Raw genomic sequence first — 109,993 nt, forward strand, 5'->3', positions numbered from 1 at the left:
TTTATCAACTATAGTATGTAAATGAGCCGCTGGGGAGTGAGGGATTCCCCGCTATCCGGTTGGTCCGAATAGAGAAGTCGTAGTTCTGGCGCGCGCGCCGGGCCGGATGGGAGGTGATCTGCATGATCACCGCCCGACAATCGCGGGCCGCGCGTGCGCTTCTTGGATGGACACAGGAGCAGCTTGCGGATGAGGCCCGGGTATCTTTGACCGCGCTCAAGCGCCTCGAATCCGAAAGCGGACTCGAGGTTTACGAGACCACGCGCGATCAGGTTCGACGGGCTTTTGAAGCGAATGGCATTCTGCTCCTGAACTCCGACCAGGGGATAGGAGTGATGCATGTTCAGGCGAAGGCCGTCCCGAAGGGCTGAGTTTTCCGGCACGTCTCTCCGAAGAGGGATGTCCGCCGTCGCCATGCTCACAAGAAGATCGAACAACCGTGTTAAACATGCTGGCAAACCGCAATGGGGTTGCGCGTGAGAAGAGGCGAATTGCAGGATGTACCGCCGCAAGGGGCCGTGGTGACGGATTATGACCGTTGTCACATGACGCAGTATATGCGTTTGCTCGATGCTGCAGGCGAAGGCGCGAGTTGGCAGGAGGCCGCGCAGATCATCCTGGGGCTCGATACGCAGAAAGAGCCTGAGCGGGCGCGCCTGGTCCACGACGCCCATCTTGAACGCGCTCGCTGGCTGAGTTCCGAGGGCTATCGGCAATTGGCCGCGGGGCGCACCGGCTGAGAAGGTGATGCGTCCCACGCATCACCTGATGCCTTGGGGCGGACTTCCCAAGTGATTGATCTCCCGGAATCCTTTCCTGAGATCAACCCAGGGGAGAGGCGATGCCATGCAACCCGACCGCTCGAATTGGCGTGACCAGGCGGCCTATGACTATCTCGATGATCTGGCCGCGCCGGAACTCGGCTGGGAATGCCTGCGCCGCAATCCCGAGTATCAAGATGACTATGCAGAACTTGCAGGGGGACCACCTGAGAGGGCTGACCTGAGGGATCAGGTCGGCCGTCGATGGGGTCTGTGCTTTCCCGATACGGCCCGGTCTGAGCGCGACTGTCGCCGAGATATTCTGGCGCCCCGAAATCGATACCAGCGCCGTGATCCTCGCGGTTGCCCCGGAGGCGCTGGCTGAAGAGTCAGACGCCCCCGGTAGTGAAGTAGTCGCCCCGACGGGCAGGGCGTCCCCCATTGGCAAGCACCTGCGCCACAGGCTGCCGGACGGGACATACCTGCATCTCGTCGCTCCCCTGAAAGACCGTGGTCGGCTTGTTGCCACTGTTCCTCTCGGCCCCGAAGGCCTTGATCGCATCGAGGCGATCCAGCGGCTGTTGGCGGATCAGCATCGACGTCGTTCAATCCCCCGCGACACCCGCCTGACCGCGCAGCAGAAAGCACGCCTGCGGCGGGTCCTCCAGGCCTCCGACGCCGCCTTCGACGGCGCGACCCAGAAGCAGATCGCCGAGGTGCTGTTCCGGACCGGTCACCTGGACCGCGATGAATGGCAGGTCTCCTCGGCCCGTTTTGCCGTCTCCAGCCTCCTCCGCGAGGGGCGTGATCTGATCGCAGGCGGCTATCGCAAGCTCCTGCGTCACCAGCGCCGCCTCTAGGCCGGCGATCCCGCGCCGCGGTGTGCGAATTTATCCCTGCCAACTCCCCACTGCATCTGACCGGGCGCGCTTCGCCATCGTGACCGTCATCAGCCGCTGTTTCGCGGCACTGGTCACACACAGCAGGGAGACGCCCGATGTCCGCCATCTCAACCGAACTTCCCCCGCGCTATCTGCGCACCAAGGAAGCCGCCCAGTTCCTGAGCCTGTCCGCTCGCACTTTGGAGAAGCACAGGACCTACGGCACCGGTCCCGCCTACCACAAGCTGGGCGGACGTGTGGTCTACGCGATCGAGGACCTGCAGGCCTGGGTCGGACGCGGCGCTGTCACCTCGACCTCCGATCCGCGCGGACAGGTGCTGCCGGCGAAACGCCACACGCTCGCCAATCTCCAGCAGCCCGACCGCTTCGTTCGCTGACGTAGCGGCAATGCCGTCATGACCGATGGACGCAAACCCCGCTCCGAGCGTGGGCAGCTCGATCTGTTCCGCGCGCTGCCCGGTGACTTCGCCCCCAGAGATGCGCAGGACCTCATGGCCTATCCCTTCTTCTCCCTCGCCAAGTCGAAGCGCGTTGCGCCGATCGACTTTGCCACTGGCAGCGTCAGCATCCGGGTCGAGGCGGTTCCCGATCACGGCATGGCCACGATCTGGGATGCCGACATCCTGATCTGGGCGGCCAGCCAGATCGTCGAGGCGCGTGACGCGGGTCTGCGCACCTCCCGGCTGATGGCCGCCACCCCATACGAGATTCTCACCTATGTCGGCCGCGGGACCAGTTCGCGGGACTATCAGCGCCTGAAGGCGGCGTTGGATCGTCTGCAGTCGACGACGATCTCCACCTCCATCCGGCAGCCGGCGGAAGGGCGCCGGCACCGCTTCTCCTGGATCAACGAATGGCAGGAGCGCAGCGACAGTGACGGGCGCCCGGACGGCATCGAACTGATTGTGCCCGACTGGTTCTACCAGGCCGTGCTCGACAATGCGCTCATCCTCACCATTGACCGGGCGTATTTCGACCTGACCGGCGGGCTCGACCGCTGGCTGTATCGCCTGGTGCGCAAGCACGGTGGCCGGCAGCGGGATGGCTGGCGTTTCGACTTCCATCATCTTCACCAGAAGTCCGGGGCACTGTCGCCCTTCAAGCGGTTTGCCTTCGAGCTTCGCGACATCATCCGGCGGCAGCCGCTGCCGGGATACACGCTCTTTCTCGAAACTGAAGTTGGTGGCCGCAGGTTGCTGGCCTTCGAGCCTGCGCCGGGCTGTGGAAAACCTGTGAATGCGCTCGTGCTATCGGGAACCCGGACTATCGTGCCATCAGGAACCGGGGTCTCGTGCTATCAGGAACCCAAACAGGGTGTAACGCACAGAAGTAAAAGTGGAATTCGCGCCCTTAACTTAGAATCTAACGAAGAATCTAACTTTGAAGAGCGCGCGGATGGCGTGGAAAACACCATTCGCGGTGCAGCCGGGAAGCTTCGAAAGGCTGCGAACCCGGACGCATCGAGCATGCCTGGTGCTGCCGGATCGCTCCCGGACAGCCCCGCCTCCGACACGGTCCGTCGCCCAGCCTTGGCACGCCTGCCACTCGATCCTCCGGGAGGCCGGTGATGAGCATCATTCTGGGGCCAGACAATTCGTCTGGGACTGTGGGTTACTCTTTCCGCTTCGATGGCATGACCCGTGTCGAATTGATCTGGCTGGAGAAGCGGACCGAGTTCTGGATCCGGTTCGGCAATGGGGCAGGGGAGCAGGTCCTGGACCGCAGCCGCCGCATTGTCTTCTTCCGTCCCGGCTCCGTGTTTGCCTTCGTCCGCTGGGTGGCGAATGACTATGGAACCGTCGTCTCGCGCATCGACATCGTGCGGACGATGGCGCCCGGCCGTTCCTATCAGACGCTGCCCTTCGTGCGCCCAGGTGGCGAGATTTTGTTGAAAATCGAAGGCTGGCCCCAGGTCGAGAAGGTCCTCCGCCATATCGATGCCATCGAGGGTCTCGGCATCGATGCCGCCGACGTCGATCCCGATCACTGGTGCCATGTCGCCCACTGGATGAAGGCGGGCGAAGCGCCGCGACCCTATACGGCGGAACGCCATGCCGCATGGCTCCGGCGCCGGGAGATCGGAAAATGACCCGTGCCCGCTACATCATGGCGACGGTCGGGGCGCTCGCTACCGTCATCGCCGGCAGCATGCCGGCTGCGCCACGGCTGGTCTGGAACGCCTCGGCCAGCGTGCCGATTGGTTTCTACACCATCGCGCCGGCGGACCGGCTCAAGGTGCCAGATCTGGTCGCCGTCATGCCGCCCGAACCCTTTGCAGGTTTCATGGTCGCGCGCGGCTATGTCGGTCGCGATGTGCCGATCCTGAAGCGCGTCATCGGGCTGCCGGGACAACGGGTCTGCCGTGACGGGGCCGCGATCACCGTCGATGGCAGACACCTGGGGGAGGCGCGAGAGCGCGACAGCCAGGGCCGCGATCTTCCCGTCTGGCAGGGCTGCCGCACCATCGTAGAGGGCGAGGTCTTCCTGATGAACCCGGCGGTCTCTGACAGCTTCGATGGCCGCTACTTCGGTCCGTTCCCCACCTCGGCGGTGATCGGCCGGGCCAGTCCACTGTTCACCGACGGGGGTGGCGATGGCCGCCTCGTCTGGCACGCGCCGGAGCGATGACGCGCGCTTATGGCGGGACGTGCCAGCGGCCTGCCTCCCATTCACCGCATGAGGAAGGAGCTTCCAATGCCACAGATCGGCCAATTTACACGCACCCCGTCCGGCTATTCCGGACAACTTCGCACGCTCTCTCTGGACCTGGAGCTGACCTTTGTTTCAACCGATAACGTCGATTCCGACAAAGCTCCCGCCTATCGCATTCATCTCGGTGACGAGGATGGTCCGGAGGTTGGCGCGGGCTGGAAACACACCGGCGAAACCGCAGGGGCTTTCGTTTCGGTCCTGCTCGATGATCCGGTTTTCCAGCATCCGATCCGCGCCCGCCTGTTCCAGTCGGATGAGGAGGGCAGGGCATGGGGGCTGCACTGGACCCGCCCTAAGAAACGCGACGAGCAGGACTGACCATGATCATGTCCTGCACCCGTCCCGCCTCGGGGAGCGGTGGCATCTGCCACCGCATTCTCCTCCTTCTTCTTTCCGGCCTCCTCATCCCGGTCACCGCCACGCAGCCGCTCTTGGCGCAAACCGCTGTGTCCGAACACGCAATCGCCGTGCATCCCTACGCCGCCCAGGTCACCGAGGCATCGCAGCGCTTCGGCATACCGACGACCTGGATCATGGCCGTGATGCGGGCAGAGAGCGCGGGCGATCTGCGTGCGGTTTCTTCCGCGGGTGCGATGGGGCTGATGCAGGTAATGCCCGACACCTGGGCCGGGCTGCGCATCCGTCATGGTCTTGGCCGAGACCCTTACGATCCGCGTGACAACATCCTCGCGGGCACGGCCTATCTGCGCGAGATGTGGGATCGCTATGGCGATGTCGCGGCGATGCTGGCGGCCTATAACGCCGGTCCCGCCCGCTACGACGAATACCGCTTGGCGGATCGTCCGTTGCCGGCCGAGACGCGCGCCTATGTCGCTGCGCTTGCACCCGTGCTGCTTGGCGAGCGGCCATCGGGCACCACCATCACTGCAGTCCGGCCGCTCGATTGGCGTGAGGCGGCGCTCTTCATCAGCCGCGAAGACCGCGCGTCTGCGACCGATCCTGTGTCGCCTCACCGCACCGTCGGCGGCTCTGCTACACCCGTCCCGGCGGTGCCGCAGGCGGGCATCACCCCGCAGCCTGAGGGCCTCTTTGTCCAGCGGGAGACTGGTGAGGTCCAGCCATGACCCGGGAGATCGCACTTCGCGCTCCATCGTACTCTGGCGTGCTTTTGTGGGGGCGGGTGGTGGTGGCGGGCACCACGACCGAAGGATGGCAGGATAAAAGGGCGCACGGTGCGCGTCGGTTGGGTGGTTGTTTTTGTTCATGTTTTCGCCGCGCTCCGCACCGTGTGGCGCGTGGGCGCACCGTGCGAGATGTGCCTAACACTCTGATATTCAGTGCGGTTTCGCACTGTGTGGGGAACTCGCATGCCCGATGATCGTGAGTTCCGCATCCGCCCGGGGCGTATCCGCTCGACCCGGGCGCAGCAGGCCCGTCCCTTTGTCGCACAGGCCCTGGCTGCGGCGAAAAAGGCCGGGGGTGGTGACTCGCGGGCCAGGCACGTCACTCGGGGCAATCGGTCCCGCTTCGGGCGCGGTCAACGCGCCAGCATTCAGGCCAATCGCCTCATCACCGCCCGCACGCGCGGCGCGGTGGTCAAGGCGCGTGTAGTCCGGCACAGCGGGACGTCCGCGCCTCTCGCAGCCCACCTCGATTACCTGCGCCGGGACGGCGTGACCCGGGACGGGGAAAAGGCCAGGCTTTTCGGGCCGGGAACGGAGGATGCCGATGGCCGGGCCTTTGCCGAGCGGTGTCGCGATGACCGTCATCATTTCCGCTTCATCGTCTCGCCCGACGACGCGCCGGACATGTCCGACCTGCAATCCTTCACCCGCGATCTCGTCGGGCGGATGGAGCAGGATCTCGGGACGTCTCTTGACTGGGTCGGCGTCGACCACTGGAACACCGCCCATCCGCATGTCCATCTGATCGTTCGGGGCGTACGCGACGACGGCCAGGATCTCGTGATCTCGCGGGACTACATCAAAGAGGGAATGCGCGACAGGGCACGGGATATCATCACCCAGGAACTGGGCCCGCGCAGCGATCTCGACATCCGCCGGACGCTTGAACGTCAGATCGGGGCAGAGCGTTGGACGCAGCTCGATCGACAGTTGCTGCGGGATGCGGGGCGTTCGCGCATCCTTGACCTGGCGCCGGATACGGATCGGCAGCCGGACGCGTTGCACGCGCTGAAGGTCGGGCGTCTGCGCCGGCTGGAAATGCTCGGCGTCGCCGACCAGATCGGACAGTCGCAATGGCGCATCAGGGACGATGCCGAAGCGGTCCTGCGCGAGATGGGGGAGCGTGGCGACATCATCAAGCGGATGCATCGGGCTCTGACGGAACGGGGGATCGAGCGCGGGTCCTCGAGTTTCGTCCTTGCCGCGGAGAGCCTCGATGTTCCTGTCATCGGCCGTCTGGTCCAGCGGGGTCTCGATGACGAGCTGAAGGGGACGGCCTATGCCGTCGTCGATGGTGTCGATGGCCGGAGTCACCATATCCGATTGCCTCATCTCGACGCCGCCGGCGACAGCGCCCCAGGCTCTATCGTGGAGCTCCGTGCCTATGATGACGCGCGTGGCCAGCGTCGCGTCGCACTGGCGGCCCGGTCCGACCTGGACCTTGCCGCGCAGGTCTCCGCGTCGGGGGCCACCTGGCTCGACCGGCAGGCCATCGCGCGCGACCCGCTCGCTCTGTCGGACCAGGGCTTCGGTGCCGAGGTCCGGCAGGCCCTGGAAGCCCGGGCCGAGCACCTGATCACGGAAGGGCTAGGAGAGCGGCGGGACGGCAGGGTGATCTTTGCCCGGCGCCTGCTCGGGACCTTGCGCGACCGGGAGTTGCAGGCGGTTGGCATGCAGCTCTCGGCGGAAACCGGGTTGCCGTTCAACAAGGCGGATTCGGGTGACTACGTCAGCGGCATCTATCGCCAGCGTCTCGCGCTGGCTTCGGGCCGTTTTGCCATGATCGAGGGCTATGGAACTGACGGCGCGCTTGGGTTCCAGCTCGTGCCCTGGTCTCCGTCTCTCGAAAAGCACCTCGGCCGGGATGTCACCGGCGTCGCGCGCGGGGACAGCGGAGTGGACTGGGACTTTGGCCGCAAGCGCGGCCTCGGCCTCTGATCAACACACCGGAAAGGAGCGACAGTCATGTCCGCAACAAAGATCCTCTGGGGGCAGATCTCCATTGTCTTCCTCATCGTTCTGGCCACCACCTGGGGAGCGACGCAATACGTGGCTGCAAGCCTCGGCTATCAGGCACAGCTGGGCCCGCCCTGGTTCGTGCTGCTCGGGACGCCCGTCTACTATCCACCGGCCTTCTTCTGGTGGTGGTACTTCTACGAGGCCTACGCGCCACCGGTCTTTGCGACTGGCGGGATTATCGCCGCCTCTGGCGGCTTCATCGCCATCGGCGTAGCCATCGCCATGTCGGTCTGGCGCGCCCGCGAGGCCCGTAACGTAGCGACCTATGGATCTGCCCGATGGGCCGAGAAAGGCGAAGTGAAAGCGGCCGGACTTCTAGACCCGGATGGCGTGGTCCTCGGCCGCTATGAGCGGGAATATCTGCGCCACGATGGGCCGGAGCATGTGCTCTGCTTCGCCCCGACGCGATCCGGCAAGGGGGTAGGGCTCGTCGTGCCTTCTCTTCTCACCTGGCCCGGCTCGGCCATCGTTCATGACATCAAGGGCGAGAACTGGCAGTTGACCGCGGGGTTCCGGGCTCGGCACGGTCGGGTCCTGCTGTTCGATCCGACCAATCCGAACTCTTCGGCCTACAACCCCCTGCTGGAAGTGCGCCGTGGGGAGTGGGAGGTTCGCGATGTCCAGAACATCGCCGACATCCTCGTCGACCCCGAGGGGAGCCTGGAGCGGCGGAACCACTGGGAGAAGACCAGCCACAGCCTGCTCGTCGGTGCTATCCTGCACGTCCTCTATGCCGAGAAGGACAAGACGCTGGCCGGTGTCGCCAACTTCCTGTCCGACCCGCGGCGTCCCGTGGAGTCCACACTCCGCGCGATGATGCGGACATCGCATCTGGGCGAGGCGGGACCGCACCCCGTGGTCGCCAGTGCCGCCCGCGAGTTGCTCAACAAGTCCGAGAATGAACGCTCCGGTGTGCTTTCGACGGCAATGTCTTTCCTTGGCCTCTATCGCGACCCTGTCGTCGCGCAGGTCACGCGCCACTGCGACTGGCGGATCGGCGACATTGTCGGGGGAGCGCGTCCCGTCACGTTGTATCTCGTGGTGCCCCCCTCGGACATCAATCGCACCAAGCCGCTCATCCGACTGATCCTCAACCAGGTCGGTCGACGCCTGACCGAAGACCTGCAGGGCAAGGATGACCGGCATCGGCTGCTTCTGATGCTTGATGAGTTCCCGGCGCTCGGCCGGTTGGATTTCTTCGAGAGCGCGCTGGCCTTCATGGCGGGCTACGGGCTGAAGAGCTTCCTTATCGCCCAGTCGCTGAACCAGATCGAGAAGGCTTACGGCCCGAATAATTCGATTCTCGACAATTGCCACGTTCGGGTGAGCTTCGCGACCAATGATGAGCGTACGGCCAAGCGGGTATCCGACGCCCTCGGCACCGCCACCGAAATGAAGGCGATGAAGAACTATGCCGGCCACCGTCTGGCGCCGTGGCTTAGCCATCTCATGGTGTCCCGATCGGAAACCGCGCGGGCCTTGCTCACCCCCGGAGAAATCATGCAGCTGCCGCCGTCCGACGAGATCGTCATGGTGGCCGGGACACCACCGATCCGTGCGACGAAAGCACGGTTTTACGAGGATGCGCGGTTCACCGAGCGGGTCTTGCCGCCACCCGACCTGGTGGATGTAGGCGCGTCCGGGAAGGATGACTGGAGCAGTCTGGCCGTCCCAACGCAGAACGACGAGTTGGAGCCAGTATCCGAGACGGGATCGGAGGATGAGGACCCGACTGCGTCAGAGCGCCGTCTTCAGCCGGAGCTGGCGCAGACTCGGTCGGCCGACAGGCAGACGCCTCTCGAGAACGAGTTTGAATTCGACCCACCCGAGGATGAAGACGATGGCGCCATCCGCAATCGCCGCATCATGCACCAGATGCGCGGTGTCGCGCGCCAGGTCTCCCTCAATCCCGACGACGGGATGGAGCTTTGATCATGACCTCGAGCCGCAAGAAGACGAAGATCTCGGTCTACCTCGATCCCGAGGTCATGCAGATGCTGGCGGAGTTTGCCGCCCGGCGCGACCGATCCCAATCGATGGTGGCCGAGGCCGCGATCGCATCCTTCCTCTCCCCGGATGACGCAGAGCGCCGCGAGGCGGTTCTGGCCCGGCGGCTGGATCAGATCGACAGGCGGATCACCCGGCTGGAACGCGATGTCGGGATCTCCGTCGAAAGCCTGGCGGTGTTCATCCGTTTCTGGCTTGCGACAACACCGGCTCTGCCGGAACCCGCGGCCAAGGCAGCACGGGCGAAAGCAGGGGAGCGCTACGAGGCATTTATCTCGGCTCTCGGTCGGCGCCTCGCGCAGGGGCCGAAGCTGCGGCAGGAGGTGTCGGAGGATGTCGATGAGGTTGGCAGATCGTGAATAGGCGCGCCGACGAGGTGTAGTGTACCGTCGTAAAGTGTGGGGCCGTAGGAGCGATCAATATTGTGGGTTTCAACGGCCCAAATCAGCCGCCCATATCATACCTCGGATGCTGGGTTGCGGCCCGTCAAATCGGCCATTCTCCGCGAATGTGTACTTAGGACCAATCGGCTCTACACGACGCGGACTTTCCTCCAATTCGGTCAGCGGACGTAAATATCGGCCGTAATGCCCTTTGGAGACTTCTGCGGTCCGACTGCACACAGAGAGCATACTACGCCGTTCACTACTCTGATTGAGCAGACGGATTTGTCCAATCCTCCATGCGCATTGATGGTGAAGACCGCGACCAAGATAGAAACGCAATTCTCCTTCCATTTTGACACTCCGACGAGCGGGTCTCAGGCGCCTTCCACATCCACGCTTATCTCCATTGACAACACGTCGGCGGATCTCCCATGGAAGCTGCCGGTCACCGGCGCAACCTGCTCGATCCTTCGCGCAACGGCCACAGGAATGAGATTGGTGGAGCCGACCGATCTGTTGGTGGGGTCGAAGGGAATCCAGCCGGCCCCGGGAACGAAAACCTCAACCCAGGCATGCGTCGATCCGGCGTCCGCGGAGCCGATTTCGCCTCCTGAAGGATTGAAGAGGTATCCCGAAACGATCCTCGCGCCGAAGCCGAGCGTTCGGACGGCTTCGGCAAATAGCACCGCGAAATCGCGGCAGGATCCCCACCCTCTGTCGAGGGTCTCCAGCGGTCCTTGCGTGCCCTCCGTCTCCCGGCTTTGATACGATATCTGAGCGGTAACGCCGTTGCTGATGTCCTTCAGTAGGGAAAGCGTGTCGGTCGGTTGTCCCATGACAAATGCTTCGATCCAATGGGGCAGCCGCCCCACATCGTCGGCATATTGTGGCATGACCAAATTCCCGAGGTCGGTCCGGTCATCGATAGTGTACGGAAACGGATAAGACGCGGCGTAGGCGGCGATCGGGAAGACCGGCCAGATGGGGGCGCGTAGGTCCACCTGCGCGCAGGACCGGATCGAAAGCGACTCCGTCATAGCGTCGAACTGCGCCGTTGCGACCGCATTGCCGGCAACGTCGTGTGACCAGTCGATGCGGGCCTCTGGACTGATCTTCAGATCGAAGGTGGTGAGGCCGAGATCCCGGGTCTCCCTCGGACGCAGCATCAGCCGATGCGGCCCGAGTGTAACTGCGGTGCGATATCGATAGCTGGTCGTGTGCGTGATGGTTACGGATGGCATCGGCGAGACCTATGACAATCGACCGCCGGAACGTCGACGCCCGTGTCCGCCACCCTCGGAGATCGCCGCGCGCCAGACGGAAGAAGCCTTGCAGCGCGAACATACTCGCTCACCGAACCCTTCGCTCCAGAAGGGCGACCGGCACTTCAGGCAGACACGCTCGGCAGCAATGTCTGCCGTTGCTCTGGTTGTCTCAACTTCCGCGTCTGTGGATTTCATCGTCATTTGCGCTCCTCTCGTTTTCGCAGCCGCTCCATGTCGCCAGTTGCGCGCTTGATGAGTTTCTGAATGCGCTCATCGCCGGCATCAGGCGTTACCGCATACCGTTCGAGAAGGAACCGCCACTTCTCCATCACCTCGACCCATGTCCGTGCAGGTTCCGCCAATATCTGGTCTTCGAGACTTCCGAGATGCGGTTGTGCCAAGGGCATCAAGGGCGGCGGGTCGTTCGCAGGTCGCCGCCGCATTTCCGTCTCATGCCTTGCGGTTGCGGTCCGGCGAGCGTCGAGATGGATCGGGGCATCGGTCATCGCAGCGCCTTGGCGGAAACATCGGAACTGCTCCCAGCCGGACAGGATAGTCGGGCTCCCGACACAGCACTCATTCTCCGATCCCCGGGCGCCCGCTTCCGACGCGCGGGCCGGAAACGTTTGAAATGTTTCTTGTGCTTCGCCGATCAGCCAGGCCTGATTCCAGTGCGTCGCCCCGCCGTCCTTTAGGCTGAGCCGAGTAGAGGTCGCGAAGTTCAGCCTCTGCCACGCCGTCCGCCTGCATGACGAGGCGGATCATCGGGTCGGCCAGCATCTCCTCTAGGAAGTAATCCATCAGAGCCTTGCCGGTGAGCTTGTCCTTTGCGACCGCATGCTCCAGCTCGGCCAGCGGCACGGTGAGCGTTCGGTCTAGCCCGGGATGCGAGGCTCGGGGATGGAGGCGCACAAGCACGGACGATGTCCATGTGCCCGGTTCGATCCAGTCCACGGGCTCGATCAGCTGGGTCTCGATCTCGTATTCGCCGGGCGGCAGAGTTTCGTTGAAACTCGGAAGCTGGAACGGTCGGAGAAATACGGCAGTCGTTTTGATCGTGGTGGTCATCTCAATTCTCCTAATTGGTTTCAGATTGCGAATTCCCCTTCAGACAGGCGGACCAACTGCCTCGCCAGCGGGCCGAGGAAGGGCAGACTGATAAGGACCGGCGTGGACACGCCGCTGCCTAGTTTCGAGAACTGGACGGGGCCTCGGCGGGGTTGTCCTCGGCATCCCATGTCCAGACGTCGAATTGCGTCAATGTATTCGGTCCGAATGTCTGGGTCAGAGGGACATCGGCGGCGTCGCGACCCTGCGCGATCAGAATCCTCCCCACGCGCGGGCCGTTGTTCCGCGGATCGAAGACCCACCAGCGGCCGCCCAGAAAGACCTCCATCCAGGCGGCGAAATCGTCAGGCGGATGAGGCTTTGGTTGGCCAAACTCGCTCAGATAGCCGGTGCAGTACCGTGCCGGGATGTTCATGCAGCGGCAGAAGGTGATGGCGAGATGGGTGAAGTCGCGGCAGACGCCGTGCCGTCCGGCCAGCGTTTCGGACGCCGTGCGCGTCGCGCTCGCCTGCATATAGTCGAACGAAACCGAGGAATGTACGAAATCACATATCGCCTGAACGCGTGCCCAGCCCGGCGGGGTGTTCTCGAAGAGGCGCCAGGCTTCTTCCGACAGAAGATCTGTGTCGCAATAGCGACTGCCGAGAAGGTAGACCAGCGTTTCGAAGGGCAGATCCTGAACCGCCTGTTGTGCGGCATTGGGCTCAACCGGATCTGGCAATCCGGTGTCGCGGAATATCCCGTCGGTGGACAGGGTAAATTCTCCCGCCGGCGCCACCATGCGCGTGCACCAGTTGCCGAAGCCGTCGCGATAGCTTTCCAGCGACACGCTCGGATGCGTCACTAGATAGTCGGCACGCTCGAGATCGCCGAAGCGCGAATAGTGCACATTCAGCATCGCAATGAGCGGCGTCGGCTGGGTCAGCCGGTAACGAAGGCGACAGCCTATCCGCATCCGAATGCCGGGCGGGTCGCCATGGTCCGATCGTGGCGCCCTATCGTCCAAGAACGCACTCCCCGTCCGCGAGTTGAAAACCGCGATCGCAGCGCCAAGTGTTTCCGGCTCGGTCAAGATGGGCGTTTGCGGGCAGGTCGATTGCGACGCAGGCGTCGTCCACCGCCGCGAAGCCCCGCTCGCAACGCCATCCCGGACCGTAGGAATCCTGGTCCAGAAAGGCGTTCGCCGGAAGCGTCACGGGATCACAGCGGCCATCGGTCTCGATGAAGCCCCTTTCGCAGGCCCATTCGGCACCATAGTTCGCATTTGTAAGGTAGCCGTTTTCGGGAACTGCAATCGGCACACAAGCGTCTGTCAACGCTGTGGAGCCGCGCTTGCACGCCCAGCCAGAACCTGAAGACTCCTCCGTGAGGTAGGCGTTCTCCGGAAGGACAATCGGAACGCAGGTCTCACGATCCTGCCGATATCCGCGATCGCACTGCCAGTCGTAGCCCGATGATTGCAGATAGGCATTCTCGGGCACGGGTATCGCCTCGCAGGACGCACCGCCAACTTCTTCGTACCCGCGGCGACACGCCCAGCCAGAACCATAAGTCCGCCCGGTCGCGTAAGCGTTTTCCGGGATGTCAATCGCAACGCAGTCTGTGCCGTCGACCCGGTAGCCGAGCCTGCAATCCCAGCCGCCGCCATAGCTCCGCGCCTCTGCATTCTCGGGCACAGGTCCGGTGCCGTCCTGTGCCAAGACCGGAAGCGCTAGAAATGCAATCAGGCCGGCCATGCCGAACACGGCGAGGCAATGGCCGCGACTCAGGTTCACCGATGTCATCGTCGCGCTGCGGCCACTCATCCGTCGTTCACAGGGGATGCGGGCTGCTCGGCCACGGCGTCCACGTCGAGCGATGCCAGACAAGCCTGCGCGATATCGCGGTCCGGAGACTCAGCTCCGGGCATGGTCGCCCAGCCGGCCTCCATCAGGGCATCCCGACGCTGGTATGTCGAAGCGTCCCGGATCGCTGCAAGCTTCGCCGCGCGTTCGGGATCTGTTCGAGCCATGTCGAGGCAAACTGGTACCATGGCCGCAACGACATCGTCATGGGACATCGCCATCGCCCGATCTTGTGCAGTTCCGCCGGTCACCCAGCCGCCCCAGGTGAAGCCGACGATGCCGAGAACGGCCGCGCCGATCGCGGCGCCATAGATGCCGGGCTTGAACCATTCGGGAATATTCATGAAGTATCCTCCTGCGGAGAAAGCGCCGCCTCGCTGTGAAAGCATTTCCGGGTCGCAATCAACTGCCGGTACAGCGCCCTCTTCCGTGTCAGGCCCGAGGTCGCCTGCCGTGTGCCGTCAAGCGGCAATCCGTTCCGGGTGTCGCGAAGACCGTCGGCGCGGTCGCCGCCCTTTCTTCGCGTCCGGAGCGTCTCCGATCCCTTCCCAGGCACGGCCTCCGGCAATTTCGACACGCATGCCGAGCACCTTCTCGATGGCTTTCAGTTCCGAAATTTCGTCGGCGGCGCAGAACGCGACTGCGCGTCCGTCGCGGCCGGCACGGGCGGTGCGCCCGATCCGGTGCACATAGTTTTCCGGTACGTTGGGCAGATCGTAATTGTAGACATGGCCCACACCGGGAATGTCGATCCCGCGTGCCGCAACATCCGTCGCGACGAGGACGCGCACCGATCCGTCCTTGAACGCGGCGATGGCCCGGTCACGTTGTCCCTGGCTCTTGTTGCCATGGATCGAGGTGGCCGCGAAACCGGCACGATCAAGCTGCTTCATGAGTCGCTCGGCCCCGTGCTTGGTCCGGGAGAAGACCAGCGCGCGGTCGTCGCGGTGTCCGTCCAGCAATTCGATCAAGAGATCCTGCTTCTGGTCCTTCGAGACGAAATGCACGCTGTGGGAAACCTTGTCGGCGACCTTGCCCGGCGGCGACGCCTCGACCCGGATGGGCTTGTCGAGGTAGTGCCCGGACAATTCCGCCATTGCCTTCGGCATCGTGGCCGAGAACATCATGGTTTGGCGGTCCTTGCCCAGCATCGGCGCGATGCGGCGCAACGCATGGACGAAGCCGATGTCGAGCATCTGGTCCGCTTCGTCGAGGACGAGAAACCTTGTCTTGCCCAAATCGACGGCCCGTCGATCCATCAGGTCGATCAGCCGACCCGGCGTGGCGACGAGGATGTCGGTGCCGCGGGCGAGCTTCTGGGCCTGCGCGTTGATCGACTTACCGCCCACGACGAGCGTGATGCGGAGGTCGGCCGTCAGCCCCTGAAGGCTCTGGACGATCTGATTGGCCAGTTCCCGCGTTGGCGCAAGAATAAGGCCGCGTGCCGATTTCGGCGCGCCCTTTTCCTGAGCTTTGGAAAGTGCCACAACCAGCGGAATGCCAAATGCAGCGGTCTTGCCCGTTCCCGTCTGCGCGATCCCGAGGATGTCCCGGCCTTGCAGTGCATGGGGGATCGCCTTGGCCTGGATCGGCGTAGGTTCGGTCAGCCCGAGGCTCTCGAGCCGCGAGACCATTCGGGCGTTCAGCCCGAGTTCATTGAAGTTCATGTCAGTCCTTGTCCGGATCGGAGTCCGGTATTGCCGACGAACGCCTTTGCGTTCGTTCGGACGGGGTGCGCCCGAGGCAACTGCCCACGACACCGAATTGTGCCGAAAGCCGCCCTGAGCGGCGTCGCCCCTACGTGATGTGGGAAAACAGTTCGTCATAGCCGGGGGCGGCGATGAGGCCGCCTGCTCACGCGGCAGAACGATGACGTATGATTGAAGTGGGGCCTGGCGAGAGCTTTGTCAATGGCAACCAGAATCGGGCGACCAAGAGGGGAACAAAAAACCGCCCATCTTGCTTGGCTCTTGTGTTCCGGAGGCCGAAGACCCATCTCTGTCTGGTCAACGTGATTCTCTGCGAACCTCTGCTTCCGTTCATCCGGCTTCAGTCGATCTCTCAGTCTGACTTTGCCGGGCTGCCGCATGTCGTGGGCAGCATTCCAGAACAGGAGACCACGGATATGGCCAATGGCACCGTGAAATTTTTTAATTCCTCCAAAGGCTTCGGCTTCATCGAAACGGAGTCGGGCGGCAAGGATGTGTTTGTCCATATCTCCGCCGTCGAGCGCGCTGGCCTGACCGGCCTCGCCGATGAGCAGAAGGTGACCTTCGACGTCGAGTCCGGAAGAGACGGCCGCGAAAGCGCGACCAATCTCGCGCTCGCTTGAACGCGCCGCCCGGGCACTCCCCAAAGAGCGCTCGGGCACCGTGACTGACTTCCGTTCCAGTACCGAAGATCCGGTCGATGCCCGTCATTGGTCGCGTGTCCTGACCCGGTATCGTGCACCCGACCCCGTGCGCAGCGTTCTGGAACTGATCGTCACGCTTGCGCCGTTTTTCGCGATATGGGCCGTGGCCTGGTTGGTGCTATCGTACAGCATTGCGCTGGCCGTGGTTCTGGCTCTCGCGAATGCGGCCTTTCTCGTGCGGCTCTTCATGATCCAGCACGATTGCGGGCACGCCTCTTTCTTCCGCAGCAAGCGACTTTGCAACTGGCTCGGGCGCGCTATCGGAGTGATCACCCTTACGCCCTATGACGTCTGGCGCGAGACCCACGCCATCCACCACGCCTCCACCGGCAACCTCGACCGGCGCGGGATCGGCGACCTGCCGACCCTGACGGTGGCCGAGTATCGCGCGAAGGGACCGGTCGGGCGGGGCCTTTATCGCCTTGTCCGTCATCCGCTGTTTCTGTTCGCGATCGTGCCCTTCTACAGCTTCTTCCTGCAGAACCGGCTTCCGGTCGGTCTCATGCGGTCGGGATGGAAGCATTGGCTCAGCGCCATGGCGACGAACGCCGCGATCGCCGCGATCCTGACCGCGTTGGTCTGGTTCGGAGGCTGGAACGTGGTGCTTTTCATCTTCTTTCCCACGATGCTCCTCGCGGCGAGCACGGGGATGTGGTTCTTCTACGTCCAGCACCAGTTCGAGCACACAAGCTGGGACAGCGAAGCGGACTGGAGCATTCAGAACGCGGCCCTCGAGGGCAGTTCGCATTACGATCTTCCGCCAATCCTGCGCTGGATCACCGGAAATATCGGCGTTCACCACGTCCACCACCTGGCTAGCCGGGTCCCGTTCTATCGCCTCCCTGAAGTGCTTCGTGACCATGACGTGCTGGCGAATTCGAACCGTGTGACCTTGCGAGAAAGCCTGAGTTGCGCACGTCTCGCGCTCTGGGACCAGAGCGAACGCCGCCTCGTCACATTCTCGGAAGCACGGCGTTTGCCAGCGTAATCCGGGCACATGCAAATATTGCCAATAACCATCTTCGGAGAAAGCCATCATGACGCGCTTCAGCACGGAAGGTAGAACGGCAACCGGCCGCGACCTCTTCAATGACAAGAAGAAAAAGAAGGTGGCGGAACGGTCGCCGGATACGCCGGCAACGGTCCGGCTGGGCGAACACGGGCGGTATCAGGTCAAATCCGGGCGCCTTGCCGGGGAATACATTGCCAGGGCCTTTCCGAAACCGCCAACGAACGCGCGCGGCCTGATTGCCGAAGCGACTGGCGCGACGGAGGAGGCCGCGATTGCCGCCTTGCAAGATGTCATCGACGCACGGGAAATCCGAAGAACCGACGATCGTCGGGCCGATCCGGCAACGGGTTTTGCCGTTCCGAGCGTCGAGGAATATGCCGAAGCGGTGGCCCAGGTCGCGCTTTCGCGCCCGCAACGCGCTATGCTGACCGCCTTGGCCTTGGCCGACGATGAAGGATTGTCGGAAATGCGCCTGGCAAGCGCGGCCGGGTACAAGTCGAAGGCTTCAGCCAATCGCGCATTTGCGTCTTCAGGGCTATTGATCGCCAGTTACCTTTCCTTGAAAGCAGCGTCTGATGTCGCGACCAGCGAACACGATGGCACTACGTTTTTGGGTTATCGCGGTGAGCAACGAAAGGATGAAGACCCGGGGAACTGGATACTTCACGCTGAGCTGCGCGAAGCCGTCAGAAATGCACGGTAACAGCAACCGGCCAAGAGACCCGTGCTAATGCCCGAGTAACCACCGGCAAGATCTTTAGACCATATCCTGCGTGCACCGGACTTTCGTCCGGAGCATCGGTCAGAAAACGGTCCAGAGTCAATTTGCGACTGTGCAGAACTGGTCCCCGATTTAGGCCGAGTCAAACTTCAACATTTATCCTTATGGACGAAAGCTCGCATCGGCAGCGAACTTCGGGTTTCCACTCAAATCACAACGTTCGTATGCCGGTTGCCACGACGCTTCCTGCGGGGGGGTAGGCCGGGCATGTTCCGCCGATGACCTGTCTTTGCGCGCCACGCTACTACGCCCCTCGGAAACCTATTGAGCCGTAGGTATTTACGGCTTTCTTAATCGACCCCGATCCAGGGCGGCCTGTTGGAGGCGCCCGTGAGGGAACGGGGCCGGCATGGCGAAGACCGATCAGAGACCAGAAGTGATCCGGAGAGGCGCGCGGATGCTGCGCACCGCGCTCGGGCCGGCGATCGCCGGGTTTCTGGACGACCCCATGACCGTCGAGGTGATGCTCAACCCCGATGGGCGGCTCTGGGTCGACCGACTTTCCGAGGGGCTGGCCGACAGCGGCAAGACGCTGAGCGCAGCGGACGGCGAGCGTATTGTTCGCCTCGTCGCCCATCATGTTGGCGTCGAAGTTCATGGCCTGTCCCCTCGCGTTTCCGCAGAACTGCCGGAAACCGGTGAGCGTTTCGAGGGGCTGCTTCCGCCCGTGGTCGCCGCTCCGGCTTTCGCCATCCGCAAACCCGCCGTCGCCGTCTTCACCCTCGAAGATTACGTCATCGCCGGAATCATGACCGGGATGCAGGCCGAGGCGCTGCGCCTGGCGGTCGCCACCCGCGCCAACATCCTCGTCGCCGGCGGCACGTCCACGGGCAAGACCACGCTAACCAATGCGCTGCTCGCCGAGGTAGCGAAGACGCAAGATCGCGTCGTGATCATCGAGGACACCCGAGAACTGCAATGCGCCGCGCCGAACCTCGTGGCGATGCGCACCAAGGACGGCATTGCGAGCTTGTCCGATCTGGTGCGCTCTTCGCTGCGTCTGCGCCCCGATCGTATTCCGATCGGTGAGGTACGCGGCGCCGAGGCGCTGGACCTTCTCAAGGCCTGGGGCACCGGACATCCGGGCGGCATCGGCACCATCCATGCCGGTTCCGGCATCGGTGCGCTGCGCCGCCTAGAACAACTCATCCAGGAAGCCGTCGTCACCGTGCCCCGCGCCATGATCGCGGAGACCATCGACCTCGTGGCCGTCCTGTCCGGACGTGGCTCCGCACGTCGTCTGGCCGAACTGGCCCGTGTCGAGGGCCTCGGGCCGGACGGCGACTACCGGATTTCACCTGCAATTTCAGCTCCCACCACTCACGAACAAGGAGATCCCGAATGATCCGTCACGCCCTGCACATCCGCCAGCACATCGCCACTGCGGTCGCCGCCACTTACGTCAGCCTGTTCGTCGCCCCGGCCGCTCATGCCTCAGGGTCTTCCATGCCCTGGGAAGCGCCTCTGCAATCCATCCTCGACTCCGTCGAGGGGCCGGTGGCCAAGATCGTGGCGGTGATCATCATCATCGTCACCGGTCTGACGCTGGCCTTCGGCGATACCGGGGGCGGTTTCCGGCGGCTGATCCAGATCGTCTTCGGGATTTCCATCGCCTTTGCGGCCTCGTCCTTCTTCCTGAGCTTCTTCAGCTTTGGTGGCGGAGCGCTGATCTGATGGCGCTGAGTTTCGAGGCCCTCGACGCGGTGCCGGGATACAGCGTTTCGGTCCACCGCGCGTTGACCGAGCCGATCCTGCTCGGCGGCGCACCGCGCTCGGTTGCCATCCTCAATGGCACGCTCGCCGGTGCGGTCGGCCTCGGGCTTCAACTCTGGCTGGTCGGGATCCTGATCTGGGCCGTCGGCCACATCGCTGCTGTCTGGGCGGCGAGGCGCGATCCGCTCTTCGTCGACGTCGCCCGCCGACATCTGCGCATTCCCGGTCATCTCTCGGTGTGAACTCCCATGATGAATCTTGCTGAATACCGCCGCACGGCCTCGCGCCTCGCCGACTACCTGCCCTGGGTGGCACTGGTCGGGGAGGGCGTGGTCCTCAACAAAGACGGCTCGTTTCAGAGGACGGCGAAGTTTCGGGGACCCGATCTGGACAGCGCCGTCGCTGCCGAACTGGTCGCGGTGGCAGGACGGCTGAACAACGCCTTCCGCCGCCTCGGTTCCGGGTGGGCGATCTTCGTGGAAGCGCAGCGCTCTGAGGCTGCGACCTATCCGGTGAGCACCTTCCCCGATGCGGCATCGGCGCTGGTCGATGCCGAGCGCAGGGCCGATTTCGAAGAGGCGGGGAGCCATTTCGTATCCGGCTACTTCCTGACGCTCCTCTGGCTTCCACCGGCGGAGGATGCGGCACGCTCAGAATCCTGGCTCTACGAGGGACGCGAAACCTCGGGTGTGAGCCCCTGGGAACAGGTGCGCGGCTTCATCGACCGAACGGATCGCGTGCTGGCACTGCTCGATGGCTTCATGCCGGACTGCCATTGGCTCGATGACGCGGCTACGCTGACCTACCTGCATTCGACGATTTCGACCAACCGGCATCGCGTGCGCGTGCCCGAGGTGCCGGTCTATCTCGACGCGCTCTTGCCCGACCAGCCGCTGGCCGGCGGGCTGGAACCGCGCCTGGGCAATCAGTATCTCCGCGTCCTGACGATCACCGGCTTTCCCGGCGCCACGACCCCGGGCCTGCTCGACGAGTTGAACCGGCTGGCCTTTCCCTATCGTTGGTCGACCCGGGCCATCCTCATGGACAAGCTGGATGCAACCAAGCTGCTGACCCGGATACGCCGTCAGTGGTTTGCCAAACGCAAGAGCATCGCCGCGATCCTCAAGGAGGTGATGACCAACGAGCAATCCGCACTGGTCGATACCGATGCTGCGAACAAGGCCGCCGACGCGGACATGGCCCTGCAGGAACTCGGCGCTGATGTGGCCGGCATGGCCTATGTCACGGCCACGATCACGGTCTGGGACGAGGACGTCCGCCGCGCTGACGAGAAGCTGCGGCTGGTCGAGAAGATCGTCCAGTCCCGCGATTTCAGCGTCATGGTCGAGACGGTCAATGCCGTCGATGCCTGGCTCGGCAGCTTGCCCGGACATGCCTATGCCAATGTCCGCCAGCCACCGATCAGCACATTGAACCTCGCCCATATGATCCCGCTTTCGGCGGTCTGGGCGGGGCCGGAACAGGATGAGCATTTCGGCGACGCTCCATTGCTCTACGCCAGGACCGAAGGCTCCACCCCGTTCCGGTTTTCTCTTCATGTCGGGGATGTCGGTCACATCCTCGTCGTCGGCCCGACCGGCGCGGGCAAATCCGTGTTGCTGGCGCTGATGGCGCTTCAGTTTCGGCGGTACTCGCGCAGCCAGGTCTTCGCCTTCGACTTCGGCGGCTCGATCCGCGCCGCTTCGCTCGCTATGAGCGGCGACTGGCATGACCTCGGCGGAGAGCTGACCGACGCGGACGAGAACTCCGTCTCGCTGCAACCGCTGGCCCGCATTCACGAGACGTCGGAGCGCGCCTGGGCGGCTAACTGGATCGTCGCCATCCTGACGCGCGAGAACATCCAGATCACCCCGGATGTGAAGGAACATATCTGGACGGCACTGACCTCGCTGGCCTCGGCCCCTGTGGGCGAGCGGACCATGACCGGCCTCGCGGTCCTGCTGCAGTCCAACGACCTCAAGCAGGCGCTCCGCGCATACTGCGTGGGTGGGCCCTATGGCCGGCTGCTCGATGCCGAGGCCGAACAACTGGGATCGGCGGATGTGCAGGCCTTCGAGATCGAGGGACTGGTGGGAACCGGCGCGGCGCCCGCCGTCCTCTCATACCTGTTCCACCGGATCGGCGATCGGCTCGACGGGCGACCCACGCTGCTCATCATCGACGAGGGCTGGCTCGCGCTCGATGACGATGCCTTCGCGGAGCAACTCCGCGAGTGGCTGAAGACGCTGAGGAAGAAGAACGCCTCGGTGATCTTCGCGACGCAGAGCCTCAGCGACATTGATGGCAGCGCCATCGCGCCTGCGATCATCGAAAGTTGCCCGACACGGCTCCTGCTGCCGAACGAGCGGGCCATCGAGCCGCAGATTACGGCCATCTATCGCCGCTTCGGCCTAAATGACCGGCAGATCGAGATCCTCGCGCGGGCCACGCCCAAACGCGACTACTACTGCCAGTCGCGGCGCGGCAACCGGCTGTTCGAGTTGGGTCTCAGCGATGTCGGACTCGCACTCTGCGCGGCGTCGTCCAAATCGGATCAGGCGCTGATTGCCGAAATCTGCGCCGAGCACGGCCAAGACGGCTTCCTCACCGCCTGGCTGAAGGCGCATGGCCTCGATTGGGCCGCCGACCTGATCCCCGACCTCACCAATCTCGCCATCGACGCAGAGGGGGCATCTCCGGCCTCCGCTGTTGTTGAGGAGGCGGACATCGATCTTGAAGAAGAGGAAATCACACCATGACACGCAAGATCACGTTTCGGTTCGCCGGCCCGTCGCTGTTCGCCCTCGCGCTGGCGATGCCCATGGCCATGTCGCCCATCGCAGCACCGCCCGCCCATGCGCTCTTTGGCATCGGCGGCGGTCCGTTCATCGTCTATGACCCGACCAACCACGCCGAAAACCTCCTGACCGCGGCGCGCGCTCTGGAGCAGATCAACAACCAGATCGCACAGCTCCAGAACGAAGCGCAGATGCTGATCAACCAGGCGCGCAATCTCGCCAACCTGCCGTATTCCGGGCTCCAGCAGATCCAGCAGAACGTCAGCCGCACGCAACAACTCCTGGCCCAGGCGCAGAACATCGCCTTCGATGTGCGGAGCATCGACCAGATGTTCCAGCAGGACTATGGCAACCTTTCCCTGACGGCGACCGACCAGCAACTGATCGCCGAGGCCCGGTCCCGTTGGGAGAACACCGTCGGCGGCCTCCAGGATGCCATGCGCGTGCAGGCCGGTGTCGTCGGCAATATCGATGCCAACCGCGCAGAGATGTCCGCGCTTGTGGGGCAGAGCCAGAATGCGGTCGGTGCTCTGCAGGCCACGCAGGCGGGCAACCAGCTCCTCGCACTGCAATCGCAGCAGCTCTCGGATCTGATCGCGGTGATTTCGGCAAACGGCCGCGCCAACGCGCTGTCCGAGGCCGAGCGCGCCACCGCTGCCGAACAGGGCCGCATCCAGCGCGAGCGCTTCCTGACGCCGGGCTCGGGCTACCATCCCGGCAACGCGCAAATGTTCAACTGAGGCCGGGAGGGGAGATGATGGAGGGGAAGGTGCTGGCCCGGATCGCGGCCATCGTGTTCGTGGCGTTCGCGATCACAGTCACGGTGATCGAGATGACACGCGAGGAAGCTCCCGTGCCGGTCAGCACCGCGCCCGCGCTCCAGCCGTCTGCCGATCCTCTCCGCGCGATCCTACGCGGCTGCCAGCGGCTCGGCGAGGCCGCCGCCAGCGATGCCGATTGCCTCGCCGCCTGGGCCGAGAGCCGTGACCGGTTCCTCGGCCGGACGCCTGCACCCGAAGCGCCGCAGCATTCGGGAGGCCAATGAGCCATGGGCGGGACCGGCGTCATCGACAACTTTCTGGGCATCTTCACCAGCTATATCGACAGCGGGTTCGGGCTGCTCGGGGGTGAGGTGGCTTTCATTGCGACCACGCTGATCGTGATTGACGTGACGCTGGCGGCCCTGTTCTGGGCTTGGGGCGCCGATGACGACATCTTCGCCCGGCTGGTGAAGAAGACGCTCTTCGTCGGGGTCTTCGCCTATATCATCTCCAACTGGAACAACCTCGCTCGCATCGTCTTCGAGAGCTTCGCGGGCCTTGGTCTGATGGCCTCGGGCACCGGGTTTTCCGCCGCCGATCTTCTGCGCCCCGGCCGTGTCGCTCAGACCGGGCTCGAGGCCGGACGACCGCTGCTCGAAAGCATCTCCGATCTGATGGGCTGGGTCGCGGTCTTCGAGAACCTCGTCCAAATTCTCTGCCTTTTCTTCGCCTGGGCGCTGGTGATCCTCGCCTTCTTCATCCTCGCGGTTCAGCTCTTCGTTACCCTGATCGAGTTCAAGCTCACGACCCTCGCGGGCTTCGTGCTGATCCCCTTCGGCCTCTTCGGCAAGACCGCCTTCATGGCCGAGCGCGTGCTGGGCAACGTCATTTCCTCCGGCATCAAGGTTCTGGTCCTCGCCGTGATCATCGGCATCGGATCGACGCTCTTCGGTCAGTTCACCGCGGGTTTCGGTGGCGTGACGCCGACCATCGATGACGCCATGGCGATTGTTCTGGCCGCCCTGTCTCTGCTGGGCCTCGGAATATTCGGCCCCGGCATCGCCTCGGGTCTGGTGTCCGGCGGGCCCCAACTCAGCGCGGGGGCGGCCGTAGGCACCGGCCTTGCCGTCGGTGGCGCTGCGATCGGGGCCGGAGGGGCGACCATGCTGGCGGCACGCGGAGCAGGATCTGCGCTCTCTGGTGGTGCCGCCCTCGCACGTGGCGGCGTCACCGCGGCGGGCGCTGCCTCGAGCGCCTACACGCTCGGCTCGATGGGCGGAGGAGGTCTCGCCAGCGGCATGGCTGGTGTAGCCCGCGCCGGGGCCGCTGCCGCGGCATCACCCCTCAAGAAGGCGTCCAATCGCGCGGCTGGCGGGATCCAGTCCAGCTACGCCGAGGGTGCCAAGGGCGGTGTTGCGGCGACGGGCGGAACCACCTCGATGGGCACGGTCGGCGGCGCGGCACCCGAGCCTGGCAGCTCCGGCCCGTCCGCCGCCGATGGCCCGCCAGCCTGGGCGAAGCGCATGCGCCATAGCCAGGCCGTGAGCCATGGCGTGCGCGCTGCCGCTCATGCCGTCCGATCGGGCGACAGCCATGGCTCGGGCTCCTCCGTCAATCTCTCCGAAAGGGATCGCTCATGAACCTCTTCAGGCGTTCCGCCACGCATTATGGCAAGACACCGCAACCAGAGACGCCCTACCAGAAGGCTGCGCAGGTCTGGGATGAGCGTATCGGCTCCGCCCGCGTTCAGGCCCGCAACTGGCGCTACATGGCCTTCGGCAGCCTGATCCTCGCGGCGGGTTTTGCTGGCGCCCTGGTCTGGCAATCCGCGCGTGGCACCGTCGTGCCTTGGGTCGTTCAGGTCGACGCGCTCGGCGAGGCCCAGACCGTCGCCCCGGCCTCCGCCGACTACGAGCCGACCGATCCGCAGATCGCGTTCCATCTCGGCCGCTTCATCGAACAGGTCCGGTCGATTCCGGCCGATCCGATCATCGTGCGGCAGAACTGGCTGCGCGCCTACGAGTTCACCACGGATCGAGGCGCGGCCGCACTTAACGACTTCGCCCGCGCCAACGACCCGTTCGCACGCGTCGGTCGCCAACAAATCGCTGTCGAGGTGTCCTCTGTCATCCGGGCCTCGCCGGGATCGTTCCGTGTCGCCTGGACCGAGCGCCACTACGAGAACGGCCAGCTTTCCACGACTGAGCGCTGGACCGCGATCCTGACCGTCGTGATCCAGACTCCGCGCAGCGCCGAGCGCCTGCGCGCCAACCCCCTCGGAATCTATATCAATGCGATCTCCTGGTCGCGGGAGATGAGCCAATGAATGAACAGCATCTTCATGCAACCAGGTCTCCGGGCGTCAGGACGCCGATGTTGGTGGCCCTGCTGCTATCCGCTTCCATGCTGGCGGGGTGCGCCAGTAACCCGGTGCCGGAATTCAGCTACGACGAGTCCGTGCCGCCGCTGCCCACTTCGCCCGCCTCGGCTGCCGAGGAACGCCCTCGACCGCTGCACACGCCGCCAGTCTGGACCGTTGCGCATGGCGGAGCGGCGGCAGGCACACCGAACGGACGTATCGAAAACGCCAATGCCGCCGCCCGGGTCGAGCCGCGCCGCGAGGGCTATTACAATGCGATCCAGATCTATCCCTGGTCGGAAGGCGCCCTCTATCAGGTCTATGCCGCGCCCGGTCAGATCACCAATATCGCACTCGAGCCGGGCGAACGTCTGACCGGCGCGGGCCCGGTCGCTGCGGGGGATACCACGCGCTGGATCATCGGCGACACGGAGAGCGGGTCCGGATCCACCGCCCGCGTCCACATCCTCGTCAAACCGACGCGGGACGACATCTCGACCAATCTGGTGATCAGCACTGACCGGCGGGTGTATACGATCGAGCTGCGTGCGCGCGAGGCGCTCTACATGCCCTCTGTCGCCTGGGCCTATCCGGCAGCGCCGCAAGGCGTTCGACAGGCTGTGGCGACCGCGCCGACCATCCCGGCACCATCGGCCCGCAATCATCGTTACGGCTTGCAGATCCAGAGGGAGAGCCCACCCTGGCGCCCGGTTTCTGTCTTCGACGATGGCCGTCGCGTCTATGTCGTCTTCCCGGCTGGCATCGCCCAGGGCGAGATGCCGCCGCTCTTCGTGCTCGGCGCCGACGGAGAGCCGCAGATCGTCAACAGCCGTATCCATCGGAACGTTCTGATCGTGGATCGCCTCTTCGGCGCTGCCGAGCTCCGGCTGGGAGCAGGGGATCGCCAGCAGGTCGTCCGGATCGTGCGCATGGAAGAGGGCGAGGCGGATGCGCGAAGGGGAGGGGCGTCATGAGTGACACCGATCCTGCAGCTCCGATGCGTCTGCGCCCCGATCCGCCGCGCGTGACGAGGCTGTCGCGCAAGGTTCTGGCCGGTGTCGGAGCGGTCGCGTTGTTCGGCATTGGAGGCGCGCTGATCTATGCGCTCCAGACCCGTGAGGCTGGGCCGGGAGGTGGAGAACTCTACTCCATCGACAACCGACCGGCCGCGGACGGCCTGGAAGGATTGCCGTCCGACTATACCGGGCCGGTTCTGGGACCTGCACTGCCCGGTGACCTCGGGCGGCCGATCCTCGATGCGCAAGAGCGCGGAGTGCCCGTGAACCCTCCGCTGATTGCGGGCCCGACCGTCGATCCGGACGCGGAGCGCCGCAGGGCAGAGGAGGAAACCGCGCGTCTGAGCGGTGTCTTCTTCCAGACGGCGTCTGGCAGGGCAACGACGGCCGGGGCCGGCGTGATTCTTCCGGGCCTGGGGGACTCCGGGCAACCCGAGGGGAGTCGGCATACGGCTTTCCTCAACGGTCCGGTGGACCGGCAGACCGTCGCATCGGATCGCATTCAGCCGCCAGCCTCGCCGTACATCCTTCAGGCTGGAGCGGTGATCCCGGCCGCGCTTATCACCGGCATTCGCTCCGATCTCCCGGGCCAGATCACCGCGCAGGTCACCGAGAACGTCTATGACAGCCCGACCGGGTCGCTGCTGCTGATCCCACAAGGAACCCGCATCATCGGTCAATACGATGACGGTGTGACGTTCGGCCAACGCCGCGTGCTGCTGGTCTGGAACCGCCTGATCCTTCCCGGCGGTCGATCCATTGTTCTCGAACGTCTGCCGGGGGCGGATGCGAGCGGCTATGCCGGTCTCGAAGATGGCGTCGACTACCATTGGTGGGACCTGATGCGCGCGGCGGGTCTGTCCACGCTGCTCGCGATTGGTGCGGACCTCGCCACCGATGACGAAGACCGTCTGGTCCAGGCGATCCGCGATGGCGCGGTGGATACAATCAACCAGGCCGGTCAGCAGATCGTCCAGCGTCAGCTGCAGGTCGCGCCAACGCTGACCATCCGTCCGGGGTTCCCGGTCAGGATCATCGTCACCCGCGATCTGGTATTCGAACCCGCAGGAGGTTGATCATGTCGAAGTTGAAGCTGGGACCTCTGCCCGATGACAAGCCGGTGAAAGTGACGGTGGAATTGCCCGCGTCCGTTCATCGCGATCTTGTCGCCTATGCAGACGTCCTTGGTCGAGAGACGGGCCAGCCCGTCGCCGATCCTGTCCGGCTGATCGTGCCGATGCTTGAAAGATTCATGTCTACGGATCGGGGATTTAGAAGGGCTCGGCAGCCGATGCCGCCGACCCGTCGGCGTGAGTGAAAGATGGTTTAGAAGCTTTTCGACAAGGCTCCTGTTACTGGCTCGATCTGCCGTAGAGCAAAAATTTAGCCAATTATGGTCCGTACCAGATAGCATGTAAACCGTAACCGTAGAACAATACGCAACAACGAGATCCCCAACGTCGCTCGTTGCCATACTTTCCAACACCTCATTCAGAGCCACGACTGTTTGACGCCGCTGTTTTGGACGCTCGCCAAGGTTTCGCGGACCCGACAGCGTGGTTCGAGCTGCGGCGAACGAATACCTCTTCCGCCCTACGGAAGGTGCAATGCCGCCTCCCCCGCCAGACGAAGAGGTTTCCGGATGTTGACTCGACGCAATTTCATCGCCCTTGCTCCCGCCACACTCGCTGCCAGCCAGGTGGTGCTGTCCGGATGCGCGGAGGCGCAGACCGCCATGACGACGGCGGCGGGCAGCCCTGATCGGGTAGCGGCCGCCGCCAGCGCCTTTCTCGACCTCCTGTCCTCCGAGCAGCGTGAGCAGGTCCTTTACGATGGCGGTGACCCCGCCCTGCGCAACTGGATCTACTTTCCGAGCCGGGGTGACCGGAACGGCATCGCCTTCGAGGATCTGACGGAGGAGCAACTGAACGCGGCCTTCGCCGTGGCCGGGGCGATGCTGTCGGACAGCGGATACCGGCAGTTCCGGGGCATCATCGCCGCCGAGGACGAGCTTGGCATCCGCAACGGCGAGAGCCACGTCAATTCGGGCCGGTATTTCATCGCCCTTTTCGGCAGGCCGGGCGCGTCCGGGCGCTTTACCGTTCAGATCAACGGCCACCACCTCGCGCTTAACACCACCTATGCGGGGGGGCTCGTCAGCCCGACCCCCACCTTCACCGGGGTCGATCCGGTCGAGATCAACATGGGCGGCGAGACCGTGCAGCCGATGCGCGCCAAGACCGACGCCTATTCGGCTCTCCTGACCGGGCTGAGCGAGGAGGCGCGCGCCGCGGCGCAGATCGGGGCAATGGGCGACGTTGAGGTCGGAACAGGCTCCAGCAACCGCTACCCCGAGCCGGCCGGCACCCTGGTGACGGACCTCGCCGCCGAGGATCAGGAGCGCGTGGCCGGTGTGGTGCGGGCCTGGGTCGGGGATGCGACCGACGAGGTGGCCCAGCAGCTCGTGCAGCTCTACCGGGCTGACTTCGGGCAGACCCGCATGGGATGGTCCGGCACGACCGACCCCTACGCGCGCGGCGCCTATCTGCGGCTGGACGGGCCGCGGCTGTGGATCGAGTTTTCGAACGTGGGCCGGTTCGGCAATGGCGACAACCACTTCCACACCATCTACCGCGACAAGCAGGCCGACTACCTGGCCTGACGGCCGCGCCAACAGGGGCGGCTCCGATGTTTCCTCAAGGCAGGACGATGACCGACAGACAGTCTACTTCCAACCGCCGCGACCTTTTGCGAAGCGGCGCGGCCCTGGCGCTGGCGGCGCCTCTCGCAAGCCTGGCCTCGCGCGGGGCGGCGCAGGATCTGTCGCTCTACGCGCTGCTGGAGCAGGCGGCCGATCTTACCGTTCTCGAAACGGTGATCGTCGCCCGCGACGGGGCGATCCTGGCCGAGCGCGGCTATCGCGGGCATTCCACCTCGGACCCTACCAACATCAAGTCCGCATCGAAATCGGTTATGTCGGCCCTGGTCGGCATCGCCATCGGGCGGGGGGTGCTGAGCGGCGTGGACCAGCCCATCGCCCCGATCCTGCGCGACGAGGTTCCGGCTTCGGCCGATCCGCGTATCGAGCGGATCACGGTGGGCCACCTGCTGAGTATGCAGGCCGGGCTGCGGCCGACCTCGGGCGCCGATTACGGGCGCTGGGTGTCAGGCTCGAACTGGGTGCGCGGGGCGCTGGCCCAGCCCTTCGAGGACGATCCGGGCGGGCGGATGCTCTATTCCACCGGCTCCACCCATCTTCTGTCGGCGATCCTGACAGAGGTGACGGGGCGGTCGACGCTCGACAACGCGCAGGCCTGGCTGGGGCCTGTCGAGGGCTTTTCCATCGCCAGCTGGCAGCGCGACCCGCAGGGGATCTACCTGGGCGGCAACGAGATGGCGATGAGCCCGCGCTCGCTTCTCGTCTTTGGCGAGGTCTGGCGGCGCGGCGGCACAGGTCCGGACGGGTCGCAAGTGCTGCCGCGCGGCTGGGTCGATCAGGCCTGGACGCCGCGCACCACCTCGCGCTGGAGCGGGGACGGCTACGGCTATGGCTGGTTCCTGCGGACGATCGGCGGGCAGGAGGTCCGGTTTGCCTGGGGCTACGGCGGCCAGATGCTCTACATCGTGCCTGCGCTGGGTCTGTCGCTGGTCATGACCTCGGACGACACTCCGCGCCCCACCACCATCGAGGACAGGGACCGGCTGCACGAACTGGCCGCGGCCATCATCCAGGGGCTTCGCGCCGGCTGAGCCGCAGCGAGACCCAACCCGAGACAGGAGTGAAGACATTGAAAACGAGCGGAAACACAATCCTCGTCACCGGCGGAACCAGCGGTATCGGCCGCGCCCTCGCGTCGGAGTTCCATGACCTCGGCAACCGCGTCATCATCACCGGCCGCCGACAGGAGCTGCTGGACCAGATCCTCTCCGAACACGCCGGCATGTCGGCCTACCGGCTGGATGTGGACGACCCGGCCGATATCGCCAGCGTCGCCGGGCGGATCGCGGCGGAGTTCCCCGACCTCAACGTGCTGGTCAACAACGCGGGCATCTCGCGCGCCGAAAGCCTGGTGGACGGGGAGTTCGACCTGTCCGTCGCGGAAGCGCTGGTCCGCACCAACATCATGGGCGTGCTGCATGTCACGGCCGCATTGCTGCCGGTGTTGCAGCGTCAGGCCACCGCCAGCATCGTGACCACGACCTCCGGCCTCGCCTTCGTGCCGCGGGCCAACTATCCGACCTATTGCGCCAGCAAGGCCTTCCTTCATGTCTGGCTTCAGGCGCTCCGCACGCAGTTGAGTGGCAGCGGTGTCGAGGTTCTGGAACTCGTGCCGCCCTACGTTCAGACCGAACTCGCCGGACCCGAGCAGGCCCGCGATCCGAACGCCATGCCGCTGGTCGACTACATCGCCGAGGTCATCGGGATCATCGAGGACGCGGATAGGCCGGGGGGCGAGATCTTGGTGGACCGCGTGAAGATGTTGCGCCGGGCGGAAGAAAGCGGACGCTACGCGGAAATTTACAACCGCCTGAACGGCGCCTGACGCAGATCGCGCAGAGTTCCTGCCCGCCATCGGGAACCGGGCCGACTGACGGACGAAAACGGATCGCCGGAACCCAGAGGGTGTCAGGGGCGAACCATCAGGAAGGAAAAGGGAAATGAAGATATTTGTCACAGGCGCCTCGGGCTTCGTGGGGGCAGCCGTTGTCAAGGATCTGGTGGATGCCGGCCACCGGGTGATCGGCCTCGCCCGCTCCGCTGCGGCCGCGGGGATGCTGTCGGCCCTCGGGGCCGAGGCCCATGCCGGAAGTCTCGAGGACCGGGACAGCCTGCGCAGCGGGATCGCCTCTGCGGATGCGGTCGTGCACACGGCCTTCAACCACGACTTCTCAAGGTTTCGGGAGAATTGCGAGGCCGACCGGGACCTGATTGCCTTCTACGGCGAAGAACTCAACGGTTCGGACCGTCCGATCATCGTGACTTCCGCCATCGGGATTCTCCCCAACGGCGAAACGGTGACCGAGGCGACGATGCCCGCCTCGGGCGAGGCCGCCCATCCGCGCGCCGCGACCGAGGCAGCGGCCCGCCAGATCGCGGATGAGGGCGTCAACGTCATGGTCGTCCGGCTCTCGCCTTCCGTCCATGGGGCGGAAGACCATGCCTTCGTGCCGACGCTGATCCGCACCGCGCGGCAGACGGGCGTTTCGGCCTATATCGGCGAGGGCGGGAACACTTGGCCTGCGGTGCATCGCCTGGATGCCGCCCGCCTGTACCGCCTGGCCCTGGAGAACGGCCAGCCGGGCGCGGTCTATCATGCGGTCGGCGAAGAGGGCATCCCGTTCCGCGACATCGCGACCGCGATAGGCGAGGGCTGCGGCCTGCCGGTGGTCAGTAAGACCCCGAATGAGGCGTCGGACCACTTTGGATGGTTCACGCATTTCGCGGGTATGAACCTTAGGGCCAGCAGTGCCCGGACCGGTGAGGCCTTGGGATGGTCGCCGGATCGGCCGGGTCTGATAACTGATATGGCGCTCGAGAGCTACTTCGATTCGATGAATATTCAGGATTGTTAGCTTGCGGCAATGCAGTTGATGTGTGCGCAAAATGACATGCAACCCACTCTTAATCATTTCAAGTGCTTCATTGTAGCTTCGGAAGAGGGTAGTTTCCGAAAGGCGGCATTGCGTCTTCAAGTCGATCCTTCTGTCGTCTCCCGGGCTATTCAAATCGTTGAAAATGATGTCGGCGCGGAATTGTTTAAACGAATTCCTGGGCAAGGCGCCAGGTTGACTGAAGTTGGAGTTGCTTACGCAATCGAGATTGATCGCACATTTGACTACATGTGCCGTGCGAAGAAATCTGCACAAACTATTGCATTTGGTAGTCAGGGCGTAATACGCTTAGCTATTTCCCAAGACATCTCTGGTCCGATCCTGGCAAAAGCCCTCGCGGATCATCAGGAAAAATTTCCGAATGTAAAGGTTGACTTGTTGGAGCTGGCGCCTGCTGATCAAGTGCGTTCATTGCGTATGGGTGAGGTCGATATTGCGATCATGCTAAATCCGCCGAACGACCGATCGATGGTTGTTGAGAGGGTGTGGATTGAGAGCTGCAAGGTCGCACTCGCGGAGGACCATTGGCTTGCAGGACATAGCGATTTATCCGCTGCCGACCTCGATCAGGAGAAGATAATACTTGGACATCCAACACGTGGTCCATTCTTCGGCGAGTTTGTGTTATCTATTTTGCAGGCGCGGCAGGTTCATCTCGAGACCGTGGCGAGAGTGGAGCGTGTTGAAACACTATTGATGCTTGTGGACGCTCAAAGGGGAATCGCCTTTGTGCCGGGAACATCCTACCACGAGTGCGTTGGGGGCATTACCTACCGAAGCGTAAATTTGAGAGAATCAGACATCAATGTATTTGCAGTTCTGCCAACGGCTGAGCCCCCTGGGTTGGTCGGGCAATTTCTGAATAGTTTGCGCTCAATGGCGGAGAAGCTTCAGAATTAGAGGCTGCAGCTGTCGGGCACTGACAAACTGTACCGACCCTCTGAATTCCTGCTCATGCTACAAGGGAGAACGTAGCGATGAGTATGACAATGGACGACGGCATTAAGCGGCGGACGGCGAAGCGTAAGACAGCGCTTGTCATCGAGATCATTCAGGGCAAGACGACCGTGTCGGAGGCGAGCCGGTCCTTTGACCTGACGCCCTCCGAGATCGAGGGCTGGGTCGAGGATGCGAAGCGCGGCATGGAGAACTCGCCGCGCGCCAACCCACTAGACATCCGCGAGCAATACGAGAAGCAGCTCAGGGACCTGCAGAAAACCTACGGCGAGGCCATGCTGGAGCTGCGGGCCCGAAAAAGCTTCAGGCCCTGCTGGATGCGCAGGACGGGAATTGATCCGTCGCATTCAGCAGGGCCTTTTGGCCTAGGGCCTCGCGGTGCCCATCGCCAAGCTCTGCACTTACAAGCCGGTGAAAGCCGCGCCGAAGGTCGATCCCCGCTTCGCCGAACCGATCAAGAAGGTGATCGAGGAGGAGCCGTCCTTCGGCTATCGGACCGTGGCCTGGCTCCTGGGCTTCAACAAGAACACGGTGCAGAGGATCTTCCAGATCAAGGGCTGGCAGGTTCGCAAGCGCGCCGTGGGGATGCGGCCCCGCATCCATGCTGTTCCGTCTGTCGCAGTTGCGCCGAACGAGAGGTGGTCGACCGATCTCGCCCGCATCTGAACTGGCAAGGACGGCTGGGCTTCACTGGCCCTGGTGATCGACTGCCACACCCGCGAGTTGTTGGGCTGGCAACTGTCGAAGTCGGGCAAGGCCACGACGGCCAGCGCCGCCCTCGAGCATGCGCTGATCGCGAGGTTCGGCACACTGGGTCGTGTCGAGGAGGAGTTCCTGCTGAGGTCAGACAATGGCTTGGTTTTCACCAGCCTCCACTTCACAGCCATTGTCCGCAGTTACGGGCTCAAGCAGGAGTTCATCACCCCGCACTGCCCGCAGCAGAACGTCATGGTCGAGCGCTTCATCCGGACACTAAAGGAGCAGTGCGTGCATCGCCACCGCTTCGATAACATCCAGCACGCCATGCGAGTCATCAGCGACTGGATCGGCTTCTACAACAATCGCCGCCCTCATCAGGCTCTTGCCATGCGCACGCCTGCCGAGGCATTCAGATTAGCGGCTTAACTTGAGCAGATTCCGCTGGGTCGATACATTCAGTCGGTATGACGGTCTGTCTCCGGCTCGCTATGGTCGGGAGCACAAGGCTGCCGAGGGAGCCCGGACCGAATAATACAGCGATGAATTAGACGCCGTCGTACTCGCAACGACTGGAAGGAGTTGTGGCGCCGCAATTTTTTTACGGCGTCGCAAGGCCTGCGGAGAATTGGCCCTGCGCTTTGGTTTCGCCCCGGACTAGTGTTTGCTCTGCCAGCAGGTTCCGACCCGTATGACACGACGTGTCGAGACGCGGCTCATCGGGCCGGACGCAAGTTTTCCCGGCGGGCCATGGCGGCGTCGACGCTCCACGGGCCTGGGCCAGCCGCCGAGATGTAGAGAAACAGGAAGCAGTAGAGCATTGACGGCTCGCCGCCGTTGAGCACCGGAAAAAAGTTCTGCGGGGCATGGGCCATGAAGTAGGCGAAGGCCATTAGACCCGACAACATAAATGCGACAGGGCGCGTCATCAGGCCGATGGCGAGTAACGGGCCTCCGATCACTTCCATAAGTCCAGCGATATAAACCAAGCCAGACATCTGGTATTCGAAGGGGGCTGGCCAGGAGAAGATCTTCATAGAGCCATGTGAGAAGAACGAGCCGGCGGCAAAGAGGCGCAGCAGGCTGAGAATGTGCGGCGCGGCGGTAGCGGAAGCGCCGAGAAGAGACATTTGCATTCCAGTTCCCTTGGGTTTCCAGTCCAATTCTTGTACCGCGTCGGTCCGCCTGGAGTTTGCCGTGCATGTATCGTCTCGGTATCAAATTGTAATTCGGGTCGGCTCCATACGTTTCTCTTCAGCTCCTTGCCGTACAGTCAGTTCGTTTTATTCGACGTGCGTCTGGCTTGCCGGGCCCCTAGGTCAGAGAGCTGACGCCATAGCAGTTCATGCCTGGCTGGAGAGGCGGTCATCGGCCCAGCCTTGCCTGACCCGTAGGGGGAGGCGATGCTCGCCGATGACAGTGTTTGCCGGTCCCCGCTTTTCCCGGTCGTGCTGCGCCGCTGCAAGCTGCGTCGCACTCATGGTCCACTTTCAGACGTTGGCGCTATAGGGCAGGGGTATCCAGGCATAGTGCGTTCCGACGCGTTGGACGTGGCCAAGACCCGGAAAGCCGTGATGTGCTCCGGCAACAATGTATCTTTCGTCCGCGGCTTCCGCGAAGGCGGCGGCTCGAGCCGCGCAAGCCATGTCCGGATCGAGATCGATTGTCACCGTCACCTCGGGCCGATCGTATTGCAGGAAATCACCGTGCACGATGTCGCCCCAAATAACGAGCTTATCACCCCCGCGTTCAACGGTGACGGCGCTATGACCCGGAGTATGGCCAGCCCGGAGGGCAGTAGAGAATCCTGCAATGGGGGATGCGCCGTCCTCGAAGCTCTGAAGCCTGCCGGCCGCGATGTACGGGGACAGTGAGCCTAGGGCCTCCTCAACCAAGGAGGCGAGGGTTTCAATCGTCCGCGCTTCTCCGGCTGGCGCCAGCCAGAAGTTCATTTCCCGACGGTTCACATGTATTGTCGCGTTCGGGAAGGTCATCCGCCCGTTGGTAACCAGACCTCGCGCGTGGTCCGGGTGGATATGCGTCAGGATGATGTCGTCCACCTGCTCGGCGAAATGGCCGGCAGCCGAAAGATTGCTCTGCAGCCTGCCCAGATCCGGCCCCATCAGGGTTCCCGTACCAGCGTCGATCAGGACCAGCCGCTCGCCGGTGTTGACAAGGTAGGCGTTCACCGAAGTTTCGACTGGCGATGCTTGGAAACGCTGAGCGAGATGCTCGATGACATCCTGCGGTGGAAGGCCTTGGTACAGGGTATCCATCGGGAGCCCAATGGTCCCGTCCGATAGAGCCGTAACCTCGTAGTCACCAAGCCGTATCCTATAATAGCCGGGAGCTTGTTTCCCACTTGCGGGGGCGCCGGCCTGCGCGGACTGTGCCACTGTGGCACCCATGCCAACAGCTAATCCCATGCCCCCGGTGTATTTGAATAGTGTACGACGTTTCATCGGTGTTCTCCTAACACGGTCGACTTCTGTTCAACTGCGAGGTAGGGACGTTTTCTGTAGTGATCAAATCGATGCGAGGAATGATGTCCATCGACCATTTCAATCTTCGTTCGTTCGACCTTAACCTTCTGGTCGCCTTCGATGCGCTGATGACTGAGCAGAGCGTGACGCGGGCGGCGCAACGGCTTCGGATTGGCCAACCGGCGATGAGCCACGCCCTCGCGACGTTGCGGATGCTGTTGCAAGATGAGCTATTTGTCCGATCGGGCCAGACTATGCAGCCGACCTTACGAACAAGAGCGCTCGCCGGGCCAATCCGGCAGCTCCTGTTGCAGGCCGAGGCCGCACTCCGGCAGCAGCAGGTGTTCGACCCGGCCACCGAGTGCCGATTATTCCGAATTGCCATGTCACCCGAGGTCGAGGTGTTTGTTCTGCCCGCCTTGGTGGCACTTATCGGCCGGGCGGCCCCGGGGGTCTACGTGCAATCTGTACCGGCGCAGGGAAATGATATCGATGCCGCACTTGAGAACGGCGGCGTCGATTTGGTGGTCGGCTGCAGACCCGCCTCGCCGGCAACGGGGGAGAGTTCTGTGCTGTACGAGGTCGATGCGACCTGCTGCTACAATCCCGCTTTGGTGGAAATCCGGGGGCCGATTTCATTCGACGGCTACATCGCCGCCCGGCATGCGCTCGCCTCGCAGGACGGAAGTCTCCAAGGATACATCCGGGATGCCCTCCGGGCGGCTGGGCCGCAGCTAAACGTGGTCATGGAGCCAATGGGCTTTTTCTCCGCACTTGCTGCTGCGCAGGCGAGCCCCCTTGTTGCGACAGTGGCGCGCGATGTGGCAGAGCGGTTCGGGCGGCCGCTTGGTCTCGTTGTGGACGCGCTTCCGATTCCGCTGTCATTGCCAGCTGTGCGAATGCGGTGGGGCAGACACGCAGCAAACGATCCAGCAATCGGGTGGCTGCGGGAGCGCGTCCGTGAGGCCAGCGAAAAACGTAGGTCTCCACCGTGTCCGAGCTAGAAGAAATATGAACTCTGACGAAAGGGGTACATGCTCATGTGGGTGGCACCGCCCCGGCTATGCTTTCTCTTTGGTCCGCACGAAGACAGAACTTTCGACTGGTTGAACTGTCGCGCTCCATCCCGCTACGAAGACATAGAAGATTCGACCGACTGACCAAAAGATACTCCCGTCAATCGGATCGCCTCTTCCCACAGGCGGCCGGCGATCTGCGGGTCCGCGGCTTGCTCGACAATTTTCGCGGCGACCGGATAACCACGGGTCTCGCCCATGCGGTTGGGGCCGTAGTAACCTCCGGGTCGGGCATCGGGCGAAGTGGCCGCGTAGAGGGTTGGCAGGGCGCCTTGTGCAACGGGTTGAAACAGGAACGGTAGGTAAGTCCGCATCAGGCTGCTGAAGTGCCAGCGGTTTGCGGAATTGGTGATGAGGTCGCTGCGCGAGACGCCGGGGTGCGCGCCGATGCTGTTAACGCCCCAGGCATTCGCTTGGCTGCGCCGCTGCAACTCAAGAGCGAAAAGCACGCAGGCCAGCTTCGATTGGCCATAGTTGACCATCGGCTTGTAGGAACGCTCTGCATTGAGATTGGAAAAATCGATGGCAGCGCCGTTCGCAGCAATGCTCCCAAGGGTAACGACACGCGGTTCGTGTCCCAGGCGGAGCAAGGGCAGCAGATGCGCGGTCAGCGCGAAATGGCCAAGGAAATTGGTTCCGAACTGCAGCTCGAAGCCGTCCTTCGTCAGTCGCTTGTCCGGGGGGGCCATGACGCCTGCGTTGTTGATCAGTAGATCGAGGCTGTCGCGTCCCGCGCGCAATCTCTCTCCGAATGCCGCAATGGAGTCGAGGTCGGCGAGGTCGATCTGTTCAAATGAAGCATTTGCGCCCGGCGTTGCCGCACGGATGCGATCAACCGCGGCTCTGCCGCTGGTCGGGTTTCGACCGGACAGCAGGACCGTGGCGCCGGCGCCCGCCATCGCAACGGCAGTTTCATAGCCAATGCCACCCGTTCCGGTGATCACCACTGAGCGGCCTTGCAGCGAGGGGAGGTCTTTGGTGGTCCATCTGCTCATTTGCGCGTCCTTAAATTGCAGATAAATCCTGCAGAATTTGTCCGACCTAGATGGACGCCGCGACGGTGCGGCGCATGCCTGAACCACGCGAAAATTTGCCTAATCCTACAAACCTCTGGTTTGGCGCGTGGACTTTCGCCACACTTGGCGTGGGAAGCTGTTGAAAGGAACGGGTGGTGGATGCCGACCTCGTAGGTGCTTTGTCAGAATATGTTGCGTCCGCCGGTGGGACCGACGCCCTTTCCCGCACACCGATAGATGAAGTTCTGGTCTTGTGCAGCACGCAGGCGAGTCTGCCGTTCAGGCAGATGTACAAGCCGTCGCTATGCGTTGTGGTGCAGGGGGCGAAACGAATCGAGGTCGCGGACAAGGTCCTGGACTACGCGGCGGGTAGCGCCCTGGCCGTGAGCGTCGAACTGCCAGCCTTCGGTTGCGTAACGAAGGCGAGCAAGGCGGAACCGTTCTTTGGACTGACGATCGAGTTTGACGTCGACACCTTGCGCGGGGTCTTGGAGAAGCTGCCAAAGCCGCCGGCAGTCGGGCCATCCGGATCTGGCCTGTTTGTCGAAACGCTCTGCGCCGGGGCGCGCGACTGCATCATCCGGCTGGTCCGGCTTTTCAACACCCCTGAGGCGGTTCCGGTGCTCTATCCGGCAATCATCAGGGAGTTGTATTACTGGCTTCTGACTGGGCCGAACGGCGGGGAACTTCGCAAGATGGTGCAGGTGGACAGTCATACCCGCCGGATTGCCGACTCCATCATTCACCTGCGCCGGAACTTCAAGCGCCCGTTCCGGATTGACGAACTGGCCGAGGTCGCCTGCATGAGTACGTCATCCTTTCATCAACACTTCAAGAACCTGACTTCGATGACGCCGTTACAGTACCTGAAGCAGCTTCGGCTGATTGAGGCTCGGCGGCTCATGGTAACAGAAGCGGCGACCGTCACCCGCGCCGCTCTCGAGGTCGGCTACGAGAGCCCTTCGCAGTTCAGCAGGGAATATTCCCGGCTGTTCGGCTGTTCGCCAAAGCGGGATGCGGCCGCTCTCCGACCTTACGGGGAGCAGTTGACCCTCTGAGCGTCGGCTGGCAGCGCCAGGTCAAACAACAGGACTTCCAACACCGGTCAAGACTCCATCTCACGGCCCGCCTTCGAAAAGAAATCCAAAAAGGCCTCGAGCGCCGGGGGTTTGTGCCGACGGCTCGGGTAATAGAGATGCCATGCAGGGAGCCGGGGTGAAAAATCAGACAGCAACCTGACCAGACGGCCGTCCGTAAGGGCCTCCTGCGCGTAGGGTAGCGCCACGCGAGCCAGCCCGGTTCCGCCGATAGCCGCCGCAACGGCATGGCGCGCGTTGTTCACTGTGAGCCTTCCCTCGGGCGTGAAGGTGATCTCCTGGTCTCCGTCGCGGAAGCGCCATGCGAAGATCGTGCCGCTGGGAAAGCGGATCCGGGTACAGTCGAACTCTCTCAGATGCTGCGGTGATCGCGGAATGCCGTACCGATCGACGAATGTCGGAGAACCCACGACCGCATAGTCTTGCTCCGGCCCCAGAGGAATGGCGACCATATCCTGCGCCATTTCAAGTCCGAGCCGGATACCGACGTCATAGCCTTCGGCCACTATGTCCACGTCCTTCGCATCCTCGATGATCTCGAGAGTGATCCCCGGATAAGTCTCAAGAAACCGAACCATGTGAGGCACGATCAGCCAGTCCAGCGCCGGTGCCGGTGCATTGACGCGGACCCGGCCCGTCGGCTGCCCCTTCATTGAGCGCACTTCCTCAATGCTGGATCGGATCTCCGCCAAGGCCGGCGATAGCCGTTTCATCAGCAGATCGCCCGCTTCGGTTAGTACGACGCTGCGCGTGGTCCGATTAAAGAGCCGGACCTCCAACGATTCTTCCAATGCGCGGATTGTCTGGCTCATGGCCGATCCGGTCACGCCGCGCTCGCGTGCGGCGACCCGGAAGCTGCCGGCACGGGCAACGGCGAGAAAGGCCTCGAGATCGGAATGGCGCATGGCGGGTCATAGTTAAGATTTGGTAATCTATATGGTTAGCTGCGGCCGCATAGTTTTTCCAGCCTGCGCTCTCCAACTTTGTCGTGACACCCGCTTCTCATGCACCGGAGCACTTCTGACATGTCCGACACTTCTCTCCGCGCTCCGGTTCGCAACGACCATCAAACGTCGGATTATCAGGCAATTTTTTTCGAGCTTCGGGCACGCGAGATTGGCCGGTTGTGCGCGACAATCAGACTCAGCCTGAAAGCGGAAAAGCACTTCATGACAAAACCGTTCGAGCCACGCAAAAAGTTGTCCCGGATCGGCTGCACATTGCGACTTGCAGCGGCTTTGGTGTCGTGTTCGCAGATGGTGTCTGCGCAGACCGTCGAAGGCGAGCGCCTTTACCAACAGCGTTGCGCATCCTGTCACAGCCTTGAGGACAGCGGGCGTGGAGCAGGTCCGACACTCGCCGGTGTGTTCGGGCGTCCTGCAGGCAGCGTCGAGGGCGCCCGCTATTCCCGCGCTCTCGAGGAAGCGGATCTCGTTTGGGATGCAGAAACTCTAGACGCGTTTCTGGCGGACCCACGCGAAGTCTTGCCCGGCACCATGATGGCCGTCCGGATCACCGATCCGGCTCAGCGGCAAGCGATCGTCAGCTTTCTTGAAGCGCACGGGAGTGGGGGAGAAGAACCCTGATCCCGAGGCGTGACCCAACCAAAACAGGCAAGAGGAACCAAGATGGTCAATCTGAACGTGAATGGTCGAACTGTAGAGATCGACATCAGCCCAGATACGCCACTGCTCTGGGCACTCCGGGATGAACTGAAGCTCACGGGCACGCGCTACGGTTGCGGAGCGGGGATGTGCGGCGCCTGTACGGTGCATCTGAACGGCGAGGCCATGTTTTCCTGCCAGCTCCGGGTCGGCGATATCGAGGGCGACACGATCACCACGATCGAGGGTCTGTCTCCCGAAGGGGATCATCCGGTTCAGAAAGCCTGGATTGCGGAACAGGTTCCCCAATGCGGCTATTGCCAGTCTGGCCAGATCATGCGGGCCGCCGCGCTGCTGTCCCGTTCTCCCCAGCCGAGCCGCGACGAAATCGTCGACGAGATGTCGGCCAACCTATGCCGCTGCGCCACCTACTCACGGATCATTCGCGCGATCGAACGCGCCGCACAGGAAGGTTGAGTCATGTCAGGTTCACTCTCCAGCCCGACCAGACGCGGATTTCTCGGCGGCGCGGGCGCCTTGTCGTTCGCATTGATGAGCGGCGGCGGTGTTGCCGTCATTGGCCGATCGGTCGAGGCGCAATCCCTGAATGGCGGGCAAATAAATGCGTGGGTCACGATCACGCCGGATGATCGCATGACGATCATGTACGGCGGTGCTGAAATGGGGCAGGGGGCGAATACGGCGCTGCCCATGATCGTCGCGGAAGAACTCGATGCCGACTGGAGCACGGTGTCGACCGAGCAGGTCGGCAACGACCTGGACGGGGTCTACGGGAACCCGTCGATCGGCGGCATTCTGTACACCGCCGGCAGCTACACGGTCGAGGGGTACTTCAACGGCCTGCGGCAGGCCGGTGCCCAAGCGCGCCAGATCCTGCGCCAGATGGCTGCCGCGCATTGGAATGTGCCAGTCCCAGAGGTAACGACCCGTCAGGGCACACTGCTGCACAACGCCACCGGGCGGACCATGCGTTACGGCGAGGTCGCCACTCTCGTGCAGCCCGACATGCCCGTCGAGGCAGTGGCCGATGAGGACCTGAAGCCGCGCTCCGAATGGACGATCATCGGCACCGATGTCGACCGACTCGATATCCCGGACAAGACGACGGGGGCGACGCGGTACTCCATCGATGTGGACGTTCCTGACATGGTCTATGCCGTGCAGCTTCTGGCACCTGTGGAGGGAGAAGCGCCGACAATCAACTCGGATGCCGCCGCGCGTGTCATCGACGGAGTTCTCGACGTTATGGCCCTGCCCAATTCGGTCGCGGTACTGGCCAGGTCCTTTTGGGCCGCCGTTGCCGGGCGCGAGGCACTTGACGTAAGCTGGACGGAAACATCGCCGTTCCGCACGGCCGACAGCGAGGCGGAGCTGCAGAACCTCACGACGGCCGCCGATGACCCGAATGCCGACGCTGTGGTCTGGGAAAGCCGGGGAGACGGGGGCGAGGACTACTCCGCCGGCAACGTCATCACCGCGCACTATACCACGGAGCACGTCTATCATGCTCAGATGGAACCCCTGAATGTCGTCGCCTCGGTCGACGAGGATGGTCTCGGCGCCGAAATCTGGATCGGCACTCAAAGCCAAACGGTCTCTGTCGCCATCGCTGCCGCAGTGCTGGGTACGACGCCGGACCGCATCCGGCTGAATGCCATGCAAATGGGCGGTGCTTTTGGACGGCGGACATGGTTCGCCCGCGAGATGCTGCGCGACGCATTGATCTTGTCGCGTGCCGCAGGACGGCCAGTCAAGCTGGTCTGGACCCGCGAGGATGACGTCAAGCAGGGGTGGCTGCGCGCCGCTACGGTGCAGCGATTCGACGCAATCCTTGGCGAGAACGGCGCCTTGGAGGCATTGCGTCATCGCGTCGCCGCGCCCTCGACCTTCCAGTTCGTCCAGCCCGACAGGTGGAATCCCGAGGTTCGAACGGACCCGCTGATCATGGAAGGCAGCGAGAGCCGGGACTACGATATTCCCGAATTCCGCGCAGAGCACATCCAGGCGCCACGGGTCTCGCGACTTTCTGCATGGCGCGGAATCGGGTGGGGACCGGTCTGTTTTGGTCGGGAATGTTTCATTGACGAACTTGCTGAGCAGGCGGGTTCCGACCCGGTGAGTTTCCGGCGGCGGCTGCTGTCGAATTCGCCCCGGGGACTGGGCGTATTCGATGCCGTGGTGGCGATGTCCGATTTCGGAAATGCGCCTGAGGGTAGGGCCCACGGCATTGCCTTCGCCGGCTATAAATCGAGCTATGCCTCGGGAGTGGCGGAGGTCTCGTACGAAGGGGAACGGCTTAGGGTTCACCGGTTCTGGGCGGCCGTCGACCCCGGGCTTGCGATCCATCCGCAATCCTATCTCTCTCAGGTAGAGGGTGGCATTCTGTTCGGCCTGTCCTCGGTCCTGGCGGAGCGGTCATCCTTCACGGCGGGCCAGATCGATCAGAACAACTTCTACGATTACGAGCCGATCCGCATGTACGACGTGCCAGAGATCGAGGTGCAGATCATTGACTCAGACAATCCACCCAGCGGCGGAGGGGAAATAGGCGTCCCGATGGCTGCACCCGCGATCGCCAACGCGGTGCGGGCGCTGACGGGCGCCGCACCCAACCGGCTCCCTTTTCCTCGCCGGACCTGACTGGACGGTCGGTGACGCACCGACGGGCCCCAGCTGCGCCAGTCGTAGAAACGTCTTGCCATACGGTGCTCGTCGCGTTCTCCAACGCGGCGAGTGACGGCACCCAAAAACGACAGCCGAAGGGTGAGAGGCCGCCAGCCAGTGGATGCTCCTTTGGGAAACTTTGCCAGGATCGTTGCGAGCAGGCTGAAGTAGTCACAGACATTTTCAGGTTGACGGTGTCAACCGAGCTCGCCTATGGTTGACAATGTCAACTTGGAGGGTTCAGATGCCGACTGTTTTAATCACCGGCGGTCACAGTGGTATTGGCCTCGAATGCGTCAAGCACGTCGCGGCAAAAAAGTACGATTTAGTTCTGCTGGGGCGAAATGTTTCGAGGATGGATGAGGTTGCAGAGGACCTTCGCGCAAATTTCGCGGTGAAGGTGAGCCCAATTCAAGTGGATCTGGGGTCATTGGCTTCAGTCCGCGAGGCAGCTTGCCGTTGCCTCACCTTGATTGAAAACGGTGAGGTCGCAGGTCTTCAGGCAGTCCTGTGCAATGCGGGTGCGACGTTCCGAGGTGAGCCGACTTATACTGAAGATGGTTACGAGCTGACCTTCACGACGAACTACCTCGGGCATTTCCTGCTTGTGCAGTTGTTGCTCGACGCCCTGAACAGGGAGGGGCGCATCGTCTTCACCGCGAGTGGCACCCATGACCCGGATACGGCGGACGGTCGGTTCATTGGTCGGGCCACGAAACCGGTGGCGGAGGCGCTGGCAAAAGCAGGACTTGACGGTCACCCGCCTCTGACCGGAGGCGAGCGTTATACAACGTCCAAGCTCTGTGTCATATTGCACTGCTACGAACTGGACCGGAGGCTAAGGGCAGCCGGCCGGGGCATCACGACCATCGCCTACGACCCCGGTGCCATCGCCGAAACCGGATTGCTCAGGGATCTCCCGGGGGCGGCACGCGCGATAATAGGCTCGCGCGTCATGCGCTGGCTGATGAAACGGTTCGGGCTGACGCTTGGTGACCTCGAACAGTCGGGGCGTGCCCTTGCCGACCTCGCGACTGCGACCGCCTACGGCTCGGGATGCTACTATCAATGGCAAGACGGGGCCTTGGTCGAGAGGCGCTCCGCGGCAATGTCGTATGATCTGGAGTTGGCGCGAGATCTTTGGGCAGAATCTAGGAGGCTTTCGCGGCTTGGTCATGACGAGGAGCCGGGAATCCTAATATGACGACGTACGAAACGCTGGTCGAGACCGCAGCAAATCTGCTGGATTGTGGAGGTGAAGCAGCAGTGACTTTGCGCGCGGTCGGCAAAGGCGCGGGTCTTTCGCACAATGCTCCATACAAGCATTTCGAGAGCCGTGACGCCCTGCTTGCCGCCGTTGCTGCGGCGGATCTTGACAACCTCACCGCCTCATTCGCCGAGCTCCGCAAGGCGGACCAAGCACCCAAAGACATGCTCATGAAAGCCATCGGAGCACTTGTGACCTTTGGGCGCGAACGGCCGGCCCGCTACCGCCTCGTGTTCAGTGTTCCGGCCCTCGCCCGCAATCATTCCGACTTGCAGAAGAAGAGCACCGCCTGCGTGGAACAAGTCATGGCCATGGTTGTGGAATGCCAAAGGGATTTCCAACTCCCTGACGCATCAGCCAAGGGTCTGACAAGTCTCTTTCTCGCGACCATGCATGGGCTCGTCTCTATGGAGGCCAACGGGGTCCTGTCAAAGGAGAAGGGGCTGCCCAGTATCGAAGAGGGGCTCGATCTGATGTTCGAGCTGTTCTCCCGCTAATCGATGGGGGGCATGACCGCTTCGTATTGAGTACCACGGCTTAACAACCCATTCTAACATTGCGGCCTTATTTGGTTACCTCCGCCCTGCCATTTGATGCGAGAGGTCCTGGGGCAGGGCGATGAGAGCTTTGTCCGAAGTACGTCATCACTGTGCCGGGCATTGCGACGGCATCTCATCGCAGGAGTTCTTATGTCCCTCTACACCCTAAACAGAAGAAAGATTATGCTCACGGCAATTTCGTCCGCAGGCGCTTCTCTGACTTTGCCTGCCAGCATTTCACTGGCACAGACGGCGACCACGAGCGTACCGGGAGCCCCTGACCAGAATGCCGGATACTATCGCTTTCGGGTCGGAGAGGACATCTCGGCCACAGTGCTGAGCGACGGGTTGATCGGCGGCCCGCCGCAAGTCTACGCCAGCACTGCCCCGGAAGCGGAGCTCGAGGAGGTTCTGACGCATGCTTTCTTGCCGACCGATCGGCTGACGCTGAACCTCAACACTCTTCTGATCGAGGTGAATGGCAGGCGGATCCTTCTCGAGGCGGGCGCCGGGCAGACGATGGGTCCACAGGGCGGGGCCATCTTCGCGAACCTCGCCGCCATCGGTCTGACTCCGGGCGACATCGACATCGTAGTTGTCTCGCACACTCACCCAGACCACGTCGGCAATCTGCGCGCAGCCGATGGCGGTAGTGCTTTCCCGAACGCGACAGTTTTTGCGCCCCGTGCTGATTGGGACTTCTTTGTGAACAATGACCCGGACCTGTCTTACATGCCAGTTTCGGCAGACTTCCGTCGCAATTTCTCTGCGGCCATTAAACGGAGCGTAGAGCCCATCGCAGGTGAGATTGAGCTCTATGACGCGGGAGACGAAATCGTTCCCGGTTTGACAACTATTTCGGCCGTCGGCCATACGCCCGGCATGGCGAATTTTCTCGTCCACTCAGGCGTCGACCAGTTGTTGCTGACGGCGGATCTTGCCTACCATCCCGTGGTCAACATCGACCAGCCCTGGTTGCCCGGACCTGATCGGGACAAGGAAACCGCATTGAGGTCTAGGATGCGTATCTTCGACATGGCAGCCGCGGAAAGGATGCTCGTGCTTGGCTTCCACTATCCGTTCCCCGGGCTCGGCCGGATGTTGCGCACTGACGCTGGCTACGCGTGGGTACCGGCAAACTGGCAGTTCTGACGCTGGCTACGTTGCCCGAACACCTTGGAGGTTACGGGCAACGCAGTCCGGCTCGGCCACATACGGACGCAACTGACTAACTCTACCGCAGTCAATAGGTCAAACGGGGTGCGATCGTGATGGTCCGGGTTGCGCATCCTGTATACCGTATCCGGCTAGCTATTCATGCATTTCGAGCGTGGGGAGATTGCATGGTCGGGCGCACCGCGCGCCCTATTGCCCGCGAACTCGTTCTACCGCCTCTATTTCAGTTTCGGTGGGCTCGATGCCGAGGGACTCGTACAAGGTTGCGTTCGCGTATTCAGCTATTCGAACGATTTGCCCGTCATCGATATCAAATCTCGTGATATAGACATTTCTATAGCGCTCGCCCGAGTGGGTGACAGTTGCATCACCTCGACCTTCGAGAAACGCAGTCCTGCCATCGGCGGATTCGGTCCACTGCGGGTCTGGCCAGTGCAGGTTCTCAAATTTCCGAAACAGGCCGTATGTGTAGTCCAAAACTTCCTCCTTGCCGACAAAAAGACCTTGAGGGTCACCGGTGGCTTCCGATGAGATGGGAAAGATTTGTTCGACGTCTTCCGCAAGGCTTCGCTCGATACCCTCCCGGTCACCTGTTTCGATAAATCTGACGTAATCCTGCGCAATCTCAAGTGCGCTTCTTTCCGGAGAAGTAGTAGTTTGCGCAAAGGGCATACTTGCCATTGAAGCTGAAGTCGCAGCTGCGATTATTAACGCGCTCCACCGGGGCATCGGAAGTTTGAGGAACTTTCGCTTCTCAATTGAAAGAAGGGACATCGATCTCTCCATTAATTTTCGTTGTGCCTTCAAGGTAATCTCAACTACCAATGACAGTACTCGCATTTCTACGCTCCAGCGCGCCACCGAGCGACGCCATGTTACACGGGGCTTGGGCCCCGTTTTTCCTACTTCTCGCGACGTGTGACGATTACTTGCTCAGCTTCCGCTTCTGCGAGCTGCCTGTTGTGTTTCTAGAGGCGGCGGAGGGGTACTGTGTAAGTGAACGCGGGTCCGAGCGCTGGATGCGTGGATCTCTTCCGAAAGTTGTCGGCACTTGGCGCCTGTCCAGACATGCGCATCCGCCGCGGAGAGGAACCGTCGAGCCGGCTGGAACGCAGTTGCCTCGAAGACAATCAGCGCGGCAAGGTCTTCAGGGGCGCTGGGCTGGGCTCCGTTTGCCCAAGCAACGAAGCTTCAACTATTGAGAGCCAACTTCGGTGCTGCGTACACCGAACAGTCTGATTTGGAAACGAGCCCGTTCACGAACAAGACACCGCTAAGCGCCTGGAAAGTGGACTGGGGGTGCAGTTGCTTTCGCGGTGCGACACGCACAGCCCTGCGCCTAAAGCCGCAGGTCATCGGCGGCTTGAGAGCTTTGTGCCGGCGATCGCAGGGCTCGACGCCGAAATCGAGGATCTGGGCCTACTGCGGGAGCACCCGGGCGGGCGTCTACGTGTGACTATTGGTAAACATGCTGCGGACGCCCTGGTCTGGCGGACTTTTTCGCGCTGGATGGCGGCCTTCTTTGCGATCCTGCGGCAGGGAGGGGCGTGAGCGGACCGGCCCCTCAGACGGCCAGGACCGCCAGTCGATCAGGTTGCCGACGCCCGGTGACTAGGTCTTGCAGACGCTACCACGGAAGCGCTCCGTGCTCGGCGTGAGTGAAGGTTCCGGTCGGGCTCGGGTCTTCGAGCAGTGCAAGGCGAACGGCTTCGGCCGCGCCTTGTTCGACCGTATCAGTGCCAGCAAACCCGGTCAGCCGTGTCCGCGTGTAGCCCGGCGATACGGCGTTGACGCGGATACCCTCGGGTTCCAGCTCGATAGCCATGGCAAGGGTCAGGCCGTTCAGCGCCGTCTTCGACGCGCAATACCCGGCGTCGAACCCGGACCGAAGCGGAAAGTCCGATTGCGCGTTTAGAGTGAGTGATCCTGCGCCACTGGAAATGTTCACGATACGAGCGCCAGGGGTAATGCGCAGTACGGGCAGCATTGCCTGATAGACCGCAAGAACTCCGAACACATTAGTATCCCAAATTCGGCGTATGTCCTGCATGGGTATGACGGATGGCCGACCAGCCTGAGCCAATTGCTGAGATGTAACCTCTCCCGTCAGCGCGGTGGCAATGGCGGCGTTCTGCACCAGCACGTCGAGCCGTCCAAAGTCCGATCGGACACGCTCCGCCGCCGCCTTGACAGACGTTTCGTCCGTTACATCCAGTTGTAGTGGAACGACATTCGATCCGATCTCGCGCGCGGCGATCTCGCCGCGCGCGAGATCTCGGGAGCCGAGGAGCACTGTCAAACCGTGACCAGAGAGGTCGGTTGCAATCTGGAAACCTATACCCTGGTTGGCACCGGTGATGAGTGCGACGCGCGATGTATGCATAGTATCTCCTGACGGTTGCTAGTCTCGAACAGCGCATATGAGTATAATTGGAGCATTGCTCCGCATGCCGACATAAGGAGCAATGCTCCGTTTTGCAAGTATTGGACAAACTTATGGTCAGAAAGCCACCCGACGTCGCAGCGAGTCCCGGACACGGCCCCAAGCCTCTTCGCGTGGATGCGCAGCGTAGCGTTGAGGCGATCGTCGTGGCAGCTGCGCAGCTTTTTGCCGAACAGGGTGTGGACGTCACGACGCGTGAGATTGCGCAACGGGCGGGGGTTGGCATGGGAACGCTCTATCGCCGCTTCCCGCGCCGTGCTGATCTGGTCGGAGCCGTCTTCCGGACCGAGTTCGACGCCTGTGTTGCGGCGGCCGAGCGGCTCCGACGCGATCGGCCTGCCTTTGAGGCGCTGGCGGAATGGATGCAGATCTATGTTCGATTTCTCGGCACGAAACAGGGTCTCGCCAAGGCGGTCAGTTCAGACGATCCGGTCTATACGGGGATGTATCCCCTCTTCGAGAAGCGCCTTCGGCCTGCGGTGGACAGCCTCTTCGCCGGTGCTGTGGAGGAAAGATCGGTGCGGTCCGACGTAGATCCGGGCGACATCCTCGCAGCCGTTTCCACGCTGTGCCTTTCTGCGCATGTGGGCCGGCCGGATCACGCCGCGCGGATGGTCGCGCTGCTGATCGAGGGTTTGCGCCGCAAGCCTTGAACGTCCCGCATCAGGCGAGGCAGCGTCGCGCCGACTATCTTCGACTATGGACCGCTCACCACTCAGTCTGTCGCGGACCGGCCAGCAGCCGGTGTCTACTCGGACATATGCCCGAACGTGCGCCGCGTGTACGAAGGCACTTGGCGAAGCATAGCCGACATCACGGGCAATCGCTGGGATATCGCCGCCGCCGCCCAGAGTCCCGCGCCATGCCAGTAGCATTCGCCAGCGTATCAGGCAGTCCAGAGGCGGCTGGTCGACGCGCCTGGGGCGCAGGACTAAGGAGGATCGAAGGACGGCAAAGACAGGGGCCGGTGTCGTCCTCTGGCTTAGTAAAGTGGGCGTGCAACGTGTCGATACCCGGTTCACACGCCCGTTCAGTCGAGGCTCTAGATAAACCCGCCATTGGCCCGAAGGACCTGCCCGTTGACCCAGCCGCCGTCCGGCCCGGCCAGAAACGACACGGCCGCGGCGATGTCCTCTGGGGTGCCGAGCCTTTCAAGTGGGGGCAGGACCGCGAGCCGGTCGATCTCCTCCTGGCTCTTGCCTTGCAGGAAAAGGGGCGTCGCGACCGGGCCCGGTGCCACTGCATTCACCGAGATACCGCGCCCGCGCATCTCATTGGCAAAAACCCGCACCAGTCCTTCGACACCCAGTTTGGAGGCGATGTATGCGCCGTAGCGCGGAAAGTTGACGCCAATAACGCTGGTGGACAAAGCGATGAACCGCCCGCTCTTTGGCATGTGCTCGGCTGCCGCGCACATAGCGAGGTAAGTGCCGCGAAGGTTTGTCGCGATGGTCCGGTCGAAACCGTCTAGCGCGTTCGCGCTGATCGGAGCAAGTTCCATCATACCTGCGGAATGGACAACGACATCGCATGTGCCGCGTGCCATCACCGTGTCGAACATCTCTGCCACCTCGACCTCCTGGCTGACGTCCGCACGAATGGAGAATGCCGCGCCTCCTGCCGCAGCGAGCTCGGCAACGACCTTGTCGGCGGCCTCCGACGCTCCACAATATTGCACGGCAACTTGAAAGCCATCCGATGCAAGACGCTTTGCGATGCTTCCGCCGATGCCCCCCGATCCGCCTGTGACAAGCGCTGTCTTCCCGTTTTCCATCCCGGCCTTCCCTCTGGTCGTGACGCACAACGAGCGCGTCCTGAAGTGGGTAAGTGGACGTCGGAACTGATGAAGACTACGGTCGCAATACTGAATGGACCGATTAGAACTACTAATCAATATTTGGTCAGCACGGCCGGATTCTCGCGCCGCACTTCCGCGGACTAGTGCACCCATAACGGGCCCCTGATCGCGCCGCCGGCGACCGGGCGTTGTGTTGGGGCCTACGGCGCCAACTTCGACAGGGCCTCGCGCTGATACCGGCGCGGTGGCGTCCCCATTTCGCGTTTGAAAGCAGCGGCGAAGGCGTGTTCGGAGGTGTACCCGAGGGTCGCCGCGATCGCGCCAATGCTGTCTTTCGTTTCGATCAGTCGCTCGCCGGCCAGCATCATGCGCCAGCGTGCGACGTAGGCCATGGGGGTAGCGCCGACCAATACCCGGAACCGCTCGGCAAAGACGGTTCGCGAAAGCCCGATGGTCATGGCCAGCACTTCGACGGTCCAGGCACGAGCTGGGTCCTGATGGATTTCCCGGATCGCGGCGCCAATATGTGGATCGGCCAGCGCAGCGAGCCAACCTGTCTCGGCTGGTCCCTGCCGTTCGACATGTAGTCGGAGCGTCTGAACCAGCATCATGTGCGACAATTGCTGCGCCATCAGAGATGATCCGGGCCGGCCATCCCGCATTTCCTCCATCATCATCTCGATGAGATCCCGCAGCCGCGCACGGCCGTCGGCGGCCACGACCCGGATCAGCGGCGGCAGTGATTGAAGGATCAGGCCGGCGTGGCGACCGTTCACCTCGAAACGGCTTCCAACGAGGTAGCAATCTCCGCCGCCGTTCATCGTGACGACACCGCCGCTGTTGTCCGGGTCCAGAACTTCGCTTGCGCGGTGAGGCGTGACGTCCGGACCACTCGAGATCACGACATCGCGCCCGGAGGGAAGAACGAAGCACTCGCCCGCCTGGAGCTGGATCGCCGTGCCAGCCGGCTCGGGGCGGAGCCAGCAGGTGCCGCTGACCACCGCATAGCACTTGATCCGGCCCGCGAGATCGTCGAGCGCGAGCGCCCAGCTGCCGCCGGCATCGAAACCGGCGGTGATGTAGCTTCGCGGCTTGAGCAGCGACAGCAGGTCAGAGAGAGGGTCCATGGTGTTTCCGGACGACCGCGTAAACCTCTGGGATGCTCTCGTATAGATCGTTCGGCGAACGGCGTCTATCTCTCTGCTCGAACGCGTCGGGAAGGCAATGGTCGATGCGGCCTCCCGTCTCTCGCAAACGAAAGGAAAGCCAATGGTGGAAGTCTGTGCAAGCGGCGTCATCGACGCCGATGTCGATACCGTCTGGTCCGGTCTCCGGGATTTCTCGGGCCCTGCTAGATGGGTGCGCAACATCGTCTCGAGCGATATCGAGGAAGGAAAGCCCGTGGATCAGGTGGGCGCCGTGCGGCGCCTGGTGTTCGACAGCGGTTCGGAACTGCGCGAACGTCTGATCGCTCTGTCGGATCACGACCGCTACTTCCGCTATGCCCTGCTGCCTCCGACGTCACTTCCGATCGAGGATTACAACGGCAAGGTCCAGGTTTTCCCGGTCGTGGAGTCGGGCCGGTCTTTCGTGCGCTGGTGTGGAAATTTCACCATCCGCGAGGGAGAGCCCGAAGAGGTTATGGACTGGGTGCGGGGCATCTATCAGCGCGACATCGAGGACATGCAATCCTGCTTCGGCAGGTCGGTGCTGGCGGGAGCACAGCCATGAAAGCCGCAATCATAACCTCGCCCGGCGCACAGCCGCGCTATGGCGATTTTGCCGAGCCTGCCGCAGGAGAGGGCGAGATCGTGGTCACCGTAAAGGCGGCCCCGATCAGCCCCATTGTCCGGGTGCGTGCGGCGCAGGCGGACATTGGGGACGCGGGCGTTGTTGCCGGTATCGACGGCGTGGGAACGATGCCGGACGGTCGCCGGGTCTATTTCCTTTTCCCCAAGGCCCCGTTCGGCGCGCTGGCCGAGCGCACTCTGGTGCCCGCGGCGCTGACAGTGCCTGTACCCGATGGCCTAGACGATCCGGCCGCCGCCGCTGTGGCGACATCGGGCCTAGCATCTTGGGTCGCGCTGACACGGCGCGCGCCGATGGTTGCCGGGCAGACTGTCCTTGTCACTGGGGCAAACGGGGCGGCTGGGCGCATCGCGCTCGACATCGCACGTCACCTGGGGGCCGGGCACACCATCGCAGTGGCGCGCTCCGCCGCCAAGCTGCAGGGGCTATCGGCCGACAGGGGCATCGCGCTGGATGCGCCGGATGCGGACCGGGCGCTGAAGGCTGTCTTCGATGACGGCGTCGACATCGTGCTCGACTTCGTGTGGGGCGAGACGGCAGGCCGTCTGATCGGCGCTGCAACGGCTGGTCGCGGCTCGCCGGGTGGTGAGGCCCGGACACGTTACCTGGTTCTGGGGACCAGCGGGGGCCTGACGGTGTCACTGTCCGGTTACGGGTTTCAGAGTTCGGGGATCGAACTGCTCGGCTCGGGCATCGGGTCGGTTCCGGTGCGGGACTACCTGGCCGCGGCTGGCGAGCTTCTCGGCGCTGCCGCGTCAACTGCGCTTTCTCCCCGCTACGACGTGGCGCGGCTGTGCGAAATTGCGTCTATATGGGGCCGGTCGGGCGAAAGGCGATACGTCTTGCTGCCGGATGGCGAGATGCCTGGTCGTTAGGGGCGGGGAAGAAATCGAGCCAGCACGCGTGGCAGCCCACCGGGCGGCTGGCTGTCGATACAAAATGATACACTCCGCGACGGCGCCGACAACGCTCTGCGACACGCACGGGTTAACCCTGATCAAAAAAAGCGAACTCCCGCCGCGGCTTGCCGGTCGCGGCGGGGACCCTATCAGACGCCTCAAGGAGAATTTGATGCCCCGCTTCCCATCGCGCCGTGCATTTCTAATCACTGGGGCCGCTCTGGGCGGCACCGCTCTCGTTGCAGCGGTCGGCGGTGTCGGCTACCTCTCGACCCTCGATGTGGACGGGCTGGACGGCCATATCGAGGGCGATTTGGCCCATCTCAACGCCTTCGTCATCCTGCACGAGGACGGGCGCGTGGTTGTGAACGTGCCCAAGACCGAGATGGGGCAGGGGATCCACACCGGACTTGCCATGCTGGTGGCGGAAGAACTGGATATCCCTTGGGACGATCGTATTTCAGTTGTCTTCCCGACCGAGCCGCATCCGGCCTATTCGAACTGGTTCAACGCGCTTCAGATCCGACCAGAGGAGGCGACCGGCCCCGTTGTCTGGATCGGCCGCCGGGTTCTTGGGCAGTTGGGGTTCATCGCCACGGGGGCCTCTGGGTCGACCATGGGCATGTGGCATCCAATGCGTGTTGCGGGCGCATCCGCGCGGCACATGCTGGTCGCCGCCGCCGCCGCGCGGTTGGTTGTGCCCGAGGCAGAGCTGACCACGCGCGATGGCGCGGTGCTGCACGAAGCCTCTGGCCGGAGGCTGCCCTATGGAGTACTCGCCCGCGAGGCTGCCTTGCTGTCACCGCCGGATGACCCGGTCCTGCGCAACCCGGCGGATTGGCAAATCGCGGGCCGGTCGCAGCCGCGCATCGACGTGCCGGCCAAGGTGCGGGGCACGGCGGTGTTCGGGATGGACGTGGTCCTACCAGGCATGGTGTATGCCTCGATCCGGCATGCGCCGGTCTTCGGCGCCGCGGTCGCGCGGATCTTGAACGAGGACGAGGTCCGCGCGGGCCCCGGCGTGATGGATGTCGCCATCGTCGGCGGCAGCCATGTCGCCGTGGTGGCGGAAAGCTGGTGGCAGGCCGAACAGGCGGCCTGGGGTCTCGACGTTGAATGGACTTCGACCGGGGCCGATGGCGTGTCCACCGCCGAGCTGAAGGAACGGCTGCTCGAGGGGCTCGGGGGCGAGGACCTGCACGAGCATCTGGCCGAGGGCGACATCGACGCCGTCTTCGCGGCCGAGGGGGCCAGGCTGGTCGAGGCCGAGTACCAGGTGCCCTTCGTCACCCATGCCTGCATGGAGCCGATCAACGCCACCGTGCGGATCGCCGAGGACGGTACCGCCGAGCTTTGGGTGCCGACGCAATCGCCGGCCTTCGCCCGCCGCGCCGTGACGCGAGGGGCGGAATGGGCAGGCGTCTCACTCGGCGAGGTCACCTGCAACGTCACCCTGACCGGCGGCGGCTTCGGGCGGCGCAGCGACGGCGACGTGGTGTCCGAGGCGATCTTCCTCGCCGCGCGGATGCAGGGCCGCCCGGTCAAACTGATCTGGCCGCGCGAAGAGGACATCGGGCGCGGCCTGTACCGGAGTCACGCAGCCGCGCGGCTGCGCGCCGCCCTTGGCCCCGACGGCCTACCCGCCGGGTACGATGCCACGGTCGCGGCGCAATCCGCGATGGAATCCATCGCAACCCGCAACCTGCCGTTCACACCGAACCCCGAGGGGGACGCCCTGTCGCTCGAGGGTCTGGACAAGCCGCACTATGCCATCCCGGACCGGCGCATCCGCATCGCCCATGTCCCGAGCCACATGCCGATCCACTTCTGGCGGTCGAACGGCTATTCCTTCAACACCTTCTTCAGTGAAAGCTTCGTGGACGAATGTGCCACGGCGGCTGGCGCCGATCCGCTGGACTATCGCCGGGCTATGCTGCGCGACAGCCCGCGCCACCTTGCCGTGCTCGACCGTGTCGCCGAAATGGCCGGCTGGGGCGCGCCGCTCGGGCCGGGGCAGGGCCGGGGCATCGCCATCGAAGCGTGCTATCGCAGCGTCGTGGCCCAGGTCGCCGAGGTGACGGTCCTTCCCGATGGCGAGGTTCGGGTGGACCGGGTGTTCTGCGCCCTCGACGCCGGGCTGATCATCAATCCTGACGCGGTGGTCGCGCAGATGGAGGGCGGCATCGTCTACGGTGTCGGCACCGCGCTGATGAACGCCCTGACGATCCAGGACGGCGCGGTGCAGGAAACGAACTTCCACGACTTCACCATGCTGCGCCTTGCCAATGCGCCCCGGATCGACGTGGCCCTAGTGCAGAGCGGGGAGCCTCCCTGCGGCGTAGGGGAACCGGGCGTGGTGCCCGCGGCCGCTGCCGTTGCCAATGCTATCTTCGCCGCGACGGGACGGCGGCTCCGGTCGCTGCCCCTCGCCAATGTCGAGTCGGTGGGCGAGCGGCGCATCCGTACGATCCTTCCGGCTGCCGCGTCCTGAGCGCGCGGCGGCGGGATCCCGCGCCTATTCCGCAGCGGCCGCCGTTGCCAGCCGGCCGTATTGTCGCGGCGAGACCCCGTGCAGCCGCTTGAACGCGGTGCTGAAGGCGCTTTCCGACTCATATCCCAGGTCGAGCGCGATCACCGAGACCGTGTCCTCGCTGTGTTCCAGCCGGTCGATGGCGTGCAGCATCCGCAGGCGGGTCAGATATTCGATGGGGGTACTGCCGACCCTTTCCTTGAAATGGGAGGCGAAGGCCGACCGCGACATCCCGGCCTCGGCGGCGAGGTCCTGAAGCGACCATCGCCGCGCGGTGTCGTTGTGCAGGGCCGCCATGACCCGTGACAGATGCGGATCGGCCAAGGCGCCGAACCAGCCGGGCCCGGTCGCGCTGGTGCTGTCGAGGTAGTGGCGCAGCGCCTGCACCAGCATGATATGGGCAAGGTGCTGCGACACCAGATGCCCGCCGGGCCGGCTGTTGCGCATCTCCTGCATCATCATCTCGACCGAGGATCGCAGCACGGCTTGCTCGGCGGCCCTGCTCACATGCACGATGGGCGGGAGAGCGCCAAGCATGTCCGCCGCATGGGCTCCCCCGACCGCAAAGCGCGATCCGACGATCTGGAACCTGTCTCCCCGGTTGATCCGCACCATCCCGCCGTCGCGCACCGCGGGTAGAAGATCCCGCGCGGCAACGGCCGCAACCTCGCGGTTGTTGCCCATCCAGAACCGCCTGCCGCTTGGCAGGACGAAGCAGTCACCCTCCTCCAAGTGTGTGGGCGCGTCGCAGCCATCGACCAGAAGCAGGCATTCACCTCGGGTCACCGCGTAGCATTTGATGAGACCCTCCTGCGGGTCGAACTGAAGCGACCAGTCCCCGCCTGCCTCCAGACCCGAGGAGATGTAGCTGCGGGGCCGGAGCAGCGAAAGGATGTCGGAGAGGGGGTCGATCTGCATCGGGACGCTCGCGAAGGTCTGCTGGACGGTGCGGAATGGCTAGCTGTGCGCCTGCATTCTAACTTGATGATCAACGACATCGAAGCGCGAAAGCCCGGAACCCGATGATAACTTCGTCAACTCCTCTGACACAGGCGGGACGGTGCCGAGGCCGCGGGCTCTGAAACGTTCGACTGGCCGGACCGCCTGCCGGCGCCGGGAAGCCGGACCACCACCCTCACCATAGCAAGGGAAACGAGATGAAGATAACCTCGCCAAAAGTATCCCGGCGCTCGCTGCTGCGGGGAAGCGCAGCCGCGGCCGCAGCGTCCCTGGCCCATGCCAGGCAGGTTTCCGCCCAGAACGCGCCCGAAGAAAGTGCCTTCGAAGCGTGGATCGACCTCCGGCTGACCGTGAACGGCCAGGCACATGCCCTGACGGTCGAGCCGCGCGTGACCCTGCTCGACGCGCTGCGCGAGCGGATGCAGCTCACCGGCACCAAGAAAGGCTGCAACCGCGGCGAATGCGGCGCCTGTACGGTACTGATGGACGGCCGGCGGGTGAATTCCTGCCTGGTGCTCGCGGCTTCCGCAGAAGGTCGGAAAATCACGACTATCGAGGGTCTGGCGGACGGCGACACCCCGCATCCGGTACAGCGCGCCTTTGCCGAGGCGGACGCCTTCCAGTGCGGTTTCTGCACCTCGGGACAGATCATGTCGGCGATGGCCTGCATCGAGGAGGGGCACACCGGCTCCCCCGAGGAAATCCGCGAATGGATGAGCGGCAACCTCTGCCGCTGTTCCGCCTATCCGCAGATCACCGCGGCCGTGGCCGCCGCCGCCGAGGAGCTGGGCTGATGCGCGACTTTTCCTATGCACGAGCCGGGTCCCGCGCCGAGGCGCTGGACCTCGGGCAGGCCGATGACGCGGCCTTTCTTGCCGGGGGCACCGAACTGATCAACTGGATGCGGATCGGCATCAATGCGCCAGCGCGGGTCATCGACCTGGCGCGGGTCGAGGGGCTGGACGCGGTCGAGGAGATCGAGGGCGGCGTGCGCATCGGCGCGCTCGCGCGGCTGAACGACGTGGCGCAGAACCCGCTGATCGCCGAGGGTTATCCGGTCCTGTCGCATGCGATCCTCCGGGCAGCCTCGGCCCAGATCCGCAACCTCGCCACCATCGGCGGCAACCCGGTGCAGCGCGTGCGCTGCCCCTATTTCCGGGCCAACGAGGGCGCCCCCTGCAACAAGCGCGAGCCGGGATCGGGCTGCGCCGCGCTGAACGGCATCCACGACCGCCACGCCATCTTCGGCTGGACCGAGGATTGCGTGGCCGTCCATCCGGCGGACCCGCCGGTGGCTCTGGCCGCGCTCGACGCGGTGATCGTGACCGACCACCCGGAGGGCGGCCGTCTAATTCCCGTGCGCGAATTCCACGTCCTGCCCAGCCAGAACCCGGCCTGGCACGATGTGCTGCGCGCCGGCGAGCTGATCGTCGGCATCGAGCTTCCCGCCCCCGCGCCGCGTTCAGCCTATCTGAAGATCCGCGAGCGCGAGAGCTACGAATACGCCACCGTCTCGGCCGCTGCCGCGCTCGAGATGGACGGCGGCGTGATCCGGCGGGCGCGGGTGGCGCTCGGCTCGGTCGCGATGCGGCCCTGGCGGCTCGTCGCCGCCGAGGCGCGTCTGGCGGGCCTCGCCCCGGATGCGCCGGAGGTGGCCGATGCGATAGATGCCTCCTTTGCCGAGGCGCGCCCGCTCTCGGGCACCGAATGGAAAGTCCGGCTCGCGCGGAACGCGGCCCGGCGCGTGATCGAACTTGCAGCGGAGGCCTGAGCGATGGCTATCGGAGACATCATCACCCGCGTGGACGCCCCAACCAAGACAACCGGGCAGGCGATCTACGCCAACGACGTCAACCTGCGGGGTCAGCTTTACGCCGCCTTCGTCGGGGCGACGGTCCCTTCCGGCCGGATCGTGTCGATCGACCCCGCCGCCGCCCTCGCCATTCCGGGCGTGGTGCGGGTGCTGACCGAGGCCGACATGCCCCGGCCCGCGCCGAGCTTTGCCGATCTCTACGTGCCGCCCCTCGCGACAAGGCACATCCCGCTTCAGGGGCTGGAGATCGCCCATGAGGGCGAGCCGGTGGCGATGGTCCTTGCCGAGACGCTGGAAGCCGCCGAGGCGGGCGCGCGGGCGGTCGACGTGGTTTATGACGCCGCGGCCTTCACCGACCCGGCGCTGGCCGAGCCGGTGGACCCCGACCCGGGGCGGGGCGACTATTCCTTTCTCGACATCGCCGAGTTCGAGAAGGGCGACGCCGCCGCCGCCATCGCCGCGGCGCCGGTGCGGATTGCCCGGACCTACACCCAGCCCAGCCGGCATTCCAACCCGATGGAGCCCTGCGCGGTGATCGCGGAATGGTCCGGCGGGCGGGTCACGATCCACGACACGATCCAGCATGTCGCGGCACTTCAGGGGGTCATCACCGGGGTCTTCGGGCTGGAGATGGATCAGGTCCATGTCCGCTCGATCCACTGCGGCGGCGGCTTCGGGCCCAAGGGCTTCATCTGGCCGCATCAGATCCTGGTACCGATGGCGGCGCGGGTCGTCGGGCGGCCGGTCAAGCTGGCCCTGACGCGGGCCGAGATGTACGCCCTGGTGGGCATGCAGCCCCATATGGTGCAGGAGGTCGAACTGGGCGCCGACGAGAACGGCCGCCTGCTGGGCATCAGCCACATCGCCTCGAACGAGACCGGCGTGACGGAAGATTACATCGAGTTTTCGACCGTGCCGAGCCGGACCTATTACGCCTGCGACGCGATCTACAACCGGCAGTACATCCGCCGGGGCAATGTGACCCTGCCGACCTACCAACGCTCCCCCGCCGAGGGGCCGGGGTCCTGGGCGCTGGGCTCGGCGATGGACGAGCTGGCGCGCGAGCTGGACATGGACCCGCTCGACCTGCGGCTTGCGAACTACGCCGATGTCGAACCCTCCAGCGGCGAGCCCTGGTCGTCCAAGATGCTGCGCGAGGCCTATGAGATGGGGGCGGAGCGGTTTGGCTGGCGAAACCGGCCGGCGGGCGGCACGCGGGACGGGCACTGGCGGCTGGGCTACGGCATGGCCGACAGCAGCCAGGGCACGCAGCGTTACGGTTCCAGCGCCCGGGTGCGGCTGCGGGCGGATGGAACGGCGGTGGTCGAATCCAGCTTCTCCGACATCGGCACCGGCTCGGCGACGGTGATGCGCCAGATCGCGGCCGATATCCTCGGCCTCGACGAAAGCGCGGTCAGTTCGCGCGAAGGCGACAGTGTCCTCCCCGAAGCCGGGCCGACCTGGGCGTCTGCGACGGTCATCAGCACCGGCACCGCCGTGCACCGTGCGGCGACCGAGGTCCGGGGCCGTCTGGCGCGGCTGGCGGGCTGGCCCGCCGATGCGGTCGGCGTCGAGAACGGCGCACTGACCCATGAGGGCGAGGCGCGGCCGATCCGCGACATCCTGGCCGAGGCCGGAGTGTCCGAGGTCTCGGGCGACGGCACATTCACGCCCAACGGCGGCGAGTTCTCGGACGCCGGGCCAGAGGGGTTCCCGTCGCGTGTCTTCGGGGTGATTTTCGTCGAAGTGGCAGTCGATCCCGAGCTGGGGCTCTTGCGGCTGCGCCGGGCGACCGGCGTCTACAGCGCCGGGCGGATCATCAACCCCCGCACCGCCCGGTCGCAGATGACCGGCGGCATCATCTGGGGCTGGGGCATGGCGGCGATGGAGCAGAGCCGTCTGGACCCGGTGCTGGGCCGCTGGCTGTCCAAGGACCTGGCCGGCGTCGCGATTCCGACCAATGCCGACATCCCGGAACTCGACGTGGCATTCGTTGACGAGTTCGATGAACGGTCGGGTCCGCTCGGAGCTAAGGGGATTGGCGAGTTGGGGGCGACCGGGGTTGCGGCGGCGGTGGCCAACGCGGTCTACGACGCGATCGGCCTGCGCGTCCGTGAGTTGCCGATTACTCCGGAGAAGATCCTGGCCGGGTGACCCTCGGCACAAATCACAAGGATGCGGGCCCCACCTTCTAGAAGGCTTGAAACTAATCACACGGCGCGGCGGGCTAAGCCCCGCCGTTCAGCCGGCGCGACAACTTGGAAGCCACTCTTTGCGGCGAGTGACTGACCTTGCCGGTCTGCCGATGGCGATACCGACAGGGGCCAGCATCAAGCAAGTATATCGCGACGGGCCGCGCCAGTCAGCCGCGCGTCAGCCCCCGGGCGATGGTCTCGGCCCTAGCCAGTGCGTCTAGGTCGATCCCGTGGCCGAGGCCCTGCGCCTCGACCACCTCGAGCACGCGGCGGGTGTCGACATTGCCGGGGGCGCCCGGTGCATAGGGACAGCCGCCAAGACCGGCGACCGAGGCGTCGAAGCACCGCAGGCCGCGCTCCAGCGACAGCGCCACCAGTTCGGCGGCGCGTCCGGTGGTGTCATGGAAATGCCCCGCGAGCCGCCCCGGCGCGATGTCACCGAGCAGGGTGCGGAGCAGCGCGTCCAGCGTCTCGGGCGTGCCCGCGCCGATGGTGTCGCCCAGCGAGACCTCGTAGCAACCCGCCTCGATCAGCCGCTGCGCCCAATGCGCCGCCACGGCGGGGTCGGTCGGCCCGTCGAACGGGCAGGCGATGACCATGGACAGGTAGCCCCGCACCGGCACATTCGCGTCTTTCGCGGCGGCGAGGACCGGGGCAAAGCGCGCGAAGCTCTCTTCGATCGAGCAGTTGAGGTTGGCGCGGCTGAAACCCTCGGAGGCGGAGGCGAAGACCGCCACCTCGTCGCAGCCCGCGTCGAGCGCTCGTTCGAGGCCGGTGAGATTGGGCGTGAGCGCGGCGTAGCGCACGCCGGGGCGCCTCTCGATCCCGGCCATGACCCCGGCCGCGTCGGCCATCTGCGGCACCCAGCGCGGGCTGACGAAGCTCGTCGCCTCGATCCGGCGGAAGCCGCTGCGCGAGAGCGCGTCGATCAGGTCGATCTTGCCCTCGGTCGGAACCAGTCCGCCCCGGCTTTGCAGCCCGTCCCGCGGCCCTACCTCGTAGAGCGTCACATCGGGGGGCATCGCATCACCGCGCATTGGCCGACAGCGCCTCGGGCAGCCATGTCACCAGCCCCGGGAACAGCGCGAAGAGGATCAGGATCACCACCTGGATCAGGAAGAAGGGCACCACGCCGCGATAGACCTGCCCGATGCCGATGTCCCTGGGCAGCACGCCCTTGAGGTAGAACAGCGTGTAGCCGAAGGGCGGGGTGATATAGGCCATCTGCGCCGTGATCATGAAGAGCACGCCGAACCACAGCGGATCGAAGTCGAGCGCCGTGACGATCGGCAGGAACACCGGCACGCAGAGCAGGATGATGCCGATCTCGTCGAGGAACAGTCCGAGGAAGATCAGGATCAGCATCATCGCAGCCAGCACAAGCCAGCGCGAGGCCTCCAGCGTTTCGACGAAATTCAGCAGCGAATCCGCGCCGCCGGTGGCGACGAAGGTCGAGATGAAGGCCCGCGCACCGATGGTGATCCAGAGGATCATCGCGGTCACCCGCATCGTGTCGCTAGCGCTTTCGGAGAGCATCGACCGCGAGAAGCGCCGCGTCACCAGCGACGAGGCGGCCGCGCCGAGCACGCCGACCGCGGCGGCCTCGGTCGGGGTCGCGATGCCGGCGTATATCGAGCCGAGCACGCCCACCACGACGAAGGCGGGCAGGATCAGGCTCTTGAGTTTCGACAGCTTGACCCGCAGGGGCACGTCCTGGATGTCGTCCGGAACGGGGGCCAGCGCGGGGTTGATCCAGGTCCGCACGAGGATATAGGCGATATAGCTTCCCGCCAGGATGAGGCCCGGCACGATGCCCGCCGCGAACATCTGGCCGATCGAGATCTGCGCGGTGATGGCGTAGACGATGGTGATGACCGAGGGCGGGATCAGGATGCCCAGCGTGCCGCCGGCGCAGATCGCGCCGAGCGCGAGCGGCGGGTAGTAACCGCGTTTGAGCATCGAGGGCAGGGCGAGGATGCCCATGGCCGCCACCGCCGCGCCCACCACGCCGGTCATGGCCGCGAGGATGGTGCAGATCGCGATGGTGCCCACCGCAAGCCCGCCGTTGATCCGCGCGAACCAGGTTTCCATCGCATCGTAGAGCGCGTCGATGATCGCGGATTTTTGCAGGATTGAGGCCATGAGCACGTAGAGCGGGATCGCCATCAGGCTTTCCGACGTCATCGTCTCGAAGGTGTTGAGCACCGCCACGATGAGCGCCGCCGGACCCCAGAGCAGGATCGTCGAGATGAAGGCGATGGCCCCCAGCACAAAGGCCAGGCCCGCGCCGCTCAGCATGAAGACGATGAGCGAGACGAACATGAAGGCGAGGATTAGCGAACTTTCCATGTCACTGCGCCTTCATGGAGGTTTCGGGGCCGGTATCTGGGCCGCCGCCGAGTCCGGGATGGCTGCCGTGCAGCACCGCGACGGCATCCGCCAGCGCCTGCAAGGTCAGCAGCAGCGCGGCCAGCGGCAGGAACAGCCTGGCCGGCCAGATCGGCGGGTTCCAGGCGGAGTAGCTGGTTTCCCCGTAGCTGTAGCTTTGCCAGACCAGCGGGGCTGCGAACCACAGCAGGATCAGCCCGAAGGCCGCCGCCAGAAACAGTCCCACGAGGGTCAGCGCGGTGGCCAGCCTGCCGGCGGCCCTGGCCGACACGATATCGACCGCGACATGCCCGCCGAGATGCAGCAGATAGGGCCCGCCGAGCAGGAAGAACGGCCCGAAGACCAGCGTCGCGAGTTCCGGCGCCCAAGAGGTCGGCGCTGCCAGAAGGTAGCGCGACAGCACCTCCCAGAGCATCAGCAGGACGATGGCGTAGACGAGCCATTTCGCGGCGGCGAAAAGACCGCGGTTCAGCGCGGTGATGCCACGGGAAAGGGGCAGCATGGCGGACTCCGGAAAAAAGGGTAGGGCCGGCCCGTAAGAACAGGCCGGCCCCTGACGGCTGTCAGAGCAGGCGCAGTTCCTGCATCAGGGCGACCTGCGACTCCATCATGCGCGTGGACAGATCATCGGTTGCCGCGCGGGCCCAGCTTTCGACGGCGCGCGCGCGGTTGTCCGCGATGTCTTGCGGATCGAGATCGACGATCTCGACCCCCGCCTCCTGGAACCTGGCGATGTATTCGCCGTTCGCGACGAGGATGTTCTGCCGCAGGGCCCCCGAAACTTCGCGGGCCGCCACTTCGAGCGCGGCGCGCTGCTGGTCGTCGAGCGCATCATAGGCGCGGGTGTTGGCGACATAGGCGGTGGCAGTCGAGGGTTGGTGGATGCCCGGCAGCACGAGGTATCCCGCGACCTCGTGCAGGCCTTCTTCATAGTTGGCCTTGATGTCGCCGCGGTCGGCGATGTCCACCAGTCCCCGGTCCAGCGCCGAGTAGACCTCGGAGGTCGGCAGCGGCGAGACCGCGACGCCGAAATCGGCCATCACCGCCGCGGCAAGGCCCACGAAGCGACCCTTCAGACCGTTCAGGTCGGCGATGCTGGTGATCGGCACGCGCGAATGGATCGGCTCTTCGCCATAGACGGTGGGGGCGACGTAGGTCAGCCCGGCCGAGGCATAGCTCTCGCGTGCCAGTTCGAGGCCGTCGCGCTCGTAGAACCAGGCTTCGTACTGGTCCGCCTCGGGGAAACCGAAGGGCACCGTGGACGAGAAGCCGTGCGCTGGAATCCTGCCCGCGGTATAGCCGTCGAAGGTTTTCATCAACTCGAAGGCGCCGCCGCGCACCGCGTCGAAGGCCTGCGCCGCGGGGACGATCTGGCCGCCCGAGAAGGGCGTGATCTGAAGCGAGCCGCCGGTCAGTTCGGAGACGCGGGCGCAGAACTGCTCCTCGAACTCCATGGGCGTGGTGCCGCCGCCCCAGAGGGCCTGCATACGCCAGGTGGTCGTACCCTGCGCGCGCACCGAGGTCGCGGCGACGATGGCGGGCGCCGCGAGTGCGGCCGCCCCGAGGCGCAGTATGCCGCGCCGGTTGGATCTGGTCATGGTCTTCCTCCCGTTATGATCCTGTCAGGTGCCCTCCAGCACCCGTTTTGCGCAGGCGACGCTGACGTCCCCCGCTGCGACGATGGCCTTGGCCACGCGGTCGATGTCGGAGCCGGTGGCGCCGGCGGTGATGGCGATGTTGCGGGCGTGCAGCGTCATGTGCCCGCGCTGGATGCCTTCGGTGGCCAGCGCCCGCAGCGCGGCCATGTTCTGGGCCAGGCCCACCGCCGCGGCGATTTCGGCCAGCTCCCGCGCCGAGTCCACCCGCATCAGGTGGAGCGCGGCTTGCGCCCCGGGATGGGTGCGCGTCGCCCCCCCGACGATGCCAAGCGCCATGGGCATCTCGAGCGTGCCGACCAGCGCGCCGGAGGCGTCGATCTCCCAGTGCGTCAGCGACGTATAGCGGCCCGAGCGGGCGGCATAGGCATGGGCCCCGGCCTCGATGGCGCGCCAGTCGTTGCCGGTCGCCACCACCACCGGGTCGATGCCGTTCATGATGCCCTTGTTATGGGTCGCCGCCCGGTAGGGATCGACGATGGCCAGGGCGCAGGCCTCGACGATGCCGCGGGCCACCTCGGCGCCGTCCAGGGTCTTGGTGGTCAGCGCCTCGGCGGGCACGCGCACACCGGCAGTGACCAGCCTGCGGTCGGCGAGGTTGGACAGAATGCGCAGGCGCACCTTGCCGCCGGTGATCGCCTCGATCCGGGGGGCCAGAAGTTCGGCCATGGTATTGACCGTGTTGGCGCCCATCGCATCGCGCACGTCGACGAGCAGGTGCATGACCACCATCGCGCCGATGGGGGTGTCGTCGAAGACATGGACCTCGATATCCTTGCAGCCGCCGCCGAGACCCACCAGGACGGTGTCGCGCGAATTGGCCAGCGCCATCAGGTCGTCGCGATGCGCGAGGATCCGGGCGCGTGCGCCGCGCGGATCGCTGAGCCCCAGGACCTGCACCTGCGCCCGCATGATCGGGGTGGTGCAGGTTGCGGTGAAGCCGCCGCCGCTGCGGGCGATCTTTGCCATATAAGAGGCCGCGGCCACCACCGAGGGCTCCTCGACGGCCATCGGCACGAGATGTTCGCGCCCGTTAATGATAAAGTTGGTGGCGACGCCCAGCGGCAGCTCGAAGGTGCCAATGACATTTTCGATCATGCCGTTTGCGGTGGTGAGCGGCAGCGAGTTGCCTGCCAGAGTGTCCCTGTCGGTGGCCTCTAGCCCAGCCGCCGCAGCAACGGCGTCAAGCCGCGCCTGCGGTTCCATGTCGCGCATGCCTTCTAGGCGCGAGCCGAGATCCTTGGCGACGCCGGCCTGCGCGCCTTCCGCTGTTCCAGTCATTTAGCCCTCCCAGTTCCGCGGCAGTTCTGGCGCGTCTTCGACGAGTTGTATTGGTACAGTTTGCAAAATTGAGCCTGTACTGTATGGCTCAGATTTATGGTACAGTTATTCAATGGCACAGACCAAGACAGACCGCATCTTCGACGCGCTCAAGAACCGCATCACGCAGGGCGAGCTGCCGCATGGCGCGCGGCTCGCCTCACTCCGGCAGGCCAGCCAGCAATATGGCGTGTCCAAGAATATCATGGTCACTGTGTACGACCGGCTGGTGGCAAGGGGCCTTGTCACCTCGAGGCCGGGGGCGGGGTTCTTCGTCGCGTACGTGCCCTCGATGGCGGAGGAGCCGGCAAACCTCCAGGAGGCGATCGACACCCTCTCGCTGCTGCGCGCCCAGCTAGACCGGCCGCACACGGTGCTGGCCGGCGACGGCCGCCCACCCGCGAGCTGGCTGCTAAAGGCGGTGCCGGCACTGACGCTTGGGGTCGGCGAAGGTGGCTACGGAACGCCACACGGGCTGTTGGCCCTTCGCGAATGCATAGCCGTTGGGCAACTGGCGCAGGGGATCGAAGTGACGCCCTCGCAGATTGTTACCACCTTCGGGGCCAACCACGCGCTCGAGCTTCTCATCCGGCGCTTTGTTAGCGCTGGCGACCCGGTGCTGGTGGACGATCCGGGGTATTACCCTCTCTTCGCCAAGCTGAGGCTGGCAGGGGCCAAGGTGATCGGCGTGCCGCGCCGGTCCACCGGTCCCGATCCGGACGCTCTCCGCAGCCTGGCGCTAGAGCATGGTGCCCGGATCTTCTTCACGCAGTCGCTGGGGCAGAACCCCACGGGCTGTTCGATCGCCCTGCCCATCGCCCATGCCATCCTTCAGGTCGCCGAACGGCAGGAGATGCTGGTGGTGGACGACGATCCCTTTCTGGACCTGCCCGGCATCGAGGGCACGCGGCTGGCGCATCTCGACCTGTTCGACCGGGTGATCCAGGTCGGCAGCTACTCCAAGACCCTTTCGCCCTCGCTGCGGTCAGGCTACATCATCGCGCGCCCAGGGATTGCGTCTAGCCTGGCGGAGCTGAAGATGATCCTGACGGTCAGCAGCTCGAGCTATGCCGAGCGCATCATCGCGAACCTGATCCGCAGCCGACGTTACGAGAAGATCAAGTTCACGATGGCCCGGCGGCTCTCAGAAGCACGAGCCGAGGGGATGCGCCGGCTGTCATCGCTCGGGCTGTCGCTTTTTGCGGAACCGCATGGCGGACTTTATGGCTGGTTGAAGCTTCCCGACGATCTCGATGATCTGGAGATGGCGCGCGAAGCTTCGGCTCATGGCATTTTCTTGGCGCCCGGATCGCTCTTTCAGGCGGGATGTCAGGAGCATCCGCCGGGCATGCGTATCAACTGGAGCCGGGTGAACGACAGTCGGTTCTATTCGTTCCTGCGCCGCATGCTGTGAGACGGGCATCTTCAGGAGGGTGCGGACCCGTGAGTTGCCGATTACTCCGGAGAAGATCCTGGCCGGGTGACCCTCGGCACAAATCACAAGGATGCGGGCCAGCCCACCTTCCAGAAGGCTTGCAAGGCGTTATGCGTCGCGGCGGACGACGCCGCGCCGTCCTGCTGTCGCGACAACTTGGAAGGGAGCTGTTGTGACGACTGACTGAGTGACCCCGCCGATCTGCCGATAGGTAGTACTAGGAGGGTCCGGCACCAATCCTATCACTCCTGAATCATGATCTTCCTGAGAGCATCGGCATCCCTACGGGGCGGGGCACCAAAAAGCCGTTTGTATTCGCGTGAGAATTGGGACGCGCTTTCGTAGCCGACGGCATAGGCCACCGCAGCGGATTCCAGTTGCTCAGTCGTCAGCCTCCGGCGCGCCTCGTGCAACCGGACGTGCTTTTGATATTGCAACGGGCTGAGACCAGACACGGCCTTGAAACGCCGGTGAAACACCGACACGCTCATCCCAGCGACGGACGCCATGGCATTGACGGTCAGCCGATCGGCATGACGCTGACGAACGAAAGCCATCGCGCGCCGTATTCGAGAGAGCGAGGAATCCGTAGCCGATATCTGCCGCAGCAGGTTCCCCTGTCGGCCCATCAGCAGGCGAAATATTAGCTCCTGCTCGACGTGCCGTGACATGACGTGGACTTCATCGGGGCGGTCGAGCAGCTCTGCGAGTCGACGCCACGCCTCGAGCAGGGGCGGGCCGGCCTGCGTGACGCCATAGCCGGACCGCGCCGCGGCCTGGGTCAACCCGTCCATGTCGTGCAGAAGGGTGGAAATCACCGCAGGATCGAGCAGCAGGTTCAGGCACAGAAATGGCTCTGCCGACGTGGCCTCGATCACCTGCCCCATCGCGGCGACCTCTGCCGCGACCACGAGACACTCGCCCGGTCCGTACTCTAGCATGGAATCTCCGATGACGGTGCGCTTGCGCCCCTGCAGGACAAGGCAGACGACCGGCTCGTAAACCAGTCCTGCCGCTTCGTTCGGAGTGTCGACCTGAAACAGATGCAGGCGAGGCATTGCAGGACACGACGCACCTGCGTGGCGCCGGGCCAGGGCTTTCATGATGGCCAGATCTCTCATGCCCGAACGAGACGACTATTGCCGAAAAAAATCAAGCCGCCAGCAGGATCAGGCAATCATCCGGGACCATCGGGCATCCGAGGCAGGCTGCTGATCTGTACATATGGGCCACGAAACCAACAATTGACGCAGGACAAGACAATGCTCTTCTACGATGCCGACAACCCGACCCCCAACGTCATGCCCGTGCGCATGTTCATTCACGAGCGTGGCGGGCTGGCGCTCGATACCACGATCATCAGCTTGGCGGAACTGGAGAACCGCGGTCGCAATTACCGTGAGACAGTCAACTGTCGCGGCGAGGTGCCGGCCTTGCGGGGGCAAGACGGTCAAATCATTACTGAGATTATCGCGATCTGCGAGTATCTGGACGAGAAGGCGACGGAAGGGCGTTCGCTGATCGGCGATACGCCTGAGCACCGCGCGCATGTCCGAATGTGGACACGCCGCGTCGATCTCGAAATCGCTCAGCCGGTGGTCGCCTGGTGGCGAGGCAGCAGTGACGCCGAAGATTTTTATATGGGTTATCGGACTCTTGCGCCCGAAGCTCAGCGCTATCATCGCCTCCTGGCCGAACAGGGAATGAACATGCTCGACGAGGAAATGGAGGCCCGCAACTACATCTGCGGAGACAAGATGATGCTGGCCGATATTCTCCTGTTTGGTACGATGTTCACCATGTCGATGACAGGAGCCTGGATTAACAATCCTAACCGCAAGAACCTCGCTGCCTGGTCTGAACGGATGCGGGTTTCCGGCTCGGCGCGCGCCGCGCTGATATCCCTTGCCGGCGCCAAAGATTCTTTGGCCTGATAAGACCATTCCCGTCCGGCGGTACGCGGTTAGCGCAGACCGCCGACGGGAATGGGCAGAAAGTGGAGATCATCGTTGGCATCTGTTTCGTGACTCCAAGATCTTAGTTGTGGGCGCCGTGTTGCCGCTGCTTCCGCAAAGGAAACCCCTGTTAGCCGTTCCGACACTTCCCACAGTCGAGTTGCTATTCTGGCATCGTCCGACAACGGTGGTACCCTGGCGACGGCCGGATAGCCCCGGAGTTCGCAAAACCGATCGGGGCCGAAGTATCCTCCCGCGTATGCGTTGTCGGATGTCGCGGCAAACAAAACCGGAAGGGATTGTTGCGCGAGAGGCTGAGTCAGGAGCGGAAAATAGTTGAGGATGCGCCACCTAAGGGTTTGTCTGCCGACGCTTAGCCTTGCAAGGCAATCTCTCGGAATACCGGGATGCGCCGCAATACTCGTAATCCCCCAACTACTGGACCAGCTCCGCCGTTGCAGTTCGAACGCGAACAGCAGGCAGGCCAGCTTAGACCGGCAATAGGCCGTCATCGGGTCATAGTTGCTCACGGCGTCGAGGTCGTCGAAATCGATCGCACCGTGCCGTGCGAGAATACTCCCCAGAGAAATCACCCGCGCCCCGGAGCCTCGTCGCAGGAGTGGCAGCAGAGCCGCCGTCAGGGCGAAGTGCCCCAGGTGGTTTGTCCCGATTTGCCGTTCGAAGCCGTTGTCGGTTTCCTGCCGTGCCGGAGGCATCATAACCTCGGCGCTGTTGACCAGCAGGTCGAGCCGGTCATGGGCGGCGCAGACGCGTTGGCCGAACGTGGATACGGAGATAAAGTTGGCGAGGTCCAGCGTCTCGAACCGAACGACCGCGCCGGGCACCAAGGCGCGAAGTTGCGCGATCGCGTCACTTCCCTTGTTCGGGTCGCGACCCGCAAGAATGACCTCGGCCCCCGCTCTTCCAAGGGCGGCGGCCGCCTCCAGCCCGATGCCGCTGGTTCCGGTTACGATGGCCAAGCGCCCAATTTGCGAGGGCATGTCCCGGGCTGTCCAAATAGTCATTCGCCCGGCAACCGACTGGCTGGATTGTCTCGAGCGATAGAAGATGGGAGTCGAGGTGCACGCCGGGTGATCTTGTAGACCGAGGCCGGCGGCAGGTTCCACACTGTCCCGCCGATACGCCGCGACTTGAGTCCGAGGCGGTCGAGGATCGGGCGCGGCACGGGGCAGCGCGGACCGTAGGTGAACTGATAGAACCCGGCACTTGGCCGCAGGCAATCGAAGGCATTGGCAAGAATGGCGAGCACGGTGCGTGGCGGCATCGACAATAGACCGAGACCACTGATGACTGCGCCGGCTTCCCCTTGGGCAAACAGGTCTCTCGGTCGGATTCGTGACGCATCGCCTTCGACGACACGGGCCTCGGGATAACGCGCGCGCAACAGGGCGGCGAACTCCGGCCCGTATTCGACCAGTGTCAGATTGGCGGGGGGGATGCCACGCTCGACAATTGCGCGGGTGAACACTCCCGTTCCGGGGCCGAGCTCCAGAATGGGAGCGCTTGAGGGTTTGATCTCGCGGGTAATGAGGCGAGCGAGGGCCGCGCTGGAAGGGGCTACCGCCGCTACTTGGAGCGGGTGCGCGGCCCAGGTGCGCAGGAACAACCTCAGATCAGGCATCCTGCGCTCTGGATCATTTGTCGAAGTTGGTGATGGGCGGTGGTCAAGCATGACTTCTGTCTCTCATGTGTATGCGGTCCGCAGGACCGACCGGGTCTGGCGCTCCCCGATGGTTTCGGTCGCTGCCAGCGGCAGCGATCGAATTCGATGACCCGTCGCGGCGAAGATCGCATTGCCAAGAGCGGGGGCGATCGGGATCACTCCGGTTTCACCGGCCCCGCCCGGCAACTCCTCGCTGGGGACGATCTCGACCGTGATCCGTGGCGCGTTGCGCAGGCGCTGGACCTGAAAGTCGTGGAAATTCGACTCGACGATGGATCCGTTCTCCACGGTATTCTCGCTCATCAGCGCTGTGGTTAACCCCCAGAGAATGCTACCTTCCATCTGCGCGATGACCTGATCCGGGTTAATCACAGTGCCTACGTCGACGGCGCAGGACACCTCGTCGACCGTGATCTCGCCGTCATTCGCCACCGTGACTTCGACCACCTGTGCGACAACGCTGTAATAGGCGCCGCCGATGGCAATGCCGCGGCCCCGGCCTGGAGGCAATGGGCTGCCCCAGTCGGCCATCGCGGCGACGCGGTCGAGCACGGTCAGAAGGCGCGGACTGTCCACCAGAAGTCGTCGGCGGTATTCCAGCGGATCGGTGCCCGCGGCATGGGCGCATTCGTCGAAGAAGGATTCCGCGAAAAAGACGTTGTGCGAAAAGCCATTCGACCGCCAGAGACCAACACGGATATTGCTGGGGACATGGTGCGACCCAACATGCTGATTTGGGATCGCGTAATGCGGGCTTTCCAGTCCTTCCGACGTTAGGAAGTCACCCTCGGGATTCCCGCCTCCTGTAATGGGCAACAGACGGCCCATCAGTCCTTGCGCGACCGACTGTCCGGCGACCCGCGCCTCGTAGGCGATGGGCAGTCCGTCTTCGCCTAACGCCGCCCGCAGGCGGGCGCGGGCGTGACTTCGATAGATGCCGCGTCCAATGTCCTCTTCTCGCGACCAGAGCAACTTGACCGGTCGATCCGGGTGAAGCGCAGCCAGGAAGGCTGCCTGCTGAACCACGTCCAACTCGGTCCGCCTGCCGAAGGCGCCCCCGTTCTGCATCACGTTCACCGTAATATCGTCCAGGTCGATTCCGGCCGCCGCGGCGCCCCGGGAAACCCCCCACCGGGCCGAGGTCAGGGACTGCGACGAGACCCACGCCTCGGCGGTGCCGTCACTGCGGACCAGTACCGTGGCATTCATCGACTCCATGCAGGCATGGGTGACAAGCGGTGCGGAGTAGGCGGCCTCAACCAGATGGTCAGGCGTGTCCGGGAACGGCTCGCCCTCCTCATGAACTACGTTAGGCTCATCGCTGTCGAGAGCAGTCTCCATCCGTTGGGTCAGTTCTACGCCTGAAAGATCGTCCCATTCTGTTGGCGTCCACGCGATTTCGGCCCGCCAGAGGGCCTGCTCGGCGGTCCACCAGCTGTCTGCAATCACTGCGACGCTGGTGTCTTCGATCACTACGACGTCAACAATACCCCGTATCTCGCGTAGCTCTGCCTCGTTCACCACCCGGGCCACCGCTGCACCGGTCACGGGCGCTTGCCGGATCGAGGCATGAAGCATCTGGGGCTGGATCACGTCCATGCCAAAGACCGGCAATCCGCGCACCTTGGCCGGAATGTCAACGCGCGGTTGGGACCGGCCGATGAGCTGCCAATCTGAAGCCGGCTTCAGCTCCGGGCTCTCGGGCGGTGGTATTGTCGCTGCCGCGAGGGCCAAATGACCATAGGTCAGGCTGGTTCCGGTCGCCTCATGAACCACGCTGCCGTCGCCCGGGGTCGTCAGTTCAGTGGGCGCCACGCCCATTTCGGCTGCGGCGGCGCCAACCAGCATGTGGCGGGCCGCAGCACCGGCCTGACGCAGACTGGTCCACAATTCATACGTCGACGACGAGGCCCCTGTGGACACGATTGAGGCCGCACCCAATGCGCGTCGCCCCAGCCAGTGAAGTGGGCCGCTGGCCTCTTCGGGGCGGATGCCGAGTTGCGATGCCCATCCGCCATAGACGGGGAGCACCTCTGTCGGATGTTCGACCGATATGCGGTTGTCGAAGGGAATGCCCAGTTCCTCGGCCACCAGCATGGCGATGCCGGTGTGAATGCCTTGGCCCATCTCTGTTTTCGGCACGAAGACAGAGACCGTGCCGTCGGTGTAGATAGCGACGAACGCATTCAGCACCGCGCGGTCGCCGTCGACAAACCCGTCCGGGCCGTCGATATCCACGCTTGCCAGATAGCCTATGCCAGCGGTGGCTGCGACCGCGACAGTGCCGCTGAGCACCGCGCCGGTAATGAGAAAACTGCGACGGGATAGCAAACGTGGCATCTGGATGACCTCGATTTCGGATCAGGTTTCGGACAGCGCCGCGGCGGCCCGGTGAATTGCCCGCCGGATGCGGGGATAGGTTCCGCATCGGCAGATATTGGAGATTTCCTCATCGATTTCGGCGTCGGTGGGGTTTGGGTTGGACGCCAGAAGCGCAGTCGCCGCGATGATGAAGCCCGGCTGACAGAAGCCGCACTGCGGTACCTGTTCGTCGATCCAAGCCTGCTGGACGACCGAGAGCGTTCCATCCGGCTCGGCGAGCCCTTCGATCGTCACCACCTCGGCGCCTTCGAGATCGCCTGCGAAGGTCACGCAGGAGGGTACGGACACGCCGTTGACGAGAACCCGGCAGGCGCCGCACTGGGCCACACCGCAGCCGTACTTTGGGCCGAGGATGCCGAGGTCCTCGCGCAACACCCAAAGGAGGGGCTTGTCCTGGTCTACGTCCAGATCGACTGGAGCGTTGTTGACTGTGAATGTGACCATGACGGCTCCTGAACTCAATTGCGGACCCGGTTGGTGACGGTATTTGCCGGGTGCTCGTGATAGTGGTGCGAAGCGGTTGGACCTTCTGCCTCGCGCTTCGGTTCATGCACGCTACCCGGATCCTGTCGCGCGGCTGTGCCGGCTCGGTCGCGGTTTGTATCAATGTGTATCGGGATCGGGGGAAGCCGCCGCCTGGGCTCGGTGGCGCTTACAAACGGATACAGTTTGGAACGAGCCTTGGGCTAAAAAGGGGATATAGTAGGGAACAAGTTTAACACTGAAGGACTTGCCATGACGCAAGTACCCCACATTGCCGTCGTCGACGATCACCGCGATATCCGCGACTTGGTCTCGAAATATCTGCAGCAACAAGGCTATCGGGTCAGCACTGCAGAAAATGGCACCGGCCTCAGGCGGATCGTCGAGACCGGGGCGCCGGACCTGGTCGTGCTCGACATCATGATGCCGGGCGAGGACGGCCTGACACTCTGCCGGGAACTGCGTTCGCGGTCGGGGCCGGACATTCCTATTATATTCCTGACCGCGCGGAGCGACGAGACAGATCGCGTGATCGGTCTGGAACTTGGTGCCGACGATTACCTCGTCAAACCGTTTTCTTCTCGTGAGCTCGTCGCCCGCATCAAAGCCGTTCTACGCCGGGTGAACAGCCTGCCTCCTCAGCGGGCCGCTCGACGGCCCGGTGTCGTGCGTTTCGACCGTTGGGTACTCAGCCTGTCGCGGCGAGAACTGCAAGGTGACGACGGGGTCGGGATCCCACTGTCAACCGCCGAATTCCGGTTGCTGAAAGTGCTGGTCGAACATCCTGGCATGGTGCTTAGCCGCGATCAGCTTCTGGACTTGACCGTAGGACGTGAGGCCGATCCATTCGACCGGTCCATCGACAACCAGATCAGTCGTCTACGCCGCAAGGTGGAAAGCGACCCGAAATCCCCCACCATCATTCAGACCCATCGCGGCGGCGGATACAGCTTCATGCCGGAGGTCTTCGCAGATTGAACCGCCTAGTGGGCATCCTGCAAAAAAGCGTGACGGCACAGTTGCTCTTGTCGATGCTGGTCGCGCTTTTCGCATCACAGGCGATCGGCTTCGCGATCCTATGGGACTACCTGCAGAGTGACCTGCGCGCGGCTGCCCGAGCGGAACTCGCCAGTCGTGCCGCCGCGGTGGCTCGTTTGGCTCAGACGGTGCCTCCGGACCTGCTGGACGAACTCCTGCCGATCTCCAGCACGGATACCTCGCGTTTCTGGATCTCCAACGACCGACAGGTAGCGATCGAGTCTTGGGTGCAGCAGGCCTTCGAACGTTTTGAGGTGCCGCTTCATGACATCCTCGGAGAAGAGGGGAGGGCCAACGCCGGGTATCGCCTGCCTGCCGGCGTCGATGCAGGTTACTTCATGGAGGGTGCCGAATGGTCGCTTTCCACGGCGGACCGTTCCGAGCTTCCAATCCTTACCCGGTCCCTCGACTTTGCGCGGCAGAATGGGGCCGGTGTGATCGTTCCGATCGGTGACGGACGGGTGCTCAACGCTGCGCATTACAAGAACATCAATCCGGCGCTCTGGCGTACCCATTTGCCATTGTCGCTGGCTCTCACGGCGATACTTGTTTCCCTTGTCGGGGTGTTGACTGTGCGACGCATCGCGAGCCCGCTGCGGCAGTTGACCCGGGCGGCCGAATTGTTGGGTCGAGGCGAGCAGGTATCAGCGTTAGCGGTACATGGACCCGAGGACATCAGGCGCACGACCGTCGCTTTCAACAGCATGCAGGAGCGACTCCAACGCTTCGTGGCGGACCGCACCCGCATGCTGGCCGCAATCGGCCACGACCTACGCACCCCGCTCACGACTCTTCGCTTGAGGGCGGAATTGGTCGACGACGCCGAATTGCGCGACCGGATGCTTGCAACCATCGACGAGATGCAGGCGATGACCGAAGCCACTCTTTCCCTCGTCAGCCAGGACACGAGTAGCGAACCGACGCGGACCATCGACCTGACGGCTTTGGTCGAAAGCGTGTGCGACGATCTTGCCGAAATAGGACATCCTGTCCGTTTCGTGCCCGGAGAGAGGCAGGACTACCGTTGCCGTCCAGAGGGACTGAAACGTGTTCTGCGCAATCTGATCGAGAATGCGGTCCGCTATGCCGGCGGCGCCGACGTCCGGCTTGTCACCGACGAAAAGGGTGTGACCATCTTCGTCGAGGACGAAGGGCCGGGTATTCCTTTCGGCGACCTAGAGGAAGTCTTCACACCATTCTTCCGCCTTGAAGAGTCGCGGTCGCGGGAGACCGGGGGAATTGGCCTTGGCCTCTCGATCGCCCGCGCAATTGCCCGTCAGCACGGCGGCGACATCGTCTTGACCCAGCGCGATCCCGGCCTGAGGGCCGCCCTTGTTCTGCCGCAGGCGGCTTGAACTCGGAGCCTCGACAATCTGTCTCTTGCCCGTTTCAAGTGGGATATCGGATACTGGATCATCGGCAGGTAGTGACGATCAATCCGATCCATGGAGCCGCTGGGCTTTGTTGCGCAAAGGCTGAAGGGGATTCATCTCACGAATCCAGCGTGGTAGCTGGCTTGCATGAGCAGACCCATGCCGCCGAGCTACAAGACCCAGAACTGGCCGGCCTACAACGAAGCGCTGAAGCAGCGCGGCTCCCTGACGATCTGGTTCGATCCGGACATGGTGTGGGTGCCGCCGCCAACCGGCAGGCGAGGCAGGCAGCCACAGTATAGCGATGCCGCGATCCAGACGTGCCTGACGATGAAAGTGCTATTTGGCATGCCCCTCAGGCAGACGACCGGCTTCGTGGAGAGCCTGCTCCGCCTGGTCGGCCTCCACTGGGCGGTGCCGGACTTCAGCACCTTGAGCCGGCGCCAGAAAACCCTGTCCGTGTCCATCCCCTACAGAGGCTCGCACGGGTCGCTGAACCTGCTGATCGACAGCACAGGCATCAAAGCGGAGGGCGAAGGCGAGTGGCATGCGCGCAAGCATGGCGGCGCGAAACGCCGTCTGTGGCGCAAGATCCACATCGGCGTCGACGAACAGACGCTGGAGATCAGAGCTATCGAGATCACTGGCAGCAACGTTGGTGACGCGCCGATGCTGCCCGAGCTGCTTGATCAGATCCCCGCTGAGGTGGAACTCGGCTCTGTCACCGCGGATGGTGCCTACGACACCCGCAAGTGCCATGACGCCGTCGCCGACCGTGGCGCCTATGCAGTCATACCGCCACGCAGGAACGCGAAACCGTGGAAGCCTTCGACGCCCGGCGCCATCGCCCGGAACGAGGCACTGCGCACATCGAAATACCTCGGCCGTGCAATCTGGAGAAAATGGAGCGGATACCACCGCCGTAGCCGCGCCGAGACGAAGATGCATTGTGTGAAGTCACTGGGGCAGAGCCTCATGGCACGTGACTTCGATCGCCAAGTTGCCGAACTCCAGATCCGCGCTGCCGACCTGAACGGCTACACCGCGCTCGGCATACCTGTCACCGAGCCCATGGGGTAAGTGCGTCTGGGGAAAGGGGAGGTCCGGGCTCCACGCTCTTTGCGCAACAAAGCCGAGCCGCTGGTGAAACCGGCAGATGTCCTTGGGGTGTCGCGCTCTAAGCTGATCCATGCCATCACCGGGCTGAAGTCGAAGCTGTGCGACTGCCCGCTCATCCGCGCGACCTGAAGCGTTTCGCCCACCCAGGCAAGGGCCGACCTGCTCGACCGGCTCGGTTCGATTTTTCGGGATCTGTACGACGCGCTCGACGCGCTGTCAGCGGCGCGCGGCAGGCCGAGCGGTCTTCTGCGGATCAACGCCAACAAGAGCGGCGCCCGCATCCTGCTGCGGCGGTTGTCCCGCTGTCCCTTGCGCAATGACCGGAGGTCGAACTTGATCTGGTGTCCGAAGGCTGGCTCGTCGATATCGTGGGACAGGGGTTCGATGCCGGTGTCCAGGCAGCGCCTGCCCAGTGGCAAACGCTATCGCTCGGAGTTCTCGAGGAGGAGCAGCGAGGTCGGTCTGGACGGTCACGGCACGCAGACCCTGGACGACAACGACCTACTGGCAGAGGCCGCCGCGGCGGGGAGGGCATCGCCTATCTGCCCGAGCATTTCGCCGAGCCCTTCCTGGGCGACGGGCGGCTGTGCACGGTTCTGGAGGATTGGTGCCCGCCGATCGACGGGCTGGCGCTGTATTCCCCCCTGAACCGGCACATGCCCTCGGCCTTGCTGGCCTTTGTCGACACGCTAAGGGCCGTGAAACCGGAGATGTAAGTCTGGGGCGGTATGTCGCGATGCCGATTAAGGGGCCGGCCCTTGACATTCGTTCGCTACCTATCAATTATCGCATGGTAGCGAACATTATGAGTGGGCGGACCGATGACCGAATCCGACACGATGACCGGGGCCGATGAAGACGCAGCAGTCGGCGCATGGGCGAAACGCTGTTACATGGCGGGGCGGGCGGTGATGGATGCCACCCTGCGGCCCTTCGATCTGGGTTCGACCCAGTGGTATGTACTTTGGCATCTGGCGCAGTCGGGCCCGACCGTGCAGCGTGATCTGGGGCGGAAGCTGGAACTCGAACGCGCGACGCTGAGCGGCATCGTGACAACGCTGGTGCGCAAGGACCTGGTGGCGCAATCCGCCGACGGCACGGATCAGCGCCAGCGCCTGCTGTCCCTGACCCCGGCGGGGCATGCGCTGTGGCAGGAGCTTCCGGACCTGACCTTCATCCATGACGCGGCCTTCGGCGGCGCCGATCCCGCCGATCTTGAAACCGCCGCCCGGGTCCTCCGGGCGGCCACAGAGAACCTGCAATCCCTTCTGAAAAAGGACTGATCCCATGACGATCCTGATCACCGGTGCCACCGGCCTTGTCGGCGCGCGCCTGAGCCCCCGGCTGCGCGACGCGGGCCACGACTGCCGCCTTCTCCTGCGCGAGGGCAAACCCTGCCCGGACGGGTTCACAGCCGCGCGTGGTGATATACTCGATCCCAGCTCCCTGGCAGAGGCGGTACAGAGCGTGACGGCTGTCGTGCACCTTGCCGCGGTGTTCCGCACAACGGACACTGACATGATCTGGAAGAGCAACCTCGACGGCACCCGCAACCTGATCGCGGCGGTTCAAGCCCATGCGCCCGACGCCCGGTTCATCCTATCGAGTACCAGCCACGTCTACGACGCGGACAATCCGCATCCAGGGCAGGAGAGCGACCCGGTCGATCCGCAACACGCCTATCCTGCAAGCAAGGTGGCGGCCGAGACCGCGCTGCGCGAGAGCGGCCTGACCTGGGCGGTCCTGCGTTTTCCCTTCGTCTACGGGGACGGCGACGGGCATCTGGAGGCGCTGCCCAAACATGTCGGAGACTGGCACCCGGCGCAGCGCATGAGCACGGTTCACCATCGCGACATCGCCACGGCGGTGCTACTTGCGCTGGACGGCAGGTTTGACGGCCGCGTGGTGAACATCACCGACGAGGCGCCGCTGTCGGTCTTCGAGCTTGTCAGCCTCTCGGGGGCGAAGATGGAGCCGAAGGCCGAGCCCCTGAGCAACCCGTGGTATCTGCATGTCGACGGGTCGCTGGCCCGCAGCCTCAGCTTCACGCCGACAGTGCGAACGGTGCACCAGGCCCGGCAGGAAGGGCTGCTGTAGCCGGTCAGGGCAGGGCGGAGATGGCCAGCGTCACCCGTCAGAACGCTTCGGACCGCTTGAAAAAGCGGACCTGAGGTAGGCGCTGGAAAGCCGGGTGAGCTCGATGTGAAATCCCGGCAGGAGCATGGCAGAGTTCGTGTCTTCGAGAATCTGCCGAGTGCCGCCCGTGACGACGGCAACCCAGCAGGTCACGACCTCGTCGGGTGGGGCGGCACGGACCTCCGGGCAGCGGCGCAACATCTGCGCCGCTGCATCCTGAAGCCTGACGATTGTGCGGGAGACCAGCGCGCTCATCTCGAGGTGCGACGAGGCCAGATAAAGCGCGCGGGCCTTTTCGGGGTCGCCCGTCTTCGCCGCGAAATACGTCTCGACGAACAGCGCTGCGCAGTCGTCCAGCGTAGGCCGCTCGGCCGCGGCGCAGGCCTCTTCGATCTGGCAGGCAACCTGATCCAGAAGCTGCTCGACCAGCGCGTAGAGCAGTGCCTCCTTGCCGGGGAAGTACTGGTACAACGTGCCGATCGACACCCCGGCGCGCGTCGCCACGTGGTTCGTGGTCAGTCGGGCCAGCCCTTCGCTCAGCAAAACCTGAGCCGTCGCTTCGAAGATGGCGTCGACAGTCGCCTTGGCACGGGCCTGAACGGGGTTCTTGCGGGGCTTTAACCGTGTCGGCGGGATGAGCGTCATATGCGAGTAACCAAGCTGAGGGTTTGCTCATATATCTGCTTCTCAACGCAAGACAGCAAGAGGAGAGCGATATGGCTCAGAGCACAGGACTTGTCGTCCTCGTCACCGGGGCGAACAAGGGCATAGGGTTTGAGACTGCGCGTCAGATCGGTCTGGAAGGCCACACGGTCCTGATCGGTTCGCGCGATGCAGGTCGCGGCGACGAGGCTGCGGGCCGGCTCGGATCAGAGGGGATCGACGCTCGACCGATCGCGCTAGACATCCGGGATGCGACGTCCCGAGACAGCGCGGCCGAGCAGATCCGGTCGACCTTCGGTCGCCTCGACGTCCTGGTGAACAATGCCGGAACCGGCGTAGTCGGGGATGGTCCGCCGGGCGCGGCCGACCTGGCGCAGGTCCGCGACCTGTTCGAGGTGAATTTCTTTTCGACGCTCGAGATCATCCAGAGCATGCTCCCGCTGCTCAGGAAGGCGCCGGCGGGCAGGATCGTGAACGTCTCCAGCGGTCTTGGCTCCCTGTCCCGTCACAGCGACCCGGATTGGGAGTTCGATGCCGTTCGCCTTACGGGCTACAACTGCTCCAAAGCAGCCCTGAACATGGCGACCATCCTGCTGGCCAAGGAACTTGCGGGGACCGGGATCGCGGTCAATTCCGTCGCACCGGGGTTTACGGCCACCGATCTGAACGGCGGCGGGCCAGGCGCACAGTCGCCCCGGGAGGGCGCCCGCGCCTCTGTCGCGGCAGCGCTGCGGGCCGATGGCACGACCGGCGGTTTCCTGACCCATGACGGGATCGAGCCTTGGTGACCCGTGGCGGGGCGCCAAGGCAGGTGCGGTCGGAGCCCGACCGCGCCTGTGGAGTATGCTATGATCTCGCACTCGGGGCGAACCAAGGCTAGATTTCTCCGATTAGCGTGCGGAACTCGCGGTCGCACCATTCGCGAAATGTGGTCGGGGTTGTCCGACGCGAGGCAGTCATGTCGAGGGTGTCGATCCCCTCATTCTTGGCGGTCAGCATCTCCACGTAGGCCTGCGCCATGCCCTCGCTTGCACCGAGTCCTCGCATCATCTCCTCGAATTGCGACATGCTTATCTCCACCGCCTTGACCGGACGGCCCAGAGCCTCTGACAGAATGTCTGCCATCTCGTCGAACGACAGGTCCTCCGGACCCAGGAGCGGAAGCTCCTGGACATCCGTCCAGCCGGTATCGAGCAGGAGATCCGCCGCGATGCGTGCCACGTCGGACTTGGCGACATGCGGCAGCTTCTTGTCGCCGGGTGTCGGCTGGTAGAACATGCCCGTGGCCCGGATGGGTTCGATCTGCCGCGCGAAGTTGTCCATGAGGGAGGCGCAGGTCAGGGCGCGCAGGTGCACGCCCGTCCGAGCGATCATGTCGTCGACCTCCAGCGTCGCGGTGACAAGCCCGGCAGGCTTGGGCCAACCGCGGCCGAGGGCGGAGATGGTGACCACCTGCGTGACCTCCGACCCCGGAAGAGCGTCGCAAAAGGCCTGCGAGACCCCACGGTAGGCGGCTCTCGCGGATGGGAGGCTCGGGTCACCGGGGGGCAGCCAGAACACGCGCGTCACGCCCGGCAGCGCCTGCGCGATGGTGTCAGCGTCTGACATCGACCCCTGAATGACGTCTATGCGGTTGTCCATCGACAGTTTGAGTGGATCACGCGCGATGACGCGGACATGTGTGCCGGCGTCGAGCAGCCGGCCAAGCACGCGGTGACCGATGTCTCCGGTGGGAGTGGTCAACAGGATCATATTGTCTTCCATTGTCTGTGTGTCTTAGGCGCGATGGTCAGCGATCGCTTGGCACAAGGTCTGTAAGCGCCCGTCCCGTCGAGAAATCGATTGGGACCGAAACGTGATCGTGCAGTACCAGCCAGCGGCCGTTCACCCGGCGCAGGACGTTCGTTTCCCGCGTCCACATGTCGACGAAAGGGCCGTCTACAATTGTGCCTTCCAAGCGCGTCAACCCACGCACGGTCGCCAGATCACCCTGCTGATAGACAGTCAGATCGTCGATCGAAACGACAAGATCGTCTTCGAACATCTCGAAGAAGGCGACCCAGTTCTGCCGCCAGATCGCCTCGCCATCGAACGCCATCGCAAGACCGTCTTCGGTAGGCGCGGCCATGAGATCGTAAGAATAGATGTCTTCGACGTAGAAGGACATCATTCGCTCGAGGTCTTGTGCCGCGAAAGCCTCCAGCCAGTCGGCGCGGGCGGCGGCAACCTCGTGGGCAGCGGCTGCATCTTCGGTAGCCTCGGACACGATGACCTCGAAGGGCAGGTCCATCTGGGCGTCCTGCGCCTGCAGCGGGGAACCGATGAAGACAGCCGCGGCAAATGCGGCGATGCAGAACCGGGCGCGGGCGGGAAAGGGATGAGGTTCGTTCATTTCGGGTCTCCTTGTGATCTACGATGCCCAGATATGGCTTTTCCTCGAACTATTTATGTGAGACTGTTCGCAAAAATGTCGCGATCGTTCAGGACTTGTCGATGGCAGAAGTTTTGTTCGACCCGCTTTCAGACGTGCTTGAGCTGCTGAGACCACAAGATTGCGTCGCGGCGGGCCTGGATGCCGGCGGCAACTGGTCCATTGGTTATGCACCACATGCCGGCCTGAAGTGTAACGCGGTCATGAAAGGCGGTTGCTGGCTGACGCTCGAGGGGGCCGGTTCACGCATCTGGCTGGGAGAGGGGGATTGCGTGATGCTACCGCATGGCAAGGGCTTCGTGCTGTCCGCGCGGGGCGCCCGTCAGGGGGAACCTGCCGAAGCGGTCCACTCCACACCGTCGCACGGAGCGACCGCGACGCTGCGCGGCGGCGGCGACTTCTTCATGACGGGCGCGCGATTCCTGCTGTCGGGATTGGCCTCGGACATCCTCTTGGCGTCGCTTCCGGACGTTGTCGTGATCCGCTCCGGCGCCGACGACCGGTCCGCCAGCGGAGAGACGGTCCGCTGGGCAGTTACACGGATAACTGCGGAACTTAGATCGCGCCGTCCGGGCAGCGCCCGTTCAATCGAGCATCTGTCACATATATTACTGATCGAGCTCATGCGGTGCCACCTCGAGGAAGGGCAGGAGGGTCATTTCGGATGGACGGCCGCGCTTTCGGACCCCTACATCCGCCGTGCCCTAGCCGCGATGCAAGGCGACCTCGCCCGTTCATGGACGGTTGCCTCACTTGCCGAGGAAGCAGGCCTCTCGCGCACAGCCTTCGCGGTCCGCTTCGCGCGTCTGGTTGGGCAGACGCCGATGGGCTACCTCACCCTGTGGCGGATGCTCTGGGCGGCGCAGCGAATAGATCGCGCCGGGCTGACAATCGCGGTGGCTGCCGCCGAAGTCGGCTACGCCTCCGAGAGTGCGTTCACGGCGGCATTCAAGCGGACCTTGGGCCAGACGCCCCGACGGTTCGTCAGCAGGCAGTCGAAGCCCCTCCCGGTGACGAGCGCCTGACCGCCATTACGTGGCGCGTGAACCGCCGTCCTTCCCTGGATGCCTGAAGCGCCGGACGTGGTCCACCAGCGCCCGCAGCTTGGGGGCCATGTTGCGCCGCTGCGGGAAATAGAGAAAGAAGCCCGGAAAGGGCGGAAGGAACCTTTCCAGCAGCGGAACGAGCGCGCCGTTGTCGAAATGTTTGCGCAGGCAGTCCTCGGGGGCGAAGGTGATGCCGGCCCCGGCAATGGCCATGCGGATCATCAGGCGCAGGTCGTTGGTGGTGAAGGTCTGGTTCACCGCCACGTCGAAGGGTTGACCGTTCTCGACGAATTCCCAGCGATGCGGGGCAAGCTCGGGCGCGCGCCGCCAGCCGATGCAGCGGTGGTCGACCAGCTCACGCGGGTGGTTCGGCGCATCGTACCGCGCCAGATAGGCCGGAGAGGCGGCGGCGCGCTCTTGCTGGTCGCCGCCGACAGGCACCGCGATCATGTCCTTCTCGATCACTTCGCCCAGCCGCACGCCGGCATCGAAGCCATGGGCGACGATGTCGAATTCCCCGTCCGTCACCGTCACGTCCACCGTTATCTCCGGATGGCTTTGCACGAAGCCTGCCAGAAGCGGGCCCGACAGGAACGGCTCGGCGATTGAGGTGGCGGTAAGCTTGAGGTGCCCGTGCGGCACGTCCCGGGCCTGGGCGGCTTCCAGCGCCCCGCCGATCTCGGTCAGCGGCGACTGGAGGGCGGCGACCAGCGCCGCCCCCGCCTCGGTCAGGTGGACCGAGCGGGTGGTGCGCAGGACAAGCGCGGTGCCAAGTTGGTCCTCGAGCCGCCGGATCGACTGGCTGACGGCAGAGCGCGTTACCCCCATCCGGTCGGCGGCGGCGCGGAAATTCCGCTCTTCGGCGACGGCGAGCAGAAGCGGAAGAAGGTTGAGGTCCATGGCAATTGTCCAGTCATGCTAACCACCGCATAAACCTCGGGCGGTCTACAGGCGACAGTCAATCGCCGCCACCTTCTGTTCGGTCGCAAGACAAATCGAAACGAAGGAGCCAGATATGGACAAGGTCATTCTCATCACCGGCGCCTCCAGCGGCATCGGCGAAGGCATCGCGCGGGCCCTGGGGGCGACAGGTGCCAGGCTGCTGCTCGGCGCCCGGCGCACCGACCGGCTTGCCGCGATTGCAGAGGACATCAACGCCAGCGGCGGTACCGCCGAATATTGCGCGCTCGACGTCACCAGCCGCGAGGACATGGCCGCCTTCGCCGCCACCGCCATCGGCCTCTGGGGCCGGATCGACGTGCTGGTGAACAACGCTGGCGTGATGCCGCTGTCGCCGATGTCCGCAGGCAAGCACGACGACTGGGAGCGCATGGTGGACGTGAACGTCAAGGGCGTGCTCTGGGGCATCGGCGCGGTCCTTCCGGCGATGGACCGTCAGAATGCCGGACAGATCATCAACATTGCCTCCATCGGAGCTCTGAATGTGGTGCCCACGGCGGCCATCTATTGCGGGACAAAAATTGCAGTGCGGGCGATCTCGGACGGGCTGCGGCAGGAGAGTCCCCACATTCGGGTGACCTGCGTGAATCCCGGCGTTGTCGACAGCGAACTGGCGCAGACGATCACGCATGAAGAGACGATGGCCTTCATGGAAGAGTATCGCGCAATCGCCCTTCAGCCTGCCGATATCGGTCGGCTTGTCCGCCATGTCATCGAAAGCCCTGAAAATGTGGCCGTGAACGAGATCACCGTGCGCCCTCAAGGGCAGCAGGGATGAGCCGGGACGTACCGGCCTCCGCAACAGAAAGGAAAACGGATGACAAGAACCAGATCTGCATTCCGTAGCGCCCTTGGCGCCAGTGTAGTATTCGGACTGACCTCGCAGGCACCGGCCGACATCCGGGGTTCGGCGGCCGGCGAAAGCGCCTCTCATCCCTATGTCGGGATGTGGCACACCGACGACGACAGGGTCCGCCACGAGCTTTTGCCCAACGGGCGCTACGACGAAGCGCGCGGCACCCGCGAGAGCGCCTATCAGGGGCGCTACGAGGTGAAGGGAAACTATATCCTGTATTGGGATGATACCGGTTTCACCGCCGATGGCACCTTCGTGGACGAGAATACGCTCCACCATGGCGGTATGATCCTCCGTCGGCAAGGTTAACCCCCTGACACGCAATGCGTCTCCTCAGAGCAGATTACTTGCGCCGGTCTCGCTCGCCGTTCCTGCGAATAGGCTACCATGCTCTACGAATTAAAGGCCGCTGGGAAGGGCGATCGGGTTGCCGATCTCAGAGCTTAGAACGAGTATGAGCTCAATTCGCTCAAGCTGACTAAACGCGGCACCACCGGGATCGACCATGCGTCCTATCGCGTCTCTTAGCCCGCAAGGCTGGAATGGCAGGTGACTCTTTTTCACTCGGCCAGCAGGAGCCGTTGCGACTCGATCAGCCGAAAATCCGGCGCGGATGGCCCGAAGAGTACCTTTTTCGAAGCGCGGGGAGCAATCAAGTGGTGAGAAGCGGACCGGCGACAGCGCGCACCGAGGGCAGGCATAACACTCAACATATCCTGTCAGCCTTGCCCGAGCTTCGTGACCGTTGTCTGTTCGTCCATGAACCGCGGGGCTGAGCTTTGACGTCGAGACGATCGACCGAGCGGTGCTGGAGAACCGCTAGCCCTCCTACAGGACCGCGATTAACCCGCGCGGTGAGCTTCCGGCACTGAGTCCACACGACGGCATCATCATCATCACTGAGACCACCGCGATCTGCAGCCATTTCGACGAGGTGGCGGCGTATGGCCGGCGAGACCTTTCAGGAACGGGCCGTAATCCGAATGTGCACCCACCGCTTGTTTCGCGAGACCGTTCTGCTCAACGTCTTCTGGTGTCACGGCATCGAAAAGGCCTGTCGCGGGCAGTGCGTCCAGAAAACCCGATGCAGAGTGGAGTCATCTTCTGTTGGAAGACCAGGGACTAATCCGTCTGGACGAGCGTATGGATGGGAAGACTTTCGCCGCCAGAGACGGCCCGACCATGGCCAACATCATGCTCTCCGGTTTCTTGTAGCCAGCATTGCCAAGGGTGAAATCCCATAGCTGTTTCATGCTCGATTGTGGAACATGACAGCGTGATACGACCGCATGTCTGAGCGCGAACCTCGACGGAGGTGATAGATGTCTCCCGCCCGGTGTGGAGTGTTGACCCGGCGGCCTATCGCCAGTCGGAGAATCAGGCAAGTTTTCCGGGGTATCCGGCATCGTAGCCGTGAAGGACGGTTTCTACCTTGGGTCTCAAGCCAAGGAGACCAGCCATGCAGCGGAAATTAGGTCGCGGTTCCGTGCCGTTATCATCGTCAAACGAACGACCGGGGCTGTCGCGCCGGCGGTTCCTTCAATCCTCGGCGGTCGCCGCCGGGTCGACCCTGCTGGTCGGATGTTCGTCGCCCTCGCAGGCTCAGGACTGGGGTGTGGCGAACATCCCGTCCCAGGCGGGGCGCTATGCCCTGGTGACCGGCGGCAACGGCTATCCGATGGGCGATATCAGCGGCCTGGGCTATCACACGGCGTTGCAGCTCGCCCGGGCGGGTGCGGATGTGACCATCGCCTCCCGCAAGGCGGATCGCGGCGCCGAGGCCGTGCGCCTTATCCGCGAGGCCGCGCCGGATTCGGAGGTTCGGTTCGAACAGTTCGACCTGACCGATCTGGCCTCGGTGAACGCCTTTACCGAGCGCATGAACAGCGAGGGCAGGCCACTCGACATGCTCGTGAACAATGCCGGTGTGATGGGACGGCTCTCGATGGAGCTGAGCGAGGACGGCCACGAGCGGGTGTTCGCGACCAACACGCTGGGCCATTTCGCGATGACGGGGCAGCTGATGCCGCTGATGCGCGACGGGTCGCAGACAAGGGTGGTCTGGGTGTCGAGTTCCCGCGCATCGCGCGAGCCTCTGGATTTCGAGACCATGCGGCTGCCCGACCCCTACGATTACGGCGCCGCCTACAATTACACCAAGCTCGCCGCCATGGAACTGGCGATCGAGATGGAGCGGCGGAGCAGGGCGGCGGGCTGGGCCATCACCAGCGTCGCGGCCCATCCCGGCGTGGCGCGGACGCACCTTATCCCCGACGGCCCCGGACCCAACAGCATGGAGGGGCGGCGCCTCAGGACCATGGGCGCGATGTTCCCCCCGGCCGAGGAGGGCGCGGTGCCGCTTCTTTTCGCGACCACTTGGCCCGAGGCGCAGGGCGGCCACTACTACGGACCGACCGGCGGGCCAATGAGAAGCGGCCCGCCGGGAGAGAACGACATGCGCGAGGCGGCGCTCGATCCCGAGGCGAGTGCCGCGCTGTGGACCTGGCTCGAGGAGCTCAGCGGAGGCAGCTACGGCTGATCCCGGGGTGCCTTCCACGACGGCTGGTGGGCCGGACGCCGGCCCGTTGCCGCCCGCTGTCACCAAGATGTGCTGATCCGGGCGGTTGATGGCGATGCGTAACAAGATGGCGCGATGCTATGGTTGTGATGAAACGCAACTGCAGTTCAGTGGAATCGCGCATGTCTCAGGCTTTGGACGAGACCACCCGGCAGGGCCCGGCCCGGACCGGGCGCACACCGGCTTGGCTCATGTCGGCTGCTCTCGATTTCATCGAGTCGCGGGGCGGCGGCCAGGGCCGGTTCAGCACGCCGCTTCCCGGTATCCACATCGTGCGCGCATTCCAGGACAGGCTGCCCATCCACAATCTCTACAAGCCGTCGCTCTGCGTTGTGCTCAGGGGCAACAAGGAAATCTACTTCGGCGACACCTGCCTGCACTATGCCGAGATGCAGTGCCTTTTGGTGAGCGCCGAGATCCCCGCCAGCGGCAGGATGGTGGGTGCATCGGTCGCCGACCCCTACATCGGGGTGATGATCGACTTCGACGTCGCCGAACTCAGAGACGTGCTGCGCAAGATCGAGAGCCCGCCGGTGCCGCCCGTCGAGCCGGTGCCGTGCGTCTTTGTGGGAGAGGTCGATCAATTCCTCGCGGATTGCGTGGCCCGGCTGTGCAGGATGACCATGATGCCGGACCCGGTGCCCGTGCTCTACCCGGCTGCGATGCGCGAGCTCTATTATTTTCTTCTGACCGGACCCTATGGCAGCGAGGTGGCGAAGATCACGTTGCCTGAGAACTATGCCGAACGGATTGCCCGGTCCATTCACTTCATCCGCGGCCACTACAGCGAAACCCTGAGGGTTGAGGACCTCGCGAGGAAGTGCGGCATGAGTTCGTCTTCATTCTACCATCACTTCAAGGAGATAACCTCGATGAGTCCGGTCCGGTACCAGAAGCACCTGCGGCTGATAGAGGCCCGCCGGCTGATGGTTACGGAGGGCGCGAGCGTTTCTCAGGCCGCGCATCACGTCGGCTACGAGAGCGCGTCGCAATTCAGCCGGGACTATGGCCGGACCATTGGATGTCCGCCAAAACGGGACGTCGCGAACTTCAAGGCGCTGCTCGCCGCCGGATCAAGGTGAGCCGATCGGAAGCGGAGGCTCGCGGGCGTCGCGACCTCCCATTTCATCTTCACTGTCATCTACATAGGCCGCCCGGGGCGCGTGATGCCACGTCACTGCGTGGCTATGGCAGACGAAGGCGCTCAGCAACGGTGACCTGTCCCCCTTTAAAGCCTGCACTTACGGATTGGTGCTGTTTAGGATTTGATGTGCTGGACCGTGAGCAAGCCAGCTGCGACCAGCCAAAAAACATGTTAGTCCTCATATGGAAAATTTCATCGCCGTGACGCAGGGACAGTTCGACAAGGACTGAAAGGCCGCTTGCAACCTAAGACGGCGCGCGGACTTACTCTTGGTTGATAGCGTGTCGCAGGGTCAGCCAGTCTGCATATTTGTCGCGACTTTCTCGTATGTGCGTGTAACGCTTTAGGCTGGTCCATGACCTGTGTCCGCTGACCGCTGCGACATGGGGAATGTTCCAACCCATCTCGAACAGCCGAGAAATGCCTTCGTGGCGCAGATCGTGGAAGTGCAGATCTTCGATCCCGAGCAGCTTGCAAGCGCGTGTGAAGTTGGCCGTGATCGCGTCCGGGGAGTAGGGGAAGATCTCAGCCTTGCTCTTGCGCATACTGTCGATGATCTGAATGGCCTCCTTGGGCAAATCGACCCAAGTATTGTTGCCGAGCTTTTCGCCGGGATGCTTCATGTCACGGACCAGAATGCGTTTGTGCTCTTTCTGGAAGTCATCCCAGGTGAGACGGGTGATCTCTGCCTGTCGGCGCGTCGAGAAGAGAGCGAAAACGATCACCTTGTGCATGGGCATGGCCTGCGGTGCTCTTTCGCGCCGATCAATGAAGTAGGTCAGCAGCCGGTCGAGTTCATCAAGGGTGGGTCTACGGTTTCGCTGCGCGGAACGGGAGATGATCCCCATGCGGCGCGCGACCGTGATCGCGTCTCTCATTTCCCGGTCATCCAGGCGAAAGTCCCACATCGGTCGTGCTATGGCGAATATGGAGGCGAGATGGCTCGCGTAGTTCCCGACTGTTTGAGGTTGTCCGGGCAATGACTGAAGAAACTCGATGATATCCTTCGACTTGATGGTGGAACAGGGCAGATCGGCGATCGGGTAGGTGGCGATGGTCCTGAGGACCTGCGCCTTTGTGCGACCGATGTCCTTCACCGTCTCTTCAGTGTAGCGCTCGATCGCTTTGCACAGCGGAGGGTCGCATGCGTTCAGCCCTTCCAGGGCACCAGGTTTTGCTAGCTCTTTCTCGCGTTTCTTTATCCAGGCGGCTGCTGCTGGGCGTCTGTCAAAAGTCTTCGTCTCGTGATAGACGGTGCCTTCGCGCATCACTCGTACGCGTGCCCTGTAGCTGTGACTTCCATCCTTGCGTTTGCGTGTGGTGATCGAGCCCATGATGGTCCCCCGTTTGGTCCACGAAATTGTATTTGGTCCACAGGACCAAATCCAGGGTCAAAATCGACGGGTTTGGTCCATAATGAGCGGAAATGCGACGAACTGTAGGTGTCTCTAAGTGGCTGATAAAATTAAAAAACGAGACATATCAAGGGCCGCCCGCCTATCCGTCGCCCCGATGATGGACTGGACCGACCGGCATTGCCGCTACCTGCACCGGCTGATGAGCCGGGAGGTGGTGCTCTACACCGAGATGATCACCGCGGCCGCGCTCATCCACGGAGACCGGGAGCGGCTGCTGCGCCATGACGCCTGCGAGCACCCCGTGGCGCTGCAGATCGGCGGGTCGGAGCCCGACGCGCTGGCCGAGGCCGCGCGCATCGGGGCCGCGGCCGGATATGACGAGATCAACCTCAACGTCGGCTGCCCGTCGGACCGGGTGCAGTCCGGCGCCTTCGGGGCCTGCCTGATGCGCGAGCCCGATCTGGTGGCGCGCTGCGTGGCCGCGATGATCGCCGCGGTGCCCGGCGTGCCGGTGACGGTGAAATGCCGCATCGGGGTGGACGAGCAGGACCCGGAAGTGGTGCTGCCCGATTTCCTCGCCCGCGTGGCCGACGCCGGCTGCAACGCCTTCACCATCCATGCCCGCAAGGCCTGGCTGGAGGGCCTGAGCCCGAAGGAAAACCGCGACATCCCGCCGCTCGACTACGGCATCGTGCACCGGATGAAGGCGCGCTTTCCGCAGCTTCACATCTCGCTCAACGGCGGCATCACCGCGCTGGACACGGCGGCGGACGCGCTCGCGGCGGGGCTCGACGGGGTGATGATCGGGCGCGCCGCCTACCACGATCCCGGCCGCATCCTGCCGGGCATCGACGCGCTGGTGACCGGCCGGCCCGGCGGCGGCCGGGGCCCGGAGGAGGCTGTGCTCGCCATGCTCGACTACATCGAGGCGGAATGCGCCGCGGGCACGCGGCTCAACCAGATCACCCGGCACATGCTGGGGCTGTTCTCCGGCCGGCCCGGGGCGCGGCAGTGGCGGCGCATGCTCTCGGAGGGTGCGCACCTGCCCGGCGCCGGGCCGGAACTGGTGCGCGACGCCCTCGGCTGCGTGGAGAGCCGCGCCGCCTGAGCGCGTTACTGGCGGATCAGGATGCGGTTGCCGCGGATGGTGGTCTCGTAGAGGCCCTCGAGAAAGCTCATGCCCAGCAGTGAGGATTGCAGCTTGCCTTCCTCGGCCACGGCGCCGCGCACCTCGCGCAGCTCGACGTCGCCGATGCGCACGGAGGAGAGCACCACGGGGGCCACGTAGGAGCGGCCGTTCGCGGTGGTGACGGGGATGGTGTATTGCAGCCCGCTCATGTCGAGGCCGATGCGCTCGGCATCGTCGTGGCGCAGCAGCACCAGCGAGGCGCCGGTGTCCACGAGCAGGGCGACGGAGCGGCCCTCCACCTCGGCGATGGCGCGGAAATGCCCGTCCCAGGCGCGGACCAGCTCCACCTCGCCGGCGCTCGCGGCAAGTGCTGCGGTGGGCGCGGGGGCTGCGGCGAAGGCGCGGGCGGTCTCCTCGATGCGCTCGCGCCAGATCAGCGCCGTGGCGAGACAGGCGAAGACCCCGGCCCAGGCCAGCACGCCGCGGGTGACCCGCCGCGCCGCCTGGAGCTGGAACAGCATCGCCGAGAGCGCGGCGCCGGCCAGCACCGCGGCGAAGAACACCAGCGGCGTCTGCGCCTCGTGCGCCCCGTTTCCGTTGCGTATCGCAAGGAAGGTGAGCGCCAGCGCCAGCGACAGGATCAGCGGGAGTTGCAGCATCGCGGGGGGTTCCGTCTCGTTGCCTCGGATCGCCTCGCGCAAGAGACTAGCGCGGATGCGCCGGGCTGACGAGTCCGGCCGTCGCGTCAGTCGCCCCGGCGCGCGCGGCGGCGGGCGGAGGGGCGGTTTTCCGGGGCGCGCAGCGCGGCGCGGCGGGAGGGGAGCTCCTCCATGATGCGCCGGCGCTCCGCGGCCGGCAGGGCAGACCAGCCGGCGATCTCGTCGAGGCTGCGCAGGCAGCCGGTGCAGATCTGCGCGCCGGGGTGGATCACGCAGATCTTCACGCAGGGGCTCTCGATCTCGGCGCGTTTCCAGACCTCGTCCGACATCACCCCTCCTGCCGGGAGAGGAAGGCCAGCCGGTCGAGCACGCCCTGCAGGATGTAGGAGGCAGCGACATTGTCGATGATCTCGGCCCGGCGGCGGCGCGAGGTGTCGTTGGCGATGAGCATGCGCTCGGCCTCCACCGTGCTCAGCCGCTCGTCCCAGAAGGCGATGGGGATCTCGGTGAGGCGCGAGAGGTTGCGCGCGAAGGCGCGGGTGGACTGGCAGCGCGGACCCTCGGAACCGTCCATGTTGCGCGGCAGGCCGAGGATGAGCCCGCCGATGCGCCGCTCGGCGGCGAGTGCGAGCAGGGCTTCGGCGTCGACCCCGAATTTCTTCCGCCGGATGGTGGTGAGCGGCGTCGCGATGGAGCGCAGCGTGTCGGAGACCGCGATGCCGATGGTCTTGTCGCCGAGGTCGAGCGCGAAGAGGGCCGCACCGGGCGCGAGCCGGGGGGCGAGCCCGGCCACGTCCTCGAAGATCTCCGCGTTCACTGGCCCGCCTCCGCCACGCCGGCGGCTTCGGCCGCGGCGCGCAGTTCGGTCATCGCCTCGGGGTTGGAGGCGAAGGTGTCGCGGGCCTCGGTCCAGATGGCGGCGGCGCGCTCGGTCTCGCCCAGCACGCCGAGCGAGCGGATGAGCCGGGCCCATTCCTGCGGGCTGCCGCCCTCGGTGGCGAGGCGCTGCGACAGGCCGTCGACCATGCCGCGCACCATCTCGGTGCGGGCCTCGGGGTCCATGTCGCGGGCGTTGCGCATGGCCTCGGCATCCGGACCGGGCAGGGCGCCCTGCGCGCCGGGCAGGGGCGCATCCGTCGCTGGCGCGTCCGGGATCTGCGGCATCGCACGGCCGAGAGCCTCGGCCAGCGGCGGGAGCTGGCGGGCGATGGCCTGGATCCAGGGCGCGTCCGGCGGGCCCTCGCGCAGCAGCGCGGTCCAGAGCTGCCAGGCGCCATCGGGCCGGCCGTTCTGCGCCATGGCGAGGCCGGCGTAGTAGCGGGCGGCGGGGTCCGCGGGGTCGGCCTCCAGGGCGGCGGCGAGAGCCTGCTCGGCCTCGGGAGAGACATAGCCGTTGGCCGCGAGGATCATCAGCTCGGCGAGGTCGGCGTATTCGCGCACGCTCGCCCGGTCACCGGCGAGCTCGACCACCCGCGCCTGGGCCACGCGGGCCTCGGAATAGCGGTGCAGCTGGGCGAGGGCGCCCACCAGCAGGCGGTGGCCGCGCTCGTCGTCCTGGCGCTCGGAGAGCACGGCGCGCAGCTTGCCGACGAGGTCGGTGAGCTGGGCGGTCTCCTCGGTCTGCGGGGTCTCGGGGGTGAGACCGGCCTCGGCGAGCATGGCCTCGATCCGGTCCTGCCCCGGGCGGGCGGCCTGGCGCTCGGCCAGCGGCTGGTCGCGCAGCGCCGGCGTGCCGAGCCGGGCGTAGAGGCCCACGGCACCGAGCCCCACGATCACCACCAACCCGAAGGCGAGCGCGCGAGAGATCCCGGCAGGTGCGCGCACGGGGCCGGCTTGGCCGCGCGCCGCGGCGGTGTCGGCGGCGAGCAGGCGGCGGCCGACCTCGGCCCGGCTGGCCTCGGCCTCCTCGGCATCGAGCACGCCGCGGGCGCGGTCACGCTCGATCTCGGCCATCTGGTCGCGGTAGACGCGCTTGTCGTACTCGGCGCGCGCCTCCGCATCGCGCGCCCGGCCGAGCAATGGCCGCGCGATCCACGCGAGCCCGAGCAGGGTTATCACTGCGATGCTGAGCCAGAGCGCCATGTCTCTCCCAATCCGCCCCGGGGGGCCATGCGTCGTGTTCCGTCGCGCGCGAACCTATCCTTCCGCCTGTCCGCCTTCAATGCACGAACGCGCCATCGGGCGGGGGCGCGAACGCCGCATCCCGGCTGCGCGCGCAGCCCGGCCGGTGCGGCCGGGCTGGTCCTGTCGGGTTTGGCGGGCGGAGTGCCGGAAAGCGGCGCCTGCCGCCGGCGCCCGGCTGGTACCACATCGGATGCGGCCCGCGCCGCGAGAGGCTTGCGCAACCTGCCCGCGCGCGGGAGGATCGCCGCGCCTAACAGGGGAGTCGCTCATGCGCCGCTATTCCGTCTTCGCCATTGCCCGGGAGGCCATGCGCTACCATCAGGGCTGGGAGCGCGCCTGGCGCTCGCCCGACCCGAAGGCGGAATACGAGGTGATCGTGGTGGGAGCGGGCGGCCACGGGCTGGCCACGGCCTATTACCTCGCGAAGAACCACGGCGTGAAGAATGTCGCGGTGCTGGAGAAGGGCTGGCTCGGCGGTGGCAACACCGGGCGCAACACCACCATCATCCGCTCCAACTACCTGCAGGACCCCTCGGTGGCGATCTTCGAGAAGGCGCGCAGCCTCTATGAAGACCTCTCCCAGCAGCTCAACTTCAACATCATGTTCAGCCCGCGCGGCGTGCTGATGCTCGCCCAGACCGAGCACGAGCTGCGCGCCTACCGCCGTGCCGAGCACGCCAACCGCCTGCAGGGCATCGAGACCGAGATGGTCTCCACCGCCCGGGTGAAGGAGCTCTGCCCGATCCTCGAGACCGGCGGCCCGCGCTACCCGGTGCTGGGCGGGCTCTGGCAGGCGCGCGGCGGCACCGCCCGGCATGACGCGGTGGCCTGGGGCTATGCGCGTGCCGCCTCCGACCTCGGGGTGGACATCATCCAGCAGTGCGAGGTGACCGGCATCGACACCGCCGGCGGCCGGGTGCGCGGGGTGCAGACCAGCCGCGGCGCCATTCGCTGCAAGAAGCTCGCCATCGTGGTGGCCGGGCACTCGGGCGTGCTGGCGGAGATGGCGGGCTTCCGCCTGCCGGTGGAATCGGTGGCGCTGCAGGCGCTGGTGTCCGAGCCGATCAAGCCGGTGATCGACGTCGTGGTGATGGCCAACACCGTGCACGGCTACATGAGCCAGTCCGACAAGGGCGAGCTGGTGATCGGCGGCGGCGCCGACGGGTTCAACAACTACACCCAGCGCGGCTCCTTCCAGCACATCGAGGAGACGGTGAGCGCGCTGGTCGAGACCTTCCCCATCATCAGCCGGCTGAAGATGCTGCGGCAATGGGGCGGCATCGTCGACATGACCGGCGACCGCTCGCCCATCATCGGCCGCACCCCGGTGGAGGGCATCTTCGTGAACTGCGGCTGGGGCACCGGCGGGTTCAAGGCCATCCCCGGCTCGGGCTGGGGCATGGCCGCCACGGTGGCGAAGGGCGAGCCGGACGCGCTCTCCGGCCCCTTCGGCCTCGAGCGCTTCGCCGAAGGCCGGATGATCGACGAGAGCGTGGCCGCCGCGGTGGCGCACTGAGGTGCCGCGGTTGCGGACGGCAGGACGAGCCGGGCACCGCCCGGCAGGCAAGTCCGGGCAGGGCCCGGCTGGGAGACGAGGCGGCAGCATGGGGGCAGGCGATATGAGGCGCGGTCGGCAAACCGGTGAGGCGGAACCACTTTCCGTTTCGTGCGTTGGGATGTGCAACGGTAACGAGACGGAGAAAAACTCATGGCTACCGGTAATCGCGGTTCCGGACTGTCGTTCATCGTCGGCGCGCTTGTCGTCGCGGTGGTGGGGCTCGGCTTCTACGCCTACAACGGCGGCTTCGAGAAGCAGGATGCCGACATCACCATCGACCTGCCGGACGTCGACACCCAGTGACATGCGGCGCGGCCCCGCCTCGCGGAGGCCGTCATGCTGATCCTCACCTGTCCGTGCTGCGGTGTCACCGGTGAGGAGACCGAATTCCACCCGGGCGGCGAGGCGCACCTGAAGCGCTTCGGCCCGGGCTCGGAAGACGGCGAATTCACCGCCTATCTCTTCGACCGCAAGAACCCCCGCGGTGTGCATTTCGAGCGCTGGCGCCACGCGTTCGGCTGCGGCAAGTGGTTTCACGCCGCGCGCTGCACCGCCACGCTGGAGGTGTTCGGCACCTATTCCGCCCGGGTCTCCGCGCCGCCCGAGGAGATCCTCGCCATGATCCGCGCCCGCCGCCCCGGCTGGGAGGCTTCCGCATGAGCGCGCGTCTGCCCCGCGGCGGGCTCTTGATCGACCGCCAGTTCCCGGTCTCCTTCCGGGCCGACGGGCGCAAGCTCTCCGGCTATCGCGGCGACACGCTCGCCTCCGCCCTCATGGGCGCGGGCGAGATGCTGATGGGCCGGTCCTTCAAGTATCACCGCCCGCGCGGTCCGGTCGCCTCCGGCCCGGAGGAGCCGAACGCGCTCTACGGCATCGGCAGCGGGGCGCGCTTCGAGCCCAACCAGCGCGCCACGGTGACCGAGCTCTTCGAGGGGCTGGAGGCACGATCGCAGAACCGCTGGCCCAGCCTTGCCTTCGACGTGGGCGCGGTGAACGCGAAGCTCTCCCGCCTGTTGCCCGCCGGGTTCTACTACAAGACCTTCATCCACCCCCGCGCCGCGTGGAAGCACCTGTTCGAGCCGGTGATCCGCCGCTCCGCCGGCCTCGGCCGCCCGCCGCGCGAGCCGGACGCCGACCGCTACGAGCAGGTGCATGCCTTCTTCGACGTGATGGTGGTGGGCGGCGGCATCGCCGGGCTCGCCGCCGCGCGCCAGGCCGCCGCGGGCGGGGCGCGTGTGATGCTGGTGGAGCAGGCCGCGCACTGGGGCGGCCGGGCGCTGGTCGACGGGCCGGAGATCGATGGCTTGCCCGCCGCCGACTGGGTCGCGGCCGAGGTCGCCGCGCTCGCTGCGCGCGGGAACGTCACCCTGCGCAGCCGCTTCGCCGCCGCGGCGGTGAACGACCACGGCTATGTGCTGGGCGTGGAACGGCTCACCGACCATGCCCCGGGTGCCGAAGCGCCGCGCCAGCGCCTGTGGCGCATCCGGGCGGGCAGGGTCGTCACGGCCACCGGTGCCATCGAGCGGCCGCTGTCCTTCCCGGGCAACGACGTGCCCGGCGTGATGCTGGCCTCCGCGATCCGCGATCATCTGGCGCTCTACGCCGTCTCTCCCGGCGCGCGCACCGTGCTGCTCACCAACAACGACGACGGCTACCGCACGGCCATTGCGCTGAAGAAGGCCGGGCTCGACGTGCCGGCCATCGTCGACGTGCGGGCGAACCCGAGCTCGCAGCTCGTGGCCGATGCGCGCGCCCTCGGCCTGCGGGTCGAGTTCGGCCGTGCCCTCTCCGGCGTGAAGGGCGTGAAGCGGGTCGAGGCGGTGCAGCTCTGCGCGCTCGCCGGCCAGGGCTCGGTGATCGAGGAGATCGCCTGCGACGCCGTGGCGATGTCCGGTGGCTGGTCGCCGGTCGTGCACCTCTGGTCGCACTCGGGCGGCAAGCTCGGCTGGGACGAGGCGAACGCGATGTTCATTCCCGATCCGGACCGTCCGCCCACCGGGGCCGACGGGGCGGGCTTCGTCCTCGCCGCCGGCACGGCCGCGGGGAAGCTGCTCACCGGCGAGGTGCTGGCGGACGCGGCGGCCATCGGCCGTCGCGCGGCCGAGGAGGTGGGGCAGCGCCCCGGCGACGAGGCCGTTCCCCGTGCCGACAGCACGGCCGAGGCGCCATTGCTGCCGGTCTGGATCATGCCGTTGCATGCCGGGCCCGAACTGCGCGCCAGGGCCTTCCTCGACTACCAGAACGACGTGAAGGTCTCCGACGTGCAGCTCGCCGCGCGCGAGGGTTACGAGAGCGTGGAGCACACCAAGCGCTACACCACGCTGGGCATGGCGACGGACCAGGGAAAACTCTCCAATATCAACGGGCTGGCGGTACTTGCTGACACGTTGGGTCAACCGATCCCGCAAGTGGGCACCACCACGTTCCGCCCGCCCTATACCCCGGTGTCCTTCGGCGCGATCACCGGCATGGCGCGCGGCCCGCTCTTCCGCCCGGTGCGCCGCACCACCACCGACCCCTGGGCCGAGGCCGTGGGGGCGGTGTTCGAGCCGGTGGGCGACTGGCGCCGGGTCTACGCCTGTCCGCGCGCCGGCGAGAGCACGGAAGATGCCGTGGTGCGCGAGGTGCTCACCGTGCGCGAGGCGGTGGGGGTGCTCGACGCCTCCACGCTGGGCAAGATCATCGTGAAGGGGCCCGACGCCGGAAAGCTGCTCGACCTCGTCTACACCAACGTGATGTCGACGCTGAAGCCCGGCCGCTGTCGCTACGGGCTTATGTGCACCGAGAACGGCTTCGTCTTCGACGACGGCGTCGTGGTGCGCCTCGATGCCGGGACCTTCCTGTGCCACACCACCACCGGCGGCGCCGAACGGGTGCACGGTCACCTCGAGGAGTGGCTGCAGACCGAGTGGTGGGACCTGCAGGTCTACACCGCGAATGTCACCGAGCAGTTCGCCCAGTTCGTGGTGGCCGGTCCGAAGGCGCGCGGCGTGCTCGAGGCGCTCGGCGGCATGGATGTCTCGCGCGAGGGGCTGCCGTTCCTCAGCTCCGCCGAGGGCGTGCTCGGCGGCTTCCCGGTGCGCGTGCACCGGATCTCCTTCTCGGGCGAGCTCTCCTTCGAGGTCGCGGTTCCGGCCGCGCGGGGTGCCGAGCTCTGGGAGCGGCTGATCGGGCTCGGTGCCGTGCCCTACGGCACCGAGGCGATGCATGTGCTGCGCGCCGAGAAGGGCTTCATCATCGTGGGCGACGAGACCGACGGCACCGTGACCCCGCACGATCTCGGCATGAGCTGGGCGGTGTCGAAGAAGAAGCCCGATTTCATCGGCAAGCGCGGGCTGGAGCGCAGCTACCTCGTCGGCGCCGGGCGCAAGCAGCTCGTGGGACTGGAGACGGTGGATCCGAGCGACCAGCTCCCCGACGGTGCGCATGCCACCTCCGGGACGCGGCCCGACGGGCGGCCGCGGGCCATCGGCCACGTCACCTCGACCTACCGCTCGCCCACGCTGGGGCGGCCGATCGCGCTGGGGCTGATAGAGGACGGGCTGGCGCGGATGGGCGAGGTGATCGACTTTCCGGTGTCGTCTTCGCTCACCATGCATGCCCGCATCGTCTCGCCCTGCTTCTTCGACAAGGAAGGGAGCCGCCAGGATGTCTGACATGGCACAGGCCGCGCTGCGCCGCTTTTCCGGCGAGGCGCTGATCGAGGAGGCCGGGCCCACCGGCATGGTCACCCTGCGCGGCACGCTGCGCTCGGGCGCCATCCTCTCGGCGGTGCAGGGGGCGGTGGGCCTCCGGGTGCCCGAAGTCCGGCGGGCGGAGAGCGGGCCGCGCGGCTCGGTGCTGTGGATGTCGCCGGACGAGCTGATGCTGATCTGCGAGGCCGGGGAGGCGGCGGGCATCGCCGCCGGCATTACCGAGCGGCTGGCGGGCGAGCATTTCCTTGCCCTCGATCTGTCGTCCGCACGCAGCCGGTTCCGCATCTCCGGCGCCGGCGCGCGGGAGGTGCTCGCCAAGGGCGCGCCGGTCGACCTCGCACCCCGGGCCTTCGGGCCGGGGGACCTGCGCCGCACCCGGCTCGGCTCTGTCGCCGTGGCCTTCTGGTGCACGGGGCCCGACATGTTCGAGCTGATCTGTTTCCGCTCGGTGGCAGATCATGTCTACGAGTGGCTGTGCCTCGCCGCGCGGCCGGGCGGGCGCGTGCACCTCTACTGAACCCGCGCCGGGCCCCGCGCTCGCTACTGGAAGAGGAAGTCTCCGGCGTCGAAATCCGCCGCCTCCAGGTCTCCGCCGAGGCCGGTGATGAAGATGAACTGGCCATCGTAGACGATGCGCACCACGCCGGGCGAGAGATCGACGAAGCGCATGTCCTCGAAGCCGTTGCCCTCATGGCCGGAGAAGACGATGGTATCGATGCCGTCCTCGTAGTCCCGCAGGGCATCGACCTCGTCATCCTTCACGAAGATGAACACGTCGTCGCCGTAGCCGCCGAACAGGCGGTCGCGGCCGGTGCCGTCGGTGATCGTATCCTCGCCGTTGGCGCCGCGCAGGATGTCGTCGCCCTCGTCGCCGAAGATGGTGTCATCGCCGTTGCCGCCGTGGATACGGTCGCCGCCACCGCCGCCCCGCAGGGTGTTCGAGACGCCGTTGCCGGAGATCACGTCGCCCGCCGAACCGCCGATGGCGTTCTCGATCCAGGCGGAGCGGGCGCCGGAATCGCGCACGCCCAGGGCGATGGAGACGTTGTTGGCGACCGAACCGATGGTCGAGAAGGACCCGGGGCGCAGGTCGATGACGGCGCGGCTGGTCTGGGCTTCGGCGCTGAACGTGTCCTCGCCCGAGGCGTCCCAGATCGTGGCGACGAGATTGCCGCCGTCACCGATCTCGAAGCCGGTGCCCGAGCCTTCGGCGAAATACACGTCGTCGCCAAGGCGGGTGGAGAGATTCGCGCCATAGGCCGATTGCAGCGCCTGGATGTCGTAGAGCATCGGTGTTGCCGGGAAATACTGCTGCAGCAGGTCGAGATCCTGCTGCGAGGGCAGGCCGCGGTCCGACATCAGGGTGAAGGCGGCGGAATTATGCGCGCCCTGCAGGGTTTCGTCCGGCACGGCGAGGCCGAGCGCGCGACCGATGTTCTGCATCACGCTGTGCCAGGCGTAGTTCGTGCCGCCGTAGTCCGCGTCGTCGTTGAGCCAGATGTCGCCGCCGATGCGGCCCTCTCCGGCATTGTAGCTCACGCCCGAGACCGAGGCGTCGTCGAAGGAGAGCGCCCCGAAGGTGAGGTTGCCGTCGGTCACCACGCCGTTGCGGAAGTTGAAGCGCCACATGCCGGTGACGCCGGTGTTGCCCGGTGTCTCGTCGAGCGCGCGCAGGGGGGAATGGCGGCCGGAGGCGGGAAGCTCGTAGAAATAGCTGCCGTCACCGGCGGTGAAGCCCGCGCGCGGAAGGATGCCGCCGAAGCCGTTGTTTCCGTTGCTCGCATCGCCGGTGAGCCAGTCGATGTTCTCGTAGCGGAACACGATGTCGAAGTTGCCCGCGCCGTTGGAGCGGTCGAAGAGCTGGAGCTGGAAGCTGTTCTGCCGCGTGCCGTTGCGGTCGTAGAAGTTCACGTCGTCCCAGGTGATGGTGACCACGTCGCGCTCGGTGTCGATGTCGAGGTAGACCCGGCCGCTGGTCGCCCCGGTGCCGCCGGCGCGGGTGTCGATGTCCGCGAGGAAAGGGGCGATCATCGGCGTGGTGCCGTGGGACAGGGAGCGGGCATTGTAGGCCAGCACGCCGTTGCCGAAGGTGATCGAGCCGTTGGTGTTCACGTAGATCGAGGAATAATTCGTGCCGAAGAAGTCGATCCCGTTCTCGAACACCCGGCGGATGCTGTACTCGTAATAGGCATCGTCGGTGCGCGGCAGCACGATCTCGCCGTAGCCGAGCGGGCCGCCGAAGATGTTGAGCATGGTGCCCGAGCCGAAGATGGCGCCGTTGTTCTCCTCCCCCGGCAGGAGGTCGGCGCCGGCGGGGGTGAGGTTGAGGTTCGCCACCTCGTTGAGCCGCGCCACGGCGACCTCGATCAGCTCCATCTGCGTCTGTTGCAGGGTCGGGCTGGTGTCCGGCGCATAGGCGTAATCGCCGATCCGGTACTGCAGGTCGGCCGAGTAGTCGTCCGGGATCTCGTAGGCGTAGGAATAGGTGATCTTGCCCTCACCGCCGTGCCAGAGCGGCGCGTCATCGGGCAGGAGGGCCTTGTAGTTCACCTCCGAATAGCCGTTGGGGATCGTCATTCCTCATGCTCCATGCCGGGGATCGCGGGCCGCGGGGCCTGTCATGGAGCTTCGCGCAGCAAGGTGAATGAAAGATTGACCGGTTTCAGCAACGTCAATGTGGTTAAGACTTGACGCGAAAGGTATGGATCGGCTGCGATACGGGCACATACAACAGGCGAGGCGAAAAAACATGCACAGACTCATTGCCGGCGCGGTCGCGGCCCTGGCGCTTTCGGGAGCGGCCTCGGCCGCAGATCTCAAGATCTGCGTGGAGGGCGCCTACGCGCCCTTTTCGGAAACGGCTCCGGACGGCTCTGTGGTGGGCTTCGACATCGACATCGCCAATGCGCTCTGCGCCGAAATCGGCCAGAGCTGCGAGATGGTCAAGACCGACTGGGACGGCATCATCCCCGCGCTTCTGGAGAAGAAGTGCGATGCCATCGTGGCCTCCATGTCGATCACGGAGGACCGCAAGCAGGTCATCGATTTCACGAAGAAATACTACAACACCCCGGCGCGCTTCGTGGCGCGTGAGGGCACCGAGATGACCGATACGCCCGAGGGGCTGAAGGGCAAGCTGGTGGGCGTGCAGCGCGGCACCATCCACCAGGCCTTCATGGAGGGCGAGTTCCCGGACGTGAACCTGGTTCTCTATGCCAGCCAGGACGAGGCCTATCTCGACCTCGTCTCTGGTCGCATCGACGCGGTGATCGCCGATTCCATCGCGGTGGACGAGGGCTTCCTGAAAACCGACGCGGGCAAGGGCTATGCCTTCTTCGGTGAGCCCTACTCGATCCCGGAGTACCACGGCGAGGGCGCGGGCATCGGTGTGCGCAAGGAAGACACCGAGCTGCGCGACCAGCTTTCCTCCGCCATCGACGCGATCCGCGCCTCGGGCGAATACGAGACGATCCAGGCGAAATACTTCGATTTCGACATCTACGGCGATTGACCCGGACCGCCGGCCCTCTTCCGGGGGCCGGCCATCGCCGGGGGCCGGCGGGATGCGCGCATGCAAAAACTCCTGGACTATGGCCCTCTGCTGCTCGGCGGCGCGGTCACGACGATCTGCCTCGCGGTGCTGTCGCTGCTGCTGGCCACTCTGCTGGGCGGGTGGGGCGCGCGCGCCAAGCTGCTGCGCCCGCGCGGCGACCCGCTCAACAAGGGGCTGATCCGGCTGCAGGCGCGCGTCGCCACCGCCTACACCACCCTCGCGCGCGGCATCCCGGACCTCGTGCTGATGCTCATCCTCTACTTCGGCGGCCAGCGCGCGCTGAACTGGGTGACCGAACTGGCGGGGCTGGACACGCTGGAGTTCTCGAAGTTCCTCGCCGGCACGCTGGCGATCGGCCTGCTCTACGGCGCCTATCTCACCGAGACCTTCCGCGGCGCCTGGCTGGCGGTGGCGAAGGGGCAGGGCGAGGCCGCGGAGGCCCTGGGGCTGCGCGGCCTGCGCGCCTTCCGGCTGGTGCTCTTCCCCCAGTTCGTGCGCCACGCCCTGCCGGGCTACGGCAACGTGTGGCAGGTGCTGGTGAAATCCACCGCCGTGGTCTCGGTCATCGGGCTGGAGGACCTGGTGGGGCTCGCCAATGACGTGGGCAAGTCGCAACGCGACCCGTTCCTGTTCATGCTGGTGGTGATCGTGGTCTATCTCGGCATCACCTCGGTCTCGGGCTGGGGCTTCAACCGGCTCGAGAGATACTACTCGCGGGGGATGCGGTGATGCGGTTCGACCTCGTCTTCGAGCACTGGGACCTGTTCGCCCGCGGCGTGGTGACCACGCTGGAACTGGTGGCGCTGTCGCTTGCCGTGGGGTTCTGCATCGCGCTGCCCTGCGGGCTGGCGCTGGCGCGCGGGCACCGCAGCGCCCGGCTCATCCGGGCCTATGTCTACGTGTTCCGCGGCACGCCCCTGCTGGTGCAGACCTACCTGTTCTACTACGGGCTGGGCGTGACGCTGGGGCAGTACGACTGGGTGCGCGACAGCCTGTTCTGGCCCTTCCTGCGCGATGCCTGGTGGATCGCGCTGCTGGTCTTCTCGCTGAATTCGGGCGCCTACGCGACGGAGATCATCCGCGGGGCGGTGATCACCATCCCCAGGGGCGAGCTGGAGGCGGCGCGGGCGCTCGGCCTGTCGGACCGCCAGGTGGATTTCCTGGTGCTCATCCCCTCGGCCCTGCGCCGCGCCCTGCCGCAATACGGCAACGAGGTGGTGTTCATGCTGCATGGCTCGGTGGTGGCCGGCGTCATCACCATCCAGGACATCTTCGGCGTGACGCAGACCTTCCGGGCCCGCTACTACGTGGCCTACGAGGGCTTCCTCACCGCCGCTGCGCTCTACATGGCGATCACCTTCGTCATCGTGCTGATCTTCCGCCAGCTCGAGAAGCGCTACCTGGCCCATCTCGGGTTGAGTCGCTGAGAGCCCTGCGTTTCGCGCATGTCGGCATCCGAATTTTTCGCAGTGCAAATTAAAGCCGGCATGCGCCATATCTCTCCCAACGACGCCGGGCTGCCCCTCGGCCGACCCCGAAAGAGAGATACGACCATGAGCACGATCACCTACCCGACCAACGAAGAGATGGCCCGCATCGAGCGCGCCGCCCGTGCTTACCGGGCCCAGGTTGTGCGCTCCGGCTTCCGCGCCGCGGGCCACGGCATCGCATCCGCATGGCGCGCCCTCGCGGCGGCGCTGCACCGCCCCAGCGCGGCCTGACACCAGTTTCAAAGTTCCTCCCTAGACTTGGGCCGTGTCCGACACGGTCCTCTTTTTTTGTCCGGAGGGGAGGGTGGACGGTGCGGCAGCCTGCCGCATGTTGCGCATGCGAAGGGGGTCCTCGCGCCCGTTTGCTAAGGAATGATGAGCAAAGCCTTGCATTTCCTGCATGACAGGGTTCTCGTTTATTGCACTGCACAAAGGTCGGTGTGCGGCGCATATTGAACGCAACGAAAGACATCGGAAACGCCCTCACGCAGCTGAGGAGAGAGACATGAGCATGACCCGTTCCGCATACCCGTCCTACGACGAGATCACCCGCATCGAGCGCGAAGCGCGCGAGTACCGTGCCGCCGTTCTGCGCGCGGGCATCCGCGCCACCGGCCGCGGCATCTCCGCCGCCTGGCGCGCGCTGGCCTCGATCCTGCATCGGCCGACCGCGGCCTGATACCCCATTCAGAGTTCCTCCCTAGACTTGGGCCGTGTCCGACACGGCCCAATTTTTTTGCCCGAACGCCAGGCCGCGCCGAAGCTGCGGCGCCGACAGCGGCGAGACCGGGGCGAGCCTTGCGTTTCGTGCATGTCGGGATGTTAATTTTTCGGACTGCAAAATAATCCGGAGAAGGTGCATCTTCTTCTCAACGCAAACGCAACCGGCCTCAGATCGAGGCAGAGAGAGAACGCCATGACCAGCTACCGGTCTTACGAAGAAATCGCCCGCATCGAACGCGCCGCCCGCGAGCACCGCGCCGCTGTTCTGCGCTCCGGCCTCCGGGCCACCGGCCGCGGCATCGCCGCCGCCTGGCACGCCGTCGCCGCGATGTTCCATCGCCCCACGGCCGCCTGACACCAGTTTCAGAGTTCCTCCCTAGACTTGAGCCGTGTTTGTCACGGCTCATTTTTTTTGTCCGGATCCCAGAGAGTTGCGCCAGTGCGGAGGCCGAGCCCTGCGTTTCGCGCATGTCGGCATCCGAATTTTTCAGGGTGCAAAATAATCAGCCCGCAAGGCATGTTGGTTTCAACGCAACGACGCAGACACATGCCCGGCAACACCGCTTACCGGCGACCGAGGAGAGAGAGATGACCATGTCCAGCAACTATCTGTCCCACGACGACATCGCCCGTTTCGAGCGGGCCGCGCGCGAGCACCGTGCCGCCGTCCTGCGCTCCGGCCTCCGGGCCACCGGCCGCGGCATCGCCGCCGCCTGGCATGCCGTCGCGGCGATGTTCCATCGCCCTTCGGCCGCCTGACACCAGTTTCAAAGTTCCTCCCTAGACTTGGGCCGTGTTTGTCACGGCCCATTTTTTTTGTCCGCCTGCAGCGGGCAGGGCGCGCGACCGCGGGTTTTCTTCGTCGCGTCGCCGCAGTATGACCTGCGCGAAATGCCGGCGCTGTGCCGGCCCTTCAGCTTGAGGGACGCCATGCTGTTCGACCGACCCACCGTGCGACTGCGCCCCAGGCCCGGCCGGCGCTCCGCCGCCGCCGGTGCACCTTGGTCCTTTACCGATGAAGTGGTGCTCGACCGCCGGACCAAGGCGATCCTGCCCGGCACCATCGCCACGCTCGAATCTGCCGAGCGCGAGCCGATGGGCACCGTGGCGGTGAACCCGGGTTCGCGAATCGTGCTGCGCCATCTCGACCCCGATCCGTCTGCCGAGATCGACGAGGCCTGGCTGCGCAGCCGGCTGACGCGGGCGCTGGAGCTGCGCGAGGTCCTGTTCGATGCGCCCTTCTACCGGCTCGTTCACGCCGAGGCCGACGGACTGCCGGGCGTGATCATCGACCGGTTCGGCGATGCCGCGGTCATCCAGCCCAACGCGGCCTGGGCCGACCTGCTCGTGGAGGCGCTGGTGTCTGCCCTGCAGGCGGTGACCGGCGTGACGACCGTGGTGGTGAACGGCCAGGGCCGTGCGCGCGGTCTGGAGGGGCTGCCGGAACGCATGGACATCCTGCGTGGCCGGGTGGAGGCGCCGATCCCCGTGCCGATGAACGGGGCCGTCTACATGGCGGACCTCATCGGCGGGCAGAAAACCGGACTGTTCTTCGACCAACGGCCGAACCATGCCTTCGCCGCCCGGCTGGGGCGCGGGCGCGATGTGCTCGACGTGTTCAGCCACGTGGGCGGGTTCGGGCTTGCGGCGCTGGCGGCGGGGGCGTCGTCGGCGCTTGCGGTCGATGGCTCTGCCGCGGCGCTCGAACTGGCGGCGCAGGGGGCAGAGGCGGCCGGGCTCTCGGCCCGGTTCGACACGCGCAGGGGCGATGCCTTCGACACCATGGCGGCGCTGGCGGCGGAAGGGGCGCGATTCGGCATGGTGATCTGCGACCCGCCTGCCTTTGCCCCGTCGAAGGCGGCGCTGGAGCCGGGGCTGCGCGCCTACGAGAAGGTGGCGCGGCTCGGGGCGTCGCTCGTGTCGCCCGGCGGGTTCCTCGGCCTGTGTTCCTGCTCGCACGCGGCGGACCTGGAGCGCTTCCGTGCCGCCTCGCTGCGGGGCGTGGCGCGGGCGCGCCGGCAGGGGCAGATCCTGCACGTGGGCGGCCCGGGGCCGGACCATCCGGTGCATTCGGCGCTCTCCGAGACCTCCTACCTCAAGGCGATCTTCCTGAGGCTCGACTGATGCGCGCGGTGCTCGACGCCTGTGTGCTCTACCCGACGGCGACGCGCACCCTGCTGCTGGCGGCGGCCGAGGCCGGCGTGCTCACCCCGGTCTGGTCGGCGCGGATCCTCGAGGAATGGGCCCGTGCCATGGCGCGGGGCGGCGCCGCGTCCGAGGCGGCGACGCGTGCCGAAATCGCCGCGCTGGAAGCGCGCTGGCAGGCGAGCGTGGTTCCCCGCGTGCTGGAGCATGACCTGCCCGATGCGGACGACACGCATGTGCTCGGCGCCTGTCTCGCGGGGGGAGCGGACACGTTGGTGACGCGGAACCTGCGGGACTTTCCGCTGCGGCGTCTCACCCCGCTGGGCGTTGCCCGGACAGACCCGGACAGCCTGTTGCTGGGCCTCGTGCGCGACGGCCTTGCGCTGGCGGAGCAGGCGGAGGCCATGCGCAGGGCCGCCGGCTGGAGCGGCGACCTGCGCTCGTTTCTCAAGCGCGCCGGCCTGCCGCGGCTGGGCAAGCACCTCTGTGGTGCCGCTCTGGCGGCCCGGGGCTAGGAGGCCAGCGCGGCCGGACTGCTGGCACGAAGCTGCGCGAGGGCGCCGTCGGCGATGCTGCGCAGCCAGGGCTCGCCCGGAGAGGTGCGCGAGAGCACCCTTATCGAGACGACTGCCCCCAGCAACACCCGCGCGAGGTCCCGGACCGGCGCTTCGGGCGCGAGGGAACCTTGCGTGACGGCGCGCTCCAGGGCGCGCAGGAGGGCCGCCTCGAGCTCGCCCAACCCGCCGCTCACCGCGGCGCGGATCTCCTTGTCGAGCGCCACGGGGCTGGCGGCCGAGTTCACCAGCAGGCAGCCGCAGGGGTCGGCCGCGGAAACCAGCACGATCGAGCCGAGGAAGCACTCGATCGCGGCGAGCGGGTCTGCCGAGCGGTCGAGCAGGGCGATGCGCCGGCGTGGCGAGGCGTCCATGTAGGCTTCGAGCGCGCGCAGGAACAGGGTCTTCTTGTCGCCGAAGGCGTTGTAGAGGCTGGACGATTTCAGCCCCATCTCGCGCTCGAGATCGCGCATCGAGGAGGCGTGGTAGCCGCGCTCCCGAAAGCAGGCGATGGCGCCGTCCATGGCGCGCGTCTCGTCAAAGCTGCGATATCTGCCCATTGCAAACCCCTTCTCGCGGTCGAACACCCGCACGCCGGCGGCCTCCCGGGTGACTGAAGATCTGGAGCGCATGTTTCAGAATCAAGTCCCCCACACCGACCCGCGGCCATGGAAGGGGTACCCGCGGCGAATTGCAACCGCCGTTCACGGATCGTGCACGGCCGCGGCCGGGGCGGGGCCG

Annotated in this window: 114 protein-coding genes and 1 pseudogene; 78 read left to right on the forward strand and 37 right to left on the reverse strand. The window is 64.9% G+C overall.

Features of this window, described 5'->3' with window-relative positions:
• Window positions 1-122 precede the first annotated feature (122 nt).
• The 13 genes from D3P35_RS10975 (at window position 123) to D3P35_RS11030 (ending at window position 9,905) form a co-directional block, all read left to right on the forward strand.
• Window positions 123-371, forward strand: a complete 249-nt coding sequence (locus tag D3P35_RS10975; RefSeq protein ID WP_058099626.1) for a helix-turn-helix transcriptional regulator — start codon at window positions 123-125, stop codon at window positions 369-371.
• A 93-nt stretch (window positions 372-464) separates the two neighbouring features.
• Window positions 465-740: a DNA -binding domain-containing protein gene (locus D3P35_RS10980; protein ID WP_118134779.1), complete on the forward strand. Its 276-nt coding sequence runs from the start codon at window positions 465-467 to the stop codon at window positions 738-740.
• Between the two features lie 106 nt (window positions 741-846).
• On the forward strand, window positions 847-1,146 hold the full coding sequence (locus tag D3P35_RS26980; protein WP_370030968.1) for a transcriptional regulator domain-containing protein: 300 nt from the start codon (window positions 847-849) through the stop codon (window positions 1,144-1,146).
• Window positions 1,112-1,621, forward strand: a complete 510-nt coding sequence (locus D3P35_RS10985; RefSeq protein WP_232830458.1) for a DUF2285 domain-containing protein — start codon at window positions 1,112-1,114, stop codon at window positions 1,619-1,621. Before D3P35_RS26980 ends, D3P35_RS10985 begins: the two co-directional genes overlap by 35 nt.
• Window positions 1,622-1,758: 137 nt before the next feature.
• Window positions 1,759-2,040 carry an AlpA family transcriptional regulator gene (locus D3P35_RS10990; protein ID WP_111774782.1) on the forward strand — a complete coding sequence of 94 codons (282 nt, stop codon included), beginning with the start codon at window positions 1,759-1,761 and terminating at the stop codon, window positions 2,038-2,040.
• Window positions 2,041-2,058: 18 nt separating this feature from the next.
• Window positions 2,059-3,231: a replication initiator protein A gene (locus D3P35_RS10995; RefSeq protein ID WP_118134780.1), complete on the forward strand. Its 1,173-nt coding sequence runs from the start codon at window positions 2,059-2,061 to the stop codon at window positions 3,229-3,231.
• Entirely contained in the window at window positions 3,231-3,752 is a 522-nt protein-coding gene (locus tag D3P35_RS11000) for a DUF2840 domain-containing protein (RefSeq protein WP_118134781.1), read from the forward strand. The genes D3P35_RS10995 and D3P35_RS11000 overlap by 1 nt, the downstream gene beginning before the upstream one ends.
• A complete protein-coding gene (locus D3P35_RS11005) occupies window positions 3,749-4,291 on the forward strand; it encodes a S26 family signal peptidase (protein ID WP_118134782.1) in 543 nt (180 codons plus the stop codon). The genes D3P35_RS11000 and D3P35_RS11005 overlap by 4 nt, the downstream gene beginning before the upstream one ends.
• Before the next feature lie 66 nt (window positions 4,292-4,357).
• Window positions 4,358-4,693, forward strand: coding sequence for a DUF736 domain-containing protein (locus D3P35_RS11010; protein ID WP_118134783.1), 336 nt, complete (start codon window positions 4,358-4,360; stop codon window positions 4,691-4,693).
• A gap of 2 nt (window positions 4,694-4,695) precedes the next feature.
• On the forward strand, window positions 4,696-5,460 hold the full coding sequence (locus D3P35_RS11015) for a lytic transglycosylase domain-containing protein (RefSeq protein WP_118134784.1): 765 nt from the start codon (window positions 4,696-4,698) through the stop codon (window positions 5,458-5,460).
• Between the two features lie 243 nt (window positions 5,461-5,703).
• Complete coding sequence (locus D3P35_RS11020; protein ID WP_118134785.1) at window positions 5,704-7,458, forward strand: VirD2 family relaxase/mobilization nuclease; 1,755 nt, start codon at window positions 5,704-5,706, stop codon at window positions 7,456-7,458.
• 27 nt (window positions 7,459-7,485) lie between these two features.
• Window positions 7,486-9,471: a conjugal transfer protein TraG gene (locus tag D3P35_RS11025; protein WP_118134786.1), complete on the forward strand. Its 1,986-nt coding sequence runs from the start codon at window positions 7,486-7,488 to the stop codon at window positions 9,469-9,471.
• Between the two features lie 2 nt (window positions 9,472-9,473).
• Entirely contained in the window at window positions 9,474-9,905 is a 432-nt protein-coding gene (locus D3P35_RS11030) for a CopG family transcriptional regulator (protein WP_118134787.1), read from the forward strand.
• Window positions 9,906-10,306: 401 nt separating this feature from the next.
• On the opposite strand, the gene D3P35_RS11035 is transcribed toward D3P35_RS11030, so the two are convergent.
• The 7 genes from D3P35_RS11035 to D3P35_RS11055 all read right to left on the reverse strand — a co-directional run bounded on the left by D3P35_RS11035 (window position 10,307) and on the right by D3P35_RS11055 (window position 15,776).
• On the reverse strand, window positions 10,307-11,173 hold the full coding sequence (locus D3P35_RS11035; RefSeq protein ID WP_118134788.1) for a transglutaminase family protein: 867 nt from the start codon (window positions 11,171-11,173) through the stop codon (window positions 10,307-10,309).
• A gap of 221 nt (window positions 11,174-11,394) precedes the next feature.
• Complete coding sequence (locus D3P35_RS26120) at window positions 11,395-11,703, reverse strand: hypothetical protein (protein WP_157982105.1); 309 nt, start codon at window positions 11,701-11,703, stop codon at window positions 11,395-11,397.
• Window positions 11,704-11,773: 70 nt separating this feature from the next.
• On the reverse strand, window positions 11,774-12,265 hold the full coding sequence (locus D3P35_RS11040) for a hypothetical protein (protein WP_198670569.1): 492 nt from the start codon (window positions 12,263-12,265) through the stop codon (window positions 11,774-11,776).
• Between the two features lie 118 nt (window positions 12,266-12,383).
• Complete coding sequence (locus tag D3P35_RS11045; RefSeq protein ID WP_118134909.1) at window positions 12,384-13,226, reverse strand: transglutaminase family protein; 843 nt, start codon at window positions 13,224-13,226, stop codon at window positions 12,384-12,386.
• A 34-nt stretch (window positions 13,227-13,260) separates the two neighbouring features.
• On the reverse strand, window positions 13,261-14,049 hold the full coding sequence (locus D3P35_RS26125; RefSeq protein WP_157982106.1) for a hypothetical protein: 789 nt from the start codon (window positions 14,047-14,049) through the stop codon (window positions 13,261-13,263).
• 17 nt (window positions 14,050-14,066) lie between these two features.
• Window positions 14,067-14,453, reverse strand: a complete 387-nt coding sequence (locus tag D3P35_RS11050; RefSeq protein ID WP_118134789.1) for a hypothetical protein — start codon at window positions 14,451-14,453, stop codon at window positions 14,067-14,069.
• A gap of 117 nt (window positions 14,454-14,570) precedes the next feature.
• Window positions 14,571-15,776 (reverse strand): DEAD/DEAH box helicase, encoded by a 1,206-nt coding sequence (locus D3P35_RS11055; RefSeq protein WP_118134790.1) that lies wholly within the window; start codon window positions 15,774-15,776, stop codon window positions 14,571-14,573.
• A 458-nt stretch (window positions 15,777-16,234) separates the two neighbouring features.
• Between D3P35_RS11055 and D3P35_RS11060 the strand changes: the two genes are divergently transcribed.
• The 21 genes and pseudogenes from D3P35_RS11060 to D3P35_RS26520 form a co-directional block, all read left to right on the forward strand.
• Window positions 16,235-16,441 carry a cold-shock protein gene (locus D3P35_RS11060; RefSeq protein WP_118134791.1) on the forward strand — a complete coding sequence of 69 codons (207 nt, stop codon included), beginning with the start codon at window positions 16,235-16,237 and terminating at the stop codon, window positions 16,439-16,441.
• A 40-nt stretch (window positions 16,442-16,481) separates the two neighbouring features.
• On the forward strand, window positions 16,482-17,510 hold the full coding sequence (locus D3P35_RS11065) for a fatty acid desaturase (RefSeq protein ID WP_118134792.1): 1,029 nt from the start codon (window positions 16,482-16,484) through the stop codon (window positions 17,508-17,510).
• 49 nt (window positions 17,511-17,559) lie between these two features.
• Entirely contained in the window at window positions 17,560-18,237 is a 678-nt protein-coding gene (locus D3P35_RS26130; protein WP_157982107.1) for a hypothetical protein, read from the forward strand.
• A gap of 427 nt (window positions 18,238-18,664) precedes the next feature.
• Complete coding sequence (gene trbB / locus D3P35_RS11070; protein ID WP_118134793.1) at window positions 18,665-19,660, forward strand: P-type conjugative transfer ATPase TrbB; 996 nt, start codon at window positions 18,665-18,667, stop codon at window positions 19,658-19,660.
• Complete coding sequence (locus D3P35_RS11075) at window positions 19,657-19,989, forward strand: TrbC/VirB2 family protein (RefSeq protein WP_118134794.1); 333 nt, start codon at window positions 19,657-19,659, stop codon at window positions 19,987-19,989. Before trbB ends, D3P35_RS11075 begins: the two co-directional genes overlap by 4 nt.
• The gene (locus tag D3P35_RS11080; RefSeq protein WP_118134795.1) at window positions 19,989-20,270 is read left to right on the forward strand and encodes a VirB3 family type IV secretion system protein; all 282 of its coding nucleotides are present in this window, start codon (window positions 19,989-19,991) and stop codon (window positions 20,268-20,270) included. The genes D3P35_RS11075 and D3P35_RS11080 overlap by 1 nt, the downstream gene beginning before the upstream one ends.
• Before the next feature lie 6 nt (window positions 20,271-20,276).
• Window positions 20,277-22,787: a conjugal transfer protein TrbE gene (trbE, locus tag D3P35_RS11085; RefSeq protein ID WP_118134796.1), complete on the forward strand. Its 2,511-nt coding sequence runs from the start codon at window positions 20,277-20,279 to the stop codon at window positions 22,785-22,787.
• A complete protein-coding gene (gene trbJ, locus D3P35_RS11090) occupies window positions 22,784-23,566 on the forward strand; it encodes a P-type conjugative transfer protein TrbJ (protein WP_118134797.1) in 783 nt (260 codons plus the stop codon). Before trbE ends, trbJ begins: the two co-directional genes overlap by 4 nt.
• A gap of 17 nt (window positions 23,567-23,583) precedes the next feature.
• Entirely contained in the window at window positions 23,584-23,871 is a 288-nt protein-coding gene (trbK-alt, locus tag D3P35_RS11095) for a putative entry exclusion protein TrbK-alt (protein ID WP_118134910.1), read from the forward strand.
• Window positions 23,872-23,874: 3 nt separating this feature from the next.
• Window positions 23,875-25,227, forward strand: coding sequence for a P-type conjugative transfer protein TrbL (gene trbL / locus D3P35_RS11100; RefSeq protein ID WP_118134798.1), 1,353 nt, complete (start codon window positions 23,875-23,877; stop codon window positions 25,225-25,227).
• A complete protein-coding gene (trbF, locus tag D3P35_RS11105; RefSeq protein WP_118134799.1) occupies window positions 25,224-25,913 on the forward strand; it encodes a conjugal transfer protein TrbF in 690 nt (229 codons plus the stop codon). The genes trbL and trbF overlap by 4 nt, the downstream gene beginning before the upstream one ends.
• Window positions 25,910-26,920, forward strand: coding sequence for a P-type conjugative transfer protein TrbG (trbG, locus tag D3P35_RS11110; protein ID WP_118134800.1), 1,011 nt, complete (start codon window positions 25,910-25,912; stop codon window positions 26,918-26,920). The genes trbF and trbG overlap by 4 nt, the downstream gene beginning before the upstream one ends.
• Window positions 26,917-28,038, forward strand: coding sequence for a TrbI/VirB10 family protein (locus D3P35_RS11115; RefSeq protein WP_118134801.1), 1,122 nt, complete (start codon window positions 26,917-26,919; stop codon window positions 28,036-28,038). The genes trbG and D3P35_RS11115 overlap by 4 nt, the downstream gene beginning before the upstream one ends.
• 2 nt (window positions 28,039-28,040) lie before the next feature.
• Window positions 28,041-28,280, forward strand: coding sequence for a DUF2274 domain-containing protein (locus D3P35_RS11120; protein WP_118134802.1), 240 nt, complete (start codon window positions 28,041-28,043; stop codon window positions 28,278-28,280).
• Between the two features lie 324 nt (window positions 28,281-28,604).
• Window positions 28,605-29,624 (forward strand): DUF3500 domain-containing protein, encoded by a 1,020-nt coding sequence (locus D3P35_RS11125; RefSeq protein WP_118134803.1) that lies wholly within the window; start codon window positions 28,605-28,607, stop codon window positions 29,622-29,624.
• Between the two features lie 47 nt (window positions 29,625-29,671).
• Window positions 29,672-30,712 (forward strand): serine hydrolase, encoded by a 1,041-nt coding sequence (locus D3P35_RS11130; protein ID WP_118134804.1) that lies wholly within the window; start codon window positions 29,672-29,674, stop codon window positions 30,710-30,712.
• A 38-nt stretch (window positions 30,713-30,750) separates the two neighbouring features.
• Window positions 30,751-31,506, forward strand: coding sequence for an SDR family oxidoreductase (locus tag D3P35_RS11135; protein WP_118134805.1), 756 nt, complete (start codon window positions 30,751-30,753; stop codon window positions 31,504-31,506).
• A gap of 115 nt (window positions 31,507-31,621) precedes the next feature.
• The gene (locus D3P35_RS11140; protein WP_118134806.1) at window positions 31,622-32,536 is read left to right on the forward strand and encodes an SDR family oxidoreductase; all 915 of its coding nucleotides are present in this window, start codon (window positions 31,622-31,624) and stop codon (window positions 32,534-32,536) included.
• 36 nt (window positions 32,537-32,572) lie between these two features.
• On the forward strand, window positions 32,573-33,475 hold the full coding sequence (locus D3P35_RS11145) for a LysR family transcriptional regulator (protein WP_198670570.1): 903 nt from the start codon (window positions 32,573-32,575) through the stop codon (window positions 33,473-33,475).
• A 435-nt stretch (window positions 33,476-33,910) separates the two neighbouring features.
• A complete protein-coding gene (locus tag D3P35_RS26515) occupies window positions 33,911-34,198 on the forward strand; it encodes a hypothetical protein (RefSeq protein WP_198670571.1) in 288 nt (95 codons plus the stop codon).
• Between the two features lie 15 nt (window positions 34,199-34,213).
• Window positions 34,214-34,657, forward strand: a pseudogene (locus D3P35_RS26520) (transposase); the annotation flags it as partial.
• 287 nt (window positions 34,658-34,944) lie between these two features.
• On the opposite strand, the gene D3P35_RS11160 reads toward D3P35_RS26520, so the two are convergent.
• Together D3P35_RS11160 and D3P35_RS11165 are read right to left on the reverse strand one after the other, a co-directional pair.
• Complete coding sequence (locus tag D3P35_RS11160) at window positions 34,945-35,364, reverse strand: DoxX family protein (RefSeq protein WP_118134808.1); 420 nt, start codon at window positions 35,362-35,364, stop codon at window positions 34,945-34,947.
• A 354-nt stretch (window positions 35,365-35,718) separates the two neighbouring features.
• Entirely contained in the window at window positions 35,719-36,690 is a 972-nt protein-coding gene (locus tag D3P35_RS11165; protein ID WP_118134809.1) for an MBL fold metallo-hydrolase, read from the reverse strand.
• 83 nt (window positions 36,691-36,773) lie between these two features.
• Here D3P35_RS11165 and D3P35_RS11170 point away from each other — a divergent pair, with 83 nt between their 5' ends.
• Window positions 36,774-37,715, forward strand: a complete 942-nt coding sequence (locus D3P35_RS11170; RefSeq protein ID WP_198670573.1) for a LysR family transcriptional regulator — start codon at window positions 36,774-36,776, stop codon at window positions 37,713-37,715.
• 125 nt (window positions 37,716-37,840) lie between these two features.
• Here the strand turns inward: D3P35_RS11170 and D3P35_RS11175 are convergent, their stop codons facing one another.
• On the reverse strand, window positions 37,841-38,782 hold the full coding sequence (locus tag D3P35_RS11175) for an SDR family oxidoreductase (protein WP_118134811.1): 942 nt from the start codon (window positions 38,780-38,782) through the stop codon (window positions 37,841-37,843).
• A gap of 176 nt (window positions 38,783-38,958) precedes the next feature.
• On the opposite strand from D3P35_RS11175, the gene D3P35_RS11180 reads away from it, so the two are divergent.
• Window positions 38,959-39,861 carry an AraC family transcriptional regulator gene (locus D3P35_RS11180; protein ID WP_118134812.1) on the forward strand — a complete coding sequence of 301 codons (903 nt, stop codon included), beginning with the start codon at window positions 38,959-38,961 and terminating at the stop codon, window positions 39,859-39,861.
• Window positions 39,862-39,908: 47 nt separating this feature from the next.
• Here D3P35_RS11180 and D3P35_RS11185 read toward each other — a convergent pair whose 3' ends face one another.
• Window positions 39,909-40,805, reverse strand: coding sequence for a LysR substrate-binding domain-containing protein (locus tag D3P35_RS11185; RefSeq protein ID WP_118134813.1), 897 nt, complete (start codon window positions 40,803-40,805; stop codon window positions 39,909-39,911).
• Window positions 40,806-40,925: 120 nt separating this feature from the next.
• Between D3P35_RS11185 and D3P35_RS11190 the strand changes: the two genes are divergently transcribed.
• From D3P35_RS11190 to D3P35_RS11215, 6 genes are all read left to right on the forward strand, one after another.
• Window positions 40,926-41,486, forward strand: coding sequence for a cytochrome c family protein (locus D3P35_RS11190; protein WP_198670574.1), 561 nt, complete (start codon window positions 40,926-40,928; stop codon window positions 41,484-41,486).
• 42 nt (window positions 41,487-41,528) lie between these two features.
• Complete coding sequence (locus D3P35_RS11195; RefSeq protein ID WP_118134815.1) at window positions 41,529-41,981, forward strand: (2Fe-2S)-binding protein; 453 nt, start codon at window positions 41,529-41,531, stop codon at window positions 41,979-41,981.
• Window positions 41,982-41,984: 3 nt separating this feature from the next.
• A complete protein-coding gene (locus D3P35_RS11200) occupies window positions 41,985-44,165 on the forward strand; it encodes a molybdopterin cofactor-binding domain-containing protein (protein WP_118134816.1) in 2,181 nt (726 codons plus the stop codon).
• A 268-nt stretch (window positions 44,166-44,433) separates the two neighbouring features.
• A complete protein-coding gene (locus D3P35_RS11205; protein WP_157982108.1) occupies window positions 44,434-45,393 on the forward strand; it encodes an SDR family NAD(P)-dependent oxidoreductase in 960 nt (319 codons plus the stop codon).
• Window positions 45,390-45,953: a TetR/AcrR family transcriptional regulator gene (locus tag D3P35_RS11210; protein ID WP_118134818.1), complete on the forward strand. Its 564-nt coding sequence runs from the start codon at window positions 45,390-45,392 to the stop codon at window positions 45,951-45,953. The genes D3P35_RS11205 and D3P35_RS11210 overlap by 4 nt, the downstream gene beginning before the upstream one ends.
• 192 nt (window positions 45,954-46,145) lie before the next feature.
• The gene (locus D3P35_RS11215; RefSeq protein ID WP_198670575.1) at window positions 46,146-47,147 is read left to right on the forward strand and encodes an MBL fold metallo-hydrolase; all 1,002 of its coding nucleotides are present in this window, start codon (window positions 46,146-46,148) and stop codon (window positions 47,145-47,147) included.
• Between the two features lie 213 nt (window positions 47,148-47,360).
• On the opposite strand, the gene D3P35_RS11220 is transcribed toward D3P35_RS11215, so the two are convergent.
• Window positions 47,361-47,945: a nuclear transport factor 2 family protein gene (locus D3P35_RS11220; protein WP_157982109.1), complete on the reverse strand. Its 585-nt coding sequence runs from the start codon at window positions 47,943-47,945 to the stop codon at window positions 47,361-47,363.
• Between the two features lie 853 nt (window positions 47,946-48,798).
• Window positions 48,799-49,554 (reverse strand): SDR family NAD(P)-dependent oxidoreductase, encoded by a 756-nt coding sequence (locus D3P35_RS11225; RefSeq protein ID WP_118134820.1) that lies wholly within the window; start codon window positions 49,552-49,554, stop codon window positions 48,799-48,801.
• 173 nt (window positions 49,555-49,727) lie between these two features.
• On the opposite strand from D3P35_RS11225, the gene D3P35_RS11230 reads away from it, so the two are divergent.
• The gene (locus D3P35_RS11230) at window positions 49,728-50,267 is read left to right on the forward strand and encodes a TetR/AcrR family transcriptional regulator (RefSeq protein ID WP_198670576.1); all 540 of its coding nucleotides are present in this window, start codon (window positions 49,728-49,730) and stop codon (window positions 50,265-50,267) included.
• Between the two features lie 389 nt (window positions 50,268-50,656).
• Here the strand turns inward: D3P35_RS11230 and D3P35_RS11235 are convergent, their stop codons facing one another.
• Together D3P35_RS11235 and D3P35_RS11240 are read right to left on the reverse strand one after the other, a co-directional pair.
• On the reverse strand, window positions 50,657-51,388 hold the full coding sequence (locus D3P35_RS11235; protein WP_118134822.1) for an SDR family oxidoreductase: 732 nt from the start codon (window positions 51,386-51,388) through the stop codon (window positions 50,657-50,659).
• A 224-nt stretch (window positions 51,389-51,612) separates the two neighbouring features.
• Window positions 51,613-52,539, reverse strand: coding sequence for an AraC family transcriptional regulator (locus D3P35_RS11240; RefSeq protein WP_118134823.1), 927 nt, complete (start codon window positions 52,537-52,539; stop codon window positions 51,613-51,615).
• A gap of 142 nt (window positions 52,540-52,681) precedes the next feature.
• Here D3P35_RS11240 and D3P35_RS11245 point away from each other — a divergent pair, with 142 nt between their 5' ends.
• The 3 genes from D3P35_RS11245 (at window position 52,682) to D3P35_RS11255 (ending at window position 56,611) form a co-directional block, all read left to right on the forward strand.
• On the forward strand, window positions 52,682-53,143 hold the full coding sequence (locus D3P35_RS11245) for an SRPBCC family protein (protein WP_157982110.1): 462 nt from the start codon (window positions 52,682-52,684) through the stop codon (window positions 53,141-53,143).
• Complete coding sequence (locus D3P35_RS11250) at window positions 53,140-54,096, forward strand: zinc-binding alcohol dehydrogenase family protein (RefSeq protein ID WP_118134825.1); 957 nt, start codon at window positions 53,140-53,142, stop codon at window positions 54,094-54,096. The genes D3P35_RS11245 and D3P35_RS11250 overlap by 4 nt, the downstream gene beginning before the upstream one ends.
• A 196-nt stretch (window positions 54,097-54,292) precedes the next feature.
• The gene (locus D3P35_RS11255; protein WP_118134826.1) at window positions 54,293-56,611 is read left to right on the forward strand and encodes a molybdopterin cofactor-binding domain-containing protein; all 2,319 of its coding nucleotides are present in this window, start codon (window positions 54,293-54,295) and stop codon (window positions 56,609-56,611) included.
• 24 nt (window positions 56,612-56,635) lie between these two features.
• On the opposite strand, the gene D3P35_RS11260 is transcribed toward D3P35_RS11255, so the two are convergent.
• Window positions 56,636-57,568 (reverse strand): AraC family transcriptional regulator, encoded by a 933-nt coding sequence (locus D3P35_RS11260; protein WP_198670577.1) that lies wholly within the window; start codon window positions 57,566-57,568, stop codon window positions 56,636-56,638.
• A gap of 239 nt (window positions 57,569-57,807) precedes the next feature.
• Here D3P35_RS11260 and D3P35_RS11265 point away from each other — a divergent pair, with 239 nt between their 5' ends.
• Genes D3P35_RS11265 through D3P35_RS11275 form a run of 3 tightly spaced genes read left to right on the forward strand, consistent with a single transcriptional unit; the run spans window position 57,808 to window position 61,577 of the window.
• On the forward strand, window positions 57,808-58,404 hold the full coding sequence (locus D3P35_RS11265) for a (2Fe-2S)-binding protein (protein ID WP_118134827.1): 597 nt from the start codon (window positions 57,808-57,810) through the stop codon (window positions 58,402-58,404).
• Window positions 58,404-59,381 (forward strand): xanthine dehydrogenase family protein subunit M, encoded by a 978-nt coding sequence (locus tag D3P35_RS11270; protein WP_118134828.1) that lies wholly within the window; start codon window positions 58,404-58,406, stop codon window positions 59,379-59,381. The genes D3P35_RS11265 and D3P35_RS11270 overlap by 1 nt, the downstream gene beginning before the upstream one ends.
• Before the next feature lie 3 nt (window positions 59,382-59,384).
• A complete protein-coding gene (locus D3P35_RS11275) occupies window positions 59,385-61,577 on the forward strand; it encodes a xanthine dehydrogenase family protein molybdopterin-binding subunit (protein WP_118134829.1) in 2,193 nt (730 codons plus the stop codon).
• A 208-nt stretch (window positions 61,578-61,785) separates the two neighbouring features.
• Here D3P35_RS11275 and D3P35_RS11280 read toward each other — a convergent pair whose 3' ends face one another.
• The 5 genes from D3P35_RS11280 to D3P35_RS11300 form a co-directional block, all read right to left on the reverse strand.
• On the reverse strand, window positions 61,786-62,640 hold the full coding sequence (locus D3P35_RS11280) for a hydroxymethylglutaryl-CoA lyase (RefSeq protein ID WP_118134913.1): 855 nt from the start codon (window positions 62,638-62,640) through the stop codon (window positions 61,786-61,788).
• A gap of 4 nt (window positions 62,641-62,644) precedes the next feature.
• A complete protein-coding gene (locus D3P35_RS11285; protein WP_118134830.1) occupies window positions 62,645-63,967 on the reverse strand; it encodes a TRAP transporter large permease subunit in 1,323 nt (440 codons plus the stop codon).
• Between the two features lies 1 nt (window position 63,968).
• The gene (locus D3P35_RS11290) at window positions 63,969-64,508 is read right to left on the reverse strand and encodes a TRAP transporter small permease subunit (RefSeq protein WP_118134831.1); all 540 of its coding nucleotides are present in this window, start codon (window positions 64,506-64,508) and stop codon (window positions 63,969-63,971) included.
• 61 nt (window positions 64,509-64,569) lie between these two features.
• Window positions 64,570-65,604 carry a TRAP transporter substrate-binding protein DctP gene (gene dctP / locus D3P35_RS11295; protein ID WP_118134832.1) on the reverse strand — a complete coding sequence of 345 codons (1,035 nt, stop codon included), beginning with the start codon at window positions 65,602-65,604 and terminating at the stop codon, window positions 64,570-64,572.
• Window positions 65,605-65,628: 24 nt separating this feature from the next.
• Window positions 65,629-66,942: a hydroxymethylglutaryl-CoA reductase, degradative gene (locus tag D3P35_RS11300; RefSeq protein WP_118134833.1), complete on the reverse strand. Its 1,314-nt coding sequence runs from the start codon at window positions 66,940-66,942 to the stop codon at window positions 65,629-65,631.
• Window positions 66,943-67,054: 112 nt separating this feature from the next.
• Between D3P35_RS11300 and D3P35_RS11305 the strand changes: the two genes are divergently transcribed.
• Entirely contained in the window at window positions 67,055-68,395 is a 1,341-nt protein-coding gene (locus D3P35_RS11305; RefSeq protein ID WP_118134834.1) for a PLP-dependent aminotransferase family protein, read from the forward strand.
• A gap of 263 nt (window positions 68,396-68,658) precedes the next feature.
• Here D3P35_RS11305 and D3P35_RS11310 read toward each other — a convergent pair whose 3' ends face one another.
• The gene (locus D3P35_RS11310) at window positions 68,659-69,519 is read right to left on the reverse strand and encodes an AraC family transcriptional regulator (RefSeq protein ID WP_232830460.1); all 861 of its coding nucleotides are present in this window, start codon (window positions 69,517-69,519) and stop codon (window positions 68,659-68,661) included.
• Window positions 69,520-69,678: 159 nt separating this feature from the next.
• Here D3P35_RS11310 and D3P35_RS26135 point away from each other — a divergent pair, with 159 nt between their 5' ends.
• On the forward strand, window positions 69,679-70,350 hold the full coding sequence (locus tag D3P35_RS26135) for a glutathione S-transferase family protein (RefSeq protein WP_198670578.1): 672 nt from the start codon (window positions 69,679-69,681) through the stop codon (window positions 70,348-70,350).
• Window positions 70,351-70,379: 29 nt separating this feature from the next.
• On the opposite strand, the gene D3P35_RS11325 is transcribed toward D3P35_RS26135, so the two are convergent.
• From D3P35_RS11325 to D3P35_RS11340, 4 genes are read right to left on the reverse strand one after another with little or no spacing between them, the layout of a single operon-like run.
• Window positions 70,380-71,396: an SDR family oxidoreductase gene (locus tag D3P35_RS11325; RefSeq protein WP_118134836.1), complete on the reverse strand. Its 1,017-nt coding sequence runs from the start codon at window positions 71,394-71,396 to the stop codon at window positions 70,380-70,382.
• Window positions 71,393-72,064, reverse strand: a complete 672-nt coding sequence (locus tag D3P35_RS11330; RefSeq protein WP_232830462.1) for a class I SAM-dependent methyltransferase — start codon at window positions 72,062-72,064, stop codon at window positions 71,393-71,395. The genes D3P35_RS11325 and D3P35_RS11330 overlap by 4 nt, the downstream gene beginning before the upstream one ends.
• A gap of 12 nt (window positions 72,065-72,076) precedes the next feature.
• Window positions 72,077-74,395, reverse strand: a complete 2,319-nt coding sequence (locus D3P35_RS11335; RefSeq protein WP_118134838.1) for a molybdopterin cofactor-binding domain-containing protein — start codon at window positions 74,393-74,395, stop codon at window positions 72,077-72,079.
• A 21-nt stretch (window positions 74,396-74,416) separates the two neighbouring features.
• A complete protein-coding gene (locus D3P35_RS11340; protein WP_118134839.1) occupies window positions 74,417-74,881 on the reverse strand; it encodes a (2Fe-2S)-binding protein in 465 nt (154 codons plus the stop codon).
• Window positions 74,882-75,172: 291 nt separating this feature from the next.
• Here D3P35_RS11340 and D3P35_RS11345 point away from each other — a divergent pair, with 291 nt between their 5' ends.
• From D3P35_RS11345 to D3P35_RS11370, 6 genes are all read left to right on the forward strand, one after another.
• On the forward strand, window positions 75,173-75,898 hold the full coding sequence (locus tag D3P35_RS11345; protein WP_118134840.1) for a response regulator: 726 nt from the start codon (window positions 75,173-75,175) through the stop codon (window positions 75,896-75,898).
• Window positions 75,895-77,313 (forward strand): ATP-binding protein, encoded by a 1,419-nt coding sequence (locus D3P35_RS11350; RefSeq protein ID WP_232830463.1) that lies wholly within the window; start codon window positions 75,895-75,897, stop codon window positions 77,311-77,313. The genes D3P35_RS11345 and D3P35_RS11350 overlap by 4 nt, the downstream gene beginning before the upstream one ends.
• 165 nt (window positions 77,314-77,478) lie before the next feature.
• On the forward strand, window positions 77,479-78,411 hold the full coding sequence (locus D3P35_RS11355) for an IS5 family transposase (protein WP_118134841.1): 933 nt from the start codon (window positions 77,479-77,481) through the stop codon (window positions 78,409-78,411).
• A gap of 380 nt (window positions 78,412-78,791) precedes the next feature.
• Window positions 78,792-79,166 carry a LysR substrate-binding domain-containing protein gene (locus tag D3P35_RS26525; protein ID WP_198670579.1) on the forward strand — a complete coding sequence of 125 codons (375 nt, stop codon included), beginning with the start codon at window positions 78,792-78,794 and terminating at the stop codon, window positions 79,164-79,166.
• A 105-nt stretch (window positions 79,167-79,271) separates the two neighbouring features.
• Window positions 79,272-79,733, forward strand: a complete 462-nt coding sequence (locus D3P35_RS11365; protein WP_232830464.1) for a MarR family winged helix-turn-helix transcriptional regulator — start codon at window positions 79,272-79,274, stop codon at window positions 79,731-79,733.
• Window positions 79,734-79,737: 4 nt separating this feature from the next.
• Window positions 79,738-80,547 (forward strand): NAD(P)-dependent oxidoreductase, encoded by an 810-nt coding sequence (locus D3P35_RS11370; RefSeq protein ID WP_118134842.1) that lies wholly within the window; start codon window positions 79,738-79,740, stop codon window positions 80,545-80,547.
• Between the two features lie 30 nt (window positions 80,548-80,577).
• Here the strand turns inward: D3P35_RS11370 and D3P35_RS11375 are convergent, their stop codons facing one another.
• Window positions 80,578-81,231 carry a TetR/AcrR family transcriptional regulator gene (locus tag D3P35_RS11375; protein ID WP_118134843.1) on the reverse strand — a complete coding sequence of 218 codons (654 nt, stop codon included), beginning with the start codon at window positions 81,229-81,231 and terminating at the stop codon, window positions 80,578-80,580.
• Between the two features lie 71 nt (window positions 81,232-81,302).
• On the opposite strand from D3P35_RS11375, the gene D3P35_RS11380 reads away from it, so the two are divergent.
• A complete protein-coding gene (locus D3P35_RS11380; protein ID WP_118134844.1) occupies window positions 81,303-82,037 on the forward strand; it encodes an SDR family NAD(P)-dependent oxidoreductase in 735 nt (244 codons plus the stop codon).
• An 88-nt stretch (window positions 82,038-82,125) separates the two neighbouring features.
• On the opposite strand, the gene D3P35_RS11385 is transcribed toward D3P35_RS11380, so the two are convergent.
• A complete protein-coding gene (locus D3P35_RS11385) occupies window positions 82,126-83,013 on the reverse strand; it encodes an NAD(P)H-binding protein (RefSeq protein ID WP_232830465.1) in 888 nt (295 codons plus the stop codon).
• Between the two features lie 25 nt (window positions 83,014-83,038).
• Window positions 83,039-83,641 carry a nuclear transport factor 2 family protein gene (locus D3P35_RS11390; RefSeq protein WP_118134846.1) on the reverse strand — a complete coding sequence of 201 codons (603 nt, stop codon included), beginning with the start codon at window positions 83,639-83,641 and terminating at the stop codon, window positions 83,039-83,041.
• A gap of 23 nt (window positions 83,642-83,664) precedes the next feature.
• On the opposite strand from D3P35_RS11390, the gene D3P35_RS11395 reads away from it, so the two are divergent.
• Entirely contained in the window at window positions 83,665-84,705 is a 1,041-nt protein-coding gene (locus D3P35_RS11395) for an AraC family transcriptional regulator (protein ID WP_232830466.1), read from the forward strand.
• A 6-nt stretch (window positions 84,706-84,711) separates the two neighbouring features.
• Here D3P35_RS11395 and D3P35_RS11400 read toward each other — a convergent pair whose 3' ends face one another.
• Window positions 84,712-85,626 (reverse strand): LysR family transcriptional regulator, encoded by a 915-nt coding sequence (locus D3P35_RS11400; protein ID WP_198670580.1) that lies wholly within the window; start codon window positions 85,624-85,626, stop codon window positions 84,712-84,714.
• A 115-nt stretch (window positions 85,627-85,741) separates the two neighbouring features.
• On the opposite strand from D3P35_RS11400, the gene D3P35_RS11405 reads away from it, so the two are divergent.
• From D3P35_RS11405 to D3P35_RS11420, 4 genes are all read left to right on the forward strand, one after another.
• Entirely contained in the window at window positions 85,742-86,464 is a 723-nt protein-coding gene (locus D3P35_RS11405) for an SDR family oxidoreductase (RefSeq protein ID WP_118134849.1), read from the forward strand.
• Window positions 86,465-86,503: 39 nt separating this feature from the next.
• Window positions 86,504-86,851 carry an Atu4866 domain-containing protein gene (locus D3P35_RS11410; RefSeq protein WP_118134850.1) on the forward strand — a complete coding sequence of 116 codons (348 nt, stop codon included), beginning with the start codon at window positions 86,504-86,506 and terminating at the stop codon, window positions 86,849-86,851.
• A gap of 1,150 nt (window positions 86,852-88,001) precedes the next feature.
• Window positions 88,002-89,081: an SDR family NAD(P)-dependent oxidoreductase gene (locus D3P35_RS11415; protein ID WP_118134851.1), complete on the forward strand. Its 1,080-nt coding sequence runs from the start codon at window positions 88,002-88,004 to the stop codon at window positions 89,079-89,081.
• Window positions 89,082-89,254: 173 nt separating this feature from the next.
• Complete coding sequence (locus tag D3P35_RS11420) at window positions 89,255-90,202, forward strand: AraC family transcriptional regulator (protein ID WP_232830467.1); 948 nt, start codon at window positions 89,255-89,257, stop codon at window positions 90,200-90,202.
• Window positions 90,203-90,527: 325 nt separating this feature from the next.
• Here D3P35_RS11420 and D3P35_RS11425 read toward each other — a convergent pair whose 3' ends face one another.
• Entirely contained in the window at window positions 90,528-91,598 is a 1,071-nt protein-coding gene (locus tag D3P35_RS11425; RefSeq protein WP_232830468.1) for a site-specific integrase, read from the reverse strand.
• Window positions 91,599-91,776: 178 nt separating this feature from the next.
• On the opposite strand from D3P35_RS11425, the gene dusA reads away from it, so the two are divergent.
• Complete coding sequence (gene dusA / locus D3P35_RS11430) at window positions 91,777-92,730, forward strand: tRNA dihydrouridine(20/20a) synthase DusA (RefSeq protein ID WP_232830469.1); 954 nt, start codon at window positions 91,777-91,779, stop codon at window positions 92,728-92,730.
• A gap of 5 nt (window positions 92,731-92,735) precedes the next feature.
• Here the strand turns inward: dusA and D3P35_RS11435 are convergent, their stop codons facing one another.
• From D3P35_RS11435 to ccmI, 4 genes are all read right to left on the reverse strand, one after another.
• Window positions 92,736-93,410 carry a TIGR02281 family clan AA aspartic protease gene (locus D3P35_RS11435; protein WP_118134854.1) on the reverse strand — a complete coding sequence of 225 codons (675 nt, stop codon included), beginning with the start codon at window positions 93,408-93,410 and terminating at the stop codon, window positions 92,736-92,738.
• An 86-nt stretch (window positions 93,411-93,496) separates the two neighbouring features.
• A complete protein-coding gene (locus D3P35_RS11440; protein ID WP_118134855.1) occupies window positions 93,497-93,739 on the reverse strand; it encodes a DUF1289 domain-containing protein in 243 nt (80 codons plus the stop codon).
• Window positions 93,739-94,227 (reverse strand): Holliday junction resolvase RuvX, encoded by a 489-nt coding sequence (ruvX, locus tag D3P35_RS11445; RefSeq protein WP_232830470.1) that lies wholly within the window; start codon window positions 94,225-94,227, stop codon window positions 93,739-93,741. Before ruvX ends, D3P35_RS11440 begins: the two co-directional genes overlap by 1 nt.
• Window positions 94,224-95,492 carry a c-type cytochrome biogenesis protein CcmI gene (ccmI, locus tag D3P35_RS26745; protein ID WP_118134857.1) on the reverse strand — a complete coding sequence of 423 codons (1,269 nt, stop codon included), beginning with the start codon at window positions 95,490-95,492 and terminating at the stop codon, window positions 94,224-94,226. Before ccmI ends, ruvX begins: the two co-directional genes overlap by 4 nt.
• Window positions 95,493-95,802: 310 nt before the next feature.
• Between ccmI and D3P35_RS11455 the strand changes: the two genes are divergently transcribed.
• From D3P35_RS11455 to D3P35_RS11470, 5 genes are all read left to right on the forward strand, one after another.
• Entirely contained in the window at window positions 95,803-97,050 is a 1,248-nt protein-coding gene (locus D3P35_RS11455; RefSeq protein WP_118134858.1) for a sarcosine oxidase subunit beta family protein, read from the forward strand.
• A gap of 192 nt (window positions 97,051-97,242) precedes the next feature.
• Window positions 97,243-97,395, forward strand: a complete 153-nt coding sequence (locus D3P35_RS26530; RefSeq protein ID WP_198670582.1) for a hypothetical protein — start codon at window positions 97,243-97,245, stop codon at window positions 97,393-97,395.
• Between the two features lie 33 nt (window positions 97,396-97,428).
• The gene (locus D3P35_RS11460) at window positions 97,429-97,752 is read left to right on the forward strand and encodes a sarcosine oxidase subunit delta (RefSeq protein ID WP_118134859.1); all 324 of its coding nucleotides are present in this window, start codon (window positions 97,429-97,431) and stop codon (window positions 97,750-97,752) included.
• Window positions 97,749-100,748, forward strand: a complete 3,000-nt coding sequence (locus D3P35_RS11465; RefSeq protein WP_118134860.1) for a sarcosine oxidase subunit alpha family protein — start codon at window positions 97,749-97,751, stop codon at window positions 100,746-100,748. The genes D3P35_RS11460 and D3P35_RS11465 overlap by 4 nt, the downstream gene beginning before the upstream one ends.
• Window positions 100,741-101,304: a sarcosine oxidase subunit gamma gene (locus tag D3P35_RS11470; protein ID WP_118134861.1), complete on the forward strand. Its 564-nt coding sequence runs from the start codon at window positions 100,741-100,743 to the stop codon at window positions 101,302-101,304. The genes D3P35_RS11465 and D3P35_RS11470 overlap by 8 nt, the downstream gene beginning before the upstream one ends.
• A gap of 23 nt (window positions 101,305-101,327) precedes the next feature.
• Here the strand turns inward: D3P35_RS11470 and D3P35_RS11475 are convergent, their stop codons facing one another.
• A complete protein-coding gene (locus D3P35_RS11475) occupies window positions 101,328-103,364 on the reverse strand; it encodes a nidogen-like domain-containing protein (protein WP_118134862.1) in 2,037 nt (678 codons plus the stop codon).
• 172 nt (window positions 103,365-103,536) lie between these two features.
• On the opposite strand from D3P35_RS11475, the gene D3P35_RS11480 reads away from it, so the two are divergent.
• From D3P35_RS11480 to D3P35_RS11500, 9 genes are all read left to right on the forward strand, one after another.
• A complete protein-coding gene (locus tag D3P35_RS11480; protein ID WP_118134863.1) occupies window positions 103,537-104,298 on the forward strand; it encodes an ABC transporter substrate-binding protein in 762 nt (253 codons plus the stop codon).
• Window positions 104,299-104,358: 60 nt separating this feature from the next.
• Window positions 104,359-105,069, forward strand: coding sequence for an ABC transporter permease (locus D3P35_RS11485; RefSeq protein ID WP_118134864.1), 711 nt, complete (start codon window positions 104,359-104,361; stop codon window positions 105,067-105,069).
• The gene (locus D3P35_RS11490) at window positions 105,069-105,767 is read left to right on the forward strand and encodes an ABC transporter permease (protein ID WP_118134865.1); all 699 of its coding nucleotides are present in this window, start codon (window positions 105,069-105,071) and stop codon (window positions 105,765-105,767) included. The genes D3P35_RS11485 and D3P35_RS11490 overlap by 1 nt, the downstream gene beginning before the upstream one ends.
• 126 nt (window positions 105,768-105,893) lie before the next feature.
• Window positions 105,894-106,061, forward strand: coding sequence for an RSP_7527 family protein (locus tag D3P35_RS26140; protein WP_157982112.1), 168 nt, complete (start codon window positions 105,894-105,896; stop codon window positions 106,059-106,061).
• Window positions 106,062-106,341: 280 nt separating this feature from the next.
• Complete coding sequence (locus D3P35_RS26145; protein ID WP_157982113.1) at window positions 106,342-106,509, forward strand: RSP_7527 family protein; 168 nt, start codon at window positions 106,342-106,344, stop codon at window positions 106,507-106,509.
• 237 nt (window positions 106,510-106,746) lie between these two features.
• Window positions 106,747-106,908 carry an RSP_7527 family protein gene (locus tag D3P35_RS26150; protein WP_157982114.1) on the forward strand — a complete coding sequence of 54 codons (162 nt, stop codon included), beginning with the start codon at window positions 106,747-106,749 and terminating at the stop codon, window positions 106,906-106,908.
• Between the two features lie 233 nt (window positions 106,909-107,141).
• Complete coding sequence (locus tag D3P35_RS26155) at window positions 107,142-107,312, forward strand: RSP_7527 family protein (RefSeq protein ID WP_157982115.1); 171 nt, start codon at window positions 107,142-107,144, stop codon at window positions 107,310-107,312.
• Window positions 107,313-107,483: 171 nt separating this feature from the next.
• Complete coding sequence (locus D3P35_RS11495; protein WP_118134866.1) at window positions 107,484-108,677, forward strand: RSP_2647 family RNA methyltransferase; 1,194 nt, start codon at window positions 107,484-107,486, stop codon at window positions 108,675-108,677.
• On the forward strand, window positions 108,677-109,213 hold the full coding sequence (locus D3P35_RS11500) for an RSP_2648 family PIN domain-containing protein (protein WP_118134867.1): 537 nt from the start codon (window positions 108,677-108,679) through the stop codon (window positions 109,211-109,213). The genes D3P35_RS11495 and D3P35_RS11500 overlap by 1 nt, the downstream gene beginning before the upstream one ends.
• Here the strand turns inward: D3P35_RS11500 and D3P35_RS11505 are convergent.
• The gene (locus D3P35_RS11505; protein ID WP_157982116.1) at window positions 109,210-109,812 is read right to left on the reverse strand and encodes a TetR/AcrR family transcriptional regulator; all 603 of its coding nucleotides are present in this window, start codon (window positions 109,810-109,812) and stop codon (window positions 109,210-109,212) included. The two genes, D3P35_RS11500 and D3P35_RS11505, sit on opposite strands and share 4 nt — an antisense overlap.
• Between the last annotated feature and the right edge of the window lie 181 nt (window positions 109,813-109,993).

The sequence above is a fragment of the Oceanicella sp. SM1341 genome, from assembly GCF_003448965.1.
Classification (GTDB): Bacteria; Pseudomonadota; Alphaproteobacteria; order Rhodobacterales; family Rhodobacteraceae; genus Paroceanicella.

Excerpts from the sequence above, each read along its gene's own strand:
- D3P35_RS10975 (WP_058099626.1), top strand. The coding sequence starts at position 123 with ATGATCACCGCCCGACAATCGCGGGCCGCGCGTGCGCTTCTTGGATGG.
- D3P35_RS10980 (WP_118134779.1), top strand. The coding sequence starts at position 465 with ATGGGGTTGCGCGTGAGAAGAGGCGAATTGCAGGATGTACCGCCGCAA.
- D3P35_RS26980 (WP_370030968.1), top strand. The coding sequence starts at position 847 with ATGCAACCCGACCGCTCGAATTGGCGTGACCAGGCGGCCTATGACTAT.
- D3P35_RS10990 (WP_111774782.1), top strand. The coding sequence starts at position 1,759 with ATGTCCGCCATCTCAACCGAACTTCCCCCGCGCTATCTGCGCACCAAG.
- D3P35_RS10995 (WP_118134780.1), top strand. The coding sequence starts at position 2,059 with ATGACCGATGGACGCAAACCCCGCTCCGAGCGTGGGCAGCTCGATCTG.
- D3P35_RS11000 (WP_118134781.1), top strand. The coding sequence starts at position 3,231 with ATGAGCATCATTCTGGGGCCAGACAATTCGTCTGGGACTGTGGGTTAC.
- D3P35_RS11005 (WP_118134782.1), top strand. The coding sequence starts at position 3,749 with ATGACCCGTGCCCGCTACATCATGGCGACGGTCGGGGCGCTCGCTACC.
- D3P35_RS11010 (WP_118134783.1), top strand. The coding sequence starts at position 4,358 with ATGCCACAGATCGGCCAATTTACACGCACCCCGTCCGGCTATTCCGGA.
- D3P35_RS11015 (WP_118134784.1), top strand. The coding sequence starts at position 4,696 with ATGATCATGTCCTGCACCCGTCCCGCCTCGGGGAGCGGTGGCATCTGC.
- D3P35_RS11020 (WP_118134785.1), top strand. The coding sequence starts at position 5,704 with ATGCCCGATGATCGTGAGTTCCGCATCCGCCCGGGGCGTATCCGCTCG.
- D3P35_RS11025 (WP_118134786.1), top strand. The coding sequence starts at position 7,486 with ATGTCCGCAACAAAGATCCTCTGGGGGCAGATCTCCATTGTCTTCCTC.
- D3P35_RS11030 (WP_118134787.1), top strand. The coding sequence starts at position 9,474 with ATGACCTCGAGCCGCAAGAAGACGAAGATCTCGGTCTACCTCGATCCC.
- D3P35_RS11035 (WP_118134788.1), bottom strand. The coding sequence starts at position 11,173 with ATGCCATCCGTAACCATCACGCACACGACCAGCTATCGATATCGCACC.
- D3P35_RS26120 (WP_157982105.1), bottom strand. The coding sequence starts at position 11,703 with ATGACCGATGCCCCGATCCATCTCGACGCTCGCCGGACCGCAACCGCA.
- D3P35_RS11040 (WP_198670569.1), bottom strand. The coding sequence starts at position 12,265 with ATGACCACCACGATCAAAACGACTGCCGTATTTCTCCGACCGTTCCAG.
- D3P35_RS26125 (WP_157982106.1), bottom strand. The coding sequence starts at position 14,049 with ATGACATCGGTGAACCTGAGTCGCGGCCATTGCCTCGCCGTGTTCGGC.
- D3P35_RS11050 (WP_118134789.1), bottom strand. The coding sequence starts at position 14,453 with ATGAATATTCCCGAATGGTTCAAGCCCGGCATCTATGGCGCCGCGATC.
- D3P35_RS11055 (WP_118134790.1), bottom strand. The coding sequence starts at position 15,776 with ATGAACTTCAATGAACTCGGGCTGAACGCCCGAATGGTCTCGCGGCTC.
- D3P35_RS11060 (WP_118134791.1), top strand. The coding sequence starts at position 16,235 with ATGGCCAATGGCACCGTGAAATTTTTTAATTCCTCCAAAGGCTTCGGC.
- D3P35_RS26130 (WP_157982107.1), top strand. The coding sequence starts at position 17,560 with ATGACGCGCTTCAGCACGGAAGGTAGAACGGCAACCGGCCGCGACCTC.
- trbB (WP_118134793.1), top strand. The coding sequence starts at position 18,665 with ATGGCGAAGACCGATCAGAGACCAGAAGTGATCCGGAGAGGCGCGCGG.
- D3P35_RS11075 (WP_118134794.1), top strand. The coding sequence starts at position 19,657 with ATGATCCGTCACGCCCTGCACATCCGCCAGCACATCGCCACTGCGGTC.
- D3P35_RS11080 (WP_118134795.1), top strand. The coding sequence starts at position 19,989 with ATGGCGCTGAGTTTCGAGGCCCTCGACGCGGTGCCGGGATACAGCGTT.
- trbE (WP_118134796.1), top strand. The coding sequence starts at position 20,277 with ATGATGAATCTTGCTGAATACCGCCGCACGGCCTCGCGCCTCGCCGAC.
- trbJ (WP_118134797.1), top strand. The coding sequence starts at position 22,784 with ATGACACGCAAGATCACGTTTCGGTTCGCCGGCCCGTCGCTGTTCGCC.
- trbK-alt (WP_118134910.1), top strand. The coding sequence starts at position 23,584 with ATGGAGGGGAAGGTGCTGGCCCGGATCGCGGCCATCGTGTTCGTGGCG.
- trbL (WP_118134798.1), top strand. The coding sequence starts at position 23,875 with ATGGGCGGGACCGGCGTCATCGACAACTTTCTGGGCATCTTCACCAGC.
- trbF (WP_118134799.1), top strand. The coding sequence starts at position 25,224 with ATGAACCTCTTCAGGCGTTCCGCCACGCATTATGGCAAGACACCGCAA.
- trbG (WP_118134800.1), top strand. The coding sequence starts at position 25,910 with ATGAATGAACAGCATCTTCATGCAACCAGGTCTCCGGGCGTCAGGACG.
- D3P35_RS11115 (WP_118134801.1), top strand. The coding sequence starts at position 26,917 with ATGAGTGACACCGATCCTGCAGCTCCGATGCGTCTGCGCCCCGATCCG.
- D3P35_RS11120 (WP_118134802.1), top strand. The coding sequence starts at position 28,041 with ATGTCGAAGTTGAAGCTGGGACCTCTGCCCGATGACAAGCCGGTGAAA.
- D3P35_RS11125 (WP_118134803.1), top strand. The coding sequence starts at position 28,605 with ATGTTGACTCGACGCAATTTCATCGCCCTTGCTCCCGCCACACTCGCT.
- D3P35_RS11130 (WP_118134804.1), top strand. The coding sequence starts at position 29,672 with ATGACCGACAGACAGTCTACTTCCAACCGCCGCGACCTTTTGCGAAGC.
- D3P35_RS11140 (WP_118134806.1), top strand. The coding sequence starts at position 31,622 with ATGAAGATATTTGTCACAGGCGCCTCGGGCTTCGTGGGGGCAGCCGTT.
- D3P35_RS11145 (WP_198670570.1), top strand. The coding sequence starts at position 32,573 with ATGCAACCCACTCTTAATCATTTCAAGTGCTTCATTGTAGCTTCGGAA.
- D3P35_RS11160 (WP_118134808.1), bottom strand. The coding sequence starts at position 35,364 with ATGCAAATGTCTCTTCTCGGCGCTTCCGCTACCGCCGCGCCGCACATT.
- D3P35_RS11165 (WP_118134809.1), bottom strand. The coding sequence starts at position 36,690 with ATGAAACGTCGTACACTATTCAAATACACCGGGGGCATGGGATTAGCT.
- D3P35_RS11170 (WP_198670573.1), top strand. The coding sequence starts at position 36,774 with ATGTCCATCGACCATTTCAATCTTCGTTCGTTCGACCTTAACCTTCTG.
- D3P35_RS11175 (WP_118134811.1), bottom strand. The coding sequence starts at position 38,782 with ATGAGCAGATGGACCACCAAAGACCTCCCCTCGCTGCAAGGCCGCTCA.
- D3P35_RS11185 (WP_118134813.1), bottom strand. The coding sequence starts at position 40,805 with ATGCGCCATTCCGATCTCGAGGCCTTTCTCGCCGTTGCCCGTGCCGGC.
- D3P35_RS11190 (WP_198670574.1), top strand. The coding sequence starts at position 40,926 with ATGTCCGACACTTCTCTCCGCGCTCCGGTTCGCAACGACCATCAAACG.
- D3P35_RS11195 (WP_118134815.1), top strand. The coding sequence starts at position 41,529 with ATGGTCAATCTGAACGTGAATGGTCGAACTGTAGAGATCGACATCAGC.
- D3P35_RS11200 (WP_118134816.1), top strand. The coding sequence starts at position 41,985 with ATGTCAGGTTCACTCTCCAGCCCGACCAGACGCGGATTTCTCGGCGGC.
- D3P35_RS11205 (WP_157982108.1), top strand. The coding sequence starts at position 44,434 with ATGCCGACTGTTTTAATCACCGGCGGTCACAGTGGTATTGGCCTCGAA.
- D3P35_RS11210 (WP_118134818.1), top strand. The coding sequence starts at position 45,390 with ATGACGACGTACGAAACGCTGGTCGAGACCGCAGCAAATCTGCTGGAT.
- D3P35_RS11215 (WP_198670575.1), top strand. The coding sequence starts at position 46,146 with ATGTCCCTCTACACCCTAAACAGAAGAAAGATTATGCTCACGGCAATT.
- D3P35_RS11220 (WP_157982109.1), bottom strand. The coding sequence starts at position 47,945 with ATGTCCCTTCTTTCAATTGAGAAGCGAAAGTTCCTCAAACTTCCGATG.
- D3P35_RS11225 (WP_118134820.1), bottom strand. The coding sequence starts at position 49,554 with ATGCATACATCGCGCGTCGCACTCATCACCGGTGCCAACCAGGGTATA.
- D3P35_RS11235 (WP_118134822.1), bottom strand. The coding sequence starts at position 51,388 with ATGGAAAACGGGAAGACAGCGCTTGTCACAGGCGGATCGGGGGGCATC.
- D3P35_RS11240 (WP_118134823.1), bottom strand. The coding sequence starts at position 52,539 with ATGGACCCTCTCTCTGACCTGCTGTCGCTGCTCAAGCCGCGAAGCTAC.
- D3P35_RS11245 (WP_157982110.1), top strand. The coding sequence starts at position 52,682 with ATGGTGGAAGTCTGTGCAAGCGGCGTCATCGACGCCGATGTCGATACC.
- D3P35_RS11250 (WP_118134825.1), top strand. The coding sequence starts at position 53,140 with ATGAAAGCCGCAATCATAACCTCGCCCGGCGCACAGCCGCGCTATGGC.
- D3P35_RS11255 (WP_118134826.1), top strand. The coding sequence starts at position 54,293 with ATGCCCCGCTTCCCATCGCGCCGTGCATTTCTAATCACTGGGGCCGCT.
- D3P35_RS11260 (WP_198670577.1), bottom strand. The coding sequence starts at position 57,568 with ATGCAGATCGACCCCCTCTCCGACATCCTTTCGCTGCTCCGGCCCCGC.
- D3P35_RS11265 (WP_118134827.1), top strand. The coding sequence starts at position 57,808 with ATGAAGATAACCTCGCCAAAAGTATCCCGGCGCTCGCTGCTGCGGGGA.
- D3P35_RS11270 (WP_118134828.1), top strand. The coding sequence starts at position 58,404 with ATGCGCGACTTTTCCTATGCACGAGCCGGGTCCCGCGCCGAGGCGCTG.
- D3P35_RS11275 (WP_118134829.1), top strand. The coding sequence starts at position 59,385 with ATGGCTATCGGAGACATCATCACCCGCGTGGACGCCCCAACCAAGACA.
- D3P35_RS11280 (WP_118134913.1), bottom strand. The coding sequence starts at position 62,640 with ATGCCCCCCGATGTGACGCTCTACGAGGTAGGGCCGCGGGACGGGCTG.
- D3P35_RS11285 (WP_118134830.1), bottom strand. The coding sequence starts at position 63,967 with ATGGAAAGTTCGCTAATCCTCGCCTTCATGTTCGTCTCGCTCATCGTC.
- D3P35_RS11290 (WP_118134831.1), bottom strand. The coding sequence starts at position 64,508 with ATGCTGCCCCTTTCCCGTGGCATCACCGCGCTGAACCGCGGTCTTTTC.
- dctP (WP_118134832.1), bottom strand. The coding sequence starts at position 65,604 with ATGACCAGATCCAACCGGCGCGGCATACTGCGCCTCGGGGCGGCCGCA.
- D3P35_RS11300 (WP_118134833.1), bottom strand. The coding sequence starts at position 66,942 with ATGACTGGAACAGCGGAAGGCGCGCAGGCCGGCGTCGCCAAGGATCTC.
- D3P35_RS11305 (WP_118134834.1), top strand. The coding sequence starts at position 67,055 with ATGGCACAGACCAAGACAGACCGCATCTTCGACGCGCTCAAGAACCGC.
- D3P35_RS11310 (WP_232830460.1), bottom strand. The coding sequence starts at position 69,519 with ATGAAAGCCCTGGCCCGGCGCCACGCAGGTGCGTCGTGTCCTGCAATG.
- D3P35_RS26135 (WP_198670578.1), top strand. The coding sequence starts at position 69,679 with ATGCTCTTCTACGATGCCGACAACCCGACCCCCAACGTCATGCCCGTG.
- D3P35_RS11325 (WP_118134836.1), bottom strand. The coding sequence starts at position 71,396 with ATGACTATTTGGACAGCCCGGGACATGCCCTCGCAAATTGGGCGCTTG.
- D3P35_RS11330 (WP_232830462.1), bottom strand. The coding sequence starts at position 72,064 with ATGCTTGACCACCGCCCATCACCAACTTCGACAAATGATCCAGAGCGC.
- D3P35_RS11335 (WP_118134838.1), bottom strand. The coding sequence starts at position 74,395 with ATGCCACGTTTGCTATCCCGTCGCAGTTTTCTCATTACCGGCGCGGTG.
- D3P35_RS11340 (WP_118134839.1), bottom strand. The coding sequence starts at position 74,881 with ATGGTCACATTCACAGTCAACAACGCTCCAGTCGATCTGGACGTAGAC.
- D3P35_RS11345 (WP_118134840.1), top strand. The coding sequence starts at position 75,173 with ATGACGCAAGTACCCCACATTGCCGTCGTCGACGATCACCGCGATATC.
- D3P35_RS11355 (WP_118134841.1), top strand. The coding sequence starts at position 77,479 with ATGAGCAGACCCATGCCGCCGAGCTACAAGACCCAGAACTGGCCGGCC.
- D3P35_RS11365 (WP_232830464.1), top strand. The coding sequence starts at position 79,272 with ATGACCGAATCCGACACGATGACCGGGGCCGATGAAGACGCAGCAGTC.
- D3P35_RS11370 (WP_118134842.1), top strand. The coding sequence starts at position 79,738 with ATGACGATCCTGATCACCGGTGCCACCGGCCTTGTCGGCGCGCGCCTG.
- D3P35_RS11375 (WP_118134843.1), bottom strand. The coding sequence starts at position 81,231 with ATGACGCTCATCCCGCCGACACGGTTAAAGCCCCGCAAGAACCCCGTT.
- D3P35_RS11380 (WP_118134844.1), top strand. The coding sequence starts at position 81,303 with ATGGCTCAGAGCACAGGACTTGTCGTCCTCGTCACCGGGGCGAACAAG.
- D3P35_RS11385 (WP_232830465.1), bottom strand. The coding sequence starts at position 83,013 with ATGGAAGACAATATGATCCTGTTGACCACTCCCACCGGAGACATCGGT.
- D3P35_RS11390 (WP_118134846.1), bottom strand. The coding sequence starts at position 83,641 with ATGAACGAACCTCATCCCTTTCCCGCCCGCGCCCGGTTCTGCATCGCC.
- D3P35_RS11395 (WP_232830466.1), top strand. The coding sequence starts at position 83,665 with ATGCCCAGATATGGCTTTTCCTCGAACTATTTATGTGAGACTGTTCGC.
- D3P35_RS11400 (WP_198670580.1), bottom strand. The coding sequence starts at position 85,626 with ATGGACCTCAACCTTCTTCCGCTTCTGCTCGCCGTCGCCGAAGAGCGG.
- D3P35_RS11405 (WP_118134849.1), top strand. The coding sequence starts at position 85,742 with ATGGACAAGGTCATTCTCATCACCGGCGCCTCCAGCGGCATCGGCGAA.
- D3P35_RS11410 (WP_118134850.1), top strand. The coding sequence starts at position 86,504 with ATGACAAGAACCAGATCTGCATTCCGTAGCGCCCTTGGCGCCAGTGTA.
- D3P35_RS11415 (WP_118134851.1), top strand. The coding sequence starts at position 88,002 with ATGCAGCGGAAATTAGGTCGCGGTTCCGTGCCGTTATCATCGTCAAAC.
- D3P35_RS11425 (WP_232830468.1), bottom strand. The coding sequence starts at position 91,598 with ATGGGCTCGATCACCACACGCAAACGCAAGGATGGAAGTCACAGCTAC.
- dusA (WP_232830469.1), top strand. The coding sequence starts at position 91,777 with ATGATGGACTGGACCGACCGGCATTGCCGCTACCTGCACCGGCTGATG.
- D3P35_RS11435 (WP_118134854.1), bottom strand. The coding sequence starts at position 93,410 with ATGCTGCAACTCCCGCTGATCCTGTCGCTGGCGCTGGCGCTCACCTTC.
- D3P35_RS11440 (WP_118134855.1), bottom strand. The coding sequence starts at position 93,739 with ATGTCGGACGAGGTCTGGAAACGCGCCGAGATCGAGAGCCCCTGCGTG.
- ccmI (WP_118134857.1), bottom strand. The coding sequence starts at position 95,492 with ATGGCGCTCTGGCTCAGCATCGCAGTGATAACCCTGCTCGGGCTCGCG.
- D3P35_RS11455 (WP_118134858.1), top strand. The coding sequence starts at position 95,803 with ATGCGCCGCTATTCCGTCTTCGCCATTGCCCGGGAGGCCATGCGCTAC.
- D3P35_RS26530 (WP_198670582.1), top strand. The coding sequence starts at position 97,243 with ATGGCTACCGGTAATCGCGGTTCCGGACTGTCGTTCATCGTCGGCGCG.
- D3P35_RS11460 (WP_118134859.1), top strand. The coding sequence starts at position 97,429 with ATGCTGATCCTCACCTGTCCGTGCTGCGGTGTCACCGGTGAGGAGACC.
- D3P35_RS11465 (WP_118134860.1), top strand. The coding sequence starts at position 97,749 with ATGAGCGCGCGTCTGCCCCGCGGCGGGCTCTTGATCGACCGCCAGTTC.
- D3P35_RS11470 (WP_118134861.1), top strand. The coding sequence starts at position 100,741 with ATGTCTGACATGGCACAGGCCGCGCTGCGCCGCTTTTCCGGCGAGGCG.
- D3P35_RS11475 (WP_118134862.1), bottom strand. The coding sequence starts at position 103,364 with ATGACGATCCCCAACGGCTATTCGGAGGTGAACTACAAGGCCCTCCTG.
- D3P35_RS11480 (WP_118134863.1), top strand. The coding sequence starts at position 103,537 with ATGCACAGACTCATTGCCGGCGCGGTCGCGGCCCTGGCGCTTTCGGGA.
- D3P35_RS11485 (WP_118134864.1), top strand. The coding sequence starts at position 104,359 with ATGCAAAAACTCCTGGACTATGGCCCTCTGCTGCTCGGCGGCGCGGTC.
- D3P35_RS11490 (WP_118134865.1), top strand. The coding sequence starts at position 105,069 with ATGCGGTTCGACCTCGTCTTCGAGCACTGGGACCTGTTCGCCCGCGGC.
- D3P35_RS26140 (WP_157982112.1), top strand. The coding sequence starts at position 105,894 with ATGAGCACGATCACCTACCCGACCAACGAAGAGATGGCCCGCATCGAG.
- D3P35_RS26145 (WP_157982113.1), top strand. The coding sequence starts at position 106,342 with ATGACCCGTTCCGCATACCCGTCCTACGACGAGATCACCCGCATCGAG.
- D3P35_RS26150 (WP_157982114.1), top strand. The coding sequence starts at position 106,747 with ATGACCAGCTACCGGTCTTACGAAGAAATCGCCCGCATCGAACGCGCC.
- D3P35_RS26155 (WP_157982115.1), top strand. The coding sequence starts at position 107,142 with ATGACCATGTCCAGCAACTATCTGTCCCACGACGACATCGCCCGTTTC.
- D3P35_RS11495 (WP_118134866.1), top strand. The coding sequence starts at position 107,484 with ATGCTGTTCGACCGACCCACCGTGCGACTGCGCCCCAGGCCCGGCCGG.
- D3P35_RS11500 (WP_118134867.1), top strand. The coding sequence starts at position 108,677 with ATGCGCGCGGTGCTCGACGCCTGTGTGCTCTACCCGACGGCGACGCGC.
- D3P35_RS11505 (WP_157982116.1), bottom strand. The coding sequence starts at position 109,812 with ATGGGCAGATATCGCAGCTTTGACGAGACGCGCGCCATGGACGGCGCC.